At 71.8% G+C, this 114,962-nt stretch carries 101 protein-coding genes, 1 other RNA gene and 2 pseudogenes (2 of these 104 cut by a window edge); 66 read left to right on the top strand and 38 right to left on the bottom strand.

The features are described from left to right. Positions 1-162, bottom strand: the start of a protein-coding gene (locus BJ999_RS36465) for a MerR family transcriptional regulator (RefSeq protein ID WP_179837464.1). The gene continues 192 nt to the left of window position 1, outside the view; the window shows 162 of its 354 coding nt (coding positions 1-162); its start codon is at positions 160-162; the stop codon falls past the left edge of the window. 160 nt (positions 163-322) lie between these two features. On the opposite strand from BJ999_RS36465, the gene ahcY (BJ999_RS36460) reads away from it, so the two are divergent. The 4 genes from ahcY (BJ999_RS36460) to BJ999_RS36445 all read left to right on the top strand — a co-directional run bounded on the left by ahcY (BJ999_RS36460) (position 323) and on the right by BJ999_RS36445 (position 4,950). Next, positions 323-1,753, top strand: coding sequence for an adenosylhomocysteinase (gene ahcY, locus BJ999_RS36460; RefSeq protein ID WP_179837463.1), 1,431 nt, complete (start codon positions 323-325; stop codon positions 1,751-1,753). Positions 1,754-2,065: 312 nt separating this feature from the next. Next, a complete protein-coding gene (gene ahcY / locus BJ999_RS36455; RefSeq protein WP_179837462.1) occupies positions 2,066-3,322 on the top strand; it encodes an adenosylhomocysteinase in 1,257 nt (418 codons plus the stop codon). A gap of 3 nt (positions 3,323-3,325) precedes the next feature. Beyond that, complete coding sequence (locus tag BJ999_RS36450; protein WP_179837461.1) at positions 3,326-3,901, top strand: hypothetical protein; 576 nt, start codon at positions 3,326-3,328, stop codon at positions 3,899-3,901. Between the two features lie 44 nt (positions 3,902-3,945). Beyond that, positions 3,946-4,950: an LppU/SCO3897 family protein gene (locus BJ999_RS36445; protein WP_179837460.1), complete on the top strand. Its 1,005-nt coding sequence runs from the start codon at positions 3,946-3,948 to the stop codon at positions 4,948-4,950. On the opposite strand, the gene BJ999_RS36440 is transcribed toward BJ999_RS36445, so the two are convergent. Continuing rightward, positions 4,947-6,356 (bottom strand): cellulase family glycosylhydrolase, encoded by a 1,410-nt coding sequence (locus tag BJ999_RS36440; protein ID WP_179837459.1) that lies wholly within the window; start codon positions 6,354-6,356, stop codon positions 4,947-4,949. The genes BJ999_RS36445 and BJ999_RS36440 overlap by 4 nt on opposite strands. A gap of 63 nt (positions 6,357-6,419) precedes the next feature. Beyond that, the gene (locus BJ999_RS36435) at positions 6,420-7,457 is read right to left on the bottom strand and encodes an RDD family protein (RefSeq protein WP_179837458.1); all 1,038 of its coding nucleotides are present in this window, start codon (positions 7,455-7,457) and stop codon (positions 6,420-6,422) included. Between the two features lie 71 nt (positions 7,458-7,528). Here BJ999_RS36435 and BJ999_RS36430 point away from each other — a divergent pair, with 71 nt between their 5' ends. After that, a complete protein-coding gene (locus tag BJ999_RS36430) occupies positions 7,529-8,524 on the top strand; it encodes a stage II sporulation protein M (protein WP_179837457.1) in 996 nt (331 codons plus the stop codon). Positions 8,525-8,769: 245 nt separating this feature from the next. Here the strand turns inward: BJ999_RS36430 and BJ999_RS36425 are convergent, their stop codons facing one another. From BJ999_RS36425 to BJ999_RS36405, 5 genes are all read right to left on the bottom strand, one after another. Next, complete coding sequence (locus tag BJ999_RS36425; protein WP_179837456.1) at positions 8,770-10,062, bottom strand: DUF58 domain-containing protein; 1,293 nt, start codon at positions 10,060-10,062, stop codon at positions 8,770-8,772. Further along, positions 10,062-11,033: an AAA family ATPase gene (locus tag BJ999_RS36420; protein WP_179839053.1), complete on the bottom strand. Its 972-nt coding sequence runs from the start codon at positions 11,031-11,033 to the stop codon at positions 10,062-10,064. The genes BJ999_RS36425 and BJ999_RS36420 overlap by 1 nt, the downstream gene beginning before the upstream one ends. 65 nt (positions 11,034-11,098) lie before the next feature. After that, positions 11,099-12,298 carry a DUF4350 domain-containing protein gene (locus tag BJ999_RS36415; protein ID WP_179837455.1) on the bottom strand — a complete coding sequence of 400 codons (1,200 nt, stop codon included), beginning with the start codon at positions 12,296-12,298 and terminating at the stop codon, positions 11,099-11,101. Continuing rightward, complete coding sequence (locus BJ999_RS36410) at positions 12,292-12,969, bottom strand: DUF4129 domain-containing protein (RefSeq protein WP_229810002.1); 678 nt, start codon at positions 12,967-12,969, stop codon at positions 12,292-12,294. The genes BJ999_RS36415 and BJ999_RS36410 overlap by 7 nt, the downstream gene beginning before the upstream one ends. Further along, entirely contained in the window at positions 12,966-14,066 is a 1,101-nt protein-coding gene (locus tag BJ999_RS36405) for a hypothetical protein (protein WP_179837454.1), read from the bottom strand. The genes BJ999_RS36410 and BJ999_RS36405 overlap by 4 nt, the downstream gene beginning before the upstream one ends. Before the next feature lie 285 nt (positions 14,067-14,351). Here BJ999_RS36405 and mtrA point away from each other — a divergent pair, with 285 nt between their 5' ends. The 7 genes from mtrA to BJ999_RS36370 all read left to right on the top strand — a co-directional run bounded on the left by mtrA (position 14,352) and on the right by BJ999_RS36370 (position 23,389). Beyond that, positions 14,352-15,029 carry an MtrAB system response regulator MtrA gene (gene mtrA, locus BJ999_RS36400; RefSeq protein ID WP_021598338.1) on the top strand — a complete coding sequence of 226 codons (678 nt, stop codon included), beginning with the start codon at positions 14,352-14,354 and terminating at the stop codon, positions 15,027-15,029. Between the two features lie 90 nt (positions 15,030-15,119). After that, positions 15,120-16,757 (top strand): MtrAB system histidine kinase MtrB, encoded by a 1,638-nt coding sequence (gene mtrB, locus BJ999_RS36395; protein ID WP_229810001.1) that lies wholly within the window; start codon positions 15,120-15,122, stop codon positions 16,755-16,757. After that, complete coding sequence (locus BJ999_RS36390; protein WP_179837453.1) at positions 16,754-18,550, top strand: LpqB family beta-propeller domain-containing protein; 1,797 nt, start codon at positions 16,754-16,756, stop codon at positions 18,548-18,550. Before mtrB ends, BJ999_RS36390 begins: the two co-directional genes overlap by 4 nt. Before the next feature lie 141 nt (positions 18,551-18,691). Then, complete coding sequence (locus BJ999_RS36385) at positions 18,692-19,357, top strand: ComF family protein (protein ID WP_179837452.1); 666 nt, start codon at positions 18,692-18,694, stop codon at positions 19,355-19,357. A gap of 653 nt (positions 19,358-20,010) precedes the next feature. After that, entirely contained in the window at positions 20,011-20,682 is a 672-nt protein-coding gene (gene hpf, locus BJ999_RS36380; RefSeq protein ID WP_179837451.1) for a ribosome hibernation-promoting factor, HPF/YfiA family, read from the top strand. A gap of 261 nt (positions 20,683-20,943) precedes the next feature. After that, positions 20,944-21,711, top strand: a complete 768-nt coding sequence (locus BJ999_RS36375; protein WP_179837450.1) for a response regulator — start codon at positions 20,944-20,946, stop codon at positions 21,709-21,711. Between the two features lie 403 nt (positions 21,712-22,114). After that, a complete protein-coding gene (locus BJ999_RS36370) occupies positions 22,115-23,389 on the top strand; it encodes a winged helix-turn-helix domain-containing protein (RefSeq protein WP_308427173.1) in 1,275 nt (424 codons plus the stop codon). Between the two features lie 164 nt (positions 23,390-23,553). On the opposite strand, the gene BJ999_RS36365 is transcribed toward BJ999_RS36370, so the two are convergent. After that, positions 23,554-23,892 carry an HGxxPAAW family protein gene (locus BJ999_RS36365; RefSeq protein ID WP_179837449.1) on the bottom strand — a complete coding sequence of 113 codons (339 nt, stop codon included), beginning with the start codon at positions 23,890-23,892 and terminating at the stop codon, positions 23,554-23,556. 181 nt (positions 23,893-24,073) lie between these two features. On the opposite strand from BJ999_RS36365, the gene secA reads away from it, so the two are divergent. Continuing rightward, positions 24,074-26,950 (top strand): preprotein translocase subunit SecA, encoded by a 2,877-nt coding sequence (gene secA, locus BJ999_RS36360; RefSeq protein WP_179837448.1) that lies wholly within the window; start codon positions 24,074-24,076, stop codon positions 26,948-26,950. Positions 26,951-27,019: 69 nt separating this feature from the next. On the opposite strand, the gene BJ999_RS36355 is transcribed toward secA, so the two are convergent. The 3 genes from BJ999_RS36355 to BJ999_RS36345 form a co-directional block, all read right to left on the bottom strand. Then, entirely contained in the window at positions 27,020-27,391 is a 372-nt protein-coding gene (locus BJ999_RS36355) for an Rv3235 family protein (protein WP_179837447.1), read from the bottom strand. 274 nt (positions 27,392-27,665) lie between these two features. After that, positions 27,666-29,033, bottom strand: a complete 1,368-nt coding sequence (locus tag BJ999_RS36350; protein WP_179837446.1) for a PTS transporter subunit EIIC — start codon at positions 29,031-29,033, stop codon at positions 27,666-27,668. 23 nt (positions 29,034-29,056) lie between these two features. Further along, positions 29,057-29,797, bottom strand: coding sequence for a GntR family transcriptional regulator (locus tag BJ999_RS36345; protein ID WP_179837445.1), 741 nt, complete (start codon positions 29,795-29,797; stop codon positions 29,057-29,059). Positions 29,798-30,251: 454 nt separating this feature from the next. Between BJ999_RS36345 and nagA the strand changes: the two genes are divergently transcribed. The 7 genes and pseudogenes from nagA (at position 30,252) to ptsP (ending at position 35,852) form a co-directional block, all read left to right on the top strand. Next, a complete protein-coding gene (gene nagA / locus BJ999_RS36340; RefSeq protein ID WP_179837444.1) occupies positions 30,252-31,412 on the top strand; it encodes an N-acetylglucosamine-6-phosphate deacetylase in 1,161 nt (386 codons plus the stop codon). Continuing rightward, on the top strand, positions 31,409-32,449 hold the full coding sequence (locus tag BJ999_RS36335) for an SIS domain-containing protein (protein WP_229810000.1): 1,041 nt from the start codon (positions 31,409-31,411) through the stop codon (positions 32,447-32,449). Before nagA ends, BJ999_RS36335 begins: the two co-directional genes overlap by 4 nt. Before the next feature lie 28 nt (positions 32,450-32,477). Next, positions 32,478-32,714: pseudogene (locus tag BJ999_RS36330) on the top strand (PTS sugar transporter subunit IIB); the annotation flags it as partial. A 36-nt stretch (positions 32,715-32,750) separates the two neighbouring features. Continuing rightward, positions 32,751-33,200, top strand: coding sequence for a PTS sugar transporter subunit IIA (locus BJ999_RS36325; RefSeq protein WP_089315944.1), 450 nt, complete (start codon positions 32,751-32,753; stop codon positions 33,198-33,200). 4 nt (positions 33,201-33,204) lie between these two features. Then, on the top strand, positions 33,205-33,882 hold the full coding sequence (locus BJ999_RS36320) for an HAD family hydrolase (RefSeq protein ID WP_229809999.1): 678 nt from the start codon (positions 33,205-33,207) through the stop codon (positions 33,880-33,882). A 13-nt stretch (positions 33,883-33,895) separates the two neighbouring features. Further along, positions 33,896-34,168, top strand: coding sequence for an HPr family phosphocarrier protein (locus tag BJ999_RS36315; protein WP_179837442.1), 273 nt, complete (start codon positions 33,896-33,898; stop codon positions 34,166-34,168). A 13-nt stretch (positions 34,169-34,181) separates the two neighbouring features. Next, positions 34,182-35,852 carry a phosphoenolpyruvate--protein phosphotransferase gene (gene ptsP / locus BJ999_RS36310; protein WP_218936337.1) on the top strand — a complete coding sequence of 557 codons (1,671 nt, stop codon included), beginning with the start codon at positions 34,182-34,184 and terminating at the stop codon, positions 35,850-35,852. Between the two features lie 7 nt (positions 35,853-35,859). Here ptsP and BJ999_RS36305 read toward each other — a convergent pair whose 3' ends face one another. The 3 genes from BJ999_RS36305 to BJ999_RS36295 form a co-directional block, all read right to left on the bottom strand. Then, a complete protein-coding gene (locus BJ999_RS36305; RefSeq protein WP_179837440.1) occupies positions 35,860-36,354 on the bottom strand; it encodes a hypothetical protein in 495 nt (164 codons plus the stop codon). A gap of 71 nt (positions 36,355-36,425) precedes the next feature. Further along, the gene (locus BJ999_RS36300) at positions 36,426-38,069 is read right to left on the bottom strand and encodes a glycoside hydrolase family 3 protein (RefSeq protein WP_179837439.1); all 1,644 of its coding nucleotides are present in this window, start codon (positions 38,067-38,069) and stop codon (positions 36,426-36,428) included. Between the two features lie 289 nt (positions 38,070-38,358). Then, positions 38,359-39,558, bottom strand: a complete 1,200-nt coding sequence (locus tag BJ999_RS36295) for an N-acetylglucosamine kinase (RefSeq protein WP_229809998.1) — start codon at positions 39,556-39,558, stop codon at positions 38,359-38,361. A 61-nt stretch (positions 39,559-39,619) separates the two neighbouring features. Here BJ999_RS36295 and BJ999_RS36290 point away from each other — a divergent pair, with 61 nt between their 5' ends. Together BJ999_RS36290 and BJ999_RS36285 are read left to right on the top strand one after the other, a co-directional pair. Further along, positions 39,620-40,600: a MurR/RpiR family transcriptional regulator gene (locus BJ999_RS36290; RefSeq protein WP_229809997.1), complete on the top strand. Its 981-nt coding sequence runs from the start codon at positions 39,620-39,622 to the stop codon at positions 40,598-40,600. Beyond that, the gene (locus tag BJ999_RS36285; protein WP_179837438.1) at positions 40,597-41,493 is read left to right on the top strand and encodes an N-acetylmuramic acid 6-phosphate etherase; all 897 of its coding nucleotides are present in this window, start codon (positions 40,597-40,599) and stop codon (positions 41,491-41,493) included. Before BJ999_RS36290 ends, BJ999_RS36285 begins: the two co-directional genes overlap by 4 nt. Positions 41,494-41,728: 235 nt before the next feature. Here BJ999_RS36285 and BJ999_RS36280 read toward each other — a convergent pair whose 3' ends face one another. Further along, positions 41,729-42,925, bottom strand: a complete 1,197-nt coding sequence (locus BJ999_RS36280) for an acyl-CoA dehydrogenase family protein (protein ID WP_179837437.1) — start codon at positions 42,923-42,925, stop codon at positions 41,729-41,731. Positions 42,926-42,986: 61 nt separating this feature from the next. On the opposite strand from BJ999_RS36280, the gene BJ999_RS36275 reads away from it, so the two are divergent. The 6 genes from BJ999_RS36275 (at position 42,987) to BJ999_RS36250 (ending at position 49,368) form a co-directional block, all read left to right on the top strand. Then, positions 42,987-43,622 (top strand): HAD family hydrolase, encoded by a 636-nt coding sequence (locus BJ999_RS36275; protein WP_229809996.1) that lies wholly within the window; start codon positions 42,987-42,989, stop codon positions 43,620-43,622. A gap of 25 nt (positions 43,623-43,647) precedes the next feature. Beyond that, positions 43,648-44,157 carry a DUF6912 family protein gene (locus BJ999_RS36270; RefSeq protein WP_179839045.1) on the top strand — a complete coding sequence of 170 codons (510 nt, stop codon included), beginning with the start codon at positions 43,648-43,650 and terminating at the stop codon, positions 44,155-44,157. Positions 44,158-44,223: 66 nt separating this feature from the next. Further along, on the top strand, positions 44,224-45,852 hold the full coding sequence (gene pruA, locus BJ999_RS36265) for an L-glutamate gamma-semialdehyde dehydrogenase (RefSeq protein ID WP_179837435.1): 1,629 nt from the start codon (positions 44,224-44,226) through the stop codon (positions 45,850-45,852). A gap of 151 nt (positions 45,853-46,003) precedes the next feature. Beyond that, positions 46,004-46,714, top strand: a complete 711-nt coding sequence (locus BJ999_RS36260) for an HAD family hydrolase (RefSeq protein WP_179837434.1) — start codon at positions 46,004-46,006, stop codon at positions 46,712-46,714. 103 nt (positions 46,715-46,817) lie between these two features. After that, entirely contained in the window at positions 46,818-47,132 is a 315-nt protein-coding gene (locus BJ999_RS36255) for a hypothetical protein (protein ID WP_179837433.1), read from the top strand. A gap of 280 nt (positions 47,133-47,412) precedes the next feature. Further along, the gene (locus BJ999_RS36250) at positions 47,413-49,368 is read left to right on the top strand and encodes an acetoacetate--CoA ligase (RefSeq protein ID WP_179837432.1); all 1,956 of its coding nucleotides are present in this window, start codon (positions 47,413-47,415) and stop codon (positions 49,366-49,368) included. Here the strand turns inward: BJ999_RS36250 and BJ999_RS36245 are convergent. Then, positions 49,358-49,951 (bottom strand): hypothetical protein, encoded by a 594-nt coding sequence (locus BJ999_RS36245; protein WP_179837431.1) that lies wholly within the window; start codon positions 49,949-49,951, stop codon positions 49,358-49,360. The two genes, BJ999_RS36250 and BJ999_RS36245, sit on opposite strands and share 11 nt — an antisense overlap. A 318-nt stretch (positions 49,952-50,269) precedes the next feature. On the opposite strand from BJ999_RS36245, the gene BJ999_RS36240 reads away from it, so the two are divergent. After that, the gene (locus tag BJ999_RS36240; protein WP_179837430.1) at positions 50,270-51,853 is read left to right on the top strand and encodes a serine/threonine-protein kinase; all 1,584 of its coding nucleotides are present in this window, start codon (positions 50,270-50,272) and stop codon (positions 51,851-51,853) included. 179 nt (positions 51,854-52,032) lie between these two features. Next, the gene (locus tag BJ999_RS36235; RefSeq protein WP_179837429.1) at positions 52,033-56,865 is read left to right on the top strand and encodes an NAD-glutamate dehydrogenase; all 4,833 of its coding nucleotides are present in this window, start codon (positions 52,033-52,035) and stop codon (positions 56,863-56,865) included. Between the two features lie 785 nt (positions 56,866-57,650). Here BJ999_RS36235 and BJ999_RS36230 read toward each other — a convergent pair. Next, complete coding sequence (locus BJ999_RS36230; RefSeq protein WP_179837428.1) at positions 57,651-58,589, bottom strand: DUF8094 domain-containing protein; 939 nt, start codon at positions 58,587-58,589, stop codon at positions 57,651-57,653. A gap of 168 nt (positions 58,590-58,757) precedes the next feature. Then, on the bottom strand, positions 58,758-59,867 hold the full coding sequence (prfB, locus tag BJ999_RS36225) for a peptide chain release factor 2 (RefSeq protein WP_179837427.1): 1,110 nt from the start codon (positions 59,865-59,867) through the stop codon (positions 58,758-58,760). Positions 59,868-60,017: 150 nt separating this feature from the next. Between prfB and BJ999_RS36220 the strand changes: the two genes are divergently transcribed. Next, entirely contained in the window at positions 60,018-61,073 is a 1,056-nt protein-coding gene (locus tag BJ999_RS36220; RefSeq protein WP_179837426.1) for a DUF8094 domain-containing protein, read from the top strand. A gap of 23 nt (positions 61,074-61,096) precedes the next feature. Here BJ999_RS36220 and BJ999_RS36215 read toward each other — a convergent pair whose 3' ends face one another. Beyond that, positions 61,097-61,282 (bottom strand): hypothetical protein, encoded by a 186-nt coding sequence (locus BJ999_RS36215; protein WP_089315961.1) that lies wholly within the window; start codon positions 61,280-61,282, stop codon positions 61,097-61,099. Positions 61,283-61,691: 409 nt separating this feature from the next. Here BJ999_RS36215 and ftsE point away from each other — a divergent pair, with 409 nt between their 5' ends. The 7 genes from ftsE to BJ999_RS43310 all read left to right on the top strand — a co-directional run bounded on the left by ftsE (position 61,692) and on the right by BJ999_RS43310 (position 68,362). Then, the gene (gene ftsE / locus BJ999_RS36210; protein ID WP_067453578.1) at positions 61,692-62,381 is read left to right on the top strand and encodes a cell division ATP-binding protein FtsE; all 690 of its coding nucleotides are present in this window, start codon (positions 61,692-61,694) and stop codon (positions 62,379-62,381) included. A 169-nt stretch (positions 62,382-62,550) separates the two neighbouring features. Continuing rightward, a complete protein-coding gene (gene ftsX / locus BJ999_RS36205; protein WP_179837425.1) occupies positions 62,551-63,456 on the top strand; it encodes a permease-like cell division protein FtsX in 906 nt (301 codons plus the stop codon). 93 nt (positions 63,457-63,549) lie between these two features. Beyond that, the gene (locus BJ999_RS36200) at positions 63,550-64,728 is read left to right on the top strand and encodes a S41 family peptidase (RefSeq protein WP_229809995.1); all 1,179 of its coding nucleotides are present in this window, start codon (positions 63,550-63,552) and stop codon (positions 64,726-64,728) included. A gap of 30 nt (positions 64,729-64,758) precedes the next feature. Then, a complete protein-coding gene (smpB, locus tag BJ999_RS36195) occupies positions 64,759-65,250 on the top strand; it encodes an SsrA-binding protein SmpB (RefSeq protein ID WP_179837424.1) in 492 nt (163 codons plus the stop codon). Positions 65,251-65,259: 9 nt separating this feature from the next. After that, complete coding sequence (locus BJ999_RS36190) at positions 65,260-67,197, top strand: penicillin-binding transpeptidase domain-containing protein (protein ID WP_268247754.1); 1,938 nt, start codon at positions 65,260-65,262, stop codon at positions 67,195-67,197. A gap of 305 nt (positions 67,198-67,502) precedes the next feature. After that, positions 67,503-67,875: a transfer-messenger RNA gene (gene ssrA / locus BJ999_RS36185) on the top strand. A gap of 358 nt (positions 67,876-68,233) precedes the next feature. Next, positions 68,234-68,362 (top strand): hypothetical protein, encoded by a 129-nt coding sequence (locus BJ999_RS43310; RefSeq protein WP_268247753.1) that lies wholly within the window; start codon positions 68,234-68,236, stop codon positions 68,360-68,362. Between the two features lie 676 nt (positions 68,363-69,038). On the opposite strand, the gene BJ999_RS36180 is transcribed toward BJ999_RS43310, so the two are convergent. Then, the gene (locus BJ999_RS36180) at positions 69,039-69,995 is read right to left on the bottom strand and encodes a hypothetical protein (protein WP_218935398.1); all 957 of its coding nucleotides are present in this window, start codon (positions 69,993-69,995) and stop codon (positions 69,039-69,041) included. 767 nt (positions 69,996-70,762) lie between these two features. Here BJ999_RS36180 and BJ999_RS36175 point away from each other — a divergent pair. The 3 genes from BJ999_RS36175 (at position 70,763) to BJ999_RS36165 (ending at position 72,365) form a co-directional block, all read left to right on the top strand. Next, positions 70,763-71,485, top strand: a complete 723-nt coding sequence (locus BJ999_RS36175) for a hypothetical protein (RefSeq protein ID WP_179837423.1) — start codon at positions 70,763-70,765, stop codon at positions 71,483-71,485. 217 nt (positions 71,486-71,702) lie between these two features. Then, positions 71,703-72,131 carry an NUDIX domain-containing protein gene (locus BJ999_RS36170; RefSeq protein ID WP_179837422.1) on the top strand — a complete coding sequence of 143 codons (429 nt, stop codon included), beginning with the start codon at positions 71,703-71,705 and terminating at the stop codon, positions 72,129-72,131. 54 nt (positions 72,132-72,185) lie between these two features. Next, the gene (locus BJ999_RS36165; protein WP_179837421.1) at positions 72,186-72,365 is read left to right on the top strand and encodes a hypothetical protein; all 180 of its coding nucleotides are present in this window, start codon (positions 72,186-72,188) and stop codon (positions 72,363-72,365) included. On the opposite strand, the gene BJ999_RS36160 is transcribed toward BJ999_RS36165, so the two are convergent. Both BJ999_RS36160 and BJ999_RS36155 read right to left on the bottom strand, forming a co-directional pair. Further along, positions 72,362-72,973, bottom strand: a complete 612-nt coding sequence (locus BJ999_RS36160; RefSeq protein WP_179837420.1) for a dihydrofolate reductase family protein — start codon at positions 72,971-72,973, stop codon at positions 72,362-72,364. The two genes, BJ999_RS36165 and BJ999_RS36160, sit on opposite strands and share 4 nt — an antisense overlap. Before the next feature lie 74 nt (positions 72,974-73,047). After that, positions 73,048-73,890, bottom strand: coding sequence for a helix-turn-helix domain-containing protein (locus tag BJ999_RS36155; protein ID WP_179837419.1), 843 nt, complete (start codon positions 73,888-73,890; stop codon positions 73,048-73,050). A 198-nt stretch (positions 73,891-74,088) separates the two neighbouring features. Between BJ999_RS36155 and BJ999_RS36150 the strand changes: the two genes are divergently transcribed. Continuing rightward, positions 74,089-75,204: a glycoside hydrolase family 25 protein gene (locus tag BJ999_RS36150; protein WP_179837418.1), complete on the top strand. Its 1,116-nt coding sequence runs from the start codon at positions 74,089-74,091 to the stop codon at positions 75,202-75,204. Between the two features lie 11 nt (positions 75,205-75,215). On the opposite strand, the gene BJ999_RS36145 is transcribed toward BJ999_RS36150, so the two are convergent. The 5 genes from BJ999_RS36145 to BJ999_RS36125 all read right to left on the bottom strand — a co-directional run bounded on the left by BJ999_RS36145 (position 75,216) and on the right by BJ999_RS36125 (position 79,013). Beyond that, on the bottom strand, positions 75,216-75,776 hold the full coding sequence (locus BJ999_RS36145; protein WP_179839041.1) for a GNAT family N-acetyltransferase: 561 nt from the start codon (positions 75,774-75,776) through the stop codon (positions 75,216-75,218). A gap of 106 nt (positions 75,777-75,882) precedes the next feature. Continuing rightward, the gene (locus BJ999_RS36140; RefSeq protein WP_179837417.1) at positions 75,883-76,296 is read right to left on the bottom strand and encodes a VOC family protein; all 414 of its coding nucleotides are present in this window, start codon (positions 76,294-76,296) and stop codon (positions 75,883-75,885) included. After that, the gene (locus BJ999_RS36135) at positions 76,293-76,790 is read right to left on the bottom strand and encodes an SRPBCC family protein (RefSeq protein WP_179837416.1); all 498 of its coding nucleotides are present in this window, start codon (positions 76,788-76,790) and stop codon (positions 76,293-76,295) included. The genes BJ999_RS36140 and BJ999_RS36135 overlap by 4 nt, the downstream gene beginning before the upstream one ends. Next, complete coding sequence (locus BJ999_RS36130) at positions 76,787-77,122, bottom strand: ArsR/SmtB family transcription factor (protein ID WP_179837415.1); 336 nt, start codon at positions 77,120-77,122, stop codon at positions 76,787-76,789. The genes BJ999_RS36135 and BJ999_RS36130 overlap by 4 nt, the downstream gene beginning before the upstream one ends. A gap of 139 nt (positions 77,123-77,261) precedes the next feature. Further along, a complete protein-coding gene (locus BJ999_RS36125; protein ID WP_179837414.1) occupies positions 77,262-79,013 on the bottom strand; it encodes a phospholipase D family protein in 1,752 nt (583 codons plus the stop codon). Between the two features lie 194 nt (positions 79,014-79,207). Here BJ999_RS36125 and BJ999_RS36120 point away from each other — a divergent pair, with 194 nt between their 5' ends. Beyond that, positions 79,208-80,005, top strand: coding sequence for a nuclease-related domain-containing protein (locus BJ999_RS36120; RefSeq protein WP_179837413.1), 798 nt, complete (start codon positions 79,208-79,210; stop codon positions 80,003-80,005). A 15-nt stretch (positions 80,006-80,020) separates the two neighbouring features. Here BJ999_RS36120 and BJ999_RS36115 read toward each other — a convergent pair whose 3' ends face one another. Together BJ999_RS36115 and BJ999_RS36110 are read right to left on the bottom strand one after the other, a co-directional pair. Beyond that, positions 80,021-80,458: a nuclear transport factor 2 family protein gene (locus tag BJ999_RS36115; protein WP_229809994.1), complete on the bottom strand. Its 438-nt coding sequence runs from the start codon at positions 80,456-80,458 to the stop codon at positions 80,021-80,023. A gap of 23 nt (positions 80,459-80,481) precedes the next feature. Then, entirely contained in the window at positions 80,482-81,351 is an 870-nt protein-coding gene (locus tag BJ999_RS36110; RefSeq protein ID WP_179837412.1) for a TIGR03619 family F420-dependent LLM class oxidoreductase, read from the bottom strand. Between the two features lie 84 nt (positions 81,352-81,435). On the opposite strand from BJ999_RS36110, the gene BJ999_RS36105 reads away from it, so the two are divergent. The 9 genes and pseudogenes from BJ999_RS36105 to BJ999_RS42645 all read left to right on the top strand — a co-directional run. Continuing rightward, the gene (locus BJ999_RS36105) at positions 81,436-82,305 is read left to right on the top strand and encodes an SDR family NAD(P)-dependent oxidoreductase (RefSeq protein ID WP_179837411.1); all 870 of its coding nucleotides are present in this window, start codon (positions 81,436-81,438) and stop codon (positions 82,303-82,305) included. An 11-nt stretch (positions 82,306-82,316) separates the two neighbouring features. After that, complete coding sequence (locus BJ999_RS36100) at positions 82,317-83,252, top strand: EI24 domain-containing protein (protein WP_229809993.1); 936 nt, start codon at positions 82,317-82,319, stop codon at positions 83,250-83,252. A 98-nt stretch (positions 83,253-83,350) separates the two neighbouring features. Then, on the top strand, positions 83,351-84,604 hold the full coding sequence (locus tag BJ999_RS36095; RefSeq protein WP_179837410.1) for a flagellar basal body-associated FliL family protein: 1,254 nt from the start codon (positions 83,351-83,353) through the stop codon (positions 84,602-84,604). An 81-nt stretch (positions 84,605-84,685) separates the two neighbouring features. After that, complete coding sequence (locus tag BJ999_RS36090) at positions 84,686-86,818, top strand: acyl-CoA dehydrogenase family protein (RefSeq protein WP_179837409.1); 2,133 nt, start codon at positions 84,686-84,688, stop codon at positions 86,816-86,818. Positions 86,819-86,848: 30 nt separating this feature from the next. Beyond that, on the top strand, positions 86,849-88,561 hold the full coding sequence (locus BJ999_RS36085; protein ID WP_179837408.1) for an MmpA family trehalose lipid delivery protein: 1,713 nt from the start codon (positions 86,849-86,851) through the stop codon (positions 88,559-88,561). Next, complete coding sequence (locus BJ999_RS43305; protein ID WP_258942032.1) at positions 88,561-88,692, top strand: hypothetical protein; 132 nt, start codon at positions 88,561-88,563, stop codon at positions 88,690-88,692. The genes BJ999_RS36085 and BJ999_RS43305 overlap by 1 nt, the downstream gene beginning before the upstream one ends. A gap of 13 nt (positions 88,693-88,705) precedes the next feature. Continuing rightward, positions 88,706-89,590 (top strand): glycosyltransferase, encoded by an 885-nt coding sequence (locus BJ999_RS36080; RefSeq protein WP_179837407.1) that lies wholly within the window; start codon positions 88,706-88,708, stop codon positions 89,588-89,590. After that, positions 89,587-90,771 (top strand): glycosyltransferase family 4 protein, encoded by a 1,185-nt coding sequence (locus BJ999_RS36075; protein WP_179837406.1) that lies wholly within the window; start codon positions 89,587-89,589, stop codon positions 90,769-90,771. Before BJ999_RS36080 ends, BJ999_RS36075 begins: the two co-directional genes overlap by 4 nt. Positions 90,772-90,825: 54 nt before the next feature. Further along, positions 90,826-94,008 (top strand): annotated as a pseudogene (locus tag BJ999_RS42645) (alpha-(1->3)-arabinofuranosyltransferase domain-containing protein); the annotation flags it as partial. Between the two features lie 1,024 nt (positions 94,009-95,032). On the opposite strand, the gene BJ999_RS36070 reads toward BJ999_RS42645, so the two are convergent. Then, complete coding sequence (locus BJ999_RS36070) at positions 95,033-96,277, bottom strand: acyltransferase family protein (RefSeq protein WP_179837405.1); 1,245 nt, start codon at positions 96,275-96,277, stop codon at positions 95,033-95,035. Then, positions 96,274-97,065 (bottom strand): class I SAM-dependent methyltransferase, encoded by a 792-nt coding sequence (locus BJ999_RS36065; RefSeq protein WP_179837404.1) that lies wholly within the window; start codon positions 97,063-97,065, stop codon positions 96,274-96,276. The genes BJ999_RS36070 and BJ999_RS36065 overlap by 4 nt, the downstream gene beginning before the upstream one ends. 110 nt (positions 97,066-97,175) lie before the next feature. Here BJ999_RS36065 and pgfA point away from each other — a divergent pair, with 110 nt between their 5' ends. The 3 genes from pgfA to BJ999_RS36050 all read left to right on the top strand — a co-directional run bounded on the left by pgfA (position 97,176) and on the right by BJ999_RS36050 (position 101,140). Beyond that, positions 97,176-98,411, top strand: coding sequence for a cell envelope lipid trafficking protein PgfA (pgfA, locus tag BJ999_RS36060; RefSeq protein WP_229809992.1), 1,236 nt, complete (start codon positions 97,176-97,178; stop codon positions 98,409-98,411). A gap of 327 nt (positions 98,412-98,738) precedes the next feature. Beyond that, on the top strand, positions 98,739-99,848 hold the full coding sequence (locus BJ999_RS36055) for an NAD(P)H-dependent flavin oxidoreductase (protein WP_179837403.1): 1,110 nt from the start codon (positions 98,739-98,741) through the stop codon (positions 99,846-99,848). Positions 99,849-100,024: 176 nt separating this feature from the next. Beyond that, complete coding sequence (locus BJ999_RS36050) at positions 100,025-101,140, top strand: hypothetical protein (RefSeq protein WP_179837402.1); 1,116 nt, start codon at positions 100,025-100,027, stop codon at positions 101,138-101,140. A gap of 139 nt (positions 101,141-101,279) precedes the next feature. Here BJ999_RS36050 and BJ999_RS36045 read toward each other — a convergent pair whose 3' ends face one another. Both BJ999_RS36045 and BJ999_RS36040 read right to left on the bottom strand, forming a co-directional pair. Then, entirely contained in the window at positions 101,280-101,678 is a 399-nt protein-coding gene (locus BJ999_RS36045; RefSeq protein ID WP_179837401.1) for a hypothetical protein, read from the bottom strand. A gap of 134 nt (positions 101,679-101,812) precedes the next feature. Next, positions 101,813-102,625: a crotonase/enoyl-CoA hydratase family protein gene (locus BJ999_RS36040; RefSeq protein WP_179837400.1), complete on the bottom strand. Its 813-nt coding sequence runs from the start codon at positions 102,623-102,625 to the stop codon at positions 101,813-101,815. A 156-nt stretch (positions 102,626-102,781) separates the two neighbouring features. Here BJ999_RS36040 and BJ999_RS36035 point away from each other — a divergent pair, with 156 nt between their 5' ends. The 8 genes from BJ999_RS36035 to BJ999_RS36000 all read left to right on the top strand — a co-directional run bounded on the left by BJ999_RS36035 (position 102,782) and on the right by BJ999_RS36000 (position 111,447). Continuing rightward, entirely contained in the window at positions 102,782-104,341 is a 1,560-nt protein-coding gene (locus BJ999_RS36035) for an acyl-CoA synthetase (protein ID WP_179837399.1), read from the top strand. Then, a complete protein-coding gene (locus BJ999_RS36030) occupies positions 104,331-105,290 on the top strand; it encodes a Zn-ribbon domain-containing OB-fold protein (protein ID WP_229809991.1) in 960 nt (319 codons plus the stop codon). Before BJ999_RS36035 ends, BJ999_RS36030 begins: the two co-directional genes overlap by 11 nt. Continuing rightward, complete coding sequence (locus BJ999_RS36025; RefSeq protein WP_179837398.1) at positions 105,290-106,330, top strand: thiolase domain-containing protein; 1,041 nt, start codon at positions 105,290-105,292, stop codon at positions 106,328-106,330. Before BJ999_RS36030 ends, BJ999_RS36025 begins: the two co-directional genes overlap by 1 nt. Further along, complete coding sequence (locus BJ999_RS36020) at positions 106,323-107,480, top strand: thiolase domain-containing protein (RefSeq protein ID WP_179837397.1); 1,158 nt, start codon at positions 106,323-106,325, stop codon at positions 107,478-107,480. The genes BJ999_RS36025 and BJ999_RS36020 overlap by 8 nt, the downstream gene beginning before the upstream one ends. 18 nt (positions 107,481-107,498) lie before the next feature. Next, a complete protein-coding gene (locus BJ999_RS36015) occupies positions 107,499-109,067 on the top strand; it encodes an acyl-CoA synthetase (RefSeq protein WP_179837396.1) in 1,569 nt (522 codons plus the stop codon). A gap of 240 nt (positions 109,068-109,307) precedes the next feature. Beyond that, on the top strand, positions 109,308-109,778 hold the full coding sequence (locus tag BJ999_RS36010) for a MarR family winged helix-turn-helix transcriptional regulator (protein ID WP_218935396.1): 471 nt from the start codon (positions 109,308-109,310) through the stop codon (positions 109,776-109,778). A 182-nt stretch (positions 109,779-109,960) separates the two neighbouring features. Next, positions 109,961-111,178, top strand: coding sequence for a calpain family cysteine peptidase (locus BJ999_RS36005; RefSeq protein WP_179837395.1), 1,218 nt, complete (start codon positions 109,961-109,963; stop codon positions 111,176-111,178). Then, the gene (locus BJ999_RS36000; RefSeq protein WP_179837394.1) at positions 111,175-111,447 is read left to right on the top strand and encodes a DUF6406 domain-containing protein; all 273 of its coding nucleotides are present in this window, start codon (positions 111,175-111,177) and stop codon (positions 111,445-111,447) included. Before BJ999_RS36005 ends, BJ999_RS36000 begins: the two co-directional genes overlap by 4 nt. 93 nt (positions 111,448-111,540) lie before the next feature. Here BJ999_RS36000 and BJ999_RS35995 read toward each other — a convergent pair whose 3' ends face one another. Next, entirely contained in the window at positions 111,541-112,035 is a 495-nt protein-coding gene (locus tag BJ999_RS35995) for a hypothetical protein (protein WP_179837393.1), read from the bottom strand. Between the two features lie 35 nt (positions 112,036-112,070). On the opposite strand from BJ999_RS35995, the gene BJ999_RS35990 reads away from it, so the two are divergent. Further along, the gene (locus BJ999_RS35990; RefSeq protein WP_179837392.1) at positions 112,071-112,268 is read left to right on the top strand and encodes a hypothetical protein; all 198 of its coding nucleotides are present in this window, start codon (positions 112,071-112,073) and stop codon (positions 112,266-112,268) included. Between the two features lie 106 nt (positions 112,269-112,374). Here the strand turns inward: BJ999_RS35990 and BJ999_RS35985 are convergent, their stop codons facing one another. Continuing rightward, positions 112,375-112,587, bottom strand: a complete 213-nt coding sequence (locus tag BJ999_RS35985; protein ID WP_179837391.1) for a hypothetical protein — start codon at positions 112,585-112,587, stop codon at positions 112,375-112,377. A 224-nt stretch (positions 112,588-112,811) separates the two neighbouring features. On the opposite strand from BJ999_RS35985, the gene BJ999_RS35980 reads away from it, so the two are divergent. Both BJ999_RS35980 and BJ999_RS35975 read left to right on the top strand, forming a co-directional pair. Beyond that, on the top strand, positions 112,812-113,342 hold the full coding sequence (locus BJ999_RS35980; RefSeq protein ID WP_179837390.1) for a pyridoxamine 5'-phosphate oxidase family protein: 531 nt from the start codon (positions 112,812-112,814) through the stop codon (positions 113,340-113,342). Positions 113,343-113,545: 203 nt separating this feature from the next. Next, on the top strand, positions 113,546-114,271 hold the full coding sequence (locus BJ999_RS35975) for an SDR family oxidoreductase (RefSeq protein WP_179837389.1): 726 nt from the start codon (positions 113,546-113,548) through the stop codon (positions 114,269-114,271). 3 nt (positions 114,272-114,274) lie between these two features. On the opposite strand, the gene BJ999_RS35970 is transcribed toward BJ999_RS35975, so the two are convergent. Further along, a complete protein-coding gene (locus tag BJ999_RS35970; protein ID WP_179837388.1) occupies positions 114,275-114,850 on the bottom strand; it encodes a TetR/AcrR family transcriptional regulator in 576 nt (191 codons plus the stop codon). A 15-nt stretch (positions 114,851-114,865) separates the two neighbouring features. Continuing rightward, positions 114,866-114,962, bottom strand: partial view of a YhgE/Pip family protein gene (locus tag BJ999_RS35965; RefSeq protein WP_179837387.1) — the 3' portion only. The gene runs 2,021 nt beyond the window's last position; the window shows 97 of its 2,118 coding nt (coding positions 2,022-2,118); the start codon falls outside the window, past its right edge; its stop codon occupies positions 114,866-114,868.

Raw genomic sequence — 114,962 nt, 5'->3', positions numbered from 1 at the left:
CAGCGCGACGGCGCGCAGTTCGGCGTCCCCGAAACGGCGATGGCCGCCTCCCCGCCTGGTGAGGGCGGCTTCGCGGGTGACGGGCAGCAGCCCGAGGGCCTCGCGGTAGCGGAGCATCCGGGGCGAGGTGCCGAGCCGCCGGGCGGCCTCCGTGATACGCATGGCGGCAATTCTGACAAATTAGTGTCAGGAAGTCGTCCCCGACCGTGCCTTGGGACGCGCACCGCCCGTAGACTCGCCCCCGTTGACGCGGCCGTGCACTCGCCCGTCACGACCCTCGCGTACCCGACGGCGCGCACATGACCAAGGGAGCAACGAAAGCATGGACTACAAGGTCGCCGACCTGTCGCTGGCCGACTTCGGGCGCCGGGAGATCCGGCTCGCCGAGCACGAGATGCCGGGCCTGATGGCGGTGCGCGAGGAGTACTCCGCCGCCAAGCCGCTGCGCGGCGCCAAGATCATGGGCTCGCTGCACATGACGATCCAGACGGCCGTGCTGATCGAGACGCTGGTCGAGCTCGGCGCCGACGTCCGCTGGGTGTCCTGCAACATCTTCTCCACCCAGGACCACGCTGCCGCCGCCATCGTCGTCGGCAAGGAGGGCACCGTCGACGACCCGAAGGGCGTCCCGGTGTTCGCGTGGAAGGGCGAGACGCTCGAAGAGTACTGGTGGTGCACCGACCAGGCCCTGCAGTGGCCGGACGGCACCGGCCCCAACATGATCCTGGACGACGGCGGCGACGCGACGCTCCTCGTCCACAAGGGCGCCGAGTACGAGAAGGCGGGCGCCGTGCCGACCGCCACCGAGGACGACCCCGAGGAGTGGGGCATCATCCTCGACACCCTGCGCCGCACCATCGCCGACAAGCCCGGCCGCTGGACCGAGGCCGCCGCCGCGATCAAGGGCGTCACCGAGGAGACCACCACCGGCGTCCACCGCCTCTACGAGATGGCGAAGGCCGGCACCCTCGCCTTCCCGGCGATCAACGTCAACGACTCGGTCACCAAGTCGAAGTTCGACAACAAGTACGGCTGCCGCCACTCGGTCATCGACGGCCTCAACCGCGCCACCGACGTGCTCATCGGCGGCAAGGTCGCCGTCGTCTGCGGCTACGGCGACGTGGGCAAGGGCTGCGCCGACGCGCTGCGCGGCCAGGGCGCCCGCGTCATCGTCACCGAGATCGACCCCATCTGCGCGCTCCAGGCCGCGATGGACGGCTTCCAGGTCACCACCCTGGACGACGTCGTCGACCGCGCCGACATCTTCGTCACCACCACCGGCAACTTCAACATCATCACGGCCGAGCACATGGGCCGGATGAAGCACCAGGCGATCGTGTCCAACATCGGGCACTTCGACAACGAGATCGACATGGCCGGCCTCGCCAGGACGCCGGGCATCGAGAAGATCGAGATCAAGCCGCAGGTGCACGAGTGGCGCTTCGCCGACGGCCACTCCATCCTCGTCCTCGCCGAGGGCCGCCTGATGAACCTCGGCTGCGCCACCGGCCACCCGTCGTTCGTGATGTCCAACTCCTTCACGAACCAGGTCATCGCGCAGATCGAGCTGTTCACCAAGACCGACGAGTACCCGATCGGCGTCTACGTCCTGCCCAAGCACCTGGACGAGAAGGTCGCCCGCCTCCACCTCGACGCCCTCGGCGTCAAGCTCACCGAGCTCACCAAGGAGCAGGCGTCCTACATCGGCGTCCACGTCGAGGGCCCCTACAAGCCCGACCACTACAGGTACTGATTGCTTTTTTCTCCTCCTTCGGGCCTTGGCGGCCCTCCATCGTCGATAAAAGCGGCGATCGCTGGCATCGCTCCGGCTCGCCTTGGCGGCTCGCTGCGCGATCAGATTCTTGCTTCGCTCGAATCTGCCTTCGGACGCGATCGCGGCCACTCGGGTTGTCGCGGGGTTGCTGCGATGGCTGAGGTCGCTGCTTTGTGGCGATCGCTGGCATCGTTCCGTTTTGGTTGACGGTTGGGCTGGGGGAGTGGGCTTGTCTTGCGGCTGCCGGGCGGGGGTCCCCCCGTCCGGCAGCTACTTCGTGAGGGTGTGGTGATGAGCGATATCGCGGATCGGTCGTTGGCGTATGAGGGCGTCAAGCGGATCGAGTGGGCGGATCGGAGCATGCCGGTGCTGCGGCAGATCCGGGAGCGGTTCGCCGCCGAGCGGCCGCTGGACGGGTTGAAGGTCGCGGCGTGCATGCACATCACGACCGAGACCGCCGGGCTCATCCGCACCCTCCAGGCGGGAGGTGCGAGCGTGGCGCTGGCGGCCTCCAATCCGCTGTCCACGCAGGACGACACCGCCGCGGCGCTGGTGGAGGAGTACGGGGCCGAGGTGTTCGCGCGCGCGGGCACCGACCGCGAGGGGTACTACGCGCACATCCACCAGGCACTGGAGACCGAGCCCGACTTCGTCCTGGACGACGGGTGCGACCTGGTCAACACCCTGCACACCGACCGGACGGATCTGCTCGGCACCGTGAAGGCGGGGTGCGAGCAGACGACGACGGGCGTCATCCGGCTGCACCAGATGGCCCGGGAGGGCGCGCTGAGGTTCCCCGTGGTCGCGGTGAACGACACCGACACCAAGCACATGTTCGACAACCGGTACGGGACGGGCCAGTCGACGCTCGACGGGATCGTGCGCGCGACGAACACGCTGCTGGCCGGCAAGACCGTGGTCATCGCGGGCTTCGGCTACTGCGGGCGCGGCCTGGCAGAGCGGGCGCGCGGCCTCGGCGCGCGCGTCGTCGTCACCGAGATCGACCCGGTGAAGGCGCTGGACGCGACGATGCAGGGCTTCGCCGTCCTGCCCATGGCCGAGGCCGCCGTGGAGGGCGACGTCTTCATCACGGTCACCGGGAACCGCGACGTCGTGAACGCCGACCACCTCGCCGTGATGAAGGACGGGGCCATCCTCGCGAACTCCGGGCACTTCGACGTCGAGATCGACGTGCGGGCCCTCAGCGACATGGCCGTGGAGGTGCACCACGGGATCCGGCCGCAGACGGACGAGTACGTGCTGGCCGACGGGCGGCGCCTGGTGCTGCTGGCGGAGGGCCGTCTCGTCAATCTGGCAGCCGCGGAGGGGCATCCGGCGGCCGTGATGGACATGTCGTTCGCCGACCAGGCCCTCACGTGCGCGTGGCTCGCCTCGGCCCACGCGTCGCTGTCCCCGGCCGTCCACGACGTGCCGAAGGAGATCGACACGGAGGTGGCACGGCTCAAGCTGGACTCGATGTCGGTCTCCATCGACCTGCTGACCCCGGACCAGGAGGACTATCTGCACTCCTGGCGCATCGGATCCTGAGCCGTGCCGGCCGGGACGTACCTGCATCTCGACGGGGGGCTTGAGGAGCACTTCCAGTGCGCGCCCGGGCCCGCCGGGTGGCGGTACACCTCCGCGCGCTCCGACGGCGTCCGCGTGGACCTCGTCGTGGACGCGCGCTGGCGCCAGATCCGCGTCGAGGTCGTCACGCCCGGCTGGTGGGTGCGCGGCGGCGTGACCGGCCGCGCGCTGGCCTGGGTGCGCGCGGCCGGGGAGACGGGCACCGAGCACAGCGAGCGGGCGTCGGGCTTCCTTCACGACTCACCGGGGTTCCTCGTCGCCGTCGCCCGTTCCCTGGAACTGGACGAGGGCGCGCAGACCGATGTCCGCCTCGTCCGGTTGAGCGGGACGTCGCTGTCGGCGCTGACGGCCCTGTGGCGCTGGCGGCTGGCGGGGACGTCCGTCCACGAGACGGAGACCGGGCCGCTGTCCGTCTCGGAGTACGAGGTCACCGATCTGTCCACGGGCGAGGTCGAGTCGGTGCACAGGGCCGGGGACGTCGTGCTGGCCGCGCCCGGGATCGAGCTCACCGCCCTGGAGTCCCCGCCGAACCTGCCCTGACCAGGCATGCGGTATCTTCTCGTACTCGTCCGACAAGATCAGGTATGGGGGTTGTGGCGGTGTACGGGCAGGTGCCGGAGGGGCAGGGGCAGGCGCAGGGACACGGCCAGGGGCGGCCGCCGATGAGCGGCCCGCCGATGTCCGGCCCGCCGATGCCCGGTCCGTTTCAGCCCGCCGGGCCGCAGGGCCCGCCGCCGGTGAAGCGACCCTCGCCGATCGTGTGGGCGGCCGTGGCGGTCGCGGGCGTGGTCGTGCTGGCGGGCGTGGCCTTCCTGGCGCTCCACGGGACGGGCGCGCCGACCGGCCCGGTGAAGGCCGAGCAGTGCGTGGACACCGGGTTCGGGATGGACGACGGCAAGAGGATCCCGCCGAGCCTCCGGGTGAGCTGCGACGACGCCGAGGCGAAGGCCAAGGTGGTGAAGGTCGTCGGCAAGAAGGAGGCGTCGGCCTTCCAGTTCGGCTCGCGTGCCGAGCCCGACTGCCCGAGCGGCACGGACGGCTTCACGAACGTCCGCGCCGAGAAGGAGGACAAGACCTACTACGAGGCGTGCGTGCGCAACCTCAAGGGCTCCCACCCGGGCGACCCCGGCGCGGGCGGGGCGTTCCTCTCGGCGGGCGACTGCGTGAGCAGCGGCTCCATCGGCTTCGGCAAGGAGCAGCCGTGCTCCGAGCCGGACTGGTACGGCAAGCTGATCGCGCGCGTCGGCGCGGAGAGCGCGTGCCCGGCCAAGACGCTGGAGACCATGAAGATGAGGTCCTTCGGCGGCGGGAACGTGGCGGACCCGGTGCTGTGCCTGGGCGCGGGCGGCGGCGTGCTGTCCCCGGGCGACTGCATCGAGGATCCGTCGTTCAACGTCGGTGATCTCGACAAGGCCCAGTGCGAGTCCAGCGACGCCATAGCGAAGGTCGTCGGCAGGGTGGCCACAACGAAGGAGTGCCCGGCCGAGGCCACCGACTACATGACGAGCGAAGGCTCCTTCCGGCCGGTGCTGTGCCTGAAGAAGCTGCGCCCGACGCTGACCGAGAAGCTTCGCTCGCTCCCGGGCTAGGGCCTCACCGTGAGGGTGTGGGACGGCCTACCGGGGTCGGCCCACACCGACAGGACGTGGCGCGTCGCGTCCCAGGTCGTCCGCCACGTCCCGTCCGGGTCGGTCGAGGTGACCTTCGGGGTGGACGGGAACCAGATCTCCGTGGGGCCCGCCACGCCGGCCTTGTTGCGCCAGGTCACCGTGAGCGTGCCCGACGCGTGGGCGACGTTCGTGAGCGTGCCGGCGACCGCCCACGGGTAGGGCCGGGCGAGCAGTTTCGCGAAGAGGGTCGGCTCGCCCTTGCCGTCGGTGACTCCGGATGAGCCCGGGTCGTTCGACCAGTACGCCCAGCCGATGCCGAGTTCGTCCGCCATGGAGAGCCAGTCGCCGGTGAAGTCGGCGGCGCCCGGAGCGTTCTGCCCCATGCCGCCGACCTCGCCCAGCCACATCGGCGCGTTCATGCGCCGTGCGGCGGCGGGCATGTTCCGCTTCCAGAGCGTGAACTGCGCTTGGACGAGCATCTTCGCCACGCCGTCGTAGGAGCCGCCCAGGTCGACCCCACCCGGATAGAAGTGCGGCGCAAGGACGATCCGGGGCCCACCGGGGCGCGGGTCCCAGACAGCACCCAGGGAGGTTTCCGCGCCCTCGTTCGGGCCGAGCGCCTGCGGTTCGACGAACACCCAGTTGTCGCCGTCCACCTCGCGGATCGCGTTGACGACGCCCTGGTAGAAGGGCGTCAGGATCGGGCCTTCGAAGAAGCCGAACTGGCGCGTCCCGCCGAAAGGTTCGTTGATGAGGTCGTAGCCCAGTACGGCAGGGACGCGGGAGAAGCGTTGCGCTACGTGCTGCCACATCGCGGTGTAGCGCCGCACCAGTTCCGGGTGCTTGCCGGTGTTGTTCCAGAAGTTGTCGTAGGCGCGCAGGATGGCGGGCTGGAGGTACGTCAGCACCCATGGGTCCTGCGGTGTGCAGGGCAGTCCGTCGGTGAAAGTGGCCCAAGCCGGGGCGCCGTTACCGGAACCCTCGCACGCGGCCGGACCGTAGATGTCCTGGTGCATGTCGAGGATGACGTGCATGCCCTGCTCGCCGTACCAGGCGACACGCTCGGCGACGTCGTCCAGATAGGCGTCGTCGTAGCGACCGGGCTCCGGCTCCACGTTCTTCCACTGGACCAGGTACCGGACGGAGTTCGTGCCCAGATCCCGAGCCTCCCGGACGACGTCCTCCCGCTTCACCCAGGGCAACCCGGCCGGACCCTTGGCGCTGCCCGCGGTGTTGAGGCCGTGCAGGAGGAGGGTCCTGCCCTGGTCGTCGGTGATGGCGGGCAGCGGCGCGGTCTCCGCGTGTGCGGGCGCCGTGGCCGAGGCCGGCGGGGTCAGGGTGAGCGCCGCGAGGACGACCCCGCCGAGGGCAGTACGGACGCGCATGCCGCCTCCTGAACCTGAAATTTCTTCGGATTCTAGGAGTTCCGGCTGCTATTGACAATCTTGTCAGTAGCCCGGATGCGGGCGCTGCGGCGGCGGACCGCCGGCGGGCCCCGCCGGATACGGCGCGGGCGGCCGGGGGGCGTTCAGCACGTTCTGGTACGGCCCGGCGCCGTAGTCGTTCGGCGGAAGGAACCGCGGCCGGCCGGGCTGGGGAGCGCTGAACGGCGGCGGAGCGGGCGGCCCCTGCCGCGGCGGGCCGTACGGCGCGGGCCCCGCCATCGCCATCGCCGGGACGGGCACGGGGGCGGGGCCCCAGGCGGGAAGGCCCAACCGGCGCATCCGGCGCGCCCGGCGCTCGGCGAGCCGCAGCTCCTCGCGGTGGCGGCGCTCGGCGAGGACGGCCGACAGCAGGATCTCGGGCCGAACCCCCGGCGGCGGTGGCGGGCTCACCACCACGACGACCTGCGAGGCGATCCGCTGCCCCAGCGAGTCGCGGACTTCCGGCAGCAGCTCCCAGAACCGCGACAGGTACTGCCGGGCCGTCATCGCCAGCTCGTCCGACAGCATGGACAGCTCCAGGTTCCGCGCCCACCAGGCGAGCTGCGGCGGCATCACCGCGACGGGACCCAGCAGCGCGGACGCGGGCACCCGCTCCTGGATGACGATCGTCCCGGCGAACAGGTCGCCGAGCCGCTTGCCGCGCCGGTTGCAGAACGACGTGATCAGCGCGGGCGAGCCGTAGAACATCCAGAACTCGACGAACCCGGCGAGCGCCCGCACCAGCGCCTGCCGGAACCGGACCGGCCCGCCGTCGTCGCCGACGACGCGGAGCCCGACGGCCATCTTGCCCAGCGTCCGCCCCCGCGACAGCGTCTCGAAAGCGCAGGGATACCCGACGATCACCGCCACGACGGCGAGGAGCGTCAGCCCGACCGTCCAGGCGTCGTCGGCCACCAGCGAGGTCATCGCCGTGACGTAGACGACGATGTTCAGCAGCACCATCTGGAAGAGCAGGTCGAGGAGGATGGCGCAGGCCCGGCTGGCCAGTCGCGCGACCCGGATGTCGAGCGCGACGGCCTCGCCGGTGACGAGATCGGCCATGTCCTGTCCCTCCAACGCGGGCGGATTGACCATTGTGCCGGTTCGGCGGGCCGAGGCGTTAGTCTCGCCGGGTGGACGTCGACGCCTACGTGGCCGCGCACAACGCCGAATGGCTGCGCCTCGAACGGCTCATCAACCGCAGCCGCAGGCTGACCGGCGCGGAAGCCGACGAACTGGTCGACCTCTACCAGCGCACGGCGACGCACCTGTCGGTCGTCCGCTCCAGCTCGCCCGACCCGCAGCTCGTGGGGCGGCTGTCGTCGCTGGTGGCGCGCGGCAGGGCCGCGGTGGGCGGCGCGCAGGCGCCGCTCTGGCGCGACGTCACCCGCTTCGCGACCGTGTCGTTCCCGGCGGCCGCGTACCGGATGCGGTGGTGGTGGCTCGGCAGTGCCGTTCTCGGCAACCTGTTGTCGCTCGCCCTGGCGATCTGGGTCGTGCACAGCCCCGACGTACAGGCGACCATCGGGACGCCGGACGAGATCCGCGAACTCGTCGAGCACGACTTCGCGAACTACTACACCGAGCACTCCGCGTCCTCGTTCGCGTTCCAGGTGTGGGTCAACAACGCCTGGGTGTCGGCGACCGCGCTCATCTTCGGGATCCTGCTCGGCATCCCGACCGTCTACGTCCTGCTGCTGAACCAGGTCAACCTCGGGATCAGCGGCGGCCTGATGTTCGCCTACGGCAAGGGCGGGGTGTTCTTCGGCCTGATCCTCCCGCACGGCCTGCTGGAGCTGACCGCCGTCTACCTCGCCTGCGCCGGGGGCCTCAAGCTCGGCTGGACGATCATCGACCCGGGCCCGCGCCGCCGCGGCCAGGCCCTCGCCGAGGAGGGCCGCGCCGCCGTCAGCATCGCCCTCGGCCTCATCGCGGTGCTGCTCGTGTCCGGCCTCATCGAGGGCTTCGTGACCGGCTGGGTCCACATCACCTGGCTGCGCATCACCATCGGCGTCATCGCCGAGGCCGCCTTCCTCGCCTACGTGATCGTCCTGGGCCGCCGCGCCGTCCGCCAGGGCGAAACCGGCGACTCCGACCTCCACCCGGATCTCGCGCCGGTGTCCGGTTGATATTGCGCTTCTCTCCTCCTTCGGGCCTGAAGGCCCTCCATCGTCGAGAAACGCGGGCGATCGCTGGCATCGCTCCGACTCGCCTTGCGGCTCGCTGCGCGATCAGGTTCTCGCTTCGCTTGAACCTGCCTTCGGACGCGATCGCAACCATTGAGGTTGTTGCGTGGTTGCGCTGGGGGCTCTGTCTCGAACCTGCCTTTGGACGCGATCGCAGCCGTGGGGTTGCTGCGTGCGTGCGGTGGGCTCTACAGCCTTCCTGCGGCTTTCAGGGCCAGGTAGGCGTCGGCCAGGGCGGGGGCTATGGCCGACGGTGGGGCGTCCACCACTTCTACGCCGTGGCCTCGTAGTTCGGCCGTCAGGCGGCGGCGTTCGGCTCGGGCGCGCTCGGCGGCGGCGGCGTCGTAGACGGACGCGAGGTCGCCGCGGCCCTCCGCCATCTCCGCGACCCGCGGATCCGAGACCGCGGCGATCATGACGAGGTGCCGGGCGGTGAGGCGCGGCAGCAGGGGCAGCAGCCCCTCCTCGATCGCGGCGGTGTTCAGATCGGTGAGCAGCACGACGAGGCACCGCTGCCGGACGCGCGCCATCAGCGTCGACACCATCCCGGCGGCGTCGCATTCGAGCAGCTCGGGGTCCAGCGGCGCGAGGGCGTGCACCATCGCGGGCAGCAGGTCGGTGCGGGAGGCGCCCTCCACGCGGGCGCGGACGCGGCGGTCGTAGGCGAGCAGGTCGACGCGGTCGCCGGCGCGGGAAGCCAGGGCGCCGAGCAGGAGCGCCGCGTCCATCGAGCAGTCGAGCCGGGGGATGTCGCCGACGCGGCCCGCGGACGTGCGGCCGGTGTCGAGGACGAGGTAGATGCGGCGGTCGCGTTCGGGGCGCCAGGTCCGCACGACCACGTCGCCGCGCCGCGCCGTGGCGCGCCAGTCGATGGACCGGACGTCGTCGCCGTCCACGTACTCGCGCAGGGAGTCGAACTCGGTGCCCTGCCCGCGGATCAGCGCGACGTGCGCGCCCGTGAGCTCTCGCAGCCGGGCGAGCTTGGCGGGCAGGTGGCGGCGGGACGGGAACGCGGGCAGCGCCCGGACGCTCCAGGGCGCGGGACGCGAGAGCTGCCGCGCGGCCAGTCCGAGCGGCCCCACGGAGCGGACGACGACGGTGACGGCCTTCCGGTCGCCGCGGCGGGTCGGCGTCAACGTCATCTCGACGCGGCGCCGTTCCCCGGCGGGTACGTCCACCCTCACCATGCGGGGCGTGGCGCCCGCGCTGGGCGGCCACACGTCCCGGAGCCGGGCCTTGAGGCGCCGCCGGCCGAGGTTCTCCACGATCAGCGACACCTGGGCCGTCTCGCCGAGGCGCACGTTGGTGTCGCCGGCGCGGTGGAAGCGCAGGGCCCGCACGTTCCCCGCCAGGGCGAGGTCGGCGGCGACGCCGAGCAGCAGGGCGCCCCACACCGCGAAGAGCGTCCACCAGCTCGGCGCGAACAGCGGGACGATCGCGCCGAGGAGGGCCAGCAGCCCGAGACGCCCGGTCAGCGCCATCAGCGCGGGGCGGGGACGTGGGCGAGGATGCCCTCCAGCACGCCGTCGGCGGTCGCGCCCTCCAGTTCCGCCTCGGGACGCAGCTGGACGCGGTGCCGCAGGGTGGGCCTGGCCAGCGCCTTCACGTCGTCCGGCGTGACGTAGTCGCGGCCCGACAGCCACGCCCAGGCGCGGGACGTGGCCAGCAGCGCCGTCGCGCCGCGCGGCGACACACCGAGCTGGAGGGACGGGGACTGCCGGGTGGCCCTGCACAGGTCCACCACGTAGGCGGCGACCTTGGCGTCGAGGTGCACGGTCCTGACGGAGGCCTGCCCGGCGGCCAGCTCGGCCGCTCCGGCGACCGGCTTCACCTCGGACAGGTCGCGGGGGTCGAACCCGGAGGCGTGCCGCTGGAGCATGGAGATCTCCTCGTCCCGTGTGGGGACGGGCACCGTCAGCTTGACCAGGAACCGGTCGAGCTGGGCCTCGGGCAGGGGATAGGTCCCCTCGTACTCGATCGGGTTCTGCGTGGCGCACACCACGAACGGGTCGGGCAGAGGACGCGCGGTGCCCTCCACCGAGACCTGGCGTTCCTCCATGGCCTCCAGGAGGGAGGCCTGCGTCTTGGGAGGCGTCCGGTTGATCTCGTCGGCGAGCAGGAGGTTGGTGAAGACCGGACCCTCGCGGAACTCGAACTCCGCCGTCCGGTTGTCGTACACCAGCGAGCCGGTCACGTCGCCCGGCATCAGGTCGGGGGTGAACTGGACACGCTTGAAGTCCAGGTCGAGGGCCCGCGACAGCGTCTTGATCAGCAGCGTCTTGGCCGTGCCGGGGACGCCCTCCAGCAGCACGTGGCCGCGGCAGAGCAGGGCGATCACCAGCCCGGTCACCACGGAGTCCTGGCCGACGACCGTCTTGGCGACCTCACCGCGCAGGGCCGCGAGCGCCGCGCGGGCCGTCTCGGCCTGGCGCCGGGCTTCCTCGGAGATCATGCCCGGCCCCGCGCCGCCGGGGGCGCCGCCGGGCACGTCGTCCTTCCCGAGCTCTACAGGGGGGTTCAAGACTGGCGTACCTGCCTTTCCAGGTCGTCGAGGACGTCGGTGAGGGCGATCAGCCCGGCGTCGTCCAGGGGTTCAGGACCGTACAGGGCCGCTCCGACGTACGTCTCGTCGTACGCCGTGCGGCGGGCGACCGCCACGACGATCTCCTGTGCGGCGGAGGGGTCCTGCGCGCTGCTGCGGGGGAGTCCGAGGAGTGGCACGAGCCGTTCGCGGGCGCCGGAGCGCAGCGCGTCGGAGGCCCGGTCGCGGGCGCGCCCGGCGCGGTACAGGCGGGCGAGGCCCTCGACCGTCTCGGCGGACCGGACGACCACGGGCAGCGCCTCCGCCACGACCGGGCCGAGGCGGCGGGCCCGCCACAGGGCCACCAGCAGCACCGCGACGAGCAGCTGGAGGACGAGCAGCTTCACGCCGAACGGCAGCAGATCGCCGAGCGACCGCTGCCCCGCGCCGGAGCCCGTCTCGGGCAGGTCAGGGGCGAGCCAGACCGCCGACGTGCCCGCACCGGCCAGGTTCATGCCGAGGGCCGCGTTGCCCTCCTCGGTGAGCCGCCGGTTCGTCAGCGGCGCCGTCGAGCCCAGCACCGTCACGGTGTGCGCCCCGGTGCTGACCTGGACGAGTCTCGCGTCGCCGTAGTCGGTCCGGTAGCAGGCCGTGCCGGCGCCCGCGACCTCGTAGGTCTCGGACTCGTGGAAGTCGACCGGCCCCGCGAGCGACGCCACGGGCAGGTTGCAGCGCGGTCCTGCGATCTCCTCGAACGACGGGCCCCGCCTGCGCACCTGCGGGGCGAACGCCTCCAGCGCGAACGACGTGGGCCGGACGAGCAGCACATCCGCCGGGACGCCGCTCAGCCGGGCGAGGTCCTCCTCGGTGAGCCGCTCCGTGCGGGTCACCACCAGGACCGTGCCCGGCCCGGCCGCGCCGAGGGCGTCGCGGGTGTTCCGGGCCACCGTCACCGGCGTGCCGTGCTGCCGGAGGATCTCCACGAGCGCCCGGCTGCCGTCCTGCTTCGGCGACTCCGGGTCGAGCGCCTCGGCCGACGCGGAGGGGCGCAGCGCGGCCAGCACCACCGCGACCACGATCATCGCCAGGACCGCCGCGACGACGCCGCGCGCCGACCGCCAGCGGCGCCCCGCGACCTGCCGGGCGGACGCCTCCGGGGCGGGCCGCGCGTCGCGCGGAGGGGAGGCCGTCACCATCGCGGCCCCCCGTCGTCGCCGGTTCCGGCCAGGGTGAGGTCGTCGGACTCCAGCGGCTTCGGCCGCGCCGCGCGCAGCCGCTCGTCCAGTTCCTTCATCCGCGCGTATCCCTCGGGTGTGCCCGGCCGGTCCCCGTACCAGACGTCGTCGAAGATCCGCACCCCCGCGGCCAGCTCGCCGGCCAGCTCCGGCACCGCCTCGCCCGCCTCGGCCGCCAGCTCGTCGGCGGTCCGGCCCGGCCGCGCCGACAGCACCGCGCGCTCCTCGAGGTCGCGGGCGATGGCGCGCAGCCGCTCCCGGATCGCCTCGGCCCACCGCCCGGCCTCCGCGTGCAGCTCCGCCGCCTCCCGGTGGTCGAGCGCCGTGGACGGTGCGTCCTCCAGCAGCGGGTCCTTGCGGGAGCGCGGGTTCCGGCGTCCCCACATCAGCCACACCACCAGCGCGACCGCGACCAGCACGACGGCGACGACGATGGCGATGGACGTCCACCCGCCGCCGCTGCCCTGCGACTCCGGGGCGGGCGCCTTGTCGAACAGGTGGCGCAGCCACTCGGCGAAGTCGTCCCAGGCCCGCTCCAGCCAGGACGGCTTGTCGCGCTGGTAGATCTGCTTCTCCAACTCGCGGCGGGCCATCTCGCGGGCCTCGTCGCGGCCGATCGGATCGAGAATCACGTGCCCGCCCCCGTCCACGGACGTGCCGGCGCCGGGCCGGCCTGCGCCGGGCCCGTCCGCCACAGGCCGATGAACCCCTCGTCCTGCTCGCCGGCGCCCTGCTCTCCGGCGGTTCCCCGCTCCCCGGCGGCGACGGCCGCGGCCGAACGCCCCCGGGTGCGCAGGTCCAGGTCGAAGCCCTCGCGGCGCATGCGCCGGTCCATGTAGAGCAATGCGATCACACCCGCGTCGAACGGCATCACCACGGACCAGCTCACGATCCGGCCCACGGTGTCCACGGCGAGCGCGCCCATCGTCGCCCCGCTGCCGGAGGAGTCGTCAAAGAAGATCAACTGTGCGAACAGGAACGGGATCCGCAAGGCGAAGAAGCCCATGAACACGGTCACGAGCAGGGCCAGAAGGAGGGTCCCGCACGTCCGGAACCAGCGCCCCTTGGAAAGGGTCATCGCGCGGCGCAGCGCGCCGCCGACGGTCTGCCGCTCCAGGACGACCGCGGGAACCGCCTGGACGAACAGGATGTACAGCCACACCATCAGCCCGATGCCGAGGGGGAAACCGAAGAGCCCCGCGAGCACCGCGAACGCCGGGCGCTCCCCGGCGGCGATCAGGAGGAGGAACGGGACGAGCGGCAGGACCAGCGCGCCCAGCGAGACGCCCATGACGGCCGACGCCGTGGCGACCAGCCGTCCGAGCCGCGGCCGGGCGTCCCGCCACGCCTGCCTCGGCGCGATCGGCAGTCCCAGCAGCTCGCGCCCCAGGATCGGCGCCACCAGCCCCGCCAGCAGCAGGATCCCGAACGCCGACAGCACCAGCCCCAGCAGCGACAGGGTCAGCTGGGCGCCCAGCGACTCCATCAGCAGGTCGGGGGTGACCTCGTCGCGGGCCTCGTCGCCGACGAAGAAGTACGCGGCGACCGAGCTCGTCACCTGGATCACCGTGCTGACCGCCACCGACAGGCCCAGCGTGGCGCGCGGCCTGCGCCGGATGCCGGCGATGGCGCCGTCCAGCATCTCCGAGATCGACAGGGGACGGAACGGGACGCCCCGCGCCACATCGGTGGCGCCGGCGTCGTCGTCCCAGCCGTCCGGTCCCGGCATCCCGTCTCCCTGCGCTCTTCGGCGGGTCGGCGGCGCGTCCGATCTGGCCCGATCCGGGCCGGTACGCGGCCGCCGGTCAGGTCATCCTGTCACGGGCGCGGCGTAGATCTTGCGCTGGTTTCGGGAGTCGCGCCTACGATGGCGAGTCGCCCGGACGATGCGGAGGAGCGCCGTACGACGCAAACGCGGGTAACCTTGCACGCCAAGGCATAACTCTCCCTGGCGAGGTGGCGCCGGAGCATCGCGCCCCACTCCACCGAACCCCGACTTGTGACGATGAGGGCCATGAGAGGACGTGTACTGGTCGTCGACGACGATCTCGCGCTCGCCGAGATGCTCGGCATCGTGCTGAGGGGCGAGGGCTTCGAGCCGTCGTTCGTCCACGACGGCGACAAGGCGCTGGAGGCGTTCCGGGAGACCCGGCCCGACCTCGTGCTGCTCGACCTGATGCTGCCGGGGGCCGACGGCATCGACGTGTGCCGGCAGATCCGTGCCGAGTCCGGCGTGCCGATCGTCATGCTGACCGCCAAGAGCGACACGGTGGACGTCGTCCTCGGCCTGGAGTCGGGCGCCGACGACTACATCGTCAAGCCGTTCAAGCCCAAGGAGCTGGTGGCGCGCGTGCGCGCCCGCCTGCGCCGCACCGACGAGCCGGCGCCCGAGACCCTGCAGATCGGCGACATCACCATCGACGTCGCCGGCCACTCGGTCAAGCGCGGCGACCGGCACATCCCGCTCACGCCGCTGGAGTTCGACCTGCTGGTCGCCCTCGCCCGCAAGCCCCGCCAGGTGTTCACCCGCGAGGTGCTGCTGGAGCAGGTCTGGGGCTACCGGCACGCCGCCGACACCCGGCTGGTGAACGTGCACGTCCAGCGGCTCCGCGCCAAGATCGAGAAAGATCCGGAACGGCCCGAGATCGTCGTCACCGTGCGCGGAGTCGGCTACAAGGCCGGTCCGGCCTGAGGCCCGTCCCGCCGTCCGCCGCGATCCCCGTGACACGCCGATGACCGACCAGCGCCCTTCCGGACCGCCGCGCCGCCTCGCGGACCTCCCATGAACGTCGACATGAGGAGGGCGAAGCGGTTCGTCCGGCGCGGGCTGGGCGCGGTCCGCCGCGTCGTCCAGGGCGCCGCGGGCGCCGGCTACCTGCGCTGGCGCCGGTCGATCCAGGTCCGCGTCGTCACGTCCACCCTGTTCATCTCGGCGATCGTGGTGGCGATCCTGGGCGCGTTCCTCATGCAGCAGGTGTCGTCCGCGCTGATGGACGGCAAGGTCAAGGCGGCCCGTCTCCAACTGGACGACGGCCTGGCGCAGGTCCAGCGCGACCTGGGCAACTCCACCGGCGACGGCAGCAGGCTGAACTCGACGATCGACCGGCTCAAGGCCCGCAGCGGGCCCTCCGGGCTCTACGAGGTCTACATCCGCGACACCACCGAGCAGTACTTCGACGGGTACACCACCAACGAACTGCGCCAGGAGAGCGTCCCCAAGCGGCTCCGCGAGGAGCTGAAGAACGCGCCCGCCGGGTCCCGCGCCTACACCTACGGCAGGCTCTCCTACATCGGAGATCGCGCGGACGAGCGCGGCCTCATCGTCGGCGGCAAGACCGGCCAGTTCGAGCTGTACTACCTCTTCCCGCTGACGCAGGAGCAGCAGACCCTCACCAACGTCAGCCGCTCCCTGGCCGGAGTGGGCATCGTCCTGGTGCTGCTGCTGGCCGCGATCGCCTCCCTGGTCACGCGGCAGGTCGTCATTCCGGTGCGGCTCGCGGCCCAGGGCGCGCAGAGACTCGCCGCCGGACGCCTCGAAGAGCGCATGCGGGTCCGGGGCGAGGACGACCTGGCCCGGCTCGCCCGCTCCTTCAACGACATGGCGGCCAACCTCCAGGAGAAGATCGGCGAGTTGGAGGACCTGTCGCAGGTGCAGCGCCAGTTCGTCTCCGACGTCTCCCACGAGCTGCGCACGCCCCTGACCACCATCAGGATCGCCGCGGACATGCTCTACGAGAACCGCGACGGCTTCGCCGACCCGTCCGTCGGGCGGTCCGCGGAGCTGCTGCAGAGCCAGCTGGAGCGGTTCGAGTCGCTCCTGGCCGACCTGCTGGAGATCAGCCGCCACGACGCGGGCGCGGCGACGCTCGACGCCGAGTCCCTCGACATGCGCGACCTCGTGCTGCGGGTCGTCGGCGACATCCAGGGCCTCGCCGAGCGCAAGGGCAGCAAGGTCATCCTGCAGCTGCCGGGCGAGCCCTGCCTGGCCGAGGTCGACCGCCGCCGCGTCGAGCGCATCCTGCGCAACCTCCTCGTCAACGCCGTCGAGCACGGCGACGGCGAGGACATCGTCGTCTCCGTGGGCGCCGACCGCGACGCCGTCGCCGTCTCCGTCCGCGACCACGGAGTCGGGCTGAAACCGGGGGAGGGACAGATGGTCTTCGACCGCTTCTGGCGCGCCGACCCGGCCCGGGCCCGCACCACCGGCGGCACCGGGCTCGGCCTGTCGATCTCCCGGGAGGACGCGCAACTGCACGGCGGCTGGCTCCAGGCGTGGGGAGAGCCCGGCGCGGGCTCCCAGTTCCGCCTCTCGCTGCCGCGCGTGGCCGGGGCCGAACTGCGGGGCTCGCCGCTGCCGCTCGTCCCGCCGGGGGCCGGTGACGCCCGCCCGCTGTTCGCGGAGCTGGAGGCGGGCGAATGAGCCCCTGCGCGGGAACCCGGCGGATCACGTGCCTGCTCGCCGTCGCCGTCCTGGTCCTCGGCGGCGCAGGCTGCGCGAACGTGCCGAGCGGCGGGCAGGTCGTCTCCGGCAAGCCCGCCGAGCGCGCCGAGCGCGTCGACGACCCCTACGTCCGGCTGATCCCGGTGAAGCCGCGCCCCGAGTGGGGCCCCGCCCAGATCGTCTCGGGCTTCCTCTCCGCGTCCGCGAGCTTCGACGACGGACACAAGGTCGCCAAGCAGTACCTGTCCGGCCAGACGTCCTGGAACCCCGGCCTGCGGCCGTTCGTGACCGTGCTGGCGAGCCGCATCACCGACCCGCACGTGATCAAGTCGTCCGGGAACCAGGCGACCGTCCGCATCACCGGCGAGGAGCTCGGCACGATCACCGCCGACGGCCAGTACACCGCCTCCCCGAAGGCGCTCGACGCCACGTTCCAGCTCTCCAAGACCCCGCAGGGCGTCTGGCGCATCGCCGGCCTCCCCGGTGACGACAAGGCCGGCCTGCTGCTCACCAAGGACGACGTCGAGCGCGCCATGCGCACCGTCAACCTGTACTTCTTCGCGCCCGACCGGCGCACCCTCGTCCCGAACGGCGTGTTCCTGCCCGTGGTGAACCGGCAGACGCTGCCCACCCAGCTCGTCCAGGCCCTGCTGACCGGCCCGACCTCCTGGCTGAACGGCGCGGTCGACACCGCCTTCCCCGAGGGCACCCGGCTCCGCCGCAGCGTGCGGATCGACAAGGACGTCGCGACCGTCGACCTCACGGGCCAGGCCCGCGGCGGCGACGTCGAGCGCATGTCGGCGCAGCTCTCGTGGACGATGCGGCAGCTCTCGGAGATCAAGTCGTGGCGGCTGTCGATCGAGGGGAGGACCGTCGCGCCCGACGGCACGGACGCCACGCAGTCCGTGAACGGATGGGAGGGCAACTCGCCCGACGGCCAGGTGCCCGGCGCGGGCGTCCAGCAGAGCGCCTACGTCGTCGGCCCCTCCGGCTTCCTCGGCACCCTGGAGAGCGACCGCGCCCAGCCCGTCGTGACCGGCGCCGCCGGCCGGCTCACCCGTCCCGCCGTCGCCCCCGACCACCAGGAGTTCGCGGGCCTGAGCGCCGACGAGAGCCAGGTCCTGGTCGCCGGCCCCGTCACCGGCCAGCCCGCGCCCCGCGTCCTGCTGACCGCGCGTCCCGGCGCCCACTTCACCGCGCCGACCTGGAGCCACGACGGCACCCTGTGGATCGTGGAGACGAAGAAGGACGAGTCCTCGCTCTGGGTGCGCAGGCGCGGCGGACCGCCCGTCCGCGCCGCCCACTGGGGCCTCGGCGGCCGCGAGGTCCTCGCCTTCCGCGTGGCCCGCGACGGCGTCCGCGCGGCCGTGATCGCCCGCGTGGACGGCCGCCCCCAGGTCCAGGTGGGACGCATAGTCCAGGCTTCCGGGGGCGCCCCGGACGTCGGCTCCTTCCTGCCCGTCAGCTCCGAGCTCCAGGACGCCGTCGACCTCGCCTGGCGCGACTACGGCACCCTCGCCGTCCTGGGCCGCGCCAAGCGCGACTCGCAGACCCTCCCGTTCCTGATGCCGATCAGCGGCAGCGCCATCACGTCCCTGGGCGTCGGATCCCTCGGCGAGCCCCGCACGATCGCCGCCGCCCCCGGCGCCCCGATCCTCATCGGCACCCGCTCGTCCGGCAAGGACCAGGTCTGCCGCCAGCGCTCCCCGAGCAACTCCTACAGCGCCTGGATCTGCCCCACCCCCGCCAAGGACCCCTCCTACCCGGGCTGACGCGCGGATCCGGGCGTACCGCGACACGCCGAAGCAGCGGTATCACCTTGCCCATTGCCCGCCGCCCTGTGATCACTGAGAGTTATCCACAGTTCCGGGAGTGCGGGGCGGTGGCCGGGCGCGCCCGGCATCGTCGAGGGCATGAGTGTTCTCGCCGATCTGATCGACCTGCTTCTTCCGCAACGCTGCGCCGGGTGCGGGCATCATCCGGGGCTGCTGTGCGACGCGTGCGCACGTCCCCTGAGGGCGGGCGCGCGGCCGGCGGGGCAGGCGCCCGCCGGGCTGCCCCCTCCGTGGACCGTGGCGGCCTATGAGGGGCCGCTCCGCACGATCCTGGCCTCCTACAAGGAGCGCGGACGCGCGGCGCTCGCCGTTCCGCTGGGGGAGGCCCTGGCCACGGCCGTCCACGCCGCCCTCCCGTCCGGCCCCGGCCCGCCGGTGGTGGTGTGGGTGCCGTCGGGGCGCAGGGCCGTGCGTCGGCGCGGCCACGACCCCCTGCGGGGGACGGTCGACGTCGCGGTCCGGCGGCTCCGCGCGGGCGGTGTTCCCGTGTCCGCGCTCGGCGCCCTGCGGCAGCGAGGGCGCGTGGCCGACCAGGCCGGGCTCTCGGCCAGGGAACGGGCCGCCAACCTCGCGGGGGCCATCGAGGTGCGCGCCGAGGTCGCCGGGCGCCGCGTCGTCCTGGTCGACGACGTGGTCACGACGGGCGCCTCCCTGGCCGAGGCCGCGCGAGCCCTGCGGGCGGCCGGCGCGGACGTGACCGGGGCGGCCACCATCGCCGCGACGCCCCGGCACCGGCTCTGGTGACGCCGTGTAGTGGAACTTGTCGGGCCTGTGGGGTGTAGGGGGACAGTGTGAAGTTAATCGAGTCACATAAGGACATGGGGCGGCAGGGATTTCGGAAACTCACCGAGGGGTGAGTCCCAGCTGACCTGGGCGGGCGGTAGGCCCGTGAGCGGCGTGCACACGGGGGTTTCGGGTCCATGACGGGGTCCCGGAGAGGCGGCGGAAGACCCCGCTGAGGCAGTCAACGATGACGGTCAGTGAGTTTTTCCTCGCCGCACCCCCCTGACATTCGTGGCGTAAGGGGTTAGCGTTCCTGACATGGCACCCGCCCGGGTCCGTGGTTGCGTTGGATCGCAGTGCCCGTCAGGGGCACGGCAGACGATCCGGCTAGCCGATGCCAGGCGCAGGCGAAACGGCCCACGTAAGGCGACTTCTCGTCGACCGATCACGGTGCGCCTTAGAGGTAAGTCCTGCCCCGTCGTGGGATCCGACATCCCCCGAAACGGGAGAAGGGCAGTAGTGGCGAAAGCGCCGCGAGCCCCTCAGCAGGCGGATGTGGGGACGAAGACCAGGTCGGCCGGGCGGGTGCGACCCACCGTCCTTTGGTACCCGTTCGGGGCTGTCAGGGGCCCCGGAACGGGCATGAACCGTAACCGGGAGAAGGGGGGTCCCACGTGAACATCACCGTGAGGGGCCGGCACACCGACGTCAACGACAGGTTCCGTCGGCACGTCGACAACAAACTCGCCAAGATCGAGCGGCTCGACCAGAAGGTCATCCGCGTGGACGTGGAGGTGTCAGAGGAACGCAATCCCCGCCTGGCCGACCAGCGCGAGCGAGTGGAGCTCACGATCCGCTCCCGCGGTCCGGTGATCCGCGCCGAGGCCGCCGCCGACGACCGCTACGGCGCCCTCGACCTGGCGCTGGACAAGCTGGAGTCACAGCTCCGCCGCGACGCGGAGCGGCGCAAGGGGCACGGCGCGAAGCACCACGGCGGCAAGGGCCGCGCCAAGCTCGCCACGATGGAGACGCTCCCCGAAACGCTCCCCGCAGTCGGGCCCGAGCCTGTCGAGCCGGCCGCACAGCCCGTGGAGGCCGAAGCCGAGACCGAGGTGGTCCCCCAGGAGGAGAACCTCGTCCCCATCCCCATGGACGGCGACGGCCCCCTCGTCGTCCGCGAGAAGTTCCACCAGGCCGAGCCGATGGGCATCGAGCAGGCCCTCTTCGAGATGGAGCTCGTCGGTCACGACTTCTTCCTCTACCGCGACAAGTCCACGGGGCACCCCTCGGTCGTCTACCGGAGGCGAGGCTGGGACTACGGAGTCATCAGACTTGTCGAAGAGTGATGCGGTACTCGCGTCACGTCACCGCCCGAACCATGTCATGATCTGAAAAGGCGCATCAGCCGATCCGCGACGCGGCGCGTCCCGGGAACCTCCCGGGGCGCGCGGCGGTTAACCGGGAGACACCCCGGTCTGAAATCCCCCGGGTTCGTCCCCGGACCCCGTAGGTTCCCGAGGACGACCCGTAGGAGAACGACCCTCCGCAGTTCCATATCGCTGAATAGTGAAGGGGGGAAGCGGCGTCTCCTTCACGCCGCGACTCTGGTGAGCGAGAAGCCCGAGACTCGCGACGCCGCGGCGGTACCCCGCCAGCCAGGCGCCGGCACCGCCCCCGCCGGCCGGGAGGCGGCAGCGCCGACCGGAGCGGCAGACCCCATCCGCGTGCTCATCGTCGACGACCACGCGCTGTTCCGCCGCGGCCTGGAGATGGTCCTCCAGGGCGAGGACGACATCGAGGTCATCGGCGAGGGCGGCGACGGGCAGCAGGCCGTGGAGATGGCCGGCGACCTGCTGCCGGACGTCGTCCTCATGGACATCCGGATGCCGCGCCGCAGCGGCATCGAGGCGTGCACCGCGATCAAGGACGCCGCGCCCAGCGCGAAGATCGTCATGCTGACCATCAGCGACGAGGAGGAGGACCTCTTCGAGGCGATCAAGGCCGGCGCCAGCGGCTACCTGCTCAAGGAGATCTCGATCGACGAGGTCCCGCAGGCCGTCCGCGCCGTGCACGGCGGCCAGTCGCTGATCAGCCCGTCGATGGCGTCCAAGCTCATCACCGAGTTCGCCTCGCTGTCCAAGCGCAGCGAGGAGCGCACGCAGCAGGTCCCCGCGCCCCGCCTCACCGAGCGCGAGATGGAAGTGCTGCGCCTCGTCGCACGCGGCCTCGGCAACCGCGAGATCGCGCGCGAGCTGTTCATCTCCGAGAACACGGTGAAGAACCACGTGCGCAACATCCTGGAGAAGCTCCAGCTCCACTCCCGGATGGAGGCCGTCGTCTACGCCGTCCGCGAAAAACTCCTAGAGATCACCTGACCCGAGACGACCACCCGGCCGTGCCTCCGCCCGCCCGTGCCTCCGCCCAAGGAGGCCGGGAAGCCCTCTGCGGGGCACGCTGGCCCCTGCCGCACGTGCCGGTGCGGTCGTTCGGCGGGTAGACGGGAACCGGGCCGTCTTGTGCGCCGCCTGGGTCGTGTACTGGCTTGGGGAGGGCGGGAAGCCCTCTGCGGGGCACGCTGGCGCCTGCCGTGCGTCCCGCTACGGTCGTTCGGCGGGTAGAGGGACCCGGCCTGGCTTGTGAGACCGCCTGGGAGGCCGGGTAGCACTGGCCCTGTTCGGCCTGCTGGTGCCTGTCGCGCGTCGGGGTGTGGGCGGGCGGCCGGGGGGCGGGGCGACCGGCAATCCGGGTTTGTCGGTGTTGTGTCGTAGCATCGCCGGCGTGGTGGAACTCAGCGCGGACGAGGCACGGCGGCTCCAGCTGCGCGCCCAGGGCTTCCTGGGGGCGCGTCCACAGGGGGGCGTGCCGGCGATGCTGGAGCGGCTCGGCGCCGTCCAGCTCGACACGATCTCTGTTCTGGCCCGGTCCCACGAGCTGGTGCCCTACGCCCGCCTCGGCCCGGTCGGGCGCGACAAGATCGAGGCCGCCTACTGGGGCGGGCGCCAGGCCGTCAGGCCCGCGACACGCCGCTCCGCGAAGCCCGGACCGGCCGCCGACGGCCCGGCTGCCGACGGGGCGGGCGCCAACGGCTCGCCCACCGGCGGGACGTTCGAGTACTGGGCCCACGCCGCGTCCATCCTGCCCATGGCCGACTGGCCGCTGTTCGCGTTCCGGCGCCGCGCCTACGTGCGCCGCGGATGGCGCTGGCACAAGGTGCCCGAAGGCGTCTGCGACGAGATCCGCGCCCGGCTCGGCGCCGACGGCCCCCTCACCACCAAGGAGCTCGGCGGCGCCAGGGCCGGCGCCGACTGGTGGGACTGGAGCGACCACAAGATCGGCATCGAGTGGCTGCTGGACATCGGCGAGGTCGTCTGCGTCGAGCGGGTCGGCTGGCGCCGCGTGTACGACCTCGCCGAACGCGCCGTCCCCGCCGATCTCCTCGCGCAAGACCTCGACGACGACGCCTGCCTGACCGCCCTCGTCGCCCGCGCCGGGCGGGCCCTCGGCGTGGCCACCCGCGGCGACCTCGCCGACTACTACCGGATCAAGCAGGACCAGGTCGACCGCGTGGTCGAGGCGGCAGGGCTCGTCCCCGTCGAGGTCGCCGGTTGGAACCGGCGCGCCTGGGCCGACCCCGGCGCGCTGGCCTCACCGCCCAAGGGCAGGCACGCCACCGCGCTGCTCTCGCCCTTCGACTCCCTCGTCTGGGACCGCGCCCGCGCCTCGCGCGTGTTCGGCTTCGACCACCGTCTGGAGGCGTACGTCCCGAAGGCCAAGCGCGTCCACGGGTACTTCGCGATGCCGCTCCTGGCCGGCGGGCGCATCATCGGACGCGTCGACCCCGCGCGGGAGGGGCGCACGCTCATCGCCCGCCAGGTGTCCATGGAACCGTGGGCGACCCGCACCGCCGCCCGCACGGAGACGTCGGCGACCGCCCTCGCCACCGCCCTGTGGCGCGCCGCGGCGTGGGTCGGCTGCGACGACGTCCGTATAGAGCGCACCACCTTGCCCGGTGTCCTCGTCAAAGCCGCCCTGGCTTCCGCGTCTCCCTCCTGATCCCCGCAGCCCATAGGGTGCTCAAGCCCTGCTCAGGGGGCAACACGGCGCGAGCGGGGGCGCCGGAAACCCAAGGAGCCGCCCGCCGGGGCCGGCGGGCTCCCGCAGCGGGCGAGGAGCGGCCGGGGGCCGAGGGGCGGCCGTCGGGGCTTCGGGCGGGGAGGTCAGCCGTGGGGGGACTGCTGGGTGTCGGTGGCCACGGGGGTGTCCAGGACCTCGCCGGCGTCGCCGCCGCGCCGCTTGTCGGACTGGGATCCGAACAGGGAGTAGTCGACGATCTCGGGGATGACTCGGGGCGCGTCCACGACGACGTCGGAGAACAGGTGGACGACCCAGCTGACGAGCATGCCGAGCACGACGATGCCGGCGCCGACCCAGAACATGACCCACATGGGGCCCAGGCAGAGCCCGACGCCGCCTACCACGAAACCGGCGAAGATGACGGTGACGGCGATCCACGAACTCGGCCGGCCGGCGTGCGAACCGTGCGACTCTTCCGACATAGCGCTCCCTCCTGAGGTGTGAGACATCTTCTCCGGGGCCCCGACAGTCAAACGGGGCGCTCTGTGGATTGCGCTCCGGAGTGACCTAGACCATTCTGGGTCTCGCCTACGATGGGCATCGTACGTGTGGTGTGCGCGCCGCCTGGAGCGGTGACCCACGATCTGCAAGGAGCCTTCGAGAGTGCCGCCAGTCATCGACAAGATCCTTCGTGCGGGCGAGGGAAAAACTCTGCGCAAGCTCAAGAAGCTCGCGGATCAGGTCAACTCGATCGAGGAGGACTTCCTCGAGATGAGCGACGCCGAGTTGCGCGAGCTGACCGACAAGTACCGGGAGCGACTCGCCGACGGCGAGTCGCTGGACGAGCTGCTGCCCGAGGCGTTCGCGACCGCACGCGAAGCCGCCAAGCGCGTGCTCGGCCAGCGGCACTACGACGTCCAGGTGATGGGCGGCGCGGCGCTGCACCTCGGCAACATCGCCGAGATGAAGACGGGTGAGGGCAAGACCCTGACCTGCGTGCTCCCCGCCTACCTCAACGCCCTCGCGGGCGACGGCGTCCACGTGGTCACGGTGAACGACTACCTGGCCAAGCGCGACGCCGAGTGGATGGGCCGCATCCACCAGTTCCTCGGCCTCGAGGTCGGCGTCATCCTCCCGCAGATGACCCCGGACGAGCGCCGGGCGGCCTACAACGCCGACATCACCTACGGGACGAACAACGAGTTCGGCTTCGACTACCTGCGCGACAACATGGCGTGGAGCCTGGAGGAGTGCGTCCAGCGCGGCCACAACTACGCGATCGTGGACGAGGTCGACTCGATCCTCATCGACGAGGCCCGCACCCCGCTGATCATCTCCGGCCCGGCCGAGCAGAACTCCAAGTGGTACTCGGAGTTCGCCAAGATCGTCCCGCGGCTGAAGCGCGCCGAGCTGATCAGCACCGCCGGGCAGGTCGACGAGTACGGGCCCGGCGACTACGAGGTGAACGAGAAGAAGCGCACGGTCGGCGTCACCGAGTCCGGCGTGGAGAAGGTCGAGGACTGGCTCGGCATCGACAACCTCTACGACTCGGTGAACACGCCGCTGGTGAGCTTCCTCAACAACGCCCTGAAGGCCAAGGAGCTCTACAAGCGAGACAAGGACTACGTCGTCATGAACGGCGAGGTCCTGATCGTGGACGAGTTCACCGGCCGCATCCTCCACGGCCGCCGCTACAACGAGGGCATGCACCAGGCCATCGAGGCCAAGGAGGGCGTGGCAATCAAGGACGAGAACCAGACGCTCGCCACGATCACCCTGCAGAACTTCTTCCGCCTCTACAACAAGCTCTCCGGCATGACCGGCACCGCCGACACCGAGGCGGCGGAGTTCAACAAGACCTACAAGATCGGCGTGGTGCCGATCCCGACGAACAAGCCGATGATCCGCCAGGACGTCGCGGACGTCGTCTACAAGACCGAGCAGGCCAAGTTCGAGGCCGTGGTGGACGACATCGCCGAGCGGCACGAGAAGGGCCAGCCGGTCCTGGTCGGCACGACCTCGGTCGAGAAGTCCGAGCGGCTGAGCAAGATGCTCAAGCGGCGCGGCATCCCGCACGCGGTGCTGAACGCCAAGCACCACGAGCAGGAGTCGACGATCGTCGCGGAGGCGGGCCGCAAGGGCGGCGTCACCGTCGCGACGAACATGGCGGGACGCGGCACCGACATCATGCTCGGCGGCAACCCCGACTTCCGCGCCGACCTGGCGCTGCACCAGCGCGGGCTGTCGCCGCTGGAGACGCCCGAGGAGTACGAGGCGGCCTGGCCCGAGGCGCTGGAGAAGGCCAAGGAGGACGTCAAGGGCGAGCACGAGGAGGTCGTCGACGTCGGCGGCCTGTACGTCCTGGCGACCGAGCGCCACGAGTCGCGGCGCATCGACAACCAGCTGCGCGGACGCTCCGGCCGGCAGGGCGACCCGGGCGAGTCCCGGTTCTACCTCTCGCTCGAGGACGACCTGATGCGGCTGTTCAACTCGGCCCGCGTCGAAGCGATCATGACCCGGCTGAACATCCCGGACGACGTGCCGATCGAGTCCAAGATCGTCAGCAACGCGATCAAGTCGGCGCAGAGCCAGGTCGAGCAGCAGAACTTCGAGATGCGCAAGAACGTCTTGAAGTACGACGAGGTGCTGAACCGGCAGCGCAAGGTCATCTACGCCGAGCGCCGCAAGGTGCTGGAGGGCGAGGACCTGCACGACCAGGTCCGCCGGATGATCGACGAGGTCGTCGCCGGCTACGTCGCGGGCGCCACCGGCGAGGGCTTCGCCGAAGAGTGGGACCTCGACAAGCTGTGGAAGGCGTTCAAGCAGCTCTACCCGATCTCGATCACGGTGGACGAGCTGGTCGAGGACGTCGGCGGCGACATCTCCGGCCTGGACGCCGAGACCCTCGCCGAGAAGATCCGCGAGGACGCCCTGGCGTCCTACGACAAGCGCGAGGAGGAGCTCGGCGCGGAGGTCATGCGCGAGCTGGAGCGCCGTGTCGTGCTGTCGGTGCTGGACCGCAAGTGGCGCGAGCACCTCTACGAGATGGACTACCTCCAGGAGGGCATCGGCCTGCGGGCCATGGCGCAGCGCGACCCGCTGGTGGAGTACCAGCGCGAGGGCTACGACATGTTCAACGCGATGCTCGACGGCATCAAGGAGGAGTCGGTCGGCTACCTCTACAACCTCGAGGTCGAGGTGGAGGAGCAGCCGGACGCCCCGGTCGTGGGCGCCGAACCGGTGTCGGTCGCCAAGTCCGCCCCCACGGTGGACATGGACAAGGCCGACGACGAGGAGGTCGAGGAGCCCGAGGAGGCCGAGGAGGCCGTCGCGATCAAGGCGAAGGGCCTCGACGAGCCGAATCGTCCGAAGAAGCTGGAGTACTCGGCCCCGACCGTCGACGGCGAGGGCGGCGTCGAGCGCCACAGCGAGGAGACCACGGACGAGTACGCGGGCGTCAACCGCAACGACCCGTGCCCCTGCGGTTCCGGCAAGAAGTTCAAGCGCTGCCACGGCGACCCGCGCAGCAAGGCCAAGTAGGGCGCCCGCCAGCACGAGCAGGACGCGCGGAAGCGGCCTCCCGGAGCCTCGGGAGGCCGCTTCCGCATGTCAGGGCGCGGTCGTCTCCAGCGCCGTGCAGCGCCACCGCCCCCGCGCGTGCTCCAGCCGCAGGGCCAGCGCGTGGACGCGTCCCGCCACGACCACCAGGGCGACCGCCTCGGCGACGTCGGGCGCCGGCCGCTGCGACCGGGTCGACAGCACCTTCGGCGGGACGACCCGCCCGCCGCGCGCCCTCGGGCCGAGCTGGGCGGCGATCTCCCGGCACACCCCCGGGACCGCCACGAGCGCCAGCTGGTGCGCCGGCCGCGTCCCCGCCAGGACCTCCACGGCGAGCCGGACGGACGCCTCCGCGACGGCCTGGACCTCCGCGTCCTCCCCGTCCGCCGGACGGACGAGCCGCAGCCCCGGCCCTCCGGGCACGGGCCCCGCCACGGGCCGCAACGCCAGCGTTCCGTGAACGGCGGGGGCCGGGCGGTACCGAACGAACCGAACTGCCCCGCTTCTGACCGGACGCACCATGAAACCTCCTGAATCGCTTTTTGAAACAGGAGTCACGAAGCTTGTGGAAAATACGTCCTGACCGCATACGGCCGCTCCCGTAACGGGAATGGGAAAGGCGGCGGGACGCGAAGTGCGTCCCGCCGCCTTCGGGAGCGAGTCCCGGGGTGCGGGGTCCCGGGACTCAGGGGAGGGCTCAGCCGGCCGGAGAGTCCTGCGGCTCGGCGGTGCCCTTGCGGTTCTTCTTCTTCGCGCCGCCGGCGAGCTCGGGGTCGGCGCCCGCGTCGACGGCCGTCGACTCCTCGTCCTCGGGTTCGCGGCCCGGGGTCGCGAAGTTGAACCTCGTGATCAGGAACTTGAAGATGAAGTAGTACAGGAAGAAGTACAGGACGCCCATCCCGAGGATGAGCCACAGCCCCTTGGTGTTGTCCTTCGAGGCGTTCAGCAGCAGGTCGATGCCGCCCGCGGAGAAGCCGAAGCCGAGCTGGGCGCCGGCCGCCTCCAGGACCGCCATCGAGATCCCGGTGAGGACGACGTGCACCCCGTACAGGACGGGCGCGACGAACATGAACGCGAACTCGATGGGCTCGGTGACGCCGGTGACGAACGCGGTGAGCGCGGCGGAGATCATGATGCCGCCGACCGCGGGACGGCGGTGCGGGGGAGCGGCGCGCCAGATGGCGAGGGCCGCGCCGGGCAGGCCGAACATCAGGACGGGGAAGAACCCGGCGAGGAAGCCGCCCGCGTGCGGGTCGCCGGCCAGGTACCGGTTGATCTCGCCGTGCACGGTGCCGTCCGGGCCGTTGTAGGAGCCGAACACGAACCAGATCAGCGAGTTCGGGATGTGGTGCAGGCCGAACGGCAGCAGCAGGCGGTTGATGACGCCGTAGATGCCGGCGCCGGCCGCGCCCGCGCCGGTGATCCAGTTGCCGAAGTCGGTCAGCCAGCTGCCGAACACCGGCCAGATGAAGCCGATCAGGACGCCGAGCACCAGGGCGGCGAGCGCCGTGATGATCGGTACGAACCGCCGGCCGCCGAAGAACGCCAGGTAGGTGGGCAGCTTCACCCGGTAGAAGCGCTGGTAGAGCAGTGCGGCGACGACGCCGATGAGGATGCCGCCGAGGACGTCGGTGGGGTTCTTGGCCCCGAAGTCGATGACCTCCTTGGGCGCCCCGTCCACCACCTTGGTGATCAGCACGTTGCCCTTGAGCTCGTCGCTGTGCGAGAACATGATCTTGGAGACCTGGTCGAACACCAGGTACCCGACCACGGCGGCGAGCGCGGTGGAGCCGTCGGACTTGCGGGCGAACCCGATCGCCACGCCGACCGCGAACAGCAGCGGCAGGTAGCTGAACAGGGCCTGGCCGGCGCCGCCGACGACCTCGGCGACGCGGTTCCAGCCGAGGCCGTCCTCGCCGAGCATGTCGGGCTGGCCGAACCGGAGCAGCAGCGCGGCGGCGGGCAGCACGGCGATCGGCAGCATCAGGCTGCGGCCGATCCGCTGCAGCACCGCGAGGGCGCTCGACCCTCGGCGCGGCGCGGAGTCCACTGTTGTCGCAGTCATCGCGAGGTTCCTCCTCAGGGGTTTCAGGAGTGCGGCGGGGGATTTCCGAGGGCCGTGTGGATCTGGTACCTGTCAGCCCTGTAGGTCGACACGCCCAGCTCGGCGCACACTCCTCCGGTGTAGGAGCGCCGTTGCAGGAGCAGCACGGCACTGCCCCGGGCGATCTGCAGGTGCCTGGCGTCGGCTGCGTCGGCCAGGCTGGCGTCGATGGTCTGGTCGCCCGCGTCGAAGACGAGCCCGTAGACCGCCTCCAGTACGCCGTAGAGGGAGCGGTCGGCGAGCCTGCGATCGAGCAGGTCAGGAGCGAGCGAGGCCAGGATATGCGCGCGTTCGAGTGCCATGGGCTCGCCGTCGGCGGTGCGCAGCCGCTCGATGACGTGGATCTGGGTACCCGGCTCGACGTCGAAGATGCGGGCGAGGCGCGCGTCGGCCGGGACCGTGCGCCGGTCCAGGTCGAGGGCGCCGGGCCGCAGGCCCCGGGCCAGCATGTCCTCGGTGAACGAGACGAGCCGCAGCGGCATCTCGATCTTGGGCCGGGCGACGAAGGTGCCCTTGCCGGGGACGCGGTAGAGCCGCCCCTCGGACACCAGCTGGTCGACGCCCTGCCGGACGGTCATGCGGGACAGCCGGTACCGGACGCACAGCTCGCGCTCCGAGGGGATCGGGGCGTCGACGGGCAGTTCCGCGCTCTCGATGAGGTCGAGCAGGATGGCGCGGAGCTGGAAGTACTTCGGTACCGGACTGTGCGGGTCGATGGTCGTCACGGGGGTGTCCTCGATGGCCGGTGGCCGGATCGATGGGATTCGCCGGGTTTCGACGGATGGGTGGGCTGGTCGGTTGTTCGACGGTATTCGATTCGGCTGGTACTGGTCTAGGCCGGACTAGACCACAGCACCGAAAGGCATGTCAATGCACGAATCCGTAACGGCCCGATCACGTGCCGGCGACGTCAAGATCGACGAAGTCGCAGGTCAGGCCAGGGGGTCGGACGGTGCCTCCGGTTCTGCGCCCGAGCGTCATGACCGTTTCCGGCTCCCGTTCCTCACGCCTCGGCGGCCGGAACTCCTGCGGCGGTCCGGAGCCGGACGAAGTTTCGCCCCGCATCTTCATCTCCCTCCGATTCGTGGAGTATGGTGCGTACTGGTCTAGTCCGGACTAGACCAGTTGGTATCCGGAGGAACCCATCCGCGATCATCGCGTCACAGAGAGCGCGCCCCCATGGCATCACTGCTGATCACGGCCGACCGCATGATCCTCACCCCGGCGGCCGGCCCCCACCGCGTCGTGTCCCCGGGGCACGTCCGCGTGGTGGACGGCGTGATCATCGAGGCCGGAGAAGGGCGTCCGGAGGGCGCGCCCGACGTCGACCTGCCCGACGGCCTCCTCGCGCCAGGACTCGTCGACCTCCAGGTGAACGGATACTTCGGCCACGACATGGTGGACGCCGACGAGGCCGCCTGGCACACGGTCGTGTCCCGCCTGCCCGAGACCGGCGTGACCGCGTTCCTGCCCACCTTCATCACGGCCCCGGTGCGCACGCAGGCCGAGGCGCTCCGCCGCACCCGCGGCCTCCTGCCGGACCTGCCGCCAGGTGCCCGCGTCCTCGGCGTCCACCTCGAAGGCCCGTTCCTGTCGGAGAAGCGCAAGGGCGCGCACAACGCCGCGCACCTCACCGACCCCGCGCCCGGCGCCATCGCGACCCTGCTGGAAACGGGCCTGGTCAAGCTCGTCACCCTCGCGCCCGAACGGGACGGCGCCCTGGAGGCGATCCGCACCCTCACCGCGGCCGGCGTGCTGGTCAGCGTCGGGCACAGCGACGCCACCGCCGCGCAGGTCGCCGCCGCGGCCGACGCCGGCGCCCGCAAGGTCACCCACATCTTCAACGCGCAGACCGGCGTCCACCACCGCGACCCGGGCGTGGCCGTGCAGGCTCTCATCGACGAGCGGCTGAGCCCCGGCCTCATCCTCGACCTGCACCACGTCGGGTCCGAGGTGGCGACGCTGGTACTGCGGGCCGCGGCGGGACGGGTCGTGCTCGTCACCGACGCGGCCTCGGCCGCCGGGATGCCGCCCGGCACCTACGACCTCGGCGGCGAGCCCATCACCATGCCCGAGCAGGGCCCGCCGCTGCGCGCCGACGGCACCATCGCCGGATCCGGCCTCCGGCTGGACGAGGCGGTCGGCAACGCCGTCGCGCTCGGCGTCGACCCGGCCGACGCGGTCGACGCCGCGACCCGGATCCCGGCCGACCTCGTCGGCCGGCCCGATCTCGGCCGGATCGCCCCCGGCGCGGCGGCCGACCTGGTCTGGCTGGGGCCGGACCACCGGGCGCTTGCGACGTGGGTCAACGGGCAGGAAGTCTTCGGAGGGGGATCATGACCAGTCAGATGCGCGCCGAGATCGGTGAACAGCCGGACGCGCTGCGCCGGACGATCGACGCGCTCCTCCCGCGCACACCCGACATCGGGGCGCTGGCGCGGGAGACCCGGCAGGTGCTGTTCATCGCGCGCGGGTCGTCCGACAACGCCGCGGTGTACGGGCGCTACCTGGTGGAGGCGCACGCGGGGCGGCTGGCCACGCTCGCCGCGCCGTCCATCGCGACCGCCTACCGGCGCCGGCTGGACCTGTCCGGCGTGCTGGCCGTGGCGATCAGCCAGTCCGGCAAGACCGAGGAGATCGTCGAGACCCTCGACTGGGCCCGCGACTGCGGCGCACGGACGGTCGCGGTCACCAACGGCGCCGGGTCGCCGCTCGCCGAGGCCGCCGAGGTCGCGCTGGTCACGCAGGCGGGCGCCGAGATCGCCGTGCCGGCCACCAAGACCTACACGACCCAGCTCGCCGCGCTGTCGGTGCTCGGCCTCGGCCTCGGCGCGCAGGTCGCCGTGGACGACCTGCGCCGCGTCCCCGACGAGGTCGCCCGGATGATCGCGCTGACCGAGGCCTCGCCCGCGCTGCCGGAGATCGTCGAGGAACTGGCGAAGGTCCCGGGTACCGTGGTCTCCGGACGCGGCATCGCGTTCGGGACCGCGCTGGAGCTGGCGCTGAAGATCAAGGAGGCGTGCTACCTGCACGCCATGGGCCTGTCCTACGCCGATCTGCTGCACGGCCCCATCGCCGTCGTGGACGCGCAGACCCCCGCGCTGCTCGTCGCCGCCGACTCCGGCCCGACGCTGCCCGGCACCGTGGCGCTGGCCCGCCGGGTGCGCAGCGCGGGGGCCCGCGCGTTCGGCGTGGGCGGCGGCGCGGAGCTGGCGGAGGCGTGCTCGGCCGCGTTGCCCGGTCCCGGCCTCCCCGAGTGGGTGGCGCCGCTGGGCCTCATCGTCCCCGGCCAGATCATGGTCGAGAACCTGGCCCGCCGGCTCGGGATCGACCCCGACGTCCCGCGCGGCCTCAACAAGGTCACGCAGACCGACTGAGCGACCCGGATCCCGAGAAGAGAGAACGAGCATGGACAAGGCCGAGGCCATCGTCGCCGCCCTGGGCGGGGCCGAGAACATCGTGGAGATCGAGCCGTGCGCGACCCGGCTGCGCACGGAGGTCTCCGACGCCGGAAAGGTCGACGAGGCGGCGCTGAAGAAGGCGGGCGCGTACGGCGTCATGCGCAGCGGCACCGTCGTGCAGGTCGTCGTGGGCCCGGAGGCCGACACCATCGCCAGCGACATCGAGGACATCCTCGACTGACAGGACCTTCCTCGACCGACCAAGGGAACCCCTCTGATGACCCGAGTACTGTCCCCGGTGGCCGGCCGGGTCGTCGGCCTCGCCGGCGTCCCCGACCCGGTGTTCGCCCAGGCCATGGTCGGCCCGGGCACGGCCGTCGACCCCGAGCGCGGTCCCGGCCACGCCATCGCGCCCGTCACCGGGAAGATCGTCAAGTTGCATCCGCACGCCTACGTCGTGGTGGACGCCGAGGGCCACGGGGTCCTGGTCCACCTCGGCATCGACACCGTCAAGCTGAAGGGGCAGGGGTTCGAGCTCCTGGCCGCCGAGGGCGACGAGGTCACCGCGGGGCAGCCGCTCGTCGGCTGGGACCCGGCCGTGATCGAGGCGGGCGGCCGCTCGCCGATCTGCGCGGTCGTCGCGCTGGACGCGGGCGCCGACGCCCTGTCGGACGTGCGCGAGTCGGGCGAGGTGGCGAAGGGGACCGAGCTTTTCACATGGAGCTGAGCGCATGGCGATGATCGGTCTCGGGGCGGCGGTCTTCGATCTCGACGGCACCCTCATCGACACCGAGCCGCGCAACCGCGTGATGTGGTCGCGGCTGTTCGACGCCCACCGCGTCCCCTACGACGAGACGCTGATCACGTCGTTCGCGGGGCGCCGCGGGATCGAGGCGCTGGCGGACCACGTGCACCTGTTCCCCGGCCGGACGGTCGAGGAGCTGTTCGAGCAGGCGGTGTCCTACGAGTCGCTGCCGGGGATGCCGGACGTGGCGCCCGTCCCGGGCGCGGTCGACCTCGTCCGGTCGCTGGCGGACGCGGGCGTGCCGCTGGCGGTGGTGACGTCGGGGCAGCGGCCCTATGCCGAGCGCCTGCTCGACATGCTGGGCATCCGCGGGCTGCTCGACCTGGTGGTGACCGCCGGGGACGTGGTCACCGGCAAGCCGCACCCGGAGGGGTATCTGGCCGCCGCGCGCGACCTGGACGTCCCGCCGCAGGAGGCGGTCGGGTTCGAGGACGCCCCGGCGGGCGTCGCGGCCGTCAAGGCCGCGGGGATGACGTGCGTGGGCGTCGTCACCACGCAGCCGGTGGGCGCGCTGGCCAAGGCCGACCATGTGGTGGCCGATTTCATGGAAGTGCACGTCGTGCCGGGCCCCGCACTGCGGGTGCTCCGGACGGTAACGAGTTGATGGGGAGTATGCGGTGACCGAGCGCAACGTCAAGATCGAGTCCAGGGTGGGGCTGCACGCGCGGCCGGCCGCGCTGTTCGTCCAGACCGCGGCCAAGGCCCCGATGGACGTGACGGTGTCCAAGCGCGGCGGCGCCCCGGTGAACGCCAAGAGCATCCTCGCCGTGCTCGGCCTGGACGCGCGGCACGGCGAGGAGATCGTGCTGTCCGCCGAGGGCGAGGGGGCCGACGAGCTGCTCGACAGCCTGGAGACGCTGCTGTCCACCCCGGAGCCCGAGGGGGCGTGAGGTGGGCGAGGTGATGCAGGGCGCGGGCGTCAGCCCCGGCGTCGGGGCCGGGCCGGTGCGCACGATCGCCGGGGCCGTCCCGGAGCCGCCCGCCGGGTCGCGGCACGGCGGCGACGCCGGCGCCGAGCGCGACTCGGCCCTGGCGGCGCTGGAGGCCGTCGCCGCCGACCTGGAGGAGCGCGGGGAGCGCGCCGCCGCGGCCGGCAACACCGACGGGCGCGACGTGCTGAACGCGCAGGCGCTGATGGCCCGCGACCCCGGCCTCGCCGACGGCGTCCGCGCCAGGGTCGGCGAGGGGACCTCGGCCGCCCGCGCCGTGTTCGAGGCGTTCGGCGTCTACCGGGAGATGCTGGCCGGGGCCGGCGAGTACATGGCCGCGCGGGTCACCGACCTCGACGACATCCGCGACCGCGCGATCGCGCGGCTGCTCGGCCTGCCGGTGCCGGGCGTCCCGGAGTCCGACGAGCCGTTCGTGCTCGTCGCCCGCGACCTCGCCCCGGCGGACACGGCCGTCCTCGACCCGGCGCAGGTCGTGGCGTTCGTGACGGAGGAGGGCGGCCCCACCAGCCACACCGCGATCCTGGCCCGGACGATGGGCGTCCCCGCCGTGGTCGCGCTCCCCGGCGCCACCTCGCTCGCCGAGGGGACCCGCGTCCTGGTCGACGGTGCGGCGGGGACGGTGGTCCCGGACCCGTCCGAGGCGGAGGTCGCCGCCGCGCGGGCCGCTGCCGCCGCCCGCGCGTCGGCGCTGGAGGAGTCCACCGGGCCGGGCGCGACCAGGGACGGGCACCGCGTCCCGCTGCTGGCGAACGTCGGCGGCCCCAAGGACGTGGAGGCCGCGCTGGCGAACGGCGCCGAGGGTGTCGGTCTGTACCGGACGGAGTTCCTGTTCCTCGACCGCGCGGCGCCGCCGTCCGACGAGGAGCAGGAGGACGCGTACCGGAAGGTGCTGGAGGCGTTCCCGGAGGGCCGCGTGGTCGTCCGGACGCTCGACGCCGGCGCCGACAAGCCGCTGGCGTTCCTGCCCGCCCCCGGCGAGGAGCCGAACCCGGCGCTCGGCGAGCGGGGCCTGCGGATGATGCGCAGGCACCCGGACGTGCTGGCCTCCCAGCTCGCCGCGCTGACCCGCGCCGCCGCGGGGCTGAGCGTCAAGCTGCAGGTCATGGCGCCGATGGTGACCGATGCCGAGGAGGCCGCCTACTTCGCGGCCGCGTGCCGCGAGGCCGGCGTCGAGCATCCCGGCGTCATGATCGAGGTGCCGGCCGCCGCGCTGCGCGCCCGCGACCTGGCGCCCGAGGTGGAGTTCTTCAGCATCGGCACCAACGACCTCACCCAGTACGCGTGCGCGGCGGACCGGCAGGTCGGCGGCCTCGCGCATCTCCAGGACCCGTGGCAGCCCGCCGTCCTCGACCTGGTCGCCCCCGCGGCCGGCGCGGGCGTCCCGTGCGGGGTGTGCGGCGAGGCGGCCGGCGACCCGGCGCTGGCGTGCGTGCTGGTGGGCCTCGGCGTGACGTCGCTGTCGATGAGCGCGCCGTCCCTCCCGCTGGTGCGGGCCGCGCTCGTGCGGCACACGCTGGAGGAGTGCCGCGCGGCGGCCGCGGCGGCCCGTGCCGCCCGCACCGCCGGGCAGGCCAGGGAGGCGGCCCGCGCTCACCTGCCCGGACTGGCGGACCTCGGGCTGTGACCCGCGGTCAGCCCGCGACCTGCCAGCGGTTCCCGTTCCCTCGCAGGACGAAGTTCGCGGCGAGCAGGCCGCCGGGACGGGCGGGCGCGCCCTTCCACCGCAGGTGCTCGAACCGGACGGTGTAGTCCCCGGCGCCCGGCCCCTCCTCGCAGGTCGGGACGGTCACGCCGCGCAGGGCCGCGAGGTCCTGCGGACGCAGCCTCGCGCGGGCCCGGCCGAGCCCCGAGGGGCAGCGGCCGGGTCCGCCGAACACGCGCCGCTCGTAGGCGGGCGCCAGGTACGCGCACGCCCTGGCGTTGCCCGCCGCCATCCCGCGCAGGTACTTGTAGAGCGCGAGCCGCGCCGGGAGCGTCTCCCGCGGCGCCGCGTCGGCGGAGGTCCCGGCGGGCCGGGAGTCGCCGGGCTCGGGGGTGAGCGGCGGCATCGTGACCTCGTTCGCGCCGCCGCAGGCCGCCAGCAGCGGGAGCAGCGTCAGGGCGGCGAGGGACGGGCGGACGCGCACGGGGACCTCCTGGGGGCACGAAGGCGGCCCGATCTTCCCAGCAGACCGGCCCTCGCGTCCATCGGCGGTCCCTACCGGTAGGCCATGCCGTGCCCGGCGGGCTTCCCGCCCGCCGGCACCGGCAGCCTGCCCGTGGGCTTCACCGCTCCGCTCAGCACCCTGGCCAGCGCCTCCACCGAGACCCGGCTGGAGGAGTAGGTGGCGAGCGCGGCCTTCGCGCCGCCGGCCGAGTCGAGGTCGTAGGGGCGGCCGAGCGCGGCGACGACCACCGGCTTCGAGCCGAGCGCCCGGATCCGGGACGCGGTCGCCGCCCCCGCGTTCACCGTGGTCAGGACCATGACGTCGGCCGAGCCGGGCGCCGTGACCGCGACGCCCTGGCGGCGCAGGGCCGCCTGGAGCCGGCCGCTGTCCGGACCGGACACGGCGACCTTCCTGCCCTTGAGCGGCAGCAGGCCGCCGTCGTTGCGGACGAGGGTGACCGAATGCTCGGCGACGCCCCGGGCGACGGCCTTGTTCGCGGGCGTGCCGACCGCCGCCGCGGCCTTGGCGGGATCGGCGGAGGTCCCCTGGAACAGGCCGCGGCGCTGCTTGAGCTTGAGGATCCGCGTCACCGACTCGTCCAGCCGCCGCTGTGTGATCTTCCCGGTCCGGACGGCCTTCACCACGGCGTCGTAGGCGCGCGGCAGATCGGGTGGCATCAGCAGCTGGTCGGCGCCCGCGTTGATCGCCCGGACCGGGACGCCGGCGTCGCCGTACTTCTCGCGGACACCGGCCATCTCCAGCGAGTCGGTGGTGACGACGCCCTGATAGCCCAGCTTGCCGCGCAGCAGCCCGGTCAGGACCGTCTTGGACAGCGTGGACGGATCGCCCGACCTGTCGAGCTTCGGGACGACGATGTGCGCGGTCATGATGAGGTCGACGCCCCCCGCGATCGCCGCCTCGAACGGGGGCGCGTCCAGCCGCTCCCACGTCCGCGGCGAGTGCTGGATCACCGGCAGGCCGGTGTGGCTGTCGGTCGCGGTGTCGCCGTGGCCGGGGAAGTGCTTGGCCGCCGCGGCGACCCCGGCCTCCTGGAAGCCGCCGATCGCGCCCCGCACCAGCGTGGACGCCAGGGCCGGGTCGGACCCGAAGGAACGCAGCCCGATCACCGGGTTGCGCGGGTTCACGTTCACGTCGGCGTCGGGCGCGTAGTCGAGGTTGATGCCGACCGCGCGCAGCTCGGCGCCGGTGACCCGGGCGGCGGCGCGGGCGTCGGCCTGGCTGCGGGTCGCGCCGAGCGCCATGTTGCCGGGGAACGTGGTGACGAACGGCGTCCGCGACACGATGCCCTGCTCCTCGTCCACGCCGAGCAGCAGCGGGATCTTCGAGGCCTTCTGCAGCGCGTTCGACTGCGCGGCCGTCCGCGCCGGGGTGCCGATGTTGCCGGGGAAGTAGATCAGCCCGCCCACGCGGTACTTCCTGATCTTCGTGAGCGCGTCGGCGCGGCTGGAGAACGTCGGGACGAACAGCTGCCCCACCTTCTCGGCCACGCTCATCTTCGCGACCCGGCCGGGAATCCAGGCGTCCGGCGCGGGCGTGCGCGGCGCACCGGGCGCGGCGGACCCGGCGGACGGCGTCCGCCCGCCCTTGCCGCTCTCGCCGCCGCCGCAGCCCGCGGCCCCCGCGACCAGCGCGGACACCGCCGCCGCGAGCGCGAGTGAACGTGAAGCACGCACCTGACCAGGCCCCCCGACGTGGTCTCGGTTACTCGGTCGCATCGGACGCCCGCGACCGTAGCCGCTCCCCGCGCCGCTGTCGACTCCGGCGGCCAGAGCGACCCGGACGGCCCGGACGGGAGGGACGGCTCAGGCGGCTCTGCGGTCCCGGGGGTCACACGGTGATCACGATGGACCCCGGACCGCGAACGGTGGCGGATCATGTGGGGTCCATCGCGATGGACCGGCGGCCGGGCCGGATCGGCCGGGCCGGGGCCGGGCGGGCCCTTCGCCGTACGGCGGGCGGTGCTCAGCCCGGCAAGGGGTGGCCGAGGCGGCGCAGCGCCATCCCGGCCGCGCCGACGGCCCCGTCGCCGGCGCTGCGCGGGGCTTCGGCGAAGCGGGCGCGCAGCCCGGAGCGGACGGCCTCGGCGACGGGGCCTTCACGGAGCACCGAGCCGTGCATGACGACCGGTGCGCAGGGGTCGGACAAGGCCGGGCGCACCGCGTCGACGTCGGCCAGCAGCCACTGCGCGGCCTCGTCGGTGATGCGCCTGGCCACGGGATCACCGGCGGCCGCGGCGGCGGCGACCACCGGGCCGAGGCGGCCCAGGGCCGCGGGCGGACGGCCGTACACCTCCTTGATGATCGCCTGGGCGAGGCGGGGATTGGGCGGGGTGCCGGGAGACTCGGGATGGCCCGGCGGCCCGTTGCCGGGCGCGGGGCAGCGGGCGGACGGCGGGTAGGCGGATCCGTGGGCGAGGACGGCGGTTCCGGTGGCGCGCCCGCCGGGGGAGCCCCCGCCGGCGGACAGCGAGGCGGGCTGCGGCAGCGCAGGAGAGCCCGGTGACGGCGAAGGGGCGCCGGCCATGGCCAGCGCCCTTGGATGGCGGGGTCTTCGCCGTTCCGAGTCGATCTGCGCGACCACCGTGGGGCCGAGCAGCGCCCGGGGGACCGAATCGGTGAGCAGCGTCGGGGAGCCGCGGCCGTCGTAGGCGGCGAGCGCGGCCCGGACGGCCTCCTTCCCGAGCCATACCGCCGAACCCTCGTCCCCGACGAGCCAGCCGTAGCCGTCCGCGCGCTGCACGATCGCGCCGTCGTTGATGACCGCCGCGCCGGCGCCCGTGCCGGAGAACACCACGATGCCCTTGGGCTCGCTGGTCCCCGCGGCGAACGCCACCGCGATGTCGGTCACCACCGCGGGCGAGCCGCGCAGCCCGACGGCCTGCCAGGCCTGCCGGGCCGCCGCGACCGCGGCGGGCCGGCCGGCCGAGCCGGCGCCGGCGATGCCGAACACGCCGGTGAGGATGTGGGTACGGTCGAGGTCCCCGAGTGCCTCCCGCAGGGCGGTGGTCAGCGCCCCGGCGGTGTCGCCTCCTGAGTTGGGGTTGGCCCCTGGGCCGGTGCCGGAACCGGCCAGGGCTCCCCCGAGCGTCAGCACGACGCAGCGGGTCTTCGTGCCACCCGCGTCGATACCGACCACGTAAGGACCGGCCAAATGGGTCAACACATGGCGACCGTAGCCTTTCCTAACGTTGACGTGACATCCAGCGCGTAAGAAAATTTCCTCCATGAGGAAACCCATCGGCCCCGACCGGGGCCCCGAGCGGGGGAACACGGGGGAGCCCGCTGCGCCAAGGGACGACGCGGCGGGCAGGGACAGGGACGCCACGCCGCTGAGCACGGTGGTGCGGGTCCGTTCGCTGCTGCCCTCGCTGCCCCCCGCCGAGCGAAGAGTCGCTCAACGCGTCATCGACGACCCCGAAGGGGTCGCCAACTCGACCATCACCGAACTCGCCCAGAACTGCGGCACCTCCGAGACCACGGTCATCAGGTTCTGCCGGGCGATCGGGTTCCATGGTTATCCAGAGCTGCGGCTGACCCTCGCCACCGAGGCGGGCCGGGCCCAGAGCGCCAGCGGCGGCCGGGTCATCGGCAGCGACATCAGTCCCGACGACTCGCTGGAGCAGATCGTGGAGAAGGTCACCTTCGCCGACGCGCGCGCCGTCGAGGAGACCGCGTCCCAGCTCGACATCAAGATGCTGGAGCAGGTCGTGGACGCGGTCGTGGCCGCCGATCGGGTCGACGTCTACGGCGTCGGCGCGAGCGCGTTCGTCGCGGCCGACTTCCAGCAGAAGCTGCACCGCATCGGCCGGGTCTGCTCCGCCTGGGCGGACGCCCACATCATGTTGACCAGCGCCGCCGTCCTGAGCCCCGGCGACGTGGCGATCGGCATCTCGCACACCGGGGCGACCGTGGAGACCATCGACGCGCTGGAGGTCGCCAAGACCAGGGGCGCCAGGACCGTCGCGCTCACCAACTTCCCGAAGTCCCCCATAGCGGAGGTCGCGGACCTGATCCTGACGACCGCCGCCCGGGAGACGACGTTCCGCTCGGGCGCCACCGCCAGCCGGCTGGCGCAGCTCACAGTGGTGGACTGCCTCTTCGTCGGAGTTGCGCAGCGCACCTACGGGTCTACCCGCAAGGCCCTCGAAGCCACGTACGAGGCGGTCCGCGGACGGACCGTGCGACCCGACCGGAGGCGTCGGTGATCGATTGCGAGCTCCCCACGGAGGGGCGGAACCCTCGGACCCTCGACGTCGACACGCTGCCGACCATGGAGGTGCTACGCCTGATCAACTCTGAGGACGCGACCGTGCCGACGGTCGTCGGCTCCGTACTGCCCGAGGTCGCCCGGCTGGTCGACCTCGCGGTGGAGTCCCTGCGCGCGGGCGGCCGCGTGCACTACTTCGGCGCCGGCACGTCCGGCCGGCTCGCGGTGCTCGACGCGGCCGAGCTTCCCCCCACGTTCGGCATCTGGGGCCGGGTCGTGGCCCACAACGCCGGCGGGCCCGGCGCGCTGTCGCAGGCCATCTCCGGCGTGGAGGACGACGTCGAGCTCGGCCGCCGGGACGCCCTCGACGTCCGGCCGGGCGACGTCGCGGTCGGCATCGCGGCGAGCGGCCGCACCCCGTACGTGGTGGGGGCGCTGCGCGCCGCCGCCGCGGTCGGGGCGCGCACGGCCCTGATCAGCTGCAACCCGCACACGCCGTACGGGGACGAGGTGGAGGTGCACATCGGGCTCGCCACCGGGCCCGAGGTGATCAGCGGTTCCACCCGGATGAAGGCCGGCACCGCGACCAAGCTGGTGCTCAACTCCTTCTCCACCACCCTGATGATCAGGATGGGGCGCACCTACTCCAACCTGATGGTCAGCGTGAACGCGCTGAACTCCAAGCTGCGCGCCCGGCTGGTGCGCATCCTCACCGAGGCGACCGGGATGGATGCCCGCACCTGCGAGAACGCGCTGTCCGAGGCGGGTGGCAACACCCGCGTCGCCCTGGTCTCGCTCCTCGGCGAGGTCCCCGCGGCACGCGCGACGATGGTGCTGGAGGAAACGGACGGCGGCGTCCGCGAGGCGCTGCAACGCCTCAGATCCGCCTAGCACTGCAAGGGAACCGTTGCCCCTCACCTCAGCCCGCGATCCCGACAACACCAGCCACCACAGCAACCCCGCAACAACCTGAGTGGCCGCGATCGCGTCCGAAGGCAGATTCGAGCGAAGCAAGAATCTGATCGCGCAGCGAGCCGCCAGGCGAGCCGGAGCGATGCCAGCGATCGCCCGCGTTTATCGACGATGGAGGGCCGCTAGGCCCGAAGGAGGAGAGAAATGCAATAAATCAGTTCTCGTGGCGGCGGAGTTCCTGGCGGGCCACGGTGCGGACGTGGACCTCGTCGGGGCCGTCGAAGATGCGCATCGCGCGGACCCACGAGTACATCGCCGCGAGCGGGGTGTCGTCGGAGACGCCGGCGGCGCCGTGCACCTGGATCGCGCGGTCGAGCACCTCGTGGGCGATGCGCGGCACGACCACCTTGATCGCGGCGATCTCCGTCCGCGCGCCCTTCGCGCCGTGCCGGTCGATCAGCCAGGCGGTCTTGAGGGTCAGCAGCCGTGCCTGCTCGATCGCCATCCGCGACTCGGCGATCTGCTCCCGGACGACCCCCTGCCGGGCCAGCGGCCCGCCGAAGGCCTCGCGGGACAGGGCGCGCCGGCACATCAGCTCCAGCGCCCGCTCCGCCATGCCGAGCGCCCGCATGCAGTGGTGGATGCGGCCGGGCCCGAGCCGCGCCTGCGCGATCATGAACCCGTCGCCCTCGGCCGCGACCAGGTTCGACGCCGGCACCCGGACGTCCTCGAAGAGGATCTCCGAGTGTCCGTGCTGGTCCTGGTAGCCGAACACGGGCAGGTGCCGGACGACCGTCACGCCCGGGGTGTCGCGCGGCACGAGCACCTGCGACTGCTGCCGGTGCGGCGGCGCGCCGGGATCGGTCTTGCCCATCACGATGAAGATCTTGCAGCGCTCGTCGGCGGCGCCGGTGATGAACCACTTGCGGCCGTTGACCACGTACTCGTCGCCGTCCCGGACGATCGAGGTGGTGATGTTGGTGGCGTCGGAGGAGGCGACCTCGGGCTCGGTCATCGCGAACGCGCTGCGGATCTCGCCGTCCAGCAGGGGCCTGAGCCAGCGCTCCTTCTGCTCGTCCGTGCCGAACATGTGCAGGACTTCCATGTTCCCCGTGTCGGGCGCCGCGCAGTTGACCGCCTCCGGGGCGAGGTCGGGCGACCTTCCGGTCAGCTCGGCGAGCGTCGCGTACTCCAGGTTGGACAGCCCGGACACGTCCGGCAGGAACAGGTTCCACAGCCCCCGCTCGCGCGCCTCGGCCTTCAGTTCCCCGACGACCGGCGGCAGCGCGTGCGGGTCGTTCTCCGCCCGCCAGGCGGCGTAGACGGGCTCGGCCGGGTAGACGCGCGCCTCCATGAACTCCTGGAGCCGGTCCCGGTGGTCGCGTGCCTTCGGGCTGAGTTCGAAGTCCATGGCCCGCATTCTGGCAGAACGGGATTCGGTCGAATCGCCGGGGATCGCCTACCATCGCCCCGTGAGCGTCAAAGCTGTGATCACCGACTGGGGCGGCGTCCTCACCTCCCCCCTCGCCGAGGCCGTCGAGGTCTGGCTCACCGCCGACCGCATCGACGTCGAGCGCTACAAGACCGTCATGCGCGCCTGGGTGAAGCAGGCCTACGACGGGGCCGGGACGAATCCCATCCACGGCCTGGAGGACGGCACCCTGCCCACCTCCGAGTTCGAGCGGCTCCTCGCGGCCGAGCTGCTCACCGTCGACGGCGCCCCCGTGGAGGCCGCCGGGCTCATCGCCCGGATGTTCGGCGCGTTCGCCCCGGTCGAGCCGATGTACGAGGCGCTGCGCGCGGTCCGCGCCGGGGGCGCCCGCACCGCCCTGCTGTCGAACTCCTGGGGCAACGAGTACCCCCACGACCTGTTCGCCGAGCTCTTCGACGCGATCGTCATCTCCTGCGAGGTCGGGATGCGCAAGCCCGACGAGCGGATCTTCCGGCACGCCCTGGACCTGCTCGGCCTGGCCGCCGCCGAGTGCGTCTTCATCGACGACATCGAGCACAACGTCCGCGCCGCGCAGGCCCTCGGAATCCGCGGCATCCTGCACACCGCCCCCGACGCCACGATCGCCGAACTGCGCGGGATGGACCTGCTGCCCTGACCGTCTGGCAGACTTGCTGACCGTCATGCGCGTCTACCTGCCGTCCACGCTCACGCTGCTCGCCGGCGTCCACGCCGCCCGCGAGATCGCTCCCGCGCCGCTCGCCGCCCACGCCGTCACGCCCGCCCTGCGCGAGTGGTACGCGGGCGGCGACCAGGAGGAGCTGGAGTACGCGGCGATGTCCGCCGCCGCCCGCGCCTCGCTGCGCCTGCTCGCCGCCGACCCGTCCGTCCCGCGCCGCCGGGTCGTGCTGGCCGCCGAGGTCCCCGACGACCAGGTCTCCTGGGCGCGCGGCGACATCGCCCTCGGCAACGGCGACCGCGCCCTCGTCCAGATCGCGACCCCCGTCCCGTGGAAGCGGATCGCCTCCGGCCACGTCGACGACCCCGACGCCGCCCCCGACGTCGCCGCCGCCGCGCAGGCCCTCGCCGCCGCCGACGCCGGAGACGAGGACGCCCGCTTCACCGTGGACGGTGCCGAGGGCCACGAGCTCCTCTGGTACGCCACCCAGGAACTCGTCCACCTCCTCGACTAGCGGTCCGGGCGCGGGGTAGGTCCCTCGGCACGTCGACAATGCCGTCGGATCGCAGGGAGACGTCAGATGGACGCCGTCACCGCCGTGCCGGTTCCAGTGAACGAACCGGCCAGGACGTACGCGCCGGGAAGCGCCGAGCGGGCCGCGCTGGAAGCCAGGATCAAGGAGCTGGGCGGCGCGCAGACCGAGCTGACCATGGCGATCGGGGGCGAGCGGCGCATGGGCGCGGGCACGCCCGTCGACGTCGTGGAGCCGCACGACCACGGGCACGTGCTCGGCCGGATGGGCGAGGCGACCGAGGCGGACGTGACCGAGGCCGTCGCCGCGGCGCGGGAGGCGGCGCCCGCCTGGCGGGCCATGTCCTTCGACGACCGCGCCGCGATCTTCCTGCGCGCCGCCGAGCTGCTCGCCGGGCCGTGGCGGTCCACGGTGAACGCCGCCACGATCCTCGGCCAGTCCAAGTCGGTGCAGCAGGCCGAGATCGACGCCGCCTGCGAGCTGATCGACTTCTGGCGGTTCAACGCCCGGTACGCGCAGCAGATCCACGAGCAGCAGCCGCTGTCGCCGCCGGGGGTGTGGAACAGGCTGGAGTACCGGCCGCTGGAGGGCTTCGTCCTCGCCATCACCCCGTTCAACTTCACCGCGATCGCCGGGAACCTGCCGACCTCGCCCGCCCTGATGGGCAACGTCGTGGTGTGGAAGCCGTCCCCGACGCAGCAGCTCGCCGCCCACCACACGATGCGCCTGCTGGAGGCCGCCGGCCTCCCGCCCGGCGTGATCAACATGGTCACCGGCAACGGCCGCGCCGTCTCCGCGGTGGCCCTGCGCCACCCCGAGCTCGCCGGCCTGCACTTCACCGGCTCGGCCGCCACGTTCCAGAACCTCTGGCGGACGATCGGCGAGAACATCTCCGCCTACCGAGGCTACCCGCGCATCGTCGGCGAGACCGGCGGCAAGGACTTCGTCGTCGCCCACCCGTCCGCCGACCCGGCCGTCCTGAAGACGGCGCTCGTCCGCGGGGCCTTCGAGTACCAGGGCCAGAAGTGCTCCGCCGCGTCCCGCGCCTACATCCCGCGCTCCCTCTGGACCGCCATGCGCGACGATTTCTGCGCCGAAGTGGACGCCCTCACCATGGGCGACGTCGCCGAGGATCTGTCGGCCTTCATGGGCGCCGTGATCGACGACCGGGCCTTCGCCAAGCACCGCCGCGCCATCGACCGCGCCCGCGGGACCGACGGCGTGCGCATCCTCGCCGGCGGCGAGCTGGACGACTCGCGCGGCTACTTCGTCCGCCCCACGGTCCTGGAGTCGCCCGACCCGACCGACGAGATCTTCACCACCGAGTACTTCGGCCCGATCCTCGGCGTCCACGTCTACGAGGACGCCGACTACGCCGGCGTCCTCACCCAGATGGAGGGCGTCTCGGACTACGGCCTGACCGGCGCGGTCGTCGCCGACGACCGCGCCGCCATCGCCGAGGCCACCGAGCGGCTCCGCTTCGCCGCCGGGAACTTCTACATCAACGACAAGCCGACCGGCTCGATCGTCGGCCAGCAGCCGTTCGGCGGCGCCCGCGCGTCCGGCACCAACGACAAGGCCGGTTCGATCTTCAACCTCACCCGCTGGACGAGCGCCCGCTCCATCAAGGAGACCTTCGTCCCGCCGACCGACCACCGCTACCCGCACATGGGCTGAGGCCCCGGCCGGGTCGTTCCGGGGGCCGACCGCCAGATCCCCGGGCACCCTTCACCATCGGTCGAAGGGGTGGGAGGCTTGACGATAGGCTCGCCTCGCCGTCCGGTGGACGGCGCCCGAGCACACCCCCTGGAGCCGTCATGGGAACGGGATGTCGACGCTGAACCGTCTCGTGCTGTGGAACATCGACCACACCCTGGTCGACGTCGGACGGATCACTCGGGACGCCTATGCCGAGGCGTTCCAGCGGACCATCGGGCGTCCGCTCGTGCGCCTGCCGCCCACCCCCGGCCGCACCGAATCCGAGATCATCTTCGAGACCCTCGCGTTCAACGACGTCGTCACCACCGACGACCACCTCCCCGCCTTCTTCGACGCGCTGGCCGAGGCGTTCGCGAACCGCCGCGCCGACCTGCGCGCGCACGGCCGCGTCCTGGCCGGCGCCGGGGAGGCCGTCGAGGCGCTCGCCCACGTGCCCGGCGTCGTCCAGTCGGTGCTGACGGGATCGCTCCAGCCGAACGCGGTGCTGAAGGTGACCGAGCTCGGTCTCGCCGCCCGCCTGGACCTGGAGGCCGGCGGCTACGAGAACGGCGTCTACAGCAAGGCCGCCCTCCTGGAAGTCGCCCGCGCCCGAGCCGGCGAGCGCCACGGCGCCCGCTACCCCGAGTCCGCGACCGTCTACGTCGCCGACTCGCCCCGCGACGTCCAGGCCGCGCACATCGCCGGCTCGCCGATCATCGCCGTCGCCACGGGGAGCGCCACCGAGGCCGAGCTCCGCGCGGCCGGCGCGGACAGGGTCCTGGCGACGCTCGCGGACACGCACGCCGTGGTGAGCGCGGTCGCCGACCTGACCCGCATGTGAGCCGAGCCCGCATCTGAGACAAGGTTGTCACCTTGGAAAGGCGGCGCCGCCCGCACACTGTCGATAACTTTGAGTAATCACTTGACGTCAAGGAGTGATTATCGTGCCGTGTCGTGCCGTCGCCCTCTCCGCCATCCTCGCCGCGGCCCTCGGCGCCGCGGCGTTCCTCCTCACCACACCCCCGGCCGATCCCGCCCGAGCCTCCGCGGAACGCGCCGGAGAGATGTTCGTGTGCGAGCAGGTGGAGTCGCGATATCCCCAGGTCTTCGGCCGGAACTGCAACCCCGGCCGATGGGGGCCGCTCTCGGACTTCACCGTCATCGACCGCCGCAACGACAACACCTACCACTGCCGGACCGGCTGGGCCGAGGGTTCGCTCTGGGCCGACGGCCAGGACTGCCGGCCCCAGCGGGGCTGATCCTTCCGGCAGGGCGCTTCCTCGGCGCGGCGGCCCGACACAACGCCGCGCCTGCGGGTGTGCCCTCTCCACGCTGCCCGTTCTTCCGGAGGTGTGGGGCCGGGGGATGTCCGGCGCCGATTCTGTGTGGGGGCGCGGGGTTGTCCGAGGACGGGTTTTGACCTGCGATAGGACCGGTTTCGGGGCTTGGCGGCGGGCGTGCCGGGCAAGTTGCGCGGTGTGCCGGGCGGGGCCGATGCTGGGATGGCCGCGCGGCGTGGCGCGGCGGGGAGGGAGAGAGATGGCCCGGGAGGTATCCGAGGGTTCGGCGCTGTGGGAGCCGTCGGAGGAGGTGGTCGCGAACGCGCGGGTGACGCGGTTCGCCCACTGGCTGGGGGACCGGGGCGTCCTCAAGGAGTCCTACGACGAACTCTGGCAGTGGTCGGTCACGGAGGTCGACGCGTTCTGGGACGCGATCTGGTCGTACTTCGAGGTCGTCGGCGAGCGCGGTGACGGACCCGTCCGGACGGGCGGACCCATGCCGGTCGACGGGCTGAAGTGGTTCCCGGGCGCGACCCTCAACTACGCGGCGAACGCGCTGCGCCGGGCACAGGAGACGCCCGAGGAGACGGCGGTCGTCTTCCGGTCGGAGGCGGGCGGGCACCGGCTGCTGTCGTACCGGGAGCTGGCGATGCACGTCGCGGAGGTGCGCGCGGGCCTGGCCGAGCTGGGCGTGGGCAAGGGCGACCGGGTCGCCGCCTACATCCCGAACATCCCCGAGGCGTTGATCTGCTTCCTGGCCACGGCGTCGCTGGGGGCGGTCTGGTCGTCGTGCTCCCCCGACTTCGGGTCCTCCTCGGTGATCGACCGGTTCGCGCAGATCGAGCCGAAGGTCCTGATCGCCGTGGACGGCTACGCCTACAACGGCAAGAGCTTCGACCGCCGCGGGGTCGTCGCGGAGATCGAGGCCGCGCTGCCGACCCTCGCCGCCACCGTGCTCGTCCCGTACCTGGACCCGGCCGCGACGCCGGAGGGCCTGCGCGTCGGCATGCACTACGGCGCCCTGCCCCGCCCGGGCCACGACACCCTGGAGTTCGAGGACGTCCCGTTCGACCATCCGCTGTGGGTCGTGTACTCGTCCGGGACGACCGGGTTGCCGAAGCCGCTCGTCCACGGTCACGGCGGCGTGGTCCTGGAGCACCTCAAGGCGCTGTCCTTCCACCAGGACCTCGGCCCTGAGGACGTGTTCTTCTGGTACACCACCACCGGCTGGATGATGTGGAACTACCTCGTCGGCGGCCTGCTGGTGGGGTCCACCATCGTCATGTACGACGGCGCCCCCCTCGACCTGTGGTCGCTCGCCGCCGAGAACGGCGTCACCTACATGGGGGTCGGGGCGCCCTACATCTCCGCCTCGGCGAAGGAGGGGCGCCGCCCCGGCGAGGAGTTCGACCTGTCCGGCCTGCGCGGCATCGGCTCCACCGGCTCGCCGCTCCCGCCCGAGGGCTTCGCCTGGGTGTACGAGGCGGTCGGCCGCGACCTGCTGCTCGGCTCGTTCTCCGGCGGAACCGACCTGTGCACCGGCTTCGTCGGCCCCTCGCCGCTCCTGCCGCTGCGCGCCGGCGTCATCCAGTGCCGCGGCCTCGGCGCCAAGGTGGAGGCGTTCGGCGAGGACGGCAAGCCGGTGATCGACGAGGTGGGGGAGCTGGTCATCACCGAGCCCATGCCGTCCATGCCCGTCTTCTTCTGGAAGGACGAGGGCAGCGGGCGCTACCGCGACTCCTACTTCGACATGTACCCGGGCGTGTGGCGGCACGGTGACTGGATCAAGGTCCTGCCGGACGGCGGGTGCGTGATCTACGGCCGGTCCGACTCCACCCTCAACCGCGGCGGCGTCCGCATGGGCACCTCCGACTTCTACCGCGTCGTCGAGGCGTTCGAGGAGATCAGCGACAGCCTCGTCATCGACACCGGGCGGCTCGGCCAGGAGGGCCGGCTGCTCCTGTACGTCCAACTCGCGGAGGGCGCGTCGCTCACCGACGAGCTGGCTGCGGACCTGCGCAGGCGGATCCGGGCCGCGCTGTCGCCCCGGCACGTCCCGGACGAGATCACCGCCGTGCCCGGCATCCCGCGCACGCTGTCCGGCAAGAAGCTGGAGGTCCCCGTCCGCAAGATCCTCCAGGGCACCCCGGTCGACCAGGCCGCCAACCGCGACTCCATGGCCAATCCCGAGGTGCTCACCCACTTCACCCCCTAGCCGCGGCGTAGGCGAGGACGTCGCGGCGGCGGTACAGCCGCCGCACGCGGCCTCCTCCCAGCGGCTCCACCCGGGCGGGCTCCGGCCAGCCCGCGGGCGGGCGCCTGGCGTAGACGGTGACGCTCGTCTGCGCCAGGCCGAGGATGCGGGCGGCCTCCGCCAGGGTGACCAGATCGTCCGGCCCCTCCTCGGCGGGGCGCTCCTCCAGGGCGCGATACCAGGCCGTCCAGGCGGCCTCGTCCCAGTACAGGGCCTTGCCGGCGCGGTGCGCGACGTCGGGGTGGCCGTTGGACGCGCGGTCCGCCCAGAGCTGCTTGAGGCGGTGGCGGCTGAGGTCGTGGCGTTCCGCCAGCTCGTCGCGGGTGGCGAGGCCGGGCGGGACGCCCCGGCTCCGGCGCGCCGCGTACCAGCGGTCCCACTCGGCGGCGTCCCACGCGAGCTGGGAGCCGACCGTCCCCACCGGCTCGGGGTGGCCGTTGGCGGCGCGCTCGCGGTACCACTTCTCCAGGGTGCTGCGGCCGAGCCCGTGGTCGTCCATGAGTTCGGCGCGCGTGCGAACGCGGCGGCCGTCGAGTGTCGCCATGGGCTCAGTGTCCCGTGTGTGGCAGCGTTCCGCTTGTACGCCCCCGCTCCGGCGGCGACACTGCTTGGCGGTGCCCCTGTCCACTGGGGAACACCACTTCCGTAGTGACAGCGGGCGCGCCCCCGGCGCTGGGGGAAGTAACGCCATTAGGGTGGTCTACGACCCAAAGCCGGCCCGCGGAGATGATCGTCCATATCGCTCCGAATGGTCGCGGGATCGGGTGAACTTGGCTCCGGTCTCGCGCGTCTCACAGTCGGAGGGGTGATCCGGGTCGGGGCCCGCTCGATTCGCCGATCAAGGAGAGGGACGGTTCCACGCATGGAGGTTGGGGCGCTGCGGTCCGGAGACCCGGACCGGCTGGGGACCTACGCCCTGATCGGCCGGGTGGGCGAGGGCGGCCAGGGCACGGTGTTCCTCGGCGTGGCCGAGGACGGCCGGCAGGTCGCGATCAAGCTGCTGCACGCCGAGCTGGCGTCCGACGACAAGGCGCTCGCCCGCTTCCTGCGCGAGCTGGAGGTCGCCAAGCAGGTGGCGCCGTTCTGCACGGCGCAGGTGATCGACGCCGACGCGACCGGCGACCGGCCCTACATCGTCAGCGAGTACGTGCCGGGCCCGTCGCTGAACCAGCAGGTGCTGGAGGACGGCCCGCTCGCCGGCGCCGCGCTCGACCGGCTCGCCGTCGGCACCGCCACGGCCCTCGCCGCCATCCACCAGGCCGACATCGTGCACCGCGACTTCAAGCCGCACAACGTGCTGATCGGCCCGGACGGCCCGCGCGTCATCGACTTCGGCGTCGCCCGCGCGCTCAGCGGCGGCACCACCCTGACCAGCCGGGTGATCGGCACCCCGTCCTACATGGCGCCCGAGCAGATCAGCGGCGACGAGGTCGGGACGCCCGCGGACGTCTTCTGCTGGGCGGCGACGCTGGCGTTCGCCGCGACCGGGGAGCCGCCCTTCGGGCAGGACACCATCCCCGCCGTGATCAACCGGATCCTGCACGAGGAGCCGGAGCTCGGCGACCTCGACGGGCCGCTGCGCGACCTGGTGCTCGACTGCCTGGAGAAGGACCCGTCCCACCGTCCGGGCGCCCGGCAGGTGCTGATGCGGCTGCTCGGGCACGAGGAGGCCGCGGTGCGCCCGGCCGCCCGCCCGTCCGGCGACACCGACGAGACCGCGATGCTGGCCGCCGGGTCCGTCCTCGCGGCCGAGGGCGGCGACGAGGACGAGGCGTTCGAGCCCGCCGCCGCGTTCGCCGACGACTCCCTCCCCGCCGAGAGCCCGATCTTCGACGACCCCTCCTTCGACGACGCCTCCTTCGCCGCCCCGGCCGAGGCCGCCGCCGTCCCGGACGCGTACGAGGCCGGCCCGCTGGGCACGCCCGGCGCATGGGCCGCCGACGAAACCCTGCCCGGCGCCGGAGAGAAGGGCGGCGGTCTGCGGCGCTCGCTCGCCGGCTCGGGACGCTCCGCCGTGCTCGCCGGGGCCGCCGCCCTGGTCGTCGCGGTCATCGTGGTCTCCTCCGTCCTGCTGCTCGGCTCCGGCGACAGCGGCAAGGCGGGCCGCAAGGTCAGCGACCCGAGCGCGCCGCCCGCCTCGACCGACGTCGTGCCCACCACCGCGGCGCCGACGAGCCGCCGGCCCGTGGAGGAGGAGCCGCCGACGTCCTACGAGCCGACGCCCACCGGCAGCCCCACACCGACCGGCAGCCCCACGCCGACCGGGTCCCCGACCCCGTCCGACTCGCCGACCGGCCCGGTGCCGAGCGACACCCCCACCGGTCCGGGCGAACCGTCCACCGGCCCCAGCGACCCGCCGTCCGACCCGCCGTCCGACCCGCCGACCGACCCTGGAGACGGCGGTACCGGCACCGGGACGGGCACCGGCGGGCAGGCCGCGGGCTGACACCCCGGCAGCACCGATTTTCATGATCACCCCGGGCCGCCCCGGGCGCCCTGGCAGGGTGGGGTAGGCCACGTCGGCCATCCACGCGACCAGGTCGGCTTTGGGGCGATTCCTGGTTACGCTCGTGCAGTGAGCGGCGCCACAACGAGGTGGCGATGGGTCTCTAGGGGAGATAGTCGATGAGCGGCATGCTCGATCAAGCGAAGGACGACCTGCTCCGGCGGGCCGCCGAGACGTGCGCGCGGCGTCCGGACGCGCGCGGGGACGTGGAGGAGGTTCTCGCCTACCTCCGCCTCTACTACCGCCAGGTCGCGCACGAGGACCTGCTGGAGCGGGACCCGGCCGACATCTGCGGGCGCGCGATGGCGCACCGCGCGCTCGGCGAGGAGCGGCCGCAGGGACGCGCGAAGGTGCGCGTCTTCACGCCGACGCTGGAGGAGGACGGCTGGAACCCCGGCTGCACCGTCGTCCAGGTCGTCACGGACGACATGCCGTTCCTGGTCGACTCGGTGACGATGGAGCTGAGCCGGCACCAGCTCGCGACCCAGCTGATCGTCCACCCGCTGCTGGGCGTGGACCGCGACGTCGCGGGCCACCTCAGGGCGTTCCGCGGCAAGCACGACAGCGACATCGACGTCGACGAGTCGTGGATGCACATCGAGGTCGACCGCACCACCGACCAGGCCGTCCTGGACGTGCTGGAGAAGGACCTGATCCGCGTCCTGCACGACGTGCGGGTCGCCGTCGAGGACGAGCCCAAGATGCGCGCCCGCGCCCACGAGATCGCCACCGCGATCCAGGAGATCCCGCCGCCGCTGTCCGACAAGGAGCTCGGCGAAGGCGTCGAGCTGCTCGACTGGCTGGCCGACGGGCACTTCACGTTCCTCGGCTACCGCGACTACACGCTCAACGACGGCGGCACGGCGCTTCGCCCCGAGCCCGGCTCGGGCCTCGGCGTCCTGCGCAACGACAAGCGCGAGTCCGCGGGCTTCGCCGCGCTGCCGCCGGAGGTCCGCGAGAAGGCGACGGAGAAGAGCCTGCTCGTCCTCACCAAGGCGAACTCGCGTTCCACCGTCCACCGCCCCCTGTACCTGGACTACATCGGGGTGAAGAAGTTCGACGAGGCCGGCGAGGTGATCGGGGAGCGCCGGTTCCTCGGCCTGTTCACGCACGTCGCCTACAGCGAGTCGATCCGGCACGTCCCCGTCCTGCGGCCCAAGCTCGACGAGGTGCTGGAGCGCGCCGGCTTCACCCCCGACAGCTACGACGGCCAGGACCTCATCGAGATCCTGGAGAGCTACCCGCGCGACGAGCTGTTCCAGATCTCGGTGGACGACCTGCTGAAGATCTCCCTCGGCGTGCTGCGGCTGCGCGAGCGCCGCCAGCTGAAGCTGTTCCTGCGCAAGGACCTGTACGGCCGCTTCATGTCCTGCATGGTCTACCTGCCGCGCGACCGCTACACCACCAAGGTCCGGCTGCGCATCCAGGACCTGCTCAAGGAGGCGTTCGAGGGCGTCAGCGTCGACTACAGCGCGAACGTGACCGAGTCGAACCTGGCCCGGCTGCACGTCGTGGTCCGCGGCGAGCGCGGCCGCCCGCTGCCGGACGTGAACGTGGCGGCGCTGGAGGAGAGCCTCGCCGACGCCACCCGCTCCTGGGAGGACGACCTCGCCGACGCGATCGTCCAGCAGTGTGGGGAGGAGCGCTCCGGAACGCTCGGCCGCTCGTACGGCGAGGCGTTCCCCGAGGGCTACAAGGCCGACTTCCCGGCCCGCACCGCCGTCGCCGACCTGCGCCGCCTCGACGCGCTCGACGAGGCGGTCGACACCTCGATCGACCTGTACGAGCCGGTCGGCGCCGGGCCCGGCGAGCGGCGGCTGAAGATCTACCGGCTGGGCGAGCCGATCTCGCTGTCGCGGGTGCTGCCGCTGCTGCAGAACATGGGCGTCGAGGTGATCGACGAGCGCCCGTACGAGATCAACACCTCCGACGGCCGCCGGTTCTGGATCTACGACCTCGGGCTGCGGTACGTGCCGCCCGCCGACGTCCCGGAAGACGCCGTCAAGGACCTGTTCCAGGACGCGTTCACGGTGCTGTGGCGCGGCGACATCGAGAACGACGGCTTCAACGCGCTCGTCCTGCACGTCGGCCTGACCTGGTGGCAGGCGATGGTCCTGCGGGCCTACGCCCTGTACCTGCGGCAGGCGGGCGCCGCGTTCTCCAAGCGCTACTTCGAAGAGGTGCTGCTGCGCAACGCCTCCATCACCCGGCTGATCATCCGGCTGTGGGAGAGCAGGCTCGACCCGACGCTGCAGGGCGGCGAGGAGGAGCGCAGCGACGGCATCACCGAGGAGATCCGCGGCAAGCTGGACGACGTCGCGAGCCTCGACGAGGACCGCATCCTGCGCTCCTACCTGGCCCTCGTCCAGGCGACCCTGCGCACGAACCACTACCAGAACAAGCCGTACCTGGCGATGAAGTTCGACCCCGCGGGCATCCCGGACCTGCCCCAGCCCCGCCCCACGTACGAGATCTTCGTGTACTCGCCGAAGGTCGAGGGCGTGCACCTGCGGTTCGGGTCGGTCGCGCGCGGGGGGCTGCGCTGGTCGGACCGGCGCGAGGACTTCCGCACCGAGATCCTCGGCCTGGCCAAGGCGCAGGCGGTGAAGAACACCGTCATCGTCCCGGCGGGCGCCAAGGGCGGCTTCGTCGGCAAGCAGCTGCCCGACCCGTCCGTGGACCGGGAGGCGTGGCAGAAGGCCGGCATCGACTGCTACAAGGACTTCATCTCCGGCCTGCTCGACCTCACCGACAACCTCGTGGACGGCAAGGTCGTCCCGCCGCCGAACGTCGTCCGCCACGACGGCGAGGACACCTACATGGTCGTCGCCGCCGACAAGGGCACCGCGACGTTCTCCGACATCGCCAACGGCGTCGCCGCCGACTACGGGTACTGGCTCGGCGACGCGTTCGCCTCGGGCGGCTCGGTCGGCTACGACCACAAGGGGATGGGCATCACCGCCCGCGGCGCCTGGGAGTCGGTGAAGTACCACTTCCGGGCCCTCGGCAAGGACATCCAGAACGAGGACTTCACCGTCGTCGGCATCGGCGACATGTCCGGGGACGTGTTCGGCAACGGGATGCTGCTGTCGGAGCACATCCGCCTGGTTGCCGCGTTCGACCACCGGCACATCTTCCTCGACCCCGACCCGGACGCCGCCGCCTCGTTCGCCGAGCGCCGGCGCCTGTTCGAGCTGCCGCGCAGCAGCTGGGCCGACTACGACACCTCCCTGATCTCCAAGGGCGGCGGCGTGTTCCCCCGCACCCTCAAGTCGATCCAGATCACCCCGCAGATGCGGGCGATGCTCGGGCTCGGCGACGGGGTGAAGACCCTTCCCCCCTTCGAGCTGATCCGGGCCATCCTGCGGGCGCCGGTCGACCTCCTGTGGAACGGCGGCATCGGCACCTACGTCAAGTCGTCCGCCGAGAACAACGCCGATGTCGGCGACAAGGCCAACGACCCCGTCCGGGTGGACGGCGCCGAACTGCACTGCAAGGTCGTCGGCGAGGGCGGCAACCTCGGCGTGACCCAGCTCGGCCGCATCGAGTTCGCGCGCGGCGGCGGCCTGATCAACACCGACTTCATCGACAACTCCGCGGGAGTCGACACCTCCGACCACGAGGTCAACATCAAGATCCTGCTCGACCAGGCCGTGCGGGACGGCGAGCTGGCCGGCAAGCAGCGCGACGGCCTGCTCTACGAGATGACCGACGAGGTGGGACGGCTCGTCCTGCGCGACAACTACGCGCAGAACGTGGTGCTCGCCGCGGCCCGCGCGCAGGCGCCCGCGATGCTGCACGTCCACGCCCGGTACATGCGCAAGCTGGAGCGCGACGGCCGCCTGAAGCGGCGCCTGGAGGCGCTGCCGGACGACAAGGCCCTCGCCGAGCGGCGCCAGTCGGGGCACGGGCTGACCAGCCCCGAGTTCTCGGTGCTGCTCGCCTACGCCAAGCTCGCCCTAGACGCCGACCTCGTCGCCTCCGACCTCGCCGACGACCCCTACCTGGAGTCGTGGCTGGTCGACTACTTCCCGACGCCGCTGCGCGAGCGGTTCCGCCCCCACATGGACCGGCACCCGCTGCGCCGCGAGATCATCACGACCGCCGTGGTGAACGACGTGGTCAACGCGAGCGGCTCCACGTTCGTGTTCCGCATGAACGAGGAGACGGGCGCCTCCTCGTCCGACATCGCCCGCGCCTACCTCGTCGCCCGCGACGTGTTCCAGATGCCGCGGTTCTGGCGGTCGGTGGAGAGCCTGTCGCACCACGTCGAGGAGACGACGCAGGTCGCGATGCTGCTGGAGGCCCGCAAGCTCACCGAGCGCGGCGCCCGCTGGCTGCTGCACAACCGGCGGCCCCCGTTCGACATCCAGGAGACGATCGACTTCTTCTGCGGCGGCGCGGCCACCCTGAGCGCGCACCTGTCGAAGCTGCTGGTCGGGCTGGACCTCGCCGCCTTCGAGCAGCGCCGTGACGGCTTCGCCGAACTGGGCGTCCCGGACGAGCTGGCCGAGCAGTGCGCCACGTTCGTCCCCGCCTACTCCACCTTCGACGTGGTCGGCATCGCGCACGACACGGAACGTCCGGTGGAGGAGGTCGCCGAGATCTACTTCGACCTCGCGGACCGGCTCCAGCTGTCCCGCCTGCGCGAGCGCATCATCGCGCTCCCGCGCGACGACAAGTGGCGCTCGATGGCCCGCTCCGCCCTCCGCGACGACCTGTACGCCGCGCACTCCGCCCTCACCCGCGACGTCCTCGTCACCAGCGAGCCGGGCGGCAACCCCGAGGAGCGGATGGTCCACTGGGCGGACAAGAACAAGCCGGCCGTCCAGCGCGCCCAGCAGACGCTGAGCGAGATCTGGGAGAGCGACAGCTTCGACCTGGCAACCCTGTCGGTCGCCCTGGGCGCCATCCGCACCCTGGTGACCTCCAGCAGCCTGCCCGCTGAGTAGATGGCTTTTATCTCCTCCTTCGGGCCTTGACGGCCCTCCATCGTCGATAAAAGCGGGCGATCGCTGGCATCGCTCCGACTCGCCTAGCGGCTCGCTTCGCGATCAGGTTCTCGCTTCGCTTGAACCTGCCTTCGGACGCGATCGCGACCACTGAGGTCGTCGCGTGGTTCACCCGGACCACGCGGCGGCCTCACGCGGTCGAAGTCAGCGAAACCGATTCGCCCCGCACGCGCCCTTTGCCGGAGACAGGTGCTGGCCGATGACAAGCCATTCCCAGGAGAGGTGCAGCGTCCCAGCGGCCTCACCATCACGCTTGGCGTACCCCTCCCGGTCGTAGTCGAGCTGAGGCGGCTTCCCCCGAAAGGTCAGCCAGTGGGCCGCACGCCATTCGGCCTGGGCGCCCGTCCTGACGGAAATCCAGCGCCCCACACCAGGCTGGGCCCCGCGATCGCGGTTCGAGCGAAGCGAGAACCTGATCGCGAAGCGAGTCGCTAGGCGAGTCGGAGCGATGGCAGCAAATCCAGGAGCACAAACCCCGGGCACCACAGAACCACCCGACAAGCTGGGGTTCCGCGATCGCGTCCGAAGGCAGATTCGAGCGAAGCAAGAATCTGATCGCGAAGCGAGTCGCTAGGCGAGACGGAGCGATGCCAGCGATCGCCCGCTTTTATCGACGATGGAGGGCCGCCAGGCCCGAAGGAGGAGAAAAAGCAAGAAACCATCGAGTGCCGGCCGGTTCCGCTGCAGCGGTCAGGAGGAGCGGGCCGGCCGGCACCCGACGGGGTTCAGGAGCCCTGGGCGGTGACGGCCTTGCGGTACATGCCGCTGATGGTGGCGCGGCCCTTGGGCGGGACGGTGGCCAGGTACTGCACGAGGACGGTGGTGTCCAGGCGCGTCCGGGCGGTGGTGGACGGGGCGAGTCCGATGAGGTCGCCGCTCACGGCCAGCCTGCCCCGCTGGGCCGACGAGTATGCCTCGTTCTGCTTCAGGACGTACCAGACGACGGCCCCGCGGTCCTTGGTGCGCAGCCCGTAGACCTTGTACCCGGCGGGGGAGAAGCGGGACGAGAGCGTGACGCCGCGCCCGGCGAGGGTCTTCTCGCCCGCCTTGAGCGCCTTGTAGGTCTCGCTGGTCTTCGCCCCGTCCGCCAGGACGGACGCTCCGGAGGCGCGGGGCCCGTCCGTGAGCAGCGCCGCATGGGCCTTGGGGAGCTTCGCGGGGGCGACCGCGAGGTCCTTGACGTCGGGGGCGACCGGGGTGGCGTACCCCTGCGGGTCGAGCGCGACGCGGCCGAGGGCGAGTTCGGACGGGTACGGGTCGGCGGCCAGCAGCCACGGCGCGTTCTGCCCGGCCTGCGTGAACAGGAGCGCGTGCCGCAGGGCCTGCTTGCCCTTGCCGCTGACGGCGTCGGCCGCGAACCAGTGCGGGTAGCCGGTCAGGCGCGGGATGTAGAAGGTCGTGTGGGTGAAGGACACCTTGGGCGGGCGCTGACGGACGGCGCGGCGGAGCTTGAGCGCGGCGACGTCCATGGTGAGCTGCGGGTCGGTCTCGACCGTGCGCAGCGCCCTGCCGTTGAATCTGAACCCCGCCTGGTTCATGCCGGTGGCGAAGGACGCGAGTACCTGCTGTGCCTGCTCCTTGGTGAGGGCGGGCGCCCTCTGCGGCTTCCCCGGAGCCGCGGAGGAGGTGTTGTCGGAGCAACCGGTGCTCACGGCGGCGGCCATCAGGCCGGATAGAAGGATCGGAACGAGAGTGCGTGTGGCCATGAGGCCCCCCGAATGGCGACGTTGGTCCGGACCACCCGGCATCCTCGCAGAGTGATCATGTGATCACTCTGCGAACACGAAAGTCGGCGGGAAAAGGTGGGGGACCGCTCGGGGCGCGATCTCGGGTCAGGCGCTCTCCTGCTGGCGCAGCCAGCGGATCTCGGCCTCGATGAACTCGTCGATGTCGCCGTCCAGGACCCCGGAGGTGTTGCCGACCTCGACGCCGGTGCGCAGGTCCTTGACGATCTTGAACGGGTGCAGCACGTAGTTGCGGATCTGCGTGCCCCAGCTCGTGGTGCCCTCGCCGCGCAGCTCGGAGAGCTCCTCCGCCTCCTCCTTGCGCTTGCGCTCCAGCAGCTTGGCCTGCAGGACGTTCATCGCCGTGGCCTTGTTCTGGAGCTGGCTGCGCTCGTTCTGGCAGGAGACGACGATGCCGCTCGGGATGTGGGTGATCCGCACGGCCGAGTCGGTCGTGTTGACGCCCTGGCCGCCGGGCCCCGACGAGCGGTACACGTCGATCCGCAGTTCGCTCTCGTCGATCTCGACGTGGTCGCTCTGCTCCACCACCGGCACGACGTCCAGGCCCGCGAACGACGTCTGCCGCCGGCCCTGGTTGTCGAACGGGGAGATCCGGATGAGCCGGTGGGTGCCGTGCTCGCCGCGCAGCGTCCCGTAGGCGTAGGGGGCCTTGACGGCGAACGTGGTCGACTTGATCCCGGCCTCTTCGGCGTAGGACGTGTCGTAGATCTCCGTCGGGTAGCCGTGCCGCTCGGCCCAGCGCAGGTACATCCGCTGGAGCTGCTGGGCCCAGTCGGCCGCGTCGACCCCGCCGGCCTGCGCGTTGATGGTGACCAGCGCCTCGCGGGCGTCGTAGGCGCCCGACATGAGGGTGCGCACCTCGAGCTGCTGGACGGCCTTGTGCAGCGCCGCCAGCTCCTCGTCGGCCTCCGTGCGCGTGTCGGCGTCGTCCATCTCCCGGGCCATCTCGTACAGCGTGGCGGCGTCGTCCAGCCGCTGCCGCAGGCCCTCGACCCGGTTCAGCTCGCTCTCCAGGTACGACAGGCGGCGCGTCACCGCCTGGGCGCGCTCCTGGTCGCTCCACAGGTCGGGGTCGGCCGACTGCTCGCGCAGTTCGGCGATGTCGCGGCGCATGGCGTCGAGGTCCAGCACCTGTTCGATGCTGGACAGGGTCGAGCCGAGCTCCTTGAGCTGTTCTTCGGGTTCGATGCCTGCCACGGTCCGAGCTTATCGCCGTCCCGGCACTGCTTATCGCCTCGTGGCGGGCGACCGGAGGTCCGGTCAATACCATGCGGATGGCAGAATCACGGGCCGAGGAGGTCGGCCGAGGGCGGCCGGCCCTGGATTCTCGGTCCGGGGGACGGGTCTTTGCACAGCTTCCTGCGGGTGGTCGCGGCCGGGGCGCTGCTCACCCTGCTCACCGCCGCGGGCTGCGCCGAGGGCAGGACGGAGGCGCGGCCGACCGTCACCATGCCCGAGACGTCCCCGCCCGCGCCGGTGGCGCTCACCCCGCAGGTCGCCGACCGGGCGTTCCGCTCCTACGTCACCGACGAGGACGTGGCCAGGGCCGCCGGCGACGAGCGCCTCGCGCTGACGTGGACGTCGGACGGCCAGTCCCAGCTGACCGCGGCGGAGTTCCGCAAGGCCGCCTACGACGGCGACCCGGTGCGGCGCTTCGTCTACGGCAAGCCCAAGGTGTACGTGCCGAAGCTGAAGGACGCCGCCTACCCGCAGTGGTTCGTGGTGTCCGTCGACCGCTCGGTCGTGGATCAGCCCGAGAGCAGGCGCAGGGCGCTGATGGGCTTCATCCTGCGCGGGCCGTCCGACCACTGGAAGCTCACGCTCGCGACCCTCCTGCAGGAGAAGGCCAAGGAGCCGGAGATCGCGGTCGACGCCGCCGGGTACGCGACCGCCATGAGCGCGGAGGACCCCTCCGTGCTGATCCGTCCCCGCGACGTCGGAGGGATCCAGGCGACGATCGCCGCCGAGGGACCGCGCAGCGTGGCCGCGAAGGTGATGCGGTCCAATCCCGTCACCACCGGCTTCTACCAGGAGGCCAAGCGCGCGAGGAAGAAGGCCAAGAAGAAGGACATCACCTACACCGCCGTCTACACCGCGACGCCGTTCCCCTACTTCGGGCTGCGGACCGAACACGGCGGCGGACTGGTGATCTACTCGCTGTTCCGCAACACCTCGCTGATCGCCAAGGACCCCGGCACGCCGAAGCCGGAGATCCCGCAGGAGGCCGAGCACCTGCTCGACGGGACGGTCGAGGGCAACGAGGTCGACACCACGGCCACCCTGCACTTCGCCGCGTACGACCCGCCGAAGGGCAAGAAGGGCGCCGCGCGGCCGAAGGCGCACATGGTCGCCGACGACGGCGCCGTGACGAAGGCGGGCACGCCGCCGATCAAGAAGCCGTGACGCCCGTGGGGCGCCGGGCCCCGTCAGCCGTAGACGCGCTGCAGGACGAGCGCCGCGAACAGCAGCGCGACGAGGACCGCCAGGACGACGGCGGGCGGCACGGACGGGCCGTGGTCGTGCAGCTCCGAGCGGGCCTCCCGGCAGGTGGGGCAGCGTCCCTCCACCACCGGGTTCGAGCACCGAGCGCAGATGAGATGTTCGCAGCTCATGTCGTGGGCCCCAATCTTCGGCAACGGCATGTGGTCCGTACGGGAAGCGTCGGCCTGTCTGGTCGTTCGTCCACCTATTAGGTATCTTTCGCCAGCATCCAGCGTAGCCGGACTGTATGGTCGTTCCGGCAAGTCCGGGGGCTAGACGGTATAAAACGGCCGGACGTCGGGAGACGGTTCACATGGCACTGATCGGACGTCACGCACTGATCGGACGCGGTGCCGGCCCCGGACGCCCGTACCACTGCGAGTGGGACGAGGTGGTCGCCTCTCCCCTCTACACTGCTCGAAGGCTCCGCGTCCCACCTGGCCGTGAAGCCGGGCGGCGCAGGCAAGGGGCCACGGACGCTTCCGTGGCCGCGGGCCGGCCCGCTCCCCAACCCCTACAGCGAACCGCCGTGATGCAGCCGTGATCCATTTCGACAACGTCACCAAGGTCTACCCGAGCCAGAACCGGCCCGCCCTGCAGCATGTGAACGTCGCCATCGAGAAGGGCGAGTTCCTGTTCCTGGTGGGGCCGTCCGGCTCCGGTAAGTCGACCTTCCTGCGCCTCGTCCTGAAGGAGGAGCGTCCTTCCCAGGGTCACGTGCACGTGGCGGGCAAGGACCTGAGCAGGCTGAGCAACTGGAAGGTGCCGCACCTGCGCCGCAGGATCGGCTGCGTCTTCCAGGACTTCCGGCTCCTGCCCAACAAGAACGTCTTCGAGAACGTCGCGTTCGCCCTAGAGGTGATCGGCAAGCCGCGGCGCTTCATCGGCAAGGTCGTCCCCGAGGTCATCGACCTGGTCGGCCTGGAGGGCAAGGCCCACCGGATGCCGGACGAGCTGTCCGGCGGTGAGCAGCAGCGCGTCGCCATCGCGCGGGCCTTCGTCAACCGCCCGATGATCCTGCTCGCCGACGAGCCGACGGGGAACATCGACCCCGCGACCTCGATCGGCATCATGAAGGTGCTGGACCGCATCAACCGGACCGGTACGACCGTCGTCATGGCCACCCACGACGCCGCCATCGTCGACGCCTTCCGCAAGCGCGTCGTCGAGCTGGAGGACGGCCGCGTCGTCCGCGACCAGTCGCGCGGCGTGTACGGCCAGGCGTACTGACACGGGCGTACTGACACAGGCGTGCCGACACGGGCGCACTGACATCTGAACCATCGATTCCCGCCGGGTCGTAGGAAACCCAGAGGGGTGCCCGAAAGGAAGCCGCCCACGCCGCATCCCGCGGCCGCCCGGCTCCCGGCCCAGCAACGGCGATCAAGGACAGCGAGGCATGCGCGTACAGTTCGTTCTCCAGGAGATCTGGATCGGTCTCCGCAGGAACATGACGATGACGATCTCCCTCGTCATCACCGTCGCCATCGCCATGGCGCTCTTCGGCACCGGGCTGCTCCTGCGGCAGCAGGTCTCCGCGTCCAAGAGCTACTGGTACGACAAGATCGAGGTCTCGATCTTCCTGTGCGCGAAGACGAGCTCCAACCCCGTCTGCCAGAAGCAGGACGTCACCGACCAGCAGCGGCAGACGCTCAAGTCGCAGCTGGAGAAGATGCCGCAGGTCTCGCAGGTCCAGTACGAGAACAAGCAGCAGGCCTACACCCGCTTCAAGGACCGCTTCGCCGGCTCGCCCGGGTTCGTGGAGAGCACCCGCGAGGGCGACATCCCCGACTCGTTCCGGGTGAAGCTGAAGAACCCGGAGGAGTACAAGGCGGTCGCGCAGGCGATGCTCAACCAGCCCGGCGTCGACTCGGTCATCAACGAGCAGGAGATCCTGAAGCGGTTCTTCCGGATCCTGAACGGCCTGCAGGTCGCCGCGTTGACGATCGCCCTGATCCAGGTGATAGCGGCGGTGATGCTGGTCGGCAACACCGTCCGGCTGTCGGCGTTCAACCGGCGCCGGGAGACAGGGATCATGCGGTTGGTCGGGGCGTCCAACACCTATATCCAGCTGCCGTTCATCCTGGAGGGCGCAATCGCCGGGCTGATCGGCGGGTTGTTCGCGTCGGTGCTGCTGATCTTCAGTAAGAAACTCCTGGTCGACAGACTCGCGGGGGACGTCCAGCTCGTCAGCCAGCTCGGCTGGAGCGTGGTGATCCTCGTCATCATCGTGTCGATCTGCTTCGGCGTCCTGCTGTGCGCCGTCTCCTCGTTCCTGACCCTGCGCAGATACCTGCGAATCTGACGTGACGGCCGGATCCGGCCCAACCGCCGGATCCGGGCCGCGGCGCCGCCCTACACTTGGCCGCATGACCCCCTCCGCGCCTCCGTCGCGCCCGTGTCCCCGCTGAGCAGGCGACCGGGCGGTGTGCTGCGCGGCGCCGCCATCGCGGCGGCGATCGTCTGCGCCTACGGCGCGGGCGTCGTGAGCGGTTCGGGCTCCGAGCGGCACGCGGCCGTCGCCGGGGGCGGCTCCGTCCTGGACGAGGCCGCCACGAAGATCGGCGGCCGGTCCGCGCGGCCCGTCGACCGCGGCGCGCTCGACCGCGCCGCCATCGAGGGCATGCTGCGCGGGCTCGGCGACCGGTGGGCGCACTACTACTCCGCCCGCGAGTACGACGACGTCGAGGGCCGCCTCACCGGCCGCTACAGCGGCGTCGGCCTGTGGCTCGGCAGCGAGGACGGCGACTCCCGCGTGCTGGTGGCGAGCGTCCAGCCCGGCACCCCCGCCGCCCGCGCCGGCGTCCAGGCCGGCGACGTCGTCACCCGCGTCGGTGACGCCGCCGTGACCGGCTGGGACATCTCGCGCGTCGCCGAGGCGCTGCGCGGGCGTCCGGACGAGACGGTCGAACTCACCGTGGAGCGCGAGCGTCGAACCAGGAGATTCCACCTCGTCCGCACGAAGGTCTCTGGAGGGGACGTCACCGTGACCGAGCTTTCCGAGCGCGCGCGGATGATCCGGGTCGGCGCCTTCACCCGCGGGACGGGCCGGCAGGTCCGCGCGGCCGTGACCGGGCGCTCGCCCGCGGGCCGTCCCGACGGCGGCGTGCTGCTCGACCTGCGCGGCAACCCCGGCGGGCTGCTGGACGAGGCGGTCGAGACGGCGTCGGCGTTCCTGGCCGGGGGCCCGGTCGTGACCTACGAGCCGCGCGGCAGGCCCGTCCAGCGGCGCACCGTCACCGCCCCCGGCGACGCCCGGACCCCGCTCGTCGTGCTCGTCGACGCGGGCACCGCGAGCGCCGCGGAGATCGTCGCGGGATCCCTGCGCGACCGCGACCGCGCGGTGATCGTAGGATCGCGTACGTACGGGAAGGGCTCGGTGCAGGAACCCCTCCGGCTCGCCGACGGGTCGGTCATCGAGCTGACCGTCGGTCGCTACCGCACCCCGAGCGGCCGTAACCTCGACGGGGTCGGTATCGAACCCGACGTGGAGGTCTCCGCCGACCGCCCCGCCAAGGCGGCCGAGCGGCGCGCCCGGACGGTGCTGCGCGGCCTCCACGCGACGATGCCGGGCTGAAGACGACGACGCGGGACGAGGACTGAGGACGTGGCACGGGACACCGGGCGGAAGAACGACACCGGGCGCAAGCTCATCGCCCAGAACAAGCGGGCCCGCTACGACTACCACGTCGACGACACGTGGGAAGCGGGCATGGTGCTCATGGGCACCGAGGTGAAGGCCCTGCGCGCCGGCCGGGCCTCCCTGGCCGACGGCTTCGCGCACGTGCGCGACGGCGAGGTGTGGCTGGAGAACGTCCACATCCCCGAGTACACGCAGGGCACCTGGACCAACCACGCGCCCCGCAGGCGCCGCAAGCTGCTGCTGCACCGCCGCGAGATCCAGAAGATCATCGCGAAGTCGGAGGAGCCGGGCTGGACGCTGATCCCGCTCTCGCTGTACTTCAAGGACGGGAAGGCCAAGGTCGAGATCGGCCTGGCCCGTGGTAAGAAGTCCTACGACAAACGCCAGGCCATCGCCAAGCGGGAAGCCGAGCGGGAGATGCAGAAGGCTGCGGCGGCCCGGTTCAGGAGACGGTGAAGGGTGTCGATGACGAACCGAGGCCGGAGGCGGGCCCGTGCCGGGGCCCGGAGGCCGCTACTCTCGCCCGCGCGGCGCCGGGCGGTCGCGCTGGCGGCCTGCGGCGCCCTGGTCGGGACGATGACGACCGGGTGCTGGGCCGAGCCGTCGGCGATGCCCGCCGTCCGCGACTTCCTCATCGCCTGGCAGGTCGGCAACTACGAGGCCGCGGCCGGCCGGACGGTCGGCGCCGACCGCAAGCAGGTCGAGGACGCGCTCGGCCGCGTCCGGCAGCAGCTGGACGCGGCGTCCCTGCGCCTGTCGCTCGGCACCGAGGTCGAGGGCTCCGGCGTCGACCAGATCGTCAAGAAGGGCGACGAGGCCGACGCCCGCTTCACCGTGAAGATCGACCTGGGTGAGAACGGGCAGCCGTGGGAGTACCCCGGCCTGATGCACCTGCGCCGCGTCGGCGGCATCTGGAAGGTCGTCTGGGACTCGTCCATCATCAACACCAAGCTGAAGCCGGGGCAGCGCCTCGCCGTGGTGACGCAGGTGCCCAAGCGCTCCCCGATCACCGACACCCAGGGCCGCTCCGCGCTGCGCGAGATCGGCGCCTACCAGGTCGGGGTGTTCCCCGGGCAGCTCGCCGACCCGCAGAAGACCATCGACCAGCTCGCCAAGCAGACCAAGATCGACGGCGGCCGGCGGCTGGACTCCGAGCGCCTCCTCGGCCGCGTCCGGTCCGCCCCTCCGCAGACGTACCTGCCGCTGCTGACCCTGCAGGTCCCCACGCACAACGCGCTGATCCAGCGGCTCACCCACATCCCGGGGCTGCGGTTCCAGGGCGTCCGCGCGCCGATCGCGCCCGCGTACGCGCCCGAGCTGATCGGCAACCTCGGCCCCGCCACCGCCGACCGGCTCCAGCAGGTCGGCGCCCCCTACCAGCCGGGCGACACGATCGGCGTCAGCGGCATCCAGCTGCTCCAGCAGCGCCGCCTCGCCGGGACGCCCACCGTCAGCGTCGTCGCGCAGGACGAGACCGGCAAGAGCACCGAGCAGCTGCGCTCCTGGCCCGGCCAGGAACCGCAGCAGGTCCAGACGACCCTCGACCCCGGCTACCAGCGCCACGCCGACGAGGCGCTGGCGGGCCTGCAGTTCCCGGCGTCCATGGTCGCCGTCCGGCCGAGCACCGGCGAGGTGCTCGCCGTGGCCAACCGCGGCACGGGCGGCCAGAACTTCGCGTTCGAGGGCCACTATCCGCCCGGCCTGACCTTCGGGATCGTGTCCGCGGAGGCGCTGTTCTCCCAGGCCGGCATGAAGCAGTCCACCGAGACCACCTGCCCCGGCACCGTCACCGTCGGCGGCAAGGCCTTCACCAACAAGGCCCGCCCCGACAGCAGCTTCGCCAACCACTTCGCCGCGTCCTGCAAGACGACCCTCGCGCAGCTCAGCAGCAAGGTGGACGCGCAGACCCTCCTCCGGGAGGCGTCCCAGCTCGGCCTGGGCAAGAACTGGGGCCTCGGCGTCCCCGCCTTCACCGGCTCCGTCCCGGCCCCCGCGAACGACGGCGAGAAGGCCGCGGCCATGGTCGGCGAAGGCGCCGTCCAGGTCAGCCCCCTGGCGATGGCCATGGTGGCCGCCGCCGCCTACAGCGGCACCTGGCGGCCTCCCTACGTCCTCAAGGACCCGTCCACGACGGCCCAGGCGCCGCAGGCCCAGAGCCTGCCGCCCGAGTCCATCTCCAACCTCAAGAAGGTCCTGAGCCGCACCGCGTCCCGCGGCAACGCCCGCGGCGCCCGCGTCTCCGGTGACGTCGTCGGCGTCGCCGCCCTCACCACCTACAACGAGGGCGGCCGCACCAAGACCGTCTCCTGGTTCGTCGGCTCCAGCGGCGACCGCGCCTTCGCCATCGCCGTCGAGGGCGTCGTCAACACCCCGGCGCTGGCCGCGAAGTTCCTGGGCGGCTAGCTTTGTCAGCTCTTTACGGACAGGACGCAACCAACCAGCCCCCTGCGTGCGTCTTTACGGGTGACTGAGCCACCGCTTGGGGGGTTGCGGACTCAGTCGCCGTGATGAGACCAGAGCCTCGTCTCGGGGGAGGCTCTGCCGTCCGGACCGGCCCGACCCTGCCGGTCGACCCCGGTGGACGCGACACCGATCGCGTCCACCGGGGTTCACGTGTGTCCGGAGGGAATCACGTTGCCCCCGCACGCGTTATCCTTGTAGCGTCATCGTGTGGACGTCCTCGGACGGACGCTTTGACAACTGAACATGGGGGTGACCGGCTTCGACTTCGGTCGTTAGAGCCAGGGGAAGCGGGTCGAGGGTTGCTGTCGTGACCTCGTTAATCCTGTGACAGCAAACCAATAACTGCCAACAAGAAGCAGTCCGAGTTCGCCCTCGCCGCCTGAGCGAGGAGTGAACTCTGTCAGCCCGGGAGCGTCTCCGTCCCGGGGTCTGGCATCGTAAGGAGACTTCACCTGCCGGTCCGGTCGCGGGCCCGGTAGGGACACCCAACAGCGACTGAGCCCGTCGGCGACACGCCTGCGTGAGCGCCGGGACTGAGAAAACGCTAAGCAGGCTGCACCCGGAGAAGCCCTGACCCATCACCGAAGGACGCGGGTTCGATTCCCGCCACCTCCACCAGCTATAACGGCCCGACCGAAACTTGTGTTTCGGTCGGGTCGTTGTGCGTCCAGTTGCTGTGGCGGCCGCTGCCGTCTGCTCGGCCTTGCCGGCGACCACATCCCGCTCAGGCCGGTGCTGAACGGCTACCGGGGTGGAGTCACGGCGGCGTCATCCCACTTGGCCCACGTCGCCTCGGCCAGCCCGGCCATGGCGATGGCGTCGTCTGGATTGATCGCCAGTGCACGTTCAGCGGCCACGGCCAGATCGATGCATCGGGGAACCTTGTCGTCCGGTCGAACTGAGGCGCGTCAGTAACCGCCATCATGTCCTGTGGCAGCCGACCGTGATCGTCGGGCTCGGTGTCTACGATGCGCTCATGCCTGGACTCCGAGCCGTCGTGACCAGCAGGGCGCCCTCTGACGGTCCCCTTCTCGATTTCGACCTCGTCGACCGTGACGGTCACCTGCTCGTCATCGGTACCGACCAACACCTCGGTTTCTCCTGAGACCCGACGACTGATCAATGGGCCGAGCATCGGCTTGACGTCCCGTCCCGAGAGTTCCCCTTCGTTGAGCTCAGTCGGATCAGCGCAGGGTCCGGCATACAAGGAAGACGCCCCCGATGCCGGCGACCTCGACGGGGACGAGCCTGGTGAGTACGTGGACGAAGACGATCACTATTGGCTGGTGACGGAACTGGAATGTGCCGGGAGCGTTGCGGCGGGAACGCTGTGGGGCAGGGCGGTCATCGCGTCCATCGGTGTGGACGGAGGGACGTTGAGGTAGCCGATGGGCGCTTTCCCGGCCGAGCCGCCGCGCGCGGTCCCTGCCGAGCAGCCAGGCGGGCGGATACACCCGGAGCACCTCGTGGACGAGGCCCATGGGTGTATAGGGCAGGGCCCGGGCCGGACGACCGCCGGGAGTGTCAATCCCCGCAGACGGCCTCTTCCGGGCTGTGAGGCACGGGCACGGAAGACCGTGCCGACTGTGTTCAGAGCGGCGACGAGAAGCGTCCCGGCGATGACGGCAAATGCCGGTCGCCGGGACGCGGGGTTCCTCCCGCCGTTCGCGGCGACCGAGGCGAGAGGACCGCCCAGGCGGACCGGCATGCGACCGGTCCGCCCGAGCAGCGGGTGTTCCACCCCAAGTGGGTGACCACAGGGGTGGAGCTGGGACGAAGGGTCACGCCAATTCGACGACATCCCCTCGTGCCGCCTTCGACCAGACGTCGAATAGGCGACCCGCCGATCCGCCGACCGGCCCGATGCCCTCCCGCAGCGTCTCAGACGCCGGAAGTCGGGCATTGTCCACCGCGGATACCGCGAGCGCGGCATCATCGATGGTGGACGAACAGACCGTGAGCAGATAGTCGGGAACCCTCAGCGCGGGATCGGTGCACCCCACGAGAGGTGTGCCCACGGCGGCGATCAGGGGGAACACCGTTCCCGGAATCCCGATCGCCGCCTCAGCACGTGCTGCGGCAGTCTGCGACGAGACCTGGCTGATCTCATGGCGGGCCCACAACGCGGGGTCCTCCCTCGGGTGCAGACCCACCATGATCCGCTTGCCGGCCGTCCGCAGTTCCTCCGCGGCCGCCAGCAGGAGATCTGTGCCGGGCGCCGCTTCACCTGTCGAGTCGGGGTGGGTGACGCTCGTCAGGACCAGTACCAGCCCCGGCTCGGGCACCCGCTTCGGCAGATCATCGGTCCGCGGGGAACCGACGACGGTTATCGTCCGCCGAGTGCCGAGATGGCCTGCGAACGCAAGGGCCGCCCCCTGCGACGCGGCGGTGATCGCCCGCAGCCGCGGGCGCAGCCGCCCGGCGTCGGCGGCTTCCCGCGGCCCCAGATAGGCGAGCCCGCTGGCGGCCAGGGGCAGCCTCGGAAATCGACCGGCGACCTCCACCGGCCAGTCACCGGCCCCGGCGACCACGAGCAGATCGGCCGGCGGTGCCGTTCGCGGTGTCGCGGTCGGCACCGGATCCCCGGGCTTGATCCGCGACACGTCGGGCACCACCTGAATGAGCTCCCAGCCGCGCCGCGCGGCCTCGTCGAGCAGTGGCTGCACGTGGTAGGTGCCCCAGGGCTCATTCGTCGTTATCAATACCCGAAGCCCGGGAGGCGGGTGGCCCTGATTCATGTTAATCACCCTCTTATTTGCGCGAAAAACCGACACGCTTTTCGTGTCGGACATAAGAGACTGTACAGGGCAAGGGCGAGCTGGACTCCAGTCGAGCGCTTGAGACCTGGACATGCGACTCCTTGTTCCGTCAGGTCATCGGGCGGATCCGGTCTCGGCGAGCGCAGTCTCGCTGCGAGCGCGGGCCCGTTCCTCGTCGGCGGGGTCGAGCGAGCGTGTGCCGGTGCGGCCAGTCGTACCCGCAGATCGTGAGCACCGTGGCGACGGCGACGGCCACCAGGGTCTGGTTCCATCCGAAGATGCCGTGCAGACCGGATTTAGCCGCAGTCATCATCTGCTGGCGACGCCTCGTCCGCTGATCTTTTTCACCGTCGAGGCTGCCTTGGGGCTCATTTCTGAGATATGGCCCTAGCCGAGATCCGGTTCTTCGGCATCGGGCCGCGCCATGAGGTTCGTGAACTCCTTATGCAGCTCTCTGACCTGGGCGTATGTGTTCGAGTAGGAGGTGAGTACCTCCACGCTGTCACTCTGCCGTGCAAACCACTTCGTCTACGCCGCCGTCTGGGCTTCTGCGCGGTCGTTGGGGTCGGTGAGCCGCGCGTCGTCGACTGCGATCGCCTGTCCTGCGGTGCGGGAGCGGACGCCGGATTAGGGCCGGGTCAGACGAGTTCTTGGGCCCCGAGGCCCTAACGTCCCGAATTTTCGCTGGTTAGCGTACTGAACCGTCAACCAGTGAATCCGGGACTGCTCGGAAAGGTGAACGGCAAATGCAGAGGATCGCGAAGATCGTGGTGGCGGGGACCGTCGGATCGGTGGTCGCTGCCGGTGGCGTATACGCCGGTGGCTTGGCCTTGGACGACGGGCCCGCCGTACAGGCGGGCCGGGTCGCCGGCGACTCCGTGGTGACGCCCGCGGGAGGGCCCGAACAGCACGGCGGGTCCGCGGGCGGGTCGGGTACGGGCGGGATGGGCGCGGGTCAGGCGGGGGCCGGCCGCAAGGCCGGCCAGCCTTGCGCGGTGACCAGCAGGGTCAAGAAGGGGCAGTACGTCGGCACCCACTACTACAAGCCGAACAAGCACCCGTGGCGGGCCACGGGCGAGGGCCCGGGCAACAAGCTCACGTACTCGGGGGAAGACAAGGTCACGACCAAGGCCACCGCCACACTCGGGGCGACGTACGAGCAGATCTCCGCCGGCGTCGCGTTCGAAGTGGGCCAGGAGAAGTCGGTCCGGATCACCTACGACGTCGCCCTGACCAAGAAGGCCTTCTACACCATCCAGGTGAATCAGGTGTTCAAGGGCTGGAAGTTCCACGTCTGGCAGGACACGGGGGTACTAGGCATGGGGTCGCCTCATTCGGGAACCGGTCTCCGATGCGACATACAGAAGAAGAACGTGTACAAGGGTGAGGCGATCGCCTATGATTTCTGGACCCTCTATTACAAGTGCACCTATCGGGTAAAGGGCAAGCTTCGGAATTGCTCCGCCTGACGGGGCCCACCAGAGGCCCTTCGGCCGGGATCGTGAGGGTGCACGGTGTCGACGTGGCGAGGCTGCGGAATGCGCGATCGCGTTCCAAGATCAGCTCGGCGACGCCGCCCGTCCATGAGACCACCGCCTCGGCCACCAGGGACTACGCGTGGTCGGCGCTTCCCTCGCCTTCCCGGTGGCCCGTCGTGTTCTCCGTGCGGCCCGGTAGGTTGCTGGCGTGGACGTACGGGTCACCGGCGTGGTCATCGAGGACGACCGGGTTCTGCTGCTGGACCAGGACACCGATGCCGGGCGGTCGTGGTCCTTGCCTGGCGGCAAGGTGGAAGAGGCCGAGCCGCTGGCCGAGGCGCTGGTCAGGGAGATGCGGGAGGAGACCGGTATCGACGTCGAGGTCGGCCGGCTGCTGTACGTCTGCGATCACATTCGCGGTGATGTGCACGTCCTGCACATCACCTTCGAGGCGCGTCGCGTAGGCGGCACGGTCGTGGCCGGGGCGGCGGACTCCCGGCCGATCCGCGGGGTCGAGTTCGTGCGCCTCGCCGACCTGGTGTCGCTCGGCTTCGGCGAGCGGTTCGTCGGCCTTGCGAAGGCCGGATTCCCCGGCGCCGGTTCCTACATGGGCGCCAAGAGCAACATCGGCCTGTGAGACCAGGGTTGGGCCGTCCAGGGCCGGCGAGCCGACGCCACGATCGGTGACTGCGTGTACCAGGCCGACGACTCCGACTTCGGGTTCGGCGCGAAGCAGGGGGACTGGTACCGGATGCCGTGCGGCCTGCGGCCGGCCAATGGAACGGCCTACAGGGTCGCCGGCCAGACCGCCGACGATCCCGATGACACCGCGCCGCACGGCGCCCGGACGGGACCGGCGGCCAGAGGCTAGCGGCGCACCCTGTACCTCAGATGCAGGACGCGCTCGCCTTGGATGACCACGTGGGGGTCCTCCAGCAGGTGCTGCCGATCGACGCCGCCGAAGAAGCGTTTGCCCGCCCCGAACACCACCGGCACCACGTCCATCGCCACCTCGTCCACGAGGCCGGCCGCGAGGATCTGGCCGCCCACGTCGCCGGCGTTCACGGCGACGGTGCGCTCCCCGGCGAGTTCCCGGGCCTTGTCGATCGCGGCCGTCACGTCGTCGACGAAGTGGTACGACGCCTCTGGGTGCCAGCCCTCGGGCTTGGGCCGGTGGGACACCACGATCACGTGGTCGCCCGCGGGCGGCCGGCCCTCCCAGCCGTTCACCAGGTCGAACAGGGTGCGGCCCATCACGATCGTGCCGATCGTGTCCCACGTCGACCGGACGTACTCCGCCGATGCCTTCGAGACCTTGATGCCGCTTGCGGTTCCGGAATGGTCGTACTCCTCGTCGCCGCCTCCGACGATCGGGGTGTCCCCGTCGAAGTACCAGTCGTGGAGCGTTCCGACCTCGTCGTTCTCGTCGGCGATGAAGCCGTCGACCGACATGACGCTGTGCATGATCACTGTGCCCACAGGTCCCCCTCAGGTCTCCTTGCGTCGTTGTCTCCGATCTTGTCGTCTCCGGGGGCGACGGGGCATGTAAGAAATCAATCGGCGGGCATCGGGCCGCTGTCCGGTGGGAACCCCGGCTCGGCGGGGAACCGGCGCCGCAGGGTCAGGTACTCCGTCGGGGTGTGGCCGGTGAAGTCCTTGAACTCCCGGCTGAAGTGGGCCCGGTCGAAGTAGCCCGCCGTGTGGGCGAGGTCCGACCAGTCGACCGGGCGCAGGGCGTCCACGGACAGGATCAGCCGAGCGAAGCGGTAGATCCGCGCCACCCGCTTCGGGGTGACCCCGACATGTGACTTGAACTGCGCGGCCAGGTGATTGCCGCTCACCCCGGCGGCATCGGCCAGCGCGCCGACGGGGACCGTGCCGTGGGAGGACTCCAGGCGCCCGCCGGTGTGCTGGACCAGGCCGAGACCTCGCGAGGGCGCTTCGGCGAGTCGCGATCGCAGCTCCTCCTCCACGACCCGCAGCGCTTCGGTGGCCGAGGCGATCTCGCCGACCTGGTTGCGGATCCGGTCCAATGACCGCCGCCAGACGGCGTCGACCGGCACCCACCGGTCCCGCAGCTCGGTCACCGGCATGTCGACGAACGGCGAAAGCCCCCAAGGCTTGAAGTGCACTCCGACCAGCCGTACCCGCGTGGGGTGCTCGATGAGGAAACGCCGGGTCCATAGGCCCATGAACCACCCGTCGGCGAACACCGCCGGGGGCACCGAAGGGTCGGAGTCCCACAGGCGGGCAGGCTCGCCCAGGTTGACGAACAGGTGCGCGGACGGCATCGGCGGCACGTTCACCCGGCGGTGGCGCGGCCTCCCGGACAGGCAGTAGATGTCGTCGATGAAGCGGTCGAGCGGCGGGGCGGGCACCCGGCCGACATATTCCATGGGCTCAGTGTGGCCGAAGGGGGGCAGGGCGCCGAAGGATGTCGGCAGCTGCGGTGCGGCCACGACAAGGATACTTACGACCTGTTTCGTAACGGTCGCCTAGCGTATCGGAGAGTGTGACCGTATGGTCGCTCGCCGTAGCGTCTCCTTAGGGCGTGGTCCCACAGCACCACCACGTGCCCCAGGAGGGAGACGGCCGTGCTCTACGGGGTCGATGTGGCGAGTTATCAGGGCAGGCCGAACTGGCGGCGCGTCCATGGCTCGGGGGTCCGGTTCGCGTTCTCCAAGGTCAGTGAATCGACCGACTACGTGAATCCGACCTGGAGCCACAACCGCTCCGGGATGCTCGGGCTCGGCGGCGACTTCGTGCCGGGCGCCTACCACTTCCTGCACGGCGGCAACGGTGCCGCGCAGGCCCGCTACTTCCTGGCCAAGGCCGGTGACGTGTCCCGCCTCGCCGTCGCGCTCGACGTCGAGGCGTCCGGCGCCGACGCGTCCACCGCCAGGGCCTGGGTGGCCGAGGTGAAGAGCCGCACCGGCGGCCATCCCGTCATCGGCTACTTCCCGCGCTGGTACTGGGAGGAGCACGGCCGGCCCGATCTCGGCTTCTTCGACACGCTCTGGCAGTCCCGGTACGTCTCCGGCTCCGGCTCCGCGGCCGATCTCTACCAGAAGGTCCCCGCCTCGTGGTGGACGCCGTACGGCGGGGAGCCGATCTCGATCCTGCAGTACTCGTCCAGCGGTTCGGTTCCGGGCATCACGGGCCACTGCGACGTCAACGCCTTCCGCGGCTCGCTCGCGGAGCTGAAGGCGCTGGCCCTCGGGTCACGCGAGGAGGACGAAGTGCCCATCCGCAGCAGCTACGGCAAGTCCAGGTCCCAGGCTCTGGCATGGGGACGGTTCACCGTCCTCAACTGGGACATCACCCACGCCGACCCAGCCGACTCCCACTCCGAACCGGACAAGGGCCGTCCCGACGGCTATCCCGGTTACGTGGCTCCGCTCTCGACATGGGCGGACATCACCGCCATCGTCGGCGTCGAAGGGATGAGCCCCGGCGACGAGTACCAGATGCGGTTCGAGGTCCACGACTGGGAGGACGGTCAGTCGGCCGGGGTGTGGACCGAAACCCGTGCGGACGCCCTGGCCACCAGTGGCGCCCAGTTCGTCACCGGCGCCATGCCCAAGGGCCTCGGCAAGGGCCAGCACGTGTACGTCGCGATCGCCGTGTTCCCCTCCGGAGGCGACCCCGGAACCCGCCCGGCACCCCGCGCGACGTCCGGCCGCTGGACCATAGCCCAAGACCGCAGCTGACCGGAGCGGCTCTAGGACGCCTGCCTGGTCGCTCGCCACTCTGGGGCGAGCACTGACCAGACCTCGGTGTCCTGCCGTTCTCCGCGGTAGAGGTAGCTTTCTCGCAGGGTGCCGTCTTTCGTCATCCCCAGCCGCTCGGCGACGGAGATGCTGGGCTGGTTGGCGGTCGAGACCCGCCATTCCACGCGGTGGATGCCGCGCTCTTCGATGGCCCAGTCGATGATGGTGCGCACCGCTCTGGTCACCAGGCCCTTGCCCACGGCCGACGGTTCCAGCCAGCAGCCGGCCTCGGCGGTGCCCTGCTCGACGTCCATCGTGACGAAGAGCACCCCGCCCACCAGCCGGCTGCCGGCCCAGATGCCGTAGATGCGCCCTCGGTCGGCCGCGGCCTTGTCGGCGTACGCCTGCAGTTGCGCGCGGCTGGATCTCAGGTCCGTGACGCGGTCCGGAAGCCCGACGTACTGGCCGATGAAGTCTCGTCCTCGGTCGATGTGGGCCAGGAACTCGTCGGCCTGCCATGGTTCGAGCGGTCGCAACTCCGCGCCGTCGCCGCCGAGGGACACCGCGTACATCCTCGCCTCCAGGGTCAGTACCAGCACAGACTGCGCTGGATCTTCTCACGGAGGCGGTGCGCCGGGCCTCGGTGCCCGCGAGCCCCGGTCGGCCGCCGTCGCGGGGTCAGGGGCGCCAGGGCATGTGCTGGAGGGTCCAGGTGTTCCCGTCCGGGTCGGCGAAACGGGCGTAGAAGACGCCGCCCATGTCCTCCACCGGGTCCACGTCGGCGCCGCGCTTGACGAGGTCGGACCTGGCCTGCTCGATGTCGCTGACGACCAGGTGCAGGCCGCGCTGCGTCCCGACCGGCATGTCCATTCCCGGCAGGCCCTCCGTCAGCGCGATCGAGCAGGCCGAGCCCGGCGGTGTGAGCTGGACGTACCGGACGCCGTCCGCGGGTCGCACGTCGACGTCGGCGTTGAAGCCGAGAGCGGTGTAGAACTCCTTGGCCCGGTCGATGTCGGCGACGGGCACCGGGACGAGTTCGAGCAGGAGCATCCCGGGGCGCACGGGCGTTACCGGGGTTTGCGGCTCGGTCATGGGTGGTGTCCTTTCGAGAGAAGGTCGTCGAGTCGGTCGTAGGACTGGCCCGCGCCGCGCCGCATCGGGCTGCGGAGCACGCTGTCGCGTATCTCGCGGGTGGGGTAGCGAACGGTGATGTTCATGGCGGTGCGGCCGTCCCGCTCGTCGAAGACGGTGGTGACCAGGGCCTCGCCGGCCTCCCAGCCGTCGCGGATCTCGCTCTGCACCAGCCTGGCGGGCGCGTCCACCTCGAGGAAGACGCCGCCGTAGCCCATCTCGGCGCCGCCCGGGCCGTGGGAGACGAAGCGCCAGGTGCCGCCGGGGCGCAGGTCGATCTCGCAGACGACGAGTGTCCAGCCGCGGGCGCCGTGCCACTGCCTGAGCAGTGCCGGACGGGTGAACGCGTCGAACACCCGCCGGCGGGGCGCGTCGAACGTCCTGCTGAGCAGGATCTCGGTGCCCGGCGGCGCGCTGACCACGAGGCCCGCCCCGCGGGGCGGCCACGCCGTCACGAGTCCTCCTGCTCTTCGAGCCTTGCGAGCAGTTCGTCGAGCCGCTGGTAGCTCTCCTCCCAGTACTGGCGGAAGTCCGCGAGCCAGTCCAGCGCCTCCCGGAGGGGACGGGCCTCAAGCCGGCACGGCCGCCGCTGCGCGTCCCGGCCCCGCGAGACCAGGCCGGCACGTTCCAGGACGCGCAGGTGCTTGGACACGGCGGGCTGGCTCATGGCGAAGGGCGCGGACAGTTCGCCCACCGAGGCGTCGCCCTGGGTGAGCCGGGTCAGGATCGCGCGCCTGGTCGGGTCGGCCAGGGCGGCGAACGTCGTGTCCAGAGTGCTGGTGTCCACTAGGTCAACCTTCCGGTTCTATAACCAGATGGTTTTGTACCCGTGGACGTCCCGACCTGTCAAGCGAGGGGTGGGACGAGGGCGCGCCCGGCCGGGGACGTCCGCAGGCCGGACGCCCCCGGTACCGGCGCGGCGAGGCTCAGAAGGTCATGCGCGAGTCGGTGTCCTTGCGGTCGTGCTCCTGCGGCGAGTACGGCACGGTCACCGGCATCGGCAGGTGGAAGCCCTTGATCCCGGGCAGCAGCCTGACGTGGGACGGGAGCGCGCCGCCCCATGTCGGGGACCACAGGGACAGCGAGTCGTGAAGGTCGAGCAGCTCGTCGTAGCCCGGCTGCGTGGCGCCCACCAGCAGCATCTCCGGCGGCAGGGTCATCCCGCAGTACTTGGCCCACAGGTCGCGGCGCAGGCGGCGGACGAGGCCGGTGTCCGTGGCGTCCAGGACCGCGACGGACAGTTCGGTGTCGGTGTAGAGGCTGCGCCGCATCGCGTTGGCCGAGCCCACGACGCAGAAGACATCATCGATGATCGTCACCTTGCAGTGCACCGTCGTGCCGGGCCAGCCGTAGATCTCCACGCCCCGCAGGCCGCTGGGCCCGCCGAAGAGGACCGTGGGCACGTGCGGGATCAGGTGCCCGTTGACCGCCTCCGGCATGTCGCCGCTCGGAGGGTCGGCGGGGTCTCCGCCGTGCAGCAGGATCACCTTGAGATCCGGTTTCGCCAGCATCCGGGCGTTGATCCAGCCCATGATCTCTTCGCTGCTGAACGCCTGGTCCGCGATGAAGATGTACTTCTCGGCCTGGCCGATCGCCTTCTCCAGCGCCACCTTGAACTCGAAGAGACCGTCCGGCGCGAAACTGACCGGTTCCTTTCTGAAGCCGACGCCGGCGGTGATGAGTGCCCGCACCACCGAGCTCTTGTCGTAGAGCCACTCCGGGCCGGACGAGGAGAACCGCATCTGCGGCACGGTCCGCAGCACCTGGACGTGGGCTCCGGTGCCGTCCCCGCGCGGTGGTTCCGGCGGGTCGGGGACCGGCGCGGCCGTCTTGAGCCGCGATGCGATCGGGTGGTGGTCGACCAGGAAGTCCTCGGCCGGCAGCCTGAGGTTCTCGGCCCACATCTGCTGGAAGAAGCGGTGGACCGCCGTGGCCGCGGGCCCGGTGACCCGCACCGCGAGGTCGTGCCAGGTCGGGGCCGTCCGGTCCATGACCGGGTCGATGCCGCCTGTGAAGGCGCGCGTGGACTTGTGGTCGCCGGCCACCACCAGCTTGCAGTGGACAGCGCCCAGCGGGTGCGCGGTCAGGTTGACCATCACCTTGCCGGCGTCCTGCTCGCCGAAGCGGCTGCGCATCTCGGCGACGCTGAGCAGCGTCTGCGCGTTGACGATGCGGATCCCCCCGAGATCGGGGACGGCGTACCGGGCGGCGAACGGCGACACCCAGGCGAGGATCCGCACATCGGCGCCGGACTTGTGCAGTTCTTCCAGGCGCCTGGAGAGAAGCGCGCCGCTCGGGAGCGTCAGCGGCGGGTATTCCGCGCCGACCCGCACCGGTCGCGTCAGATCCTTCAGCACCGGGAATTGCTGGACGACGGTGCTGCCGAACTCACCGAAGGCCTGGATCTCGGTGTCGGCGGGCAGTTTGGCCAGGCCGAGCCACCACGCGGTCAAGTACAGGTACCGGCCCTTGGCGTTGGACGCGCACAGGGCCTCGATCTCGCCTTCGAGCGCCTTGAAGTACGCCACTCCGTTGACGAAGTGGTCGACCGTGTTCCCGGACAGATCGCCAAGGAAGTTCTGTTGCGGCGCGTACTCGCCGTCGCCCCATTTCGTCCGATCGGTCTCGCGTACCAGGTACTTGCCGATCAGAGTCTGCGGCTTGGTCGAAGGATTCATCCCAACCCCCTTCTCCCCGGTCTCCCGCCGGGGACGAGCCCCGACGATAAGGTCGCGGAACCGCCCGCCAGAATGAACGAAAAGGTGACAACCAACGCCCATAACTGGCCGAAATGGGACAAGATTGTTCTGCAACGGCCGGTGAGTTTCTTCGGAAGTCGGGCCTACTTCGCAGTTCGCAGTATCTTTGGTCAATGCGGATCGAAGTGCTGTCAGACCATCCGGGGGCTCAACTTCAGGAGACCGACGCGGCGCTGGCCCGCCAGCGAGACCACATCGCCGATCACGCCCGGGCCGTGGACGCCCTGCGCCGCCGGCAGCGGGCCGCACGCCGATGGTGGCAGTTGGGCAGGTGGCTCAGGGACGCCCGTGAACTGCAGGCCCTGCAGCGGACCGCGCCGGTGGCCGACCCGACGGTCATGCACCGGCGTGCGCAGCAGCAGGCCGGCGTCGACGCCGAGGATCGGGTGGCGGCCGAACTCGAACGCTCCCTGCGCGGGGACTGGACGCTGTTCCGCGGTTATGCCAACCGGCGCGGCGAGGTCGACCATCTGCTGGTCGGGCCCGGCGGCGTCTGGGCGGTCGAGGTGAAGGGCCGCGGCGTACGGGTGCACGTCACCGGCGACGACTGGCGGTTCGAGAAGTTCGACCGCTACGGAAACCGGGTGGAGTCGGGCGTGCTGGCCGACCGCCGGGGGCGCAGCTGGGGACGGCAGGTCGGCGAGGTCGCCGGAGCGCTGGAGGAGTTCCTGCGTTCCCGCGGCACGCCCGTCCCCGTACGTACCGCGGTCGTCGTCATGCACGATCGAGCGGAACTCGGCACGTGCCGCCAGCCGGGGGTCGACGTCGTCAGCATTGGAATCCGGTCCCTGGTGGACCAGGTCTCCAGGACGGCCGGCACCCTCGATCACGAAGCCCGGCACAGGATCGGTGACCTGGTCCGGCGCGACCATCGCTTCCATGCGCAACGACGGTCCGGAGGCCGCCGCTGACCGGTGCCGGCAGGATCACGGCGTGGTGAGGGTGGCCATGGCTCGGTCGGGCTCCCAGTGGGCGCGCAGGGACGTGATCTTGCCGGCGTCGTCCACCGTGTAGACGAGGACGCAGTCGATGGTCATCGTGGCGCCGTCGGGCGTCGTGGTCGTGATCGTCGCGACGTTGGCGCAGCAGGGGCCGTTGGCGAAGGAGTCGGCGACGCGGAAGCGGAAGCCGGCGATCGTGGAGATGAAGGAGCTCCAGAAGTTCTCGATGCCGTCCGGGCCCCGGTGGCCCGCGCCCTCCGGGTCGAGGAAGGACGGGCCGACCGGGTCCTCGATGAGGGCGTCCGGGGCGAACAGGGCCAGCCACTCGTCCTTGCGGCCCTCGGCGACGGCGGTCATGGAGGCGCGGGCGGCGCGGCGGGCCGGGTGGTCGGAGTCGGGGGCGTCCCAGGCGATGGCATCCACTGTAACGTGTTCTCGTTTCGGGGTCAGGAGGCGGTCTTGGCGATGACGGTCTCGGCGAACCGTTCGAGGTGCTCGATCTTCTTGTCCAGCGGCTCGGTGTCGGGACCCTTGGCGTAGGGCATCCGGAAGCCGACGATCACGTCGGTGACGCCCCTGTCCTCCAGCCGCCGCACGCCGTCGGGCGTGTAGGCGTCCATCGAGATCACGTGCACCTCGAAGGGGTCGCCGGCCTTGCCCTCCGCCTCGCGGATCCGGTCCAGCCGGGCCAGCAGGTCGTCCAGGTCGTCGCCGCCGCCCGCGTGCATCCAGCCGTCCCCGCGCACGACGGCGCGGCGCAGCGCGGCCTCGCTGTGCCCGCCGACCAGGATCGGGAAGGGGCGCGCCGGGCAGATCTTGATCGCCGGGACGTCGAAGTGCTCGCCGTGGTACTCGAAGTACTCGCCGCCGCTCAGCCCCCGGACGATGTCGATGGCCTCGTCCATCCGCCTGCCGCGCCGCTCCCACGGGACGCCCATCACCTCGAAGTCCTCGCGCCAGGGGCTGAGCCCGACGCCGAGGCCGAGCCGCCCGCCGGTCAGGCACGCGATCGACGTCGCCTGCTTCGCCACCAGGACGGGGGGACGCACCGGCAGTTTGAGCACGAACGGCGTGAACCGCAGCCGGGTGGTCACCGCCCCCATGGCCGCGATCAGTGTGAACGTCTCGATGAAGGGCTTGTCCTCCAGGAACTCCCGGTTCCCGTCCGCGGTGTACGGATACACCGAGTCCGACTCCTTCGGGTACACCAGCGAGTCGGCGACCGACATGCTCGTGTACCCGGCCTCCTCGGCGGCCTTGGCCAGCGGGAGGTAGAACGACGGATCCGTCATGGCCTCGGCGTAGGTGAACCTCATGCCGGAATAGTAGAACGTGTTCCACTTCGGTGCCAGGGGCGCCGCGTTGTTGCCCGGGGGTGCGGGGGGTGGTTCGGTGGGGGGATGGAGCGCAGGATCGCGATCGTCACCGGGGGGACGTCCGGGATCGGAAAGGAGATCGCACGGGGGCTGGCCCGGGCGGGGATGCTGGTGGGGATCGTCTGCCGGAACGAGCTGCGCGCCGCGGCGACCGTGGAGGAGCTGACGGCGGACGTGCCGGGCGCGCGGGTCGAGACGTTCATCGGGGACCTGTCGGTGCAGATGGACGTCCGGCGGGTGGCGGCGTCGCTGGAGGAGCGGTTCGACCGGCTGGACGTGCTGGTCGACAACGCGGGCGTGTACCTGCTGCGGGCCAAGGTCAGCGCGGACGGGTACGACCGCGTGATCGCGACGAACCACCTGGGGCCGTTCCTGCTGACGAATCTGCTGCTGGGGCTGCTGGAGAAGGGCGCGCCGTCGCGGGTGGTCGTCGTGGCGTCGGAGGCGCACCGGTTCTCGGACCGGCTCGACGTCGAGCGGATGGCCGAGCCCGGATCGTACGGCCCGGCCGGGGCGCTGCGCGTGTACGGGCGGTCGAAGCTGCTCAACATCCTGTTCGCGCAGGAACTGGCCAGGCGGATGGAGGGCAGCGGCGTCACGGCGAACGCGGTCTGCCCGGGCTTCGTCGCGACGAGTCTGGGCAGGGACGTCCGCGGGACCGAGCGCGTGATGGCCCTGTTCTCGCACACCCCGGTGATGCGGACCCCGGCGCAGGGGGCGCGGATGGCGTTGCGGCTCGCGCTGGACGAGGAGTTCGAGGGGCGCAGCGGCGGCTACTACACCTCGGCGCCGGGCGCAGGGATGCTGCCGACGGTCGAGGCCTTGAAGGATCCGGAGCTGCGGCGGGCGGTGTGGGACCGTTCTGTCCGCCTTGTGGGGCTGCCTGCCCTATAGGGTCAGGGTGCGTGAGCCAACCGTACGGACCGCCCGACCGGCCGGGTGCCTGGACCGGCCCGCCGCAGCCGGGCCCGCCGCCCAGTCCCCAGCCGGCCCCCCGGCAGCCCAGCCCCGCGCAGCAGTCGGGCCCCGCGCAGCCGGGCCCGCAGCCGCGGCAGCGGCCGTCCGCGTTCAAGGACTTCTTCAACGGCGTGGGCTACCTGCTGCGCGGCATCGGATGGGTGGCGCGGCACCCGGCCCAGTGGCTCTTCGGGCTGATCCCCGCACTGATCGTCCTGGCGGTGTACGCCGCGGCGCTGGTATTCCTGGCGTACCGGATCGACGACCTGGCCGGATGGGTGACGGGGTTCGCCGACGGCTGGTCGGACGCGGCGCGGACGTCGGTGCGGGTCGTGGCCGGGATCGCGCTGTACGGGTCGGCCCTGTTCTTCGCGATCATCACGTTCACGGCGATGACGCTGCTGGTGGGCGACCCGTTCTACGAGTCCATCGCGGTCCGGGTGGAGGAGTCGCAGGGCGGCGCGCCGCCGGAGCCGGACGTCCCGCTGCTGGTCCAGATCGGGCGGGCGGTCAAGGACGCGCTGATCCTCGGGGCCGTGGCGCTGGTGTTCGCGATCGTGTTCTTCGCCTGCGGCTTCCTGCCGGTGGTGGGGCAGACGGTCGTGCCGGTGGTCGCGGCGCTGGTGTCGGGCTACTTCCTCGCGGGCGAGCTGACGTCGATCGCGCTGGAGCGGCGCGGGCTGCGGCGCCGGGACCGGTTCACGCGGCTGAAGGCGCACCGCCCGCTCGCCGTCGGGTTCGGCGCGGCGACCTTTGTGGTGTTTCTCATCCCGCTGGGCGCGGTGCTCGCGATGCCCGGCGCGGTGGCCGGCGGGACGCTGCTGGCACGGGAACGCCTGGCCGACGACCCGTCGGCCGAGGCGGGCCTGACGAGTCCCGGGTGAGGCGGCGGGGACGCCGCCACCGAGGCGATGAGAAGATGTGTCCTGAGCGTGATGACCGGCCGGAACGGCATGAGTGATCTTGGCGTAACGTGTGCCGCATGTCCGATCAGGGGGAGCGCAGTGTGCGCTGGACCGAAATGAGCGAGAGCGAGCCGCGGGACGGCGCGGACGGTGCGACCGGGCCGCAGGCGGCCTTCCCCGAGCCGAAGGTGCCGGAGGTGCCGGTGCCCCCGCCGACGGGCCGCACCGACTTCTCCGCGTCCGGCGAGGGCGCCGGGACGCACGACGTCTGGGGCAAGGTCGAGACCGGGCGCCGGGAGACCGCGGCGGGCGAGGAGCCGGACCCCGAGGACGTCAAGGTGGCGCCCGTGGCCGAGGAGGCGCCCCAGTGGGAGGGGTCGCTCTTCGACGAGGGCGCCGACGACGGTGACGCCGACGACAGGTACGTCCCGGCCGTCCCCACCGGGTCCGGGCAGCCGGCGAAGCCCGGCAAGCCGAGCAGCGGCAACTGGCAGATGCCCGACTGGATGGCCGACGAGGACGCCGCGGACGCCAAGCTCGGCGGCTCGCCGAAGCCGCAGCGCGACGTCCTGGACGAGCGCGGCGGACGCTCCCGGCTCGTGCTGTTCGGCGGGGTCGGCCTGCTGGTGGTCGCGCTCCTCGCGGCCGGCGGCGTCTACTTCATGAAGAGCGGCGGCGACGAGCCCGGCGACACCTCCGACACGTCCGGCAACGCCGACCGGCGGGCCGCGGCGGAGCAGTCCGAGGCGGCGCAGGCGGAGATGCCGCCGGACAAGCGCCTCGCGACGTTCGCCGGGAAGCCGAGCCGGATGCTCGGGCGGGTCAACGACGCCCACTCCGGGCTGTCGTATCCGCGGCTGGCCGCCCCCTGGCAGGTGCCCACCAAGAAGAACAAGCTGGGCACGCCGGGATGGTCGGGGCAGCAGATCCTCCTGACCGAGCGGCACGCGGGACGGTTCTGGTACGGGCAGCTCCTCACCGGCACGCTGATCCCGACCCTGCAGAGCGCCTACCAGGGGCCGGACAGCGTGAAGGCCGTGGCCGGCATGGCCGCGAAGGGCTACGAGGCGCAGTACTACGCGTTCCCCCACAAGTCGGCGCCCCTGGCGTCGCAGGCGCTGAACGTGGACGGGCACAAGGGCTGGCTGGTCGCCTCGTACCTCACCTACAAGCGTTCCGGGGTGCGCGCGACGGGTGAGATCGTCGTCGTGGCGGTCGTCGACACCGGCCGGAAGGCGCCGGCGGTGGTGTTCGCGTCGATGCCGAACACGCACCGCAAGCAGTGGCCGGACGTCAACCGGTTCCTCGGACAGCTCAAGATCGCCTCCTGACCGACGGCCTCCCGACCGATCGCCTCCTGACAACCGAATCCCGTTCTCATACGCTGGGCCACCCCTGAGAAAGGTGTGGCCATGGCCATCGGGCTGACCGAGGAACACGAGGCGCTGGCGGCGTCGGTGCGCGGCTTCGCCGAGCGGGCCGTCACGCGGGAGGCCGTCCGGGACGCGGACGCGGGCTTCTGGCCCGCGCTCGCCGAACAGGGGCTCCTCGGCCTGCACCTGCCCGAGGACGTGGGCGGCGAGGGCTTCGGGATCCTGGAGCAGGCCGTTGCGCTGGAGGAGCTGGGACGGGTGCTCGCTCCCGGCCCGTATGCGCCGACCGTGCTCGCCTCCGCGATCCTGCACGCGGCCGGGGCGGACGTGCGCGGGCTCGTCGCGGGGGCCCGGAAAGCGGCGGTCGGGCTTTCCGGCGGCCTCGCCACGAACGGCTCCACCGTCTCCGGGACGGTGCAGCCGGTGCTGGGCGCCCCGCTGGCCGACCTCTTCGTCCTCCCGGCCGGTGGCCGGTGGGTCGTCCTGGGGCGGGACGAGGTCACCGTCGAGCCGCTGGAGTCCCTCGACATCACCCGTCCGGTGGGATCGGTCACGGTCGAGGGCGTGTCCCTTCCGGACGAGTGCTTCGTCAGCGGCGTGGACGTGCACGCTCTCGCGGCCGTCCTCCTCGGGGCCGAGGCATGCGGCGTGGCAGGACGTGCCCTGGACGACGCCGTCGCGTACGCGAAGCTGCGCGAGCAGTTCGGCCGTCCGATCGGCCAGTTCCAAGGCGTCAAGCACAAGTGCGCGCGGATGCTCATCGCCGTTGAGCGCGCCAGGGCGGCGGTGTGGGACGCCGCGCGCGCTCTGGACGAGCCAGAAGACCAGCGCGCCTACGCCGTGGGAGTGACGGCCGCTCTGGCGGCGGACGCCGCCGTCACCTGCGCCGAAGGCAACATCCAGATCCATGGGGGCGTCGGTTACACCTACGAGCACGATGCCCACCTTCTCTACCGGCGGGCCCTCACCCTCCGCGCGCTCCTGGGACGGGCCGGCACGCACCGCGCGGAGGTCGCCGCGCTTGCGGTCAGGGGCGTCCGGCGCCCGATGAGCATCGAACTGGCCGAGGACGCGGCACCGGTCCGCGAGGACATCCGCGCCCGCGTCGCCGAGCTGGCCGCGATGGAGCCGCTCGAACAGCGCGCCGCGATGGCCGAGGGCGGCTGGGTGACGCCGCACCTGCCGGAGCCCTGGGGACGGGACGCCGGTCCCCTCGAACAGATCGTGATCCAGCAGGAGCTCGGCGCCGCGAAGGTGCGGCCGGTGCCGCTGATGATCGCGGCATGGGTCGTGCCCTCGCTGGTCCAGTACGGGACTGCCGCGCAGCAGGGGCGGTTCCTGCCGCCGACGCTGCGCGGCGAGATCATCTGGTGTCAGCTGTTCTCCGAGCCGGGCGCGGGCTCCGACCTCGCCGGGCTGCGGACCCGCGCCGAGCGCGCCGAGGGCGGCTGGACGATCACCGGGCAGAAGATCTGGACGTCGCTGGCCCGCGAGGCGCAGTGGGGGATCTGCGTCGCGCGCACCGATCCGGACCGTCCCAAGCACGAGGGGATCACCTACTTCCTCGTCGACATGGCCTCGCCCGGCATCGAGGTCCGCCCGCTGCGCGAGTGCACCGGCGACGCCGTGTTCAACGAGGTCTTCCTCGACGGGGTGTTCGTGCCGGACGACCTCGTCGTCGGCCCGGTCAACGAGGGCTGGCGCGTGGCCCGCACGACGCTGGCGAACGAGCGGGTCGGCCTGACGAGCAGCTTCCAGCTCGGCGGCGACCTGCCCAAGCTGCTCGACCTCGCGGCGGAACTCGGTCTGGACGGGGACCCCGTCGTCCGCGACGGGATCGGGCGCCTCGCCTGCGACGAGCACGCGTTCAACCTGCTCGGGCTGCGCGCCACGCTCAAGCGGCTTTCGGGCACCGACCCGGGGGCGACGGCGAACGTCCGCAAGCTGGTGGCGATGGAGCACGGTCAGCAGGCCACCGAGTTCGGGTTCACGCTGCTCGGCGAGGAGGGCGCCCTGACCGGCGGGCGCCGCGATCCCCTGCGCGCCCGCTGGACCCGCTACCTGCTCGCCTCCCGTGCGATGACGATCGGCGGCGGCACCACCGAGGTCAACCTGAACGTGATCGGCGAGCGGATCCTCGGCCTGCCCCGCGACCCCGAGCCGGTCGGGTAGCGTCCAGGCTCACATGCGGGAGCGGACTGCTTGACCGACCGGACGCGGCACCTGGTGGCCGTCCTCACCGGCCTCGGGCTCGGGCTCGCGGCACTGGGGCCGGGGCTCGCGCCCGGCTTCGTGCTGTCCTACGACATGGTGTTCGTGCCCGACCCCGCGTTCACACGCCTGACGTTCGGGCTGACCGGGGTCGTGCCCCGGCACGTGCCGAGCGACGCGTTCGTCACCGCGCTCGCCGCGGTCGTCCCGGCGGACGCGGTGCAGAAGCTCGTCCTGCTGGCGGTCTTCGTGATGGCGTGCACGTCGGCGGCGTCGCTGGTCCCGTCGCCCCGGCTGCTGCCGCGCCTGGCCGCCGGCGTCTGCTACGCCTGGAACCCGTTCGTCGCCGAACGCCTGCTGCTCGGGCAGTGGGCGCTCCTCCTCGGCTACGCGGCCCTGCCCTGGGTGGTGGCCGCGGCCGCGGGGACGGACGGGCCCGGCGGAGGGCGCCGTCTCGTCCGCGCCCTCCTCCCCGCCGCGATCGGCGGTTTCGCGGCCCTGGCGGTCTCCGCCATGACGGCCCTCGCCGTCGCCCTCGTGACCCCGCCGGGGGCCGAGCGTCTCCGCGCCGGCCTGCGGGTCGTGGCCGCCGCGGGCGTGCTCAGCCTGCCCTGGCTGATCCCCGGGGCCCTGCGCCCCGCGGGCCTGCCGGGGGACGGGACGGCCGTCGACCTGTTCGCGGCCAGGGCGGACACTCCGTTCGGAACGCTCGGCAGCCTGCTCCTGCTCGGCGGGGTGTGGAACGGCGAGACGGTGCCGAGGGGCTACGGGGCACCGGTCATCGCGACGATCTGGCTGGTCGTGGTGCTGGTCGCGCTGGCCGCCTACTGGGGATGGTGCCGGGAGCCCGGCTGGCGGCGGGGCGCGGCCGTCGCGGCGGCGGCCGGGTTCGTCGTGGCGGCGCTGGGAGCGGTGGCGGCGCCCGTCCTCGAAGGCGTCATCGACCTCTGGCCCGGGTTCGCCGTCCTCCGGGACGGGCAGCAGTTCGCGGCCCCGCTCTCCGTCGTGGTCGCCGTGGGGCTGGGGGTGGCCGCCGACCGGGCGGCCCAGGCCCGGTGGCCGGGAGCGGCCGTCGCCGCGGTGGCGGTCCCGGTCCTCCTGCTGCCGACGCTGGCGTGGGGTGCGGCGGGCGATTTGCGGTCCGTCCGATACCCGGACGACTGGGCGCGCGCACGGCGGATCATCGACGGCGACCCCGCCCCCGGGGATGTGCTGGTCCTGCCCTGGGCGTCCTACCGGAGCTTCCCCTGGAACCACGGGCGCCGGGTGCTCGACCCGATGCCCCGCTACCTGCACCGCCGCGTCGTCGTGGACGACGCCGTCACCGTGGGCGGAACGACGGTCGCGCCCGAGGACCCGAGGGCGGTCGAGCTCGCGCCCTCGGCACGGACCGGAACACCGCCCGCGGCGACGCTGCGTGACGAGGGCGTACGGTACGTCGTCGTGGACGCGGAGCCGGGGGCCAACCGCCCCTCCGGCGCGGCCATGGAGGTACTGCGCGGGCCTGACCTGGTCGTATACCGGATCGAGGGGGCCGCGGGCGGGGCCCGGGACGCGGTGCCGGTCGCGCCCGTGGTGGCCGCGTGGGTGCTGACGAGTCTCGCCGTTTTCTGGTCAATCACGGCCTCAAGGACTACTCTGAGCTTCCCGTTACTCGGCGGTATCACGCCCCGCGGACCCCGCCCCCGACGAAGGACCCCCTGATGCGCATCGCCATCGCCGCAATCGTCGGCGTCCTGCTGGCCTCCGGAGCCTCGTTCGGCGCGGTCCAGCTCGCAAGCGCCTCCCAGAAGGACCCCGTCATCAAGCCGCTGTACAACTACGGCTCCCGGTGACGTGTAGGCCCTGATGGGGATCAGGCGTGACCGGCCCGCACTTCTGGAGATCGTCGTTCCCGCCTTCAACGAGGCCGACCGGCTTCCGGCGGGACTGGATCTGCTGTGCGACAAGCTCGCGGGCCTTGCGGCGCGGGCCGAGGTCATCGTCGTCGACAACGCCAGCACCGACGGGACGGCCGGCATCGTCGAGTCCTGGGACGGGCCGGTCCCCGTCCGGCTGGTGCGCTGCGAGCGCCGGGGAAAGGGAGCGGCGGTCCGCGCCGGACTGCTCGCGACACGGGCCCCTTACGTGGGCTTCATGGACGCCGATATGGCAACAGACCTCGCCGCGCTGGACGAAGCCATCGTCCTGCTGCGCGAGGGCCGCCCGGTCGTGGTCGGGTCAAGGCGCCACGGTCGGTCGGTCGTCCAGGGGTACGCGCTGCCCGTCAGGCGCCTCGGCGCCATCATCTTCAACCGGATCGTCCGCGACCTCGTGGGCGGCATCCCCGACACCCAGTGCGGGTTCAAGTTCTTCTACGGCCCGCTGGGACGGGCCGCGGCGGCGGACCTGCGCACGTCGGGCTTCTCGTTCGACGTCGAACTCCTCGCCCACTGCGTGCGGCGCGGAGCGTCCGTGACGGACATCCCGGTGATCTGGCGTGACCGTCCGGGATCGACGTTCTCGGTCCGGCGGCATTCGTTGCGATGCCTGCTCGACCTGGCCCGGATCCGCGCGCGCGCCGGAGTCAGGTTGCCCGTCATTCCGGTGAGGCCGAACATCCCGGTCGTGCCGCTGCGGGCGGTGTTCGGTGAGCCGGGTCCGGTGCAGGTCGCCCTGTCGGAGCCCATCGCCCTGTCGAACGCGGTCGCACTGGCAGAGAACGTTCCCACGTCGCGCGCGAAGACGGGATGAGCGAGAACCTGCGGCTGGCGGTCGTCAACTGGCGGGATCCATGGCATCCCTCTGCGGGCGGCGCCGAACGCTACGCCTGGGAACTGGCGCGCCGGTTCGCCGGTGGAGGAGCCCGCGTCCATTACGTGACGAGCAGGGCGCCGGGCCAGAAACGCCGGGAGCGGGTCGAGGACGTGGAGTTCGTGCGTCTCGGCGGCCGTTTCACCGTCTACCCGCTCGTCCTGTTGTGGATGCTGGGTTTCCGCCTCGGGCGGCGGCGCTTCGACGCGGTCGTCGACTGCCAGAACGGCATCCCTTTCTTCACGCCTTGGGTCGTGCCGCGCCGCGTCCCGGTGTTCTGCGTCATCCACCATGTGCACGACGCTCAGTTCGGCCTGTACTTCCCCGGATGGCTCGCATGGGTCGGCCAAGTCCTGGAGGGGCCGGTGAGCCGCTGGACGTACCGGCGCCATGCGGTCGTGGTCGTCTCGCCGTCCACGGAGCGCGCCGTGAGGGAGCGACTGGGCTGGACTGGGCCGACCCACGTCGTCCCCAACGGAACGGTGGTCGCCGAACCCGACGGCGCGGTCTCGGAGCCGGCCGGGGACCCCGATCTGGTCTGCGTGACCCGGCTCGTCCCGCACAAGCGACTTTCTCTGCTCCTCGATCTCGCGGGGGCCCTTCGCGAGACGCATCCCGGACTGAGGCTCCACATCGTCGGGGACGGCCCCGAGGCGGGCGCTCTCACGGCCGGGATCAGAGCCCGCGGCTTGGAGAAGGTCGTCATCGCGCACGGCTACGTCCCCGAGAACGTGAAGGCGGCCCTGGTCGCCCGTGCCGATCTGCACCTCAGCACATCCCAGGGCGAGGGCTGGGGCCTCAGCGTCATCGAGGCCGCGGCGCTCGGCGTCCCGACCGTCGCGCACGACGTCGACGGCCTGCGCGACGCCGTCCGCGACGGGGCCACCGGATGGCTCGTCCGCGAGGGCGACGACCAGGCCGACGTCGTCCGGCGCGCCCTCAAGGACCTGGGCGATCGCACGGAACGCGACCGTGTCGCCACGGAATGTCAGAGGTGGGCGGCAGAGTTCGACTGGGCGCGCACCACCGCCCGGATGCGGGGCCTCATCACCTCCGCCGTCCGGGCCGATCCGGCCGGCGCGCAGGGCGACCGAAGGTACGGTGACGGACACCCTGGCTGACGCCCGGGGGAGCACAGGGACCCGGGGAAGGGCAGAGAGGGGCAGGGGGCGAGCATGGCCGTGGGAGAGGCGAATCCGCCTCGCGCCGGCGCGTCCCGCCGACCCGTGCCGGACGGCCCGGACGTCGCGGGCCGGGTGCGGGAGCGGCTGCGCGTCCTCGCGTGCTGCCTCGCGCTGACCGCGCTCGCGTTCGGCACCCGGCCCGGCGCGATCCTGGCCGACACCAAGATCGACATGGCGGTGAACCCGCTCGGGTTCCTCGGCCGCGCCCTGCACCTGTGGGACCCCGAGCAGTTCGGCCAGCTCCAGAACCAGGCCGTCGGCTACCTGTTCCCGATGGGCCCGTTCTTCGCGCTCGGCGACGTCGTCGGGATGCCCGCGTGGATCACCCAGCGGTTCTGGCTGGCGCTGCTGATGTGCTTGGCGTTCGTCGGCACCTGGCGGCTCGCGGGGCGTCTCGGCTTCGGCGCCGGCGAAGGCGCCGGCGGGGACGGGCAGGGCGCCCGCCTGTTCGCGGCGATGGCCTACGCGCTGGCCCCGAACGGGCTGGCCACGCTCGGGCAGATCTCCTCGGAGTACCTGCCGGTCGCGATGCTGCCCTGGATCGTCCTGCCGCTGGTCGGCGCCGCGTCCGGGGAGACCGGGCGGCTCAGGGCGGCGGCGAGGTCGGGCCTGGCGATCGCCTGCTGCGGCGGCATCAACGCGACCGCGACCGTCGCCGTGCTGGTCGTCCCCGTCGTGTACGTGGTGACGCGACCGCGCGGGTCGTTCCGGGCGCGGATGCTCGCGTGGTGGTCGGTGGCGGCGGGCGCGGCGGTCGCCTGGTGGCTCGCCCCCCTCCTGCTCACCGGGACGTACGGGTTCTCCTGGCTGACCTACACCGAGAAGGCGCGGACGACGGCCGGGCCGACCGGCCTCATCAACGTGCTGCGCGGCGCGGAGCGCTGGGTCAACTACCTCATCGTGGACGGGCAGGTCTGGTGGCCGGTCGGGCACGGCCTCTCGCTCGGCCCGGTGGCGATCGTCTGCACGGGCCTCGCCGCCGCGCTCGGGCTCGCCGGGCTGCTGAGCCGGCTGCTGCCCGAACGGACGTTCCTGCTGCTCACGCTGCTCACCGGGCTGGCGATCCTGTCGATGGGGCACCTCGGCGACCTGCCGGGCCCGTTCGCCGGGCAGCTCCGCGACCTGCTGGACGGCCCGCTCGCCCCGCTGCGCAACCTGCACAAGTTCGACGCGGTCGTCCGGCTGCCGCTCGCGCTCGGCCTCGCCCACGCGCTCGTCGCGGCCGCCCGCCGATCGGCGGGCGGTGTGCGGAGCCTGCGCCGCGGGGCCGAGCCGGCGTTCGGCAGGACGCTGAAGTCGCTGCTCGGCCTGCCGGTGGCCGCCGCCGTCGCGCTCGGCGGCATCGGCGTCACGGCCGCCTCGCACGGCCTGTCCGGGCCGGGCGAGTTCACGGAGGTGCCCCGGTACTGGCGGGACGCCGCGGCGTGGATCAACGCGCGGGCCGGGCGGCAGGGGGTGCTGGCCGTCCCGGGGGCGCCGTTCGGCGAGTACCTGTGGGGCCGCCCGATGGACGACGTCGTGCAGCCGCTGCTGCTGGCGCGGTGGGGGGTCCGGCAGCTCGTCCCGGCCGGGTCGCCCGGGTACACGCGCGCGCTGGACGCGATCGACCAGCAGGTCCGGTCCGGGCAGGGGTCGCCGGGCCTGAGCGCCTTTCTCGGCCGGATGGGCGTCCGGTACGTTCTGGTGCGGAACGACCTGCGGCGCGAGACCCTGCGCGGAGCCTGGCCCGCCCGCCTCCACCAGGCGCTCGGCGACTCGCCCGGCATGCGGAGGGTCGCCGCGTTCGGCGCGCCCGTCGGGGGAGACGCCGACGACGCGGTCACCGCCGTCGACCAGAAGTACCCGGCGCTGGAGGTCTACGAGGTCGACGGAGCCGCCGGCGTCGCGAACCTCGCCGACGCCGCGAACCCCGTCCGCGTCTACGGAGGGCCGGAGTCGCTGCTCGCCATGGCCGACGGCGGCACGCTGCCGGACGGGCCCGTCCTGCTGGACGACGACGCCGCCGACCTCAGGGGCGCCCCGGTCGTGACCGACTCGCCCCGCCTGCTGCGCCGCAACTTCGGCGAGCTGCACCAGACGTCCCCCACGCTGACCGCCGGCCGCGAGGGCGAGGCCGCCGACGTCCTGGACACGGGCTGGAGGCGCTACGCGACCCACGTGACGTACGGCGGCGGCGTCCGCGACGTCACGGCGTCCACGTCGGCGGCGGGCGACGACGCCGTCCCGCAGGCGCGCGAGCCCGAGGCGACCCCGTTCGCGGCGCTCGACGGCGACCAGTTCACCGCCTGGAAGACGGGCGGCTGGAATGGGCCGGTCGGGCAGTGGCTCCGCGTCGACTTCGACCGGCCCCGTGAGGTCCAGAGCCTCACCGCCGCGTTCCTCCAGGACGGGTCCCTCGGCCCCGCCGTCTCGCGCGTCGCCGTCGAGACCGAGAACGGGACGGTGCGGCAGGACGTCCAGACGATCGTGACCGGGCAGCCCCTCCGCGCACCCGGCGGCCCGACCCGCTGGGTGCGGCTGCGGATCCTCGGGCTGGCCTCCGAGCCGCTCGTTCCGGGCTTCGCCCGCGCGGGCGTCGCGGAGCTGTCGATCGGCGGAGTGCGGCCCGCCCGCACCTTCACGATGCCCGCGCCCGCCGGTGTCGACGGGCCCGCGACGTACGTGATGAGCCGGGCCCAGGGCGCCGCGGGCGAGTGCGTAAAGGGCAGCCGCCGCTGGGTGTGCTCGCCGTCCCTCGGGTCCGGCGACGAGGAGGAGGCGGGATTCGACCGGACGTTCACCGCCGCCGCCCCGGGCAAGGCCGCCGTCACCGGGACGGCCGTGCTCACCGACCGGCGGCTCGTCGAACGGTTCACCGCCGTCCGCGGGCAGCCGGCCGTCGCCGCCAGCTCGGTCCTGGCCGATCACCCCGCCGACCAGCCGAGGTCGGGTTTCGACGGCGATCCGCAGACGGCCTGGATCGCGGGGGAGCGGGACGAGGCGCCCACGTACACCGTCCGCTGGAAGGGCCGCAAGCGGCTGGCGGCCGTCACCGTCACCCGTCCGCCCACCGCGTCGGGGCCGATGCGCGTCCGGGTCGAGGGGGAGAACGGCCAGACCCGGGAAGGGCTGTCCGACGCCCAGGGCAGGCTGACCTTCGCCCCGATGACGACCGACCGGGTCACGTTCACCTTCTTCCGGGAGCGCCAGGCCCAGCCCATCCAGGTGACCGACCTCGTCATTCCCGGCGTCAAGCCGATCCCCGACGTCCGCGCCCTCCCGCTGCGGCTGCAGTGCGGGTACGGCCCGAAGCTCCGGATCGGCGGCGCCGCCGTCCAGACCAGGGCGACCGGCACGCTCGGCGACCTGCTCGCGGGCCGGCCGCTCCGGTTCGGCGCGTGCACGCCGGCCGCGCTCCAGGCGGGCCGGAACCGGCTGGCGTCCACGCCGTTCGACCCCTACCGCCTCGACACGGTGACGGTCGGCGCGAAGCCGGGCGAGGCCGCGGCGGCCCGGCCGCCGCAGGAGGTCAAGGTGCTCAGCTGGGGGTCCGGCACGCGCAGGCTGGAGGTGGACGCCGCCGCCTCCTCCTTCCTCACGGTGAACGAGAACTTCAACGCCGGCTGGCGCGCGACCGTGGGCGGCACCGAACTGCGGGCCGTCCGCCTCGACGGCTGGAAGCAGGGCTGGGCCGTCCCGAAGGGCACCAGCGGCGTCGTCGAGCTGGCCTACACCCCCGACCGTGCGCAGCGGATCGCCGTCGTCGCGGGCCTCAGCCTGCTGCTCGTCCTGCTGCTGGTCGCCGTCTGGCCGGGCCGCGGCGACCGGCGCCGCCCGGAGCCCCGTGCCCTCGTCGCCGGGACGGGCTGGCCGGCGTGGGCGGCGATCGGCCTCGCCGCCGCGCTCGGCGGCTGGATCGCCGGGGTGCCCGGCCTCGCCGTCACGGTCGCCGTGGCGGCCGTCTGCGGCTGGGCCCGCACCCGCCGCTCCGCCGTGCCCCGCGCCCTCGCCTCGCCGTGGCCGGTCGCGCTCGCCATGCTCGCCGGGGCGGGCTGCCTCGCCGCCGGCGTCCGGCTCGACCTGCTCGACAACCCGGCGGCCCCGTCCGGCCCGCTCGGCGACCTCGCCCCGCAGCTGCTCGGGCTCGTGATCGTCGGGCGGCTCGCGGTCGAGCTGTGGCGCCCGAAGCCGCCAGGCGGCTCCGGCGGCCGGATCTCGCTCAGCTGGACGGCGCCCGGTCAGGGTCCGCCGGGCGGGACGGGGCCCGGCGCCGGGTCAGCCGCTGCACCGGCCACTCCACCAGATAGTGGGTCAGGGCCCCCGCTGCGATGGTCGCCGCAGCCATCAGCGGCAGATCCGTCACGACGTTCCCCCGGAAACCGCGGCCGGTCGCGTCGTACCAGGCGACGATGATCAGGAGCTGCCAGAGGAACACGCCGTAGGAGATCCTGCCGAGGAACCGCATCACCGGGTTCCCCAGGATCGCGCCGAGCGCCTGGTGGTCCGCCGGAGCCAGCGCCACCGGCGCCACGAGCGCCGCGGCGCACAGCCCGAACACGACCACGTGCAGCAGGGACGTCCAGAAGGCGTCCGGCGTCTGGAGGCTGAGCGGCCCGGCGGCGGGCGTCGCCGCCACCACGTACAGCATCGCCGCCGCGACCCAGCACGCCGCCCACGAGTCCGACACGGCGCGGCACACCGCGGCCACGGGACGGCGCTCGTCCAGCCGCGCCCACACCGTCACCACCGCGAGCGCCATCCCGATCGCGAACCAGGCGAGGTACCGCGGCAGCCAGACCCCCATCCCGGTGTGCCGCTCCGGGACGAACATGAGGGCGGTCCACGGCAACGACAGCGCCGCGTACACGCCGATCCCGACGAGGAGCCGCCGGGCGCGGACGCCGGCGTCGTGGCTGCGCGTCCGGCGCGCGTACCAGGAGAGGGCGGCCGCGGTGAACGGGAGCAGGACGTACCAGCCGGCCTCGACGACGAGGCTCCACATCTGCCCGAGCTGCGCGGGCCCGAGGTCGCCGTTCCACCACGGGTCGGGCAGGTAGGTCTGCGTCAGGGTGAGCAGCGAAGCCCAGGTCAGCGGGTCGCCGATGTGGTCGCGCCCGGCGGTGACCATGAAGACCGCGACCACGGCCCAGTACGCGGGCAGGATGCGGAACACGCGCCTGCGCAGGTACTCGCCCGCCCGCGGGGCGGGCCGCCCGTCCAGGACGGCCGCCGCCCACGGGCGGTAGAGCAGCAGCCCCGAGAGCGCGAAGAAGATGGGCACGCCGACCTGGCCGCCGTTGAACAGCCACCGGGCGCCGTTCGGGTTGGTGATCGAACCGGCCGCGCTCGCGACGTGGAAGACCAGGACGACGAGAGCCGCCACGGCCCGGAGGCCGTCCAGGGTGTCCTGGTGCCCCGATATGGGCGGCGCCGCAGGCCGGGCCGCCTGCGCGGCGGGTCTCACGGGCCGTGCCCCCCGAGCACGCCGTGCTTCCTGAGCACCAGGACGAGGTTCCAGGTGGCGACCTCGCGCAGGCCCGGGACGCGTACGACGGCCTCCGCCCAGCGCGGGTGGTAGCGGGGCAGCGCGTCCAGGACGGTCACCTGGTCGTTCCCGCGGGCCCACCTGAGCGCCGACGCCACCGACACCGGATGCAGGCCCAGCCCGAACCGGTTCTTCGGCGGGAACCCGTTCCGGCGCTCGTACCGCCGCGCGGCCCGGTCGCCGCCGAGGTAGTGCCAGGGGGACGTCTCGTGGCCGCCCCAAGGGGACAGCCAGTTGGTGAACGACAGGAAGACCGTCCCGCCGGGCCTGGTGACCCGGACCATCTCGTCGGCCATGCGCCAGGGCGCGGGGACGTGCTCCAGGACGTTCGACGAGAAGCACACGTCGACCGACCCCGTCCGGAACGGGAGGGCCAGCGCGCTCCCCACGAGCGTGTTGGGCACGTCGACGGCGTGCGCGGTCAGTTCGGAGAGGTCGTGGTCGATGCCCGTGCAGCGTGCTCCCGCCGCCGTCAGCGCGCGGGCGAAGAACCCGGAGCCCGTCCCCACGTCGACGACGGTCGCCCCCGCCAGGTCGGCGTACCCGCCGAGCTGGGCGACGGTGTCGCGCGCCATCAGGTCGTAGAAGTACTCCGGTTCGCTCTGCTCGCGCCGGAAGGCGCTCAGCAGCCGGACCGAACGCGCCAGCGTGGCCCGGTGCCCGTGCTCGGGACGCGCTCCGTCCCGCCTGGGGGGCGCCGCCGCCATCGCCACCTCACCGTCCGTGTCGTCCAGCCCGGTCGTCCCGCCGATCGGGCGCCCGCAAGGTAACGGGGAGCTTACCGACCAGTACGGCGGTCCGGTAGGGTGACCCGGACATGCTGGAGGTGGGGCCCGACGGCTCGGCGAGGCCCCCGCCCGCCGTGCGAGCGACGGCAGCCCCGGAGGTGTTCATGCGGCGACCGGTCGGCCTGGTCCTGATCGGCCTTGGCGCGTTCTTCCTCACGCTCGCGCCCCTCGTCCGCTTCTACGTGGCCGACCAGGTGGTCGTCGCGCCCCTGAATCGCTACCAGGTGACGAGCCTGGAGTCGAAGGGCTCCACGTACTTCGACGAGGCCGACCTCAAGCTCAAGACCGGCGTCACCCTGCTGGCCAAGAACACCGTCCGCGGGGACGTCCGCGCCAACGAGGGCAACGACGACATCGCCGTCTGGGACTCCACCACCAACATCTACAACCAGGAGAAGCCGGACAAGCCCGTCCAGATTCAGGGCTACCGCATCGCCTTCGACCGCCGGACGGGCGTCCTGACCAACTGCTGCGGGGCCAACGTCGACGGAGACAACGGCGTCCGGATGTCCGGATACGGGCTGCTGTTCCCCCTCGCGAACGTCCAGAAGAAGGACTACCCCTTCTACGACATGACGACCCGGCAGACGGCGCCGATGCAGTTCAACGCCGTCGAGAAGGTCCACGGGCTGACGACGTACCGGTTCACCCAGACGATCCCGCTGACCAAGACGGCCGCGCTGGACGCCAAGCTGCCCGCGAAGATGCTCGGCCTGCCCGAGGACGCGGGCGCCCAGAAGGTCGACCGGTACACCGAGGCCTACAACACCGTCTGGGTCGACCCGCGCACGGGCATTCCGGTCAAGCACCGCGAGAACATCCGCAGCACCGTCCGCACGTCCGACGGCAGGGGCTCGATGATCGTCGCGCAGGCCGACCTCATCACCGTCGACAAGGACCAGAGGGGCCTGGTCGACATGGCGAACAGCACCGCCCTGCAGATCGACATGGTGCGCAGCTACATCCCCGCCACCGGCGTCCTGCTCGGCCTGATCATGCTGTTCGTCGGCGGCTACCTCGGCATGGGCCGCCGCGAGGCCCCGCCCCTGGAGGCCCCGCGCCGCCCCGACGGCAAGTTCGGCGACATGACCCCGCCCGGCCCGCCCAGGCCGTCCGGTCCGCCCGGACCGTCCAAGCCGTCCGGCGCGCCCACCGAATCCGCGGCGCCCGTCGTGCCCTCCGCCGGAGGGCAGGAGTCCCGCCGTCCGGCGCCCCGCAGCCAGCGCCAGCAGCGCAAGGCCGCGGGCCCCGCGAAACGCCGCTGACCTCGGAGGCGGCCCGTCCCGTCGGCTCCGAGCCCGAGCCGGGTGGAGGGCCCGCGGTCAGCCGCGTGCGTCCGGCCGCCTTCGTGCCGCCTCCGCCCCCTTTCGCTGCGAATCTTCCTGGCGCGGTGAGCGCCGCCCCCTGACAGGCGCCTTCCGGGCCCCATGCCGCCTTCGGCCCGCGCCCGCGGCGTGGCGCCGTGCGTCGGCTCGCCCGCGCGAAGCTCCTTGCTGATACGTGTTCTAGAAGCTGTGCATGCATGCTTCCGGGATGAGATTCCTAACTAGAACCTGTTGCAGTTTTACGGATCCGCGCCTAGGGTCGAGGCTGTGCGGACACGAGTCACCGAACTATTCGGCATCGAGTACCCGATCTTCGCGTTCAGTCATTGCCGCGACGTGGTCGCGGCGGTGAGCCGCGCCGGCGGCATGGGCGTCCTCGGCGCCCTGCATTTCACCCCCGAGGAACTCGAACTCGAACTGAAGTGGATCGACGAGCACGTCGGGGGCAAGCCCTACGGCGTGGACGTCGTGATGCCCGCCAAGTACGAGGGCGCCGACGCCGGCGACGCCGAGGAACTGCTCGGCAAGCTGCAGGGCATGATCCCGGCGCAGCACCGGGAGTTCCTGGAGAACCTGCTGGCCGAGCACGGCGTGGAGCCGCGCGGCGAGCAGGCCGGCAAGGCGCTGCTCGGCTGGACGGACGTGACCGCGCGGCCGCAGGTCGAGGTGGCGCTCAAGCATCCGATCGCGCTGCTGGCCAACGCGCTCGGGCCGCCCCCGGCGGACGTCGTCGAGCAGGCGCACGAGCACGGCGTGAAGGTCGCCGGGCTGGCCTCCAACGCCCGGCACGCCCGCAAGCAGGTCGAGGTCGGCGTGGACATCATCGTCGCGCAGGGCACCGAGGCCGGCGGGCACACCGGCGACGTCGCCACGATGGTCCTCATCCCCGAGGTCGTGGACGCCGTCGGCGAGGACACCATCGTGCTCGCGGCGGGCGGCATCGGCCGGGGCCGCCAGATGGCCGCCGGCATGGCGCTCGGCGCGGACGGCGTCTGGACGGGCTCGATCTGGCTGACGGTCGACGAGGCCGACACCCCGGAGCGCGCCCTGCCGAAGCTCCTCAACGCCACGTCCCGCGACACCGTCCGGTCCCGGGCCTGGACGGGCAAGCCCGCGCGCTTCCTCAAGACCGCGTGGACCGAGGCGTGGGAGAGCGAGAACTCACCGGGCTACCTCCCGATGCCCATGCAGTTCATGCTGATCGCCGACGCCCTGCCCCGGATCCAGCGGTCCGGCGACGGCGAGCTGGTCACCTTCCCGGTGGGCCAGATCGTCGGCTCGATGAACCAGGTGAAGCCCGCCGCCCAGGTGGTCTACGACCTGATCGAGGAGTACGTCGAGGCGATCGAGCGCCTCAACGCCATCACCGAGGGCTGACCGCCCCCGAAGGCCCCGGCCGGCGCTGTTCCTCCCAGCCCCGGCCGGGGCCGCGCGCGTTCCCGGCCGCGGGTCCGCGGAACGGACGCGCGAAGATCATTAAAGCCCGGATGCCGACGGCGGCCGACTGTTACGGTGTGCCGCTATCAAGATCATTTCGACTGAAAAGGTATCGGGTGAAGAGAAGTAGCAGGCTCGCCGTGTTCGCGGGGACCACCCTCGCCCTGGGTGCGATCGCCGCCGCCGGGATCACCGCGGCGAGCCCCGGCGAGCACCGCGCGTCGTCCGTTGGGGCGGCCGATGGGACGACGTGGCCCATCGTCCAGAGCAGCCCCACGGCCGACACCGGCACCAGCCTCAGTGGTCTCGCCGCGGCACCCGACGGCACCATGTGGGCCGCCGGAGGCCGGCAGGCGAGCGGCGTCTACAAGCCGATCCTCCAGCGCCTGACCGGCAGCACCTGGAGCAACGTGACACTGCCGGCGGCCGCCGCCCCGTACCGCTTCAACGCCGCCGCGGCCACGTCGGCGTCGAACCTGTGGCTGGCCGCCCAGCTCAACACCTCGGGCGATTCCCACGCCGTGCTGCAATGGAACGGCACGGCCTGGAAGACGTTCAAGGTCCCGCTGAGCTTCCAGCCCAGCGACATCGCCACCGCGGGCCCCGGCAGCGCATGGGTGGTCAGCAGTTCGGCGGCCAAGCGCTGGAACGGCACGGCCTGGGCCGACACCCCGATCGGGATCAAGCCCCGCGCGATCACGGCCGTCTCGCCCACCAGCGCGTGGGCGGTCGGCTGGGCTGAGGGGCAGCCCGCCACGGCCCACTGGAACGGCACCTCGTGGACCAACGTTCCGTTCCCCCGGATCGACGGCGTGGACGTCAAGAGTGAGATCGCGTCCACCCTGAGCGACGTGTACGCCGCCTCCGCGAACGACGTCTGGGCGGTCGGGTCGGTGCGGGTGATCGACGAATCGGGTAAGAAGGTCTCGCGTTCGCTGCTGGCGCACTGGAACGGCACCGCGTGGAGCAACGTCCTCGGCGCCCCCGGCACCTACCTGACCAAGGTCGCCTCGGACGGCGCGGGCGGTATCTGGGTCTCCGCCGGCGCCAACATGCGCCACCGCACCGCGGCGGGCGTCTGGTCCGACGAGAGCCTGGCCCAGCCCACCGGGACGAAGGCCATCCCCACGGAGCTGGCCCTCCGCCCGGGCACCACGACCATGTGGGCGGTCGGTTACACGAGCACCGACGCGACCCGGTGGGCCGACCTGGCGCACTGGCGCAGCAACTGACGGTGATCCAACCGGACCGGCGCCCGCCCTCGGAAGAGTGGTCTCCGGGGGCGGGCGCCGGTCCGTTCGCGTCCGGGGCGGCGGCTCCTCCCGCGCCTCCGGCCAGGACCTTCGGCCCGCGGGCGGGCCCGAAGGCGGGTCAGAAGCGGGTCATCCAGGACAGCGCGCGGGCCAGGACGTAGTAGACGGCGCCGGCGAGGGCCCAGTTGATGTAGAGCTGCTCGTCGGGGTCGCTGCGCGTGAAGACGTCGTGGAACGGCGTGGCAAGCCAGCGTCCCGCGTCGAGTGTGGCGTCCACCAGGGTGTTCGCCGGATTCGCGTCGCCCCACGTCAGCAGCATGCCGAGGGCGAGGACGGCGACCGCCGCCCAGCCCGCCGCCATGATCATCGCGCTGACCGGGTTCGGCCTGCTGCGCCGCCACCGCGGCGGCTTGCGCTGGACGGCTGTGCCGTCCGTCCGCCGCCAGAGCGTCCGCCGTGGCGGACGGGGGGACGTCTCCTCCGGCGTCTCGTGCTTGCGTCCCAGATGCAGGGCCATGGCAGGTCCTTCCGTGCTCGCCTTCGCCCCAGGCGATGCCACGCGAGGGCCCCCGCAAACCCGCCCCCTATTTACGGACAGTCCGTTATCGGATCATCGGTCAGAGTCCGGGTCAGACCGGGCGGGGCGGACGGTCACTTGCCGTGGTAGACGGGCGGGCGCTTCTCCTTGAAGGCGCGCGAGCCCTCCTTGGCGTCCTCGGAGCCGATGACCGGCCAGCCGATCTCGTCGGAGATCTTGAGGGCGTCCTCCTCGGACAAGTGCTGGGTCTCGCGGTAGGTGCGCAGGATGCCCTGGACGGCCAGGGGGCCGCAGGCGGCGATCTGGTCGGCCAGCTCGCGGGCGGCGGCGAGCGCCTGCCCGTCCGGGACGATCTTGTTGATCAGGCCCATGGCGAGGGCCTCCTGCGGGGTGACCGAGCGGGCGGTCAGCAGGATGTCCATCGCGTTGGCGTAGCCGATCTGGCGGGGGAGGCGGATCGCGGAGCCGCCCATGGGGAACAGGCCGCGCTTCGCCTCGTAAAGGCCGAGGGTGGCGCCCTCGGCGACCACGCGCAGGTCGGTGCCGACGAGCAGCTCGGTGCCGCCGGCCACGGCGTAGCCCTCGATGGCGCAGATCAGCGGCTTGGTCGGCTGGCCCTCGCGCAGCAGGCCCTTCCAGTGGAAGTCGGGGATCTGCGCCATCCGCTCCTGGACGCGGGGGTCGGACGGCTGCTGCCCCATCGCCTTCAGGTCGGCGCCGGCGCAGAACGTGCCCTCGGCCCCGGTGAGGACGGCGACGCGGACCTCGGGGGTGTCGGAGATGTAGGCCCAGGCGTCGGCGAGGCCCACCAGCATGGACGAGCTGAGCGCGTTGCGCGCCTCCGGGCGGTTCATCGTGACGATGACGACGTGGCCGTCGCGCTCGACGATGCAGTGCTCGGTGCTGATCGGCAGCCGTTCCGTCATGGTTCCTCCAGCTCAGATGTCAAACGAGAACAGATTCTAGTTAAGCCGCTGCCCTACCGGTAGGGGTTGAACTGCAAAACGAGAACGTGATCTACTTTGGACGCCGGGCGCCCGCAGCGGGTGCCGGTGCTCACTGTGCTCACGTAGGGAGATCCGATGGGGTCATTGGGCTTTTGGCGGCTGGCGCAGGCCGATCCCGAGTGGGTCGCCGCCGTCGATCCGGACGGGACGCCGCACGCCGCGGGCGACCTGCTGGCACGCGCGAACCGGCTCGTCCACGGCCTGCGCGCGCTGGGCCTGGAGAAGGGCGACGGCATCTGCGGCCTCGTCCCGAACGGCGCGGACGGGGTCGTCCTCTATCTGGCGGCGCTCCAGGCGGGCTGGTACTACACGCCGATCAACTGGCATCTGACCGGTCCGGAGATCGGCTACATCGTCGCCGACAGCGAGGCCAAGGCGTTCTTCGTGCACGAGCGGTACGCCGCCGAGGGCACGCGCGCGGGCGAGGAGATCGAGGCGCACCGGCGGTTCGCGTTCGGGGAGGTCGAGGGCTTCCGGCCGGTCGCGGAGCTGGTGGACGGGCAGCCCGACACACTGCCGGACGACCGCACCAACGGTGCCACGATGCACTACACGTCCGGGACGACGGGACGGCCGAAGGGCGTCAAGCGAGCGCTCGCCGGGCTCGACCCCGACGACAGCGCCGAGCTGATGACCTTCCTGCTCGGCATGTTCGGCATTCCTCCGGGCCGCCCCGCCGGGGGCGAGCACCAGGCGCATCTCGTCACCTCCCCGAACTACCACACGGCCGTCACCCAGTTCGGCGGGACGGCCCTGCAGATGGGCCACACGCTCGTCTACATGGACAAGTGGGACGCCGAGGAGACCCTGCGGCTGATCCAGGAGCACCGCGTCAGCAACACCCACATGGTGCCGACGCACTTCAAGCGGCTGCTGTCGCTGCCGGAGGACGTCCGGTCCCGGTACGACGTGTCGAGCATGAAGTGGGCGATCCACGCGGCGGCGCCGTGCCCGGTGCCGCTCAAGCAGCAGATGCTCGAATGGTGGGGCGACTGCATCTGGGAGTACTACGCGGCGACGGAGGGCGGCGGGACGATCGCCAGCCCGGCCGACTGGCGCGCCCACCCCGGCACGGTCGGCAACGCGTGGCCGATCAGCGAGCTGCTGATCGTGGACGACGACGGCGAGCCCGTCCCGACGGGGGCGCACGGCACGATCTACATGAAGATGGCCGGCGTCGAGTTCGAGTACAAGGGCGACAGGGAGAAGACGGAGAAGAACCGGCTGAAGGACTTCTTCACCGTCGGGGACATCGGGTACCTGACCGAGGACGGGTTCCTGTTCCTGTCCGACCGCAAGGCCGACATGATCATTTCGGGCGGCGCGAACATCTACCCGGCCGAGATCGAGAACGAGATCATCCTGCATCCCAAGGTCGGGGACGTGGCCGTGTTCGGCATCCCGGACGAGGAGTGGGGCGAGCAGATCAAGGCCGTCGTGGAGCCCGCCGAGGGCGTCGAGCCCGGCCCGGCGCTCGCGGAGGAGATCCTCGCGTCGCTGGAGGGGCGGCTGGCCAAGATGAAGTGGCCGAGGTCGGTCGACTTCATCGAGACGATGCCGCGCGAGCCCAACGGCAAGCTCCTCAAGCGCAAGCTCAGGGACCCGTACTGGAAGGACCGCGACAGTGCCATCTGACACGGCGCCCGCAGACACCGGGCAGCCCGAGCCGAACCACGTCCTGGAGTTCCCCGGCGGCTACACGCGTTCGGTCGGCCCGGTGATCGGCCGCTTCTTCAGCGAGCTGCGGGACGGCCGGCTGGTGGGCGTCCGGACGGCGGACGGCCGGGTCCTCGTCCCGCCGTCGGAGTACGACCCGGAGACCGGCGAGGACGTCACGGAGGAGTTCGTCGAGGTCGGCCCGGTCGGGACGGTCACGACCTGGTCGTGGGTGGCGCACCCGGCGAAGGAGCACCCGCTCGACCGCCCGTTCGCCTGGGCGCTGGTCCGTCCGGACGGCGCCGACACCGCGCTCCTGCACGCCCTCGACCTCGGGATCTTCGAGGAGGGCGCGAAGCCGCCGAAGTTCCTCAGGACCGGGATGCGCGTCCGCCCCCGGTGGCGGGCCGAGCGCACCGGCGGGATCGGCGACATCGAGTGCTTCCAGCCCGAGGTCACCATGATCAATGCACCGACGCGGCTGGAGTACCGGCTCAAGGGCGGGCAGGCCCTGCAGCGCTTCCTGGAGGGCGTCTCCGAGGGCCGCATCCTCGGCCACAGGTGCCCGGTGTGCGAGTCGGTGATCGTCCCGATGAAGGGGCTGTGCCCGCGCGACGGCGTCCCCACGACGGAGGAGGTGGAGCTGCCCGACACCGGCACCGTCACCACCTTCGCGGTCAACAACATCCCCGACCCGCGCGCGCCCGAGGTGCCGTTCGTGTCCGCCTACGTCCTGCTGGACGGCGCGGGCCTGACGATGCTGACGCTCGTGGCGGGCATCCCGGCCGACCAGGTCCGGATGGGCATGCGGGTGAAGGCGGCGTGGCGGCCCCGCGAGGAGTGGGAGCGGTCGATGGGCAACATCAAGTGGTTCGAGCCCATCGACGAGCCCGACGTCCCCTTCGAAGAGATCAAGGACTTCATGTGATGCCTCGTCCCGTGGCCGTGGTCGCGTTCGCGCAGACCGAGCACAGCGGTGAGGACCGGGGAATGGCCGAGATCGAGCTCCTGGCCCCCGTCATCACCGAGATCAAGGAGCGGACGGGCCAGAAGCAGTTCGGCTTCACCTGCTCCGGATCCTGCGACTACCTCGCCGGCGCCCCGTTCGCGTTCGTGTCGGCGCTGGACGCCCTCGGCGCCTGGCCGCCGATCTCCGAGAGCCACGTCGAGATGGACGCCGCCTGGGCACTGTACGAGGCGTGGGTGAAGCTCCAGCACGGCGACATCGACACCGCGCTCGTGTACGGGTTCGGGAAGTCGACGCAGGGCAACCTGCGCGCCGTCCTCACCCAGCAGCTCGACCCCTACCACCTGGCGCCGCTCGGCATCGACGCGGTGTCCCTGGCCGCGCTCCAGGCCCGCGCCTACATGGAGCGGTCGGGCGCCAAGGAGGACGACCTGCGCGCCGTCGCCGCGCGGTCCCGCGAGGCCGGGCACGGCAACCCGTTCGCGCTGCACCTGCCCGAGCCCGAGGGCGACGACTACGACGTCGCGCCGCTGCACCCCTACGACGTCGCGCCCATCACCGACGGCGCCGCCGCGATCGTCCTCGCGGCGGGCGACCGGGCCCGCGAGCTGTGCGAGCGTCCCGCGTGGATCACCGGGATCGACCACCGCACCGAGCCGCACGCGCCGGGCGTCCGCGACCTGAGCCGTTCGGAGTCGGCGCGCGTCGCGGGCGAGAAGGCCGGCGCGACCGGGATCGAGGTCGCCGAGCTGCACGCGCAGTACACCCACGAGGAGCTGATGCTGCGGGAGGCGCTCGGCCTGGGCGAGGACGCGGCGGTCAACCCGTCCGGCGGGCCGCTGTCGGCGAACCCGATGATGGCCGCCGGCCTCATCCGGATCGGCGAGGCCGCGTCCCGCATCCACGACGGGTCGGCGTCCCGCACGCTGGGGCACGCCTCGTCCGGCCCCTGCCTCCAGCAGAACCTCGTCTGCGTCCTGTCGGGAGAGAACCATGGCTAACCGTTGCGCGATCATCGGCGTCGGGCAGACGGCGTACAAGACCAAGCGGCTGGACGTGTCGATGGCCGGGCTGCTGCGCGAGGCGGCCCGCCGGGCGCTGGAGGACGCACAGCTGACCTGGAAGGACATCGACGCGGTCGTCGTCGGCAAGGCCCCCGACCTGTTCGAGGGCGTCATGATGCCGGAGACGTTCCTCGCCGAGGCGCTCGGCGCCGCCGGCAAGCCGATCATGCGGGTGCACACCGCCGGGTCGGTCGGCGGCTCCACGGCGATCGTCGCGGCGGGCCTCATCCAGGGCGGCGTCCACGACCGCGTCCTCACGATCGCGTGGGAGAAGCAGTCGGAGTCGAACGCGACATGGGCGCTGACGGTGAACTCGCCGTTCACGACGTCGCTGGTCGTGGGCGCGGGCGGCTACTTCGCGCCGCACATCCGCGCCTACATGCGCCGCTCGGGCGCCCCCGACCACGTCGGGACGCTCGTCGCGGTCAAGGACCGGCAGAACGCCCTGAAGAACCCGTACGCGCACCTGAAGATCCCCGGCATCTCCCGCGAGATGGTCGAGTCGACGCCCATGCTCTGGGAGCCGATCCGCTACCTGGAGACGTGCCCGTCGTCGGACGGCGCGTGCGCGATGGTGCTGGCCTCGGAGGACGCGGCGAAGAAGGCCCCGGCCCCGCCCGCCTGGGTGCACGGCACGGCGATGCGGTCGGAGCCGATGCAGTTCGCCGGACGCGACACCGTGAGCCCGCAGGGCGGCAAGGACGCGGCGGCGGACGTCTACCGGCAGGCCGGCATCTCGGACCCGCGCCGCGAGCTGGACTGCGCCGAGGTCTACGTCCCGTTCTCCTGGTACGAGCCGATGTGGCTGGAGAACCTCGGGTTCTGCGGCGAGAGCGAGGGCTGGAAGCTCACCGAGGCGGGCGCGACGGCCCTGGACGGCGACATCCCGTGGAACCCGTCCGGCGGCGTCCTGTCGTCCAACCCGATCGGGGCGTCCGGGATGATCCGGTTCGCCGAGGCGGCGCTGCAGGTGCGCGGCCAGGCGGGGGAGCACCAGGTGGACGGCGCGCGCCGCGCGCTCGGCCACGCCTACGGAGGCGGAGCCCAGTTCTTCGCCATGTGGATCGTCGGCAGCGACAAACCCTGATTCCCGGAGGCCCGTCCGATGGAGTTCAACCACGCTGACCTGTTCGAGGGTGTCGCGGACGCGATCGGGGACCGTCTCGCGCTGGTGTGCGGCGACCGGCGGCTCACCTACGCCGAGCTGGACGAGCACGCCAACCGCCTCGCGCACCATCTGGCGGACGCGGGCGTCGGACCCGGCCAGCACGTCGCCGTGCAGCTCTACAACGGCGTCGAGTACGCCGCCGCGCTGCTGGCCGCGCTGAAGATCCGGGCCGTGCCCATCAACGTCAACTACCGGTACGTGGAGAGCGAGCTGCTCTACGTGTACCGGGACTCCGACAGCGTCGCGCTGCTGTACGACGTGGAGTTCGAGGACCGCGTCGCGGCGACCGTCCCGGAGGCGCCCGAGCTGCGGCACCTCGTCGCGGTGGGCGGCGAGCCGTCCATCCCGGGGGCGGTCGCCTACGACGACGCCCTGAAGGACGCCTCGGGCGCACGTGACTTCCCGGCGCGTTCCAGGGACGACCTCTACATCATCTACACCGGCGGGACGACCGGGATGCCGAAGGGCGTCATGTGGTCGACCGAGCAGATGCTGCTCGCGTTCTGGAACCCCACGTATCCCCGTCCGACCAAGCCGGAGGACATCGTCGAGAACGCCCGCAACGGCGGCCCGATGACCATGATGCCGGTCGCGCCCCTGATGCACGGCGCCGCGCAGATGGCCACCTGGATCGCCTGGTTCATGGGCGCGACGCTCGTCTACACGCGCAAGTTCGACGCGGCCGACGTGTGGCGGACGATCGAGCGGGAGAAGGTCAACTCGCTGACGATCACCGGGGACGCCATGGCGATCCCGATGGCGGAGGAGCTGGCGGCCGGGGACTACGACACCTCGTCCCTGCTGGCCTACGTCTCCACCGGCGCGATCTTCACCGGGACGGTCCGCGACCGCATCCAGCGGCTGCTGCCGAACACGATGATCCTGGACCGCTTCGGTTCGACCGAGTCGGGCTCGACGGCCGAGGCGGTCGCCGGCTCCACCCCGGAGAAGGGGCTGCGGTTCGCGCCGGACGTGGAGAACGTCACCGTCCTGGACGACGCGTTCCAGCCCGTCAAACCGGGATCCGGCGTGATCGGCCAGGTCGCCCGCACCGGCTACATCGCGCAGGGCTACTACAACGACCCGGAGAAGACCGCCAGGACGTTCCCCCTGGTGGACGGCAGGCGCTGGCTGCTCACCGGCGACATCGCGACCGTGGAGGAGGACGGCTCGATCGCCGTGTACGGCCGCGGCTCGCAGGCCATCAACACCGGCGGCGAGAAGGTGTTCCCGGAAGAGGTCGAGGCCGTCCTCAAGGGCCACCCGTCCGTCTACGACGCGGTCGTGACGGGCATTCCGGACGAACGCTGGGGCAACCGCGTCGCTGCGGTGATCCAGCCCTCCGGCGCGGAGCCGTCCTTCGAGGAGCTGAACGAGCACTGCCGCAGGAAGCTGTCGGGCTACAAGGTGCCGCGCGTCTACGCGTTCGTCGCGGAGATGAAGCGCTCCCCGGCCGGCAAGGCGGACTACCGCTGGGCGAAGCAGGTGGCGGAGGGGGCCAGATAGGGGTCGGCCCCGAACCTTCGTGGGATTCGGGGCCAGGCGCGGACCTCTGGTTAGTGGTCCTAACAACGTTAGGGTAGGTGGAGCCCCGCGGTGGTGCGATCATTGAACGGTGTCGGCTGCGCCACACGCCGTCGGCGTCCCGCCTGGTCCCGCCGGGGTCGGGTCGATAGAATCTCCCTCAAAGAGTCGCTCTTGAAATGAGTGTCTCTACATGAGAGAAAAAGGGAGAGAGGTCAAGGCGTGTCGACCCCGGAGCGCGAGCGGATGGCGGGCGAGCTGCAGATGGCGATGCAGCGCAGCACGATGTTCACGGTGCTGCTGCACCATGCCACCGCGAGCAAGGCGGGCATGAACGTCACCGACGCGCAGTGCGTCAACGCGCTGACGCTGGACGGCCCGCAGACGCCCGGCCAGCTCGCCCAGCTCATGGGCATCACGACCGGCGGCGCCATCACCGCCGTCATCGACCGCCTGGAGCGAGCCGGCTACGTTCGCCGCACCCGCGACCCCGACGACCGCCGCCGCGTGATCGTCGAACTCGTCGAGGAGAACGTCGCCCAGTTCGCCCGCTACTTCGAACCGATAGGCCGCGCCTTCCGCGACCGCCTCGACACCTACACCGACGACCAGGTGGCCCTCCTCCTCGACTGGATCCGCCACAACAACGAGACGATGCCGTCCGTCATCGAGGAAATCCGCAAACTCCCCTGACAGCGCCCCGCCGCCCGGCCGCCGGAAACCTCACGCGGACGCAACGACCTCACTCATCCGCCAGGCCCGAATGTGGACGCTTGACGGCCCGCTGCGCTTACATGAAGACGGCGTGGCGTGGCGGGCCCCTAGGGCCATGCCCGGCGAACCGTCTCGGCCTCCCCGGCGGAAGGGCTGCACGCGTGGGCATCGAGCACACCCCCAAGGAAGCGGTCGACAATTCGTCGGTACAGCCCCGGAAACCGGGTTTGCGCCCCGACAATCCCGGCTCCCCGGACCAGCCGTCCCGCCTGCAAAGCCTCGCCCGTGCTCGCGAGCCCGCCCAGTCGCAGAACGCCGACGAAGAACAGGTCGGGGCCGTCTCCAAGGACAGGCCTGCGGAGCAGGGCCTCCTTGCCGGAGGAGCGGAGAACGATGATCTGTCCGCCTGGATCGCCGCGGCCGAGCAGCTCCTCGGAAAGCCAGAGCCCACAGCCGCCGACGGCGAGGACTCCGCGAACGACACCGAGGAGAGGATCGAGGTAGCGGCGGATCGCCTCGACATCCCTGACGACCTCAGCACCGTGGTCGAGTATGGGCGTCCACACAGAACGGATGAAGGCGGCGAGAAGCAGGCGCTCCCGCTCTTTGACGGAATTCCCAAAAGGGAGGATGCGCGGCAGGGAGCGCTTGGCGACTGTGGCGTTATCGCCGCGATGGGAGCCGTGGCCGGAAAAGTGCCGGACAAGATTCAGAGCTCAGTGCGGGACAACGAAGACGGCACGGTGACCGTCTCCTTGCATGAGACGGAGTTCAAAGACGGCGACATTGCGACCCCCACTGGCCGCATCCTTGATATAACGGTCACGAAAGACGTTCCAGTGCTCGCTGAAAAGCCGGGCGAAGCCGCGTTCGCGCGGTGCACGAACGCCGGTGTGACCTGGCCTGGATACATAGAAAAAGCCCTGGGAGCCGTGGATGAAACCTGGCCCCCCGAACGTGGCCAGAATCCGTTGCTCGGCAATCCCGCCGAACGTGGCTATGCTCGTCTCGACAAGGGGACCGGAGCATGGACGCAGGCCGAGATCCTCGCACAGTTGACCGGTCGACCGGCGTGCGTCGACCGGTTGAACACAGACCCCGGAGCCGCTGCTGACAACGAAGCGGTCCTCACTGCCTTGGTCGAGTCCGGGCGGCCAACCGTGGTCTCGACCGTGCCAGATTTCATGCAACGTGCTGATCCCAGAGTGTACAAACTGAGATGCCAGCATGCTTACGAGTTGATCGGTGTTGAGGACGGCAAGGCCCTACTGCGCAATCCCTACGGCCACAAGCATCCCGATCCGGTACCGATCGCAGAATTTACGAAACATTTTAATAGCTACTACGCAGCACTTGAAGGTGAAACCGGAGGTGGATGAAGATGGAAGGCGTTACCGGACATCGGATCAAGCCAAATCGGTTCTACACGATAGGTAAAGCCGGTTTCGACGTGGCGACGGTGAAGCGACTGGACCCTCCAGAGGTGCTTCTTGGTGTGTCCATGGAGGAGACCGGAGAGGAGTTCGAGTACACACTCCGCCCTGGTGACACCTTCCCGGTGGATGACCAGACGTGGCAGGTCGCGGAGGTTGTATTCCCCGACAACGCCGACTGGGAGTGGGAAGTAGTAGTCCGCCGTACCAGTTGATCAGGAATGCCGCCCGGGCAATGCCCCAGGGCCTCCCTCATGACTTCTACCTCGTTCTTGCGAGGCTGTTGAGGGAGGCGCCGGGACTGAGTGCTACTGGGTCTCGGTGATGCGGGTGGCGGTCTGGCCGGAGAAGCGGACGGCGGCGTTGTGCGGGGAGGCCTTCACCCACTGGTCGAGTCCGTCGACGGAGCACTTGCTGACGTCGGGCGGGGTGGGGGTGCCGTTGGGGCAGGTGCCTCCGGCGACGTACAGGACGGTGTCGGTGGCGGTGAAGAAGGCGACGTTTCCGACGGTGTACTTGCCCGGCGCCAGGTAGCGCAGCGGCCCCCACTTGGTGGTGATCTGCTGGCCGCCCTGCTGCGCGAGCGGGGTGCGCCGGCCTCCCGGGGCACCCGAACCGCCCGAGCCCTGCGGGGTGGAGGGAGCGCCCGGCGAGGACCCGCCGTCCGGCGTCGACGACTCGCTCGGCGCGGAGCTCGCGGGCGAGGAGGGCGCCGCCGCGGAGTTGCCGTCGCCGTTACCGCCGCAGGCCGTCAGGCCAAGCGCCAGTGCCGCCGCCACTCCGGTGATCACGATCTTCCGCATGGGTCCTCGCTCTCGCTCTCGGTGCGCGACCTCTCGTGATCGCGCTTCTGCCGGATGAGATGAGGTGGGGACCGGAGGAAGTTGGCGTGCCGGGACGTGATCAATCCGACCGGCAGATCCCCGAACCCGCGCGCAACTGCGGCCGTCTGGATGTTCTACCGGTACAGAAAAGTTCGTTCAGGCCACCAAAACTTTTCCTCGGCACCTTCATGGCTGAAGTGTGGGATGTCTGAACTGCGTTCTTTGGGGAGGTCTTCACGGTTCGCGGCTGGTGTAGGAACGCTCCGGCGCGGCGGGGATGCCGCGCCGGAGCGTCATTTGCTCGTGCGGAGGGACGTGTCAGTTCATCTTGTCCTTGAGCTCCTCCGCCAGGGTGGCGTGGTCGCCGTGGATCGAGACCTGACCGACCTTCTGGCCGTCCGCGATGATGTCCACGACACCGTCGCCGCCGGCCGCCTTGTCGCTCTGAGCCGCGTTGATCGCGAGTCCGGCCTCGGTGTTGGCGTCGGAACGCCCACCGGTGTTGACGTAGAACTTTCCGTTCTCTGCCATCTCGGGTTTCCCTTGTTTGAGAACGCGATGGCCCTGATGGCCGCCGCACGCGTGTGACCCTATCGGAGTGCCAACTGATGATCACGACAGATCGTGACTCGTCGGCCAGGGGTGGGGGCGGGGAAAAAACCTGACGGTAGGTGTCAGGTTTTGGGGAGAGGGTGGGGGCCCGGCCGACGCTGGGGATGAGGATGTGGACCGGACCCTTCGGACTAGGACTTGCCATGCGTGAAACCAGAGAAGAACTCACAGAGCTCCAGGCACTCCTGGACGACTCTCTATCCCGTTCCACCGCGCATCTGCGCTCGATCATCAACGCGGAGAGGACGTTGACCGCGCGGCAGCTCTGCCAGGTGCTCACCGGCATGTGCACCCTGGCCCTGTCCACGGTGACCGCCAAGGGGGAGCCGCGGATCAGCGGTGTGGACGGGCACTTCCTGCACGGGAAGTGGTACTTCGGCACGGCGCGCGACGCGGCCAAGGCCCGGCATCTGGCCGCACGGCCCGCCGTCAGCGCGGCGCACCTGCGCGGGGAGGACCTGGGGGTGTTCACGCACGGCACGGTGGAGATCCTCAACCCGCCGGACGGGGAGCCGGCCGCGGACTGGCCGGACCTGCTCGCCTACTTCAAGGGCTTCTACGGTGAGGATGCCTTCGACTGGGACAGCGAGATCGTCTACTACCGGTTGCGTCCGCACTGGATGGCCGCCTACGCGCCCGACATCGCCAAGCTCACGGTGGAGTCAGGGGCCTGACCCGGCCGGATCGGCTGCTGGGGCGGCCTCGGAGGAGGGCCGTCGTTCAGGGCTCCACGAGCCTGCTCAAGGGTCCCTAAAGCCTGGACGACGGGCGTTTCGGGCTCGATCCGGCGGGCGATGGTGTGGCCATACGCGTCCCGGCCTCGTTGTCATGGGCCCGGGTACTTGCCGGTGGTGCGTGGCACCCGTCGGGGGGTTTCATGGCTGTGCAGTTGGAGGGGCAGACGGTCGTCCTTGTCGGCGGCAGCGCGGGCATCGGGCTGGAGACCGCGCGGCTCGCCCGGTCCGAGGGGGCCGAGGTCGTCCTCACCGGTCGCAGTCCGGAACGGCTGGAGCGGGCCGCGTCGGACGTGGGCGCGCGGGACACGGCGGTCTTCGACGCCAACGACGAGGCCGCGGTGGCGGGCTTCTTCCAGGGGCTCGCGTCTCCGATCGACCATGTGCTGATCACGGCCGGCGGGCCGCGCTACAAGCCGCTGCTGGAGATGGACGCCGACGAGGTGCGCGAGGAGGTCGGCGGGCACATGGTGGTGGCGCTCCAGATCGCGCGCAGCGCGGCCCCCAGGATGCGTCCCGGGGGCACGCTCCTGCTCATGGGCGGCACCGGCGGTCGTCGCATCCACCGCGGACTCGGGCTCATCTCCGCCGCCACCGCGGCGCTGCCCCCGTTCACCGCGACCCTCGCGCTCGAACTCGCGCCCGTCCGGGTCAACCTCATCGCCGCGGGCTTCGTCGACACGCCGCTGTCGGCGTCGCTTCTCGGGGACCGGCTCGACGAGCGCAGGAGCGAGCTGCGGTCGACGCTCCCGATCGGCCGGGTCGTGGGTCCGGCCGACGTCGCCGCGCTGGCCGTCCACATCATGGCCAACACGGCGCTCACCGGCGCCACCTACGACATCGACGGCGGCCAGCAGTTCGTCCAGTGAGATTCAGGTGGTGAGGCGGCCTCGGAGGAGGGCCAGCAGGGTCGCTCGGACATCGTCCAGGGAGCGGCCGGGCTGGAGGGCGCGCCAGTCCAGGGCGACGGTGAGGACCATGCCGAAGACGGCGGAGGCGGCCGTGTCGGTGTCCAGGTCGGAGCGGAGGTCGCCCGTGGTGACGGCTTCGCGCAGGACGTCGGCCACGACGCCGATGGCCCGCTCGCGGATCAGGCGGGCGGCGTGCTGCCAGTCGCCGCCGGCCCGCCACGTCTCGGCGATCAGGAGCCGGGCGAAGGACTCGTGCTCGCCGATGAACACCAGCTCGGCGGTGACGACGGCCTCCAGCGCCTCCAGCGGGGGACGGCCGGACGCGGCCTCGCGCAGCGCGGCGGCGAGGCGGTCGACGCCGTACTCCAGCAGCGCCGCGAACAGCGCGGCCTTGCTGTCGAAGTTGTAGTAGACGGTGCCCTTGGCCACGCCGGCGCGCTCGGCGATCTGGTCGACGGTCGTCGCGGCGAGCCCGCTCTCGGCGATCAGCTCGATCGCCGCGGTGAAGAGCTTCTCCCGGGTCGCGATGCGGGCCACGTCCCCTGCCTCCGATCAGAGCCTCAGTGCCGGGTGCAGGCGCTTCATCGTCCAGACCCGGTTGTGCCGGACGGCCAGGGCGGTGAGCGCGAGCCCGCCGGCCAGGAATGCG

Source organism: Actinomadura citrea (assembly GCF_013409045.1).
GTDB classification, from domain to species: Bacteria; Actinomycetota; Actinomycetes; order Streptosporangiales; family Streptosporangiaceae; genus Spirillospora; species Spirillospora citrea.
This window is presented reverse-complemented; position numbering and strand designations above follow the sequence as displayed.

Bases quoted from the DNA above. Each gene is read 5' to 3' on its own strand.
- ahcY (WP_179837463.1), top strand. From the start codon at position 323: ATGGACTACAAGGTCGCCGACCTGTCGCTGGCCGACTTCGGGCGCCGG.
- ahcY (WP_179837462.1), top strand. From the start codon at position 2,066: ATGAGCGATATCGCGGATCGGTCGTTGGCGTATGAGGGCGTCAAGCGG.
- BJ999_RS36445 (WP_179837460.1), top strand. From the start codon at position 3,946: ATGGGGGTTGTGGCGGTGTACGGGCAGGTGCCGGAGGGGCAGGGGCAG.
- BJ999_RS36440 (WP_179837459.1), bottom strand. From the start codon at position 6,356: ATGCGCGTCCGTACTGCCCTCGGCGGGGTCGTCCTCGCGGCGCTCACC.
- BJ999_RS36435 (WP_179837458.1), bottom strand. From the start codon at position 7,457: ATGGCCGATCTCGTCACCGGCGAGGCCGTCGCGCTCGACATCCGGGTC.
- BJ999_RS36425 (WP_179837456.1), bottom strand. From the start codon at position 10,062: ATGGCGCTGACCGGGCGTCTCGGGCTGCTGGCCCTCCTCGGCGCGATC.
- BJ999_RS36420 (WP_179839053.1), bottom strand. From the start codon at position 11,033: ATGATCTCCGAGGAAGCCCGGCGCCAGGCCGAGACGGCCCGCGCGGCG.
- BJ999_RS36415 (WP_179837455.1), bottom strand. From the start codon at position 12,298: ATGGTGACGGCCTCCCCTCCGCGCGACGCGCGGCCCGCCCCGGAGGCG.
- BJ999_RS36405 (WP_179837454.1), bottom strand. From the start codon at position 14,066: ATGCCGGGACCGGACGGCTGGGACGACGACGCCGGCGCCACCGATGTG.
- mtrA (WP_021598338.1), top strand. From the start codon at position 14,352: ATGAGAGGACGTGTACTGGTCGTCGACGACGATCTCGCGCTCGCCGAG.
- mtrB (WP_229810001.1), top strand. From the start codon at position 15,120: ATGAACGTCGACATGAGGAGGGCGAAGCGGTTCGTCCGGCGCGGGCTG.
- BJ999_RS36390 (WP_179837453.1), top strand. From the start codon at position 16,754: ATGAGCCCCTGCGCGGGAACCCGGCGGATCACGTGCCTGCTCGCCGTC.
- BJ999_RS36385 (WP_179837452.1), top strand. From the start codon at position 18,692: ATGAGTGTTCTCGCCGATCTGATCGACCTGCTTCTTCCGCAACGCTGC.
- BJ999_RS36365 (WP_179837449.1), bottom strand. From the start codon at position 23,892: ATGTCGGAAGAGTCGCACGGTTCGCACGCCGGCCGGCCGAGTTCGTGG.
- BJ999_RS36350 (WP_179837446.1), bottom strand. From the start codon at position 29,033: ATGACTGCGACAACAGTGGACTCCGCGCCGCGCCGAGGGTCGAGCGCC.
- nagA (WP_179837444.1), top strand. From the start codon at position 30,252: ATGGCATCACTGCTGATCACGGCCGACCGCATGATCCTCACCCCGGCG.
- BJ999_RS36335 (WP_229810000.1), top strand. From the start codon at position 31,409: ATGACCAGTCAGATGCGCGCCGAGATCGGTGAACAGCCGGACGCGCTG.
- BJ999_RS36325 (WP_089315944.1), top strand. From the start codon at position 32,751: ATGACCCGAGTACTGTCCCCGGTGGCCGGCCGGGTCGTCGGCCTCGCC.
- BJ999_RS36320 (WP_229809999.1), top strand. From the start codon at position 33,205: ATGGCGATGATCGGTCTCGGGGCGGCGGTCTTCGATCTCGACGGCACC.
- ptsP (WP_218936337.1), top strand. From the start codon at position 34,182: ATGCAGGGCGCGGGCGTCAGCCCCGGCGTCGGGGCCGGGCCGGTGCGC.
- BJ999_RS36290 (WP_229809997.1), top strand. From the start codon at position 39,620: ATGAGGAAACCCATCGGCCCCGACCGGGGCCCCGAGCGGGGGAACACG.
- BJ999_RS36280 (WP_179837437.1), bottom strand. From the start codon at position 42,925: ATGGACTTCGAACTCAGCCCGAAGGCACGCGACCACCGGGACCGGCTC.
- BJ999_RS36270 (WP_179839045.1), top strand. From the start codon at position 43,648: ATGCGCGTCTACCTGCCGTCCACGCTCACGCTGCTCGCCGGCGTCCAC.
- pruA (WP_179837435.1), top strand. From the start codon at position 44,224: ATGGACGCCGTCACCGCCGTGCCGGTTCCAGTGAACGAACCGGCCAGG.
- BJ999_RS36260 (WP_179837434.1), top strand. From the start codon at position 46,004: ATGTCGACGCTGAACCGTCTCGTGCTGTGGAACATCGACCACACCCTG.
- BJ999_RS36250 (WP_179837432.1), top strand. From the start codon at position 47,413: ATGGCCCGGGAGGTATCCGAGGGTTCGGCGCTGTGGGAGCCGTCGGAG.
- BJ999_RS36245 (WP_179837431.1), bottom strand. From the start codon at position 49,951: ATGGCGACACTCGACGGCCGCCGCGTTCGCACGCGCGCCGAACTCATG.
- BJ999_RS36240 (WP_179837430.1), top strand. From the start codon at position 50,270: ATGGAGGTTGGGGCGCTGCGGTCCGGAGACCCGGACCGGCTGGGGACC.
- BJ999_RS36235 (WP_179837429.1), top strand. From the start codon at position 52,033: ATGAGCGGCATGCTCGATCAAGCGAAGGACGACCTGCTCCGGCGGGCC.
- BJ999_RS36230 (WP_179837428.1), bottom strand. From the start codon at position 58,589: ATGGCCGCCGCCGTGAGCACCGGTTGCTCCGACAACACCTCCTCCGCG.
- BJ999_RS36215 (WP_089315961.1), bottom strand. From the start codon at position 61,282: ATGAGCTGCGAACATCTCATCTGCGCTCGGTGCTCGAACCCGGTGGTG.
- ftsX (WP_179837425.1), top strand. From the start codon at position 62,551: ATGCGCGTACAGTTCGTTCTCCAGGAGATCTGGATCGGTCTCCGCAGG.
- BJ999_RS36190 (WP_268247754.1), top strand. From the start codon at position 65,260: ATGACGAACCGAGGCCGGAGGCGGGCCCGTGCCGGGGCCCGGAGGCCG.
- BJ999_RS43310 (WP_268247753.1), top strand. From the start codon at position 68,234: ATGCCTGGACTCCGAGCCGTCGTGACCAGCAGGGCGCCCTCTGACGGT.
- BJ999_RS36180 (WP_218935398.1), bottom strand. From the start codon at position 69,995: ATGAATCAGGGCCACCCGCCTCCCGGGCTTCGGGTATTGATAACGACG.
- BJ999_RS36175 (WP_179837423.1), top strand. From the start codon at position 70,763: ATGCAGAGGATCGCGAAGATCGTGGTGGCGGGGACCGTCGGATCGGTG.
- BJ999_RS36155 (WP_179837419.1), bottom strand. From the start codon at position 73,890: ATGGAATATGTCGGCCGGGTGCCCGCCCCGCCGCTCGACCGCTTCATC.
- BJ999_RS36145 (WP_179839041.1), bottom strand. From the start codon at position 75,776: ATGTACGCGGTGTCCCTCGGCGGCGACGGCGCGGAGTTGCGACCGCTC.
- BJ999_RS36140 (WP_179837417.1), bottom strand. From the start codon at position 76,296: ATGACCGAGCCGCAAACCCCGGTAACGCCCGTGCGCCCCGGGATGCTC.
- BJ999_RS36125 (WP_179837414.1), bottom strand. From the start codon at position 79,013: ATGAATCCTTCGACCAAGCCGCAGACTCTGATCGGCAAGTACCTGGTA.
- BJ999_RS36120 (WP_179837413.1), top strand. From the start codon at position 79,208: ATGCGGATCGAAGTGCTGTCAGACCATCCGGGGGCTCAACTTCAGGAG.
- BJ999_RS36110 (WP_179837412.1), bottom strand. From the start codon at position 81,351: ATGAGGTTCACCTACGCCGAGGCCATGACGGATCCGTCGTTCTACCTC.
- BJ999_RS36105 (WP_179837411.1), top strand. From the start codon at position 81,436: ATGGAGCGCAGGATCGCGATCGTCACCGGGGGGACGTCCGGGATCGGA.
- BJ999_RS36095 (WP_179837410.1), top strand. From the start codon at position 83,351: ATGTCCGATCAGGGGGAGCGCAGTGTGCGCTGGACCGAAATGAGCGAG.
- BJ999_RS36090 (WP_179837409.1), top strand. From the start codon at position 84,686: ATGGCCATCGGGCTGACCGAGGAACACGAGGCGCTGGCGGCGTCGGTG.
- BJ999_RS43305 (WP_258942032.1), top strand. From the start codon at position 88,561: ATGCGCATCGCCATCGCCGCAATCGTCGGCGTCCTGCTGGCCTCCGGA.
- BJ999_RS36080 (WP_179837407.1), top strand. From the start codon at position 88,706: ATGGGGATCAGGCGTGACCGGCCCGCACTTCTGGAGATCGTCGTTCCC.
- BJ999_RS36075 (WP_179837406.1), top strand. From the start codon at position 89,587: ATGAGCGAGAACCTGCGGCTGGCGGTCGTCAACTGGCGGGATCCATGG.
- BJ999_RS36065 (WP_179837404.1), bottom strand. From the start codon at position 97,065: ATGGCGGCGGCGCCCCCCAGGCGGGACGGAGCGCGTCCCGAGCACGGG.
- pgfA (WP_229809992.1), top strand. From the start codon at position 97,176: ATGCTGGAGGTGGGGCCCGACGGCTCGGCGAGGCCCCCGCCCGCCGTG.
- BJ999_RS36045 (WP_179837401.1), bottom strand. From the start codon at position 101,678: ATGGCCCTGCATCTGGGACGCAAGCACGAGACGCCGGAGGAGACGTCC.
- BJ999_RS36040 (WP_179837400.1), bottom strand. From the start codon at position 102,625: ATGACGGAACGGCTGCCGATCAGCACCGAGCACTGCATCGTCGAGCGC.
- BJ999_RS36035 (WP_179837399.1), top strand. From the start codon at position 102,782: ATGGGGTCATTGGGCTTTTGGCGGCTGGCGCAGGCCGATCCCGAGTGG.
- BJ999_RS36025 (WP_179837398.1), top strand. From the start codon at position 105,290: ATGCCTCGTCCCGTGGCCGTGGTCGCGTTCGCGCAGACCGAGCACAGC.
- BJ999_RS36020 (WP_179837397.1), top strand. From the start codon at position 106,323: ATGGCTAACCGTTGCGCGATCATCGGCGTCGGGCAGACGGCGTACAAG.
- BJ999_RS36015 (WP_179837396.1), top strand. From the start codon at position 107,499: ATGGAGTTCAACCACGCTGACCTGTTCGAGGGTGTCGCGGACGCGATC.
- BJ999_RS36000 (WP_179837394.1), top strand. From the start codon at position 111,175: ATGAAGATGGAAGGCGTTACCGGACATCGGATCAAGCCAAATCGGTTC.
- BJ999_RS35995 (WP_179837393.1), bottom strand. From the start codon at position 112,035: ATGCGGAAGATCGTGATCACCGGAGTGGCGGCGGCACTGGCGCTTGGC.
- BJ999_RS35985 (WP_179837391.1), bottom strand. From the start codon at position 112,587: ATGGCAGAGAACGGAAAGTTCTACGTCAACACCGGTGGGCGTTCCGAC.
- BJ999_RS35980 (WP_179837390.1), top strand. From the start codon at position 112,812: ATGCGTGAAACCAGAGAAGAACTCACAGAGCTCCAGGCACTCCTGGAC.
- BJ999_RS35975 (WP_179837389.1), top strand. From the start codon at position 113,546: ATGGCTGTGCAGTTGGAGGGGCAGACGGTCGTCCTTGTCGGCGGCAGC.